Source organism: Haemophilus influenzae (assembly GCF_003494325.1).
GTDB classification, from domain to species: Bacteria; Pseudomonadota; Gammaproteobacteria; order Enterobacterales; family Pasteurellaceae; genus Haemophilus; species Haemophilus influenzae_I.
This window is the reverse complement of record NZ_QQIK01000002.1, coordinates 286962-402304: the sequence shown is the minus strand read 5'-3', so window position 1 is coordinate 402304 and position 115343 is coordinate 286962. Positions and strand designations below refer to the sequence as shown.

Genomic DNA, 115343 nt, shown 5'->3' with positions numbered 1-115343 from the left:
AGGCTGGGCACAATGTTCGCCCACTCGGAGCGCAATATTTTGTTCGCTCAAAAGTGTAGAAAGATCGGAACAGTCAATGCCGTCAAATATAAAGCAAACGACAGTGCTTGCTTGAGGAGAATTGAATAATCGGCAATTCTCGTAAGATTTTAACCGCACTTTGACGGATTCAGCCAAGGATATAGCGTGCTGTTCTGCTGCGGTAAAATCCCATTTTTGTAGCCAATCCAGCACCGCATTAAAGCCAATAACCCCAGCAATATTGGGTGTGCCAGCTTCTAAACGATAAGGTAATTCGGCAAAAGTAATACGATCATTTGATACACGATCAACCATTTTTCCGCCGAAAAAGAGCGGTTGAAGTTGAGAAAGTGCGGTCAATTTTCCTGTTAAAACGCCAAGTCCATTTGGGCCATAAATTTTATGGGCAGAAAATGCGAGGAAATCGGCATCTAAATCTTGTAAATCAATTTTAATATGACTAATCGCTTGCGCAGCATCTACTAAAACCAACGCATTACTCTGTTTTCTAACCAGTTGAATCAGGCGTTTAATCGGCTGTTCTGTGCCAGTGACATTTGAAACAAAATTCAGCGCAACGAGTTTTGTTTTTTCAGAAAGGGCTGAAATCAGTGCATTTTCATCAATTAGCCAATTATCTAAAATCGGTAAAACTCGAATTTTTGCACCGCACTTTTTCGCCGTTTCATGCCAAGTGACAAAATTGGCATGATGATCTGCTTGGCTAATCAGAATTTCATCTTCGGCGTTTAATTGCGGCATCAATCCATTTGCCACTAAGTTTATTGCGTGAGTTGTACCCGAAGTCCAAATAACAGCGTGTTTATCTTCTGCATGAACCCATTCTTTAACTTGTGTGCGAGCCTGTTCATATTGCACAGTTTGGGCAGCATCATATTGGCTACGGTGCACCGAACCTGCAGACGCATAAAATTCAGCGGTGCGATCAATTAACACTTGAGGTTTCAACGCGGTGGCGGCGTTATCTAAATAAATAACCGCATCTTCACGTTGGAAATAGGGAAATGCTTGACGGAATGTTTGATAATCAAAAGCCATATTGATTTTTCTCTTGTCTGCGCCATTGACTTGGTTCAATCGGATTATTGTCTGCCCAAAGACCAATTCCTTTGGCTTGTGCATTTTCTTGCGCTTGAAGATAAATCGGATCATGGGAATATTGCTTATAAGCCCATGCCATACCCTGTTTAACCATTTCTAAATTAATATTTTGTTTTTGATAATAAACCACCGCTAAGGTGCGTTGATAGCGATCTTTTCCTTTTCGCGCAAGGCGTACATTTTTTTGATAAACCAGATCGGACAAGGTTTTTTTCGATTTTTGCCCAAAGGCTTGAGATTTTTCTGGCGCATCAATTTCGGCTAAACGAACTTTAATGGATTTATTGCCTTTAGTGAGGCAAGTGAGCGTATCGCCATCACTAATTTTAACCACACGACACGTATTTTTTTCGCGAGAACAAGCAGAAAGTACGGTAAAAATAAGTAATAAACTCGTCAATAGTATTTTTCGATTTATCATTTTGCAAAGTTTTTGATCTAAGTCTGGTTATTTTACCGAAAAAATGGCTCAAGTTAGCAAAAAAAAGCGTAAAATAATTTTGAAATATTATGAAAATAGTTGAAAAGGTTGTATATGATTCAAAAATTATTTTTATTAGTTCGTTCGTTGGTCATTTTATCTATTATGTTATATCTCGGAAATCTTATTGCTTATTACATTCCATCAGGTGTTCCAGGAAGTATTTGGGGATTGTTATTGCTCTTTTTAGGTTTAACAACACGAGTGATTCATTTAAATTGGATTTATTTAGGTGCAAGTTTGCTAATTCGTTTTATGGCAGTGCTTTTTGTACCAGTGAGCGTGGGAATTATCAAATATTCTGATTTATTGATAGAGCAAATTAATATTTTGCTTGTTCCTAATATTGTGAGTACTTGTGTCACTTTACTTGTTATAGGATTTTTAGGTCATTATTTGTATCAGATGCAATCTTTTACACATAAACGCAAAAAAGTAATAAAACGTAGAGAAAATCAGGTAAAACAAGCGAATTAGTATGTTAGGAAAGTTTATATGCAGCAGTACATTATTTATCTTTATACATTTTTAACAATTTTTGGGTTTTGGCTCGCACTACAAATTAGCAAACGTTGGAAGTCAATGATTTTTAATACTTTTGTTTTAACAGTATTAATTTTGGCGGCGATTTTAGTGATAGGAAAGATTCCTTATGATGATTATATGGCAGGAAATGCGCCTATTAATAATTTACTTGGCTTGAGTATCGTTGCTCTCGCATTGCCTCTTTATGAACAACTTCGCCAAATTGCCAGACAATGGAAAATTATTCTTTCAACGGTGGTTATAGCCTCTTTTTTGGCGATGTTAAGTGGCGGGCTTTTAGCATTTCTTTTAGGCGCAACGCCCGAAATGGTCGCTACGGTTTTACCTAAATCCATCACAATGCCTATTGCGATGGAAGTTTCCCGTCATTTAGGCGGCATTCCTGCCGTAACTGCAGTTGGTGTTGTGGTTGCAGGTTTGCAAGGATCGATATTTGGTTATCTTGTATTAAAAAAATTGGGTGTTAAACATCAAGAAGCTATTGGGCTTTCTGTTGGTTCGGTTTCTCACGCGCTCGGTACAGTAAGTTGTATGGAAACGAATCCAACAGCGGGAAGTTACAGTTCTATTTCTCTTGTGCTTTGTGGGATTATTAGTTCTATTCTCGCGCCATTTGTATTTAAGCTGATTTATTTCTTTGTTTAAATATCAATAAAAATTCAACCGCACTTTATTCATTCTAGATTTTATTTGTTCTAGATAAAGTGCGGTTGTTTTTTGCGCTAAATGATTAGATAATGCAGAAAAACGAAATAAAACAAAGCGATATGAAACCACTTATCATTGATTCTTCTTGGACAGAACGTTTTCTTCCTGATCCTCCACGTGAAAAAGATAATCGCCCACCATTTCGTCGTGATCGCGGGCGAATTTTACATTCTGCCGCTTTTCGTTGCTTACAGGCGAAAACTCAAATTCACTCAATTGGCGAAAATGATTTTTATCGTACTCGCTTAACCCATTCTTTGGAAGTTGCACAGATTGGTAGTAGTCTCGTTGCACAACTTAAATTTTTAGAAACCTTTGAAAGCCTTTCGCAAACATTAAATATTGATAAAAATGAGTTACAAAAGCAGTTGAAACCTTTATTGCCAAGTAATGATCTTATTGAGAGTTTGTGTTTTGCACATGATATAGGGCATCCACCTTTTGGGCATGGTGGCGAAACGGCATTAAATTATATGATAGCAGAGCAGGGCGGTTTTGAAGGCAATGCGCAAACCTTTAGAATTTTAACAAAACTTGAGCCTTACACTGAAAATGCAGGGATGAATCTAACGCGTAGAACACTATTGGGTGTCGTGAAATATCCCGCGTTGTTAGATGTGGTTTCGCCTCAATATGCAGAACTTAATTTTTCTCGCAATATTGATCCTCGTTTTGTGCGTATTCACGATTGGATTCCAGGAAAGGGCATTTTCCGCGATGATTTAAAAATGTTTAATTGGTTGCTGGAAAATCTTTCTGAAAATGACCGCACTTTATTTGGGAAATTTAAAAAAGTGCGGGAAAATCCTGCGGAATTTTTACAGACGAGCTTTAAATCTTTGGATTGTAGCATTATGGAATTGGCAGATGATATTGCCTATGGTGTACACGATTTAGAAGATGCCATTGTAACTGGCGTGGTAAATCCACATCAATGGCAAGCAGCACATGCTGAATTAAAACAAATTCCCTCTACTTGGTTGCATAAAAATATTGATTCAATTAGCCAACGACTTTTCTCTGATAAACATTTTGAACGCAAACAAGCGATTGGTGCATTGGTAAACTTTTTTATTACTAATGTGCGGTGGAAATTAACGGCAAATTTTGATGAACCTTTGTTACGTTATAACGCAGAGCTGCCACCTGAAGTGATTGCTGCACTTGGTATATTTAAAAAATTCGTTTGGGATTATGTTATCCGTAATGTGGATACTCAGAGAATTGAGTATAAAGGGCAGAGAATGCTGACAGAAATGTTCCAAATTTTTGAATCTGATCCAGAGCGTTTATTACCAAGAAATACGGCAAATCGTTGGCGTAATGCCCCTGAAGAAAGGAAGAAGCGGATTATTTGCGATTATATTGCAGGCATGTCAGATGCACACGCATTGCGGGTATATCAACAACTTTGATTTAAGAGAGAATCCCATTGAATTGATGGGATTTTTTATGTAAACCGTATAGAATAGTGCGGTTAATTTTCACTGAATTTTTATGGGGCAGTTGTGGCATTAATTAGTTTAACCAATGGATACCTTTCTTTTAGCGATGCACCTTTATTAGATCACGCAGAACTACATATTGAACCGAATGAACGCGTTTGTTTAGTTGGGCGTAACGGCGCAGGTAAATCAACTTTATTGAAAATCATCGCAGGCGATGTGTTGATGGATGATGGCAAAATCCAATACGAAAAAGATCTTGTGGTTTCTCGTTTAGAACAAGACCCACCGCGTAATGCACAAGGCAATATTTTTGATTATGTTGCGGAAGGTGTAGAGCATTTAACGGATTTATTGAAAGAATATCATCATATTTCTGTTCAATTGGAAGAAAATTACAGTGATCAAATTTTAACTCAATTAGAACAGGTTCAAACTAAATTAGAACACGCTGATGGCTGGCGATTTGAAAATAAAATCAATGAAGTGTTGTTAAAACTGGGCTTAAATCCAAACACAAAATTATCCGCACTTTCGGGCGGTTGGTTGCGTAAAGCAGCATTAGCACGCGCATTGGTGTGCGATCCTGATGTGTTACTACTTGATGAACCAACAAACCACTTGGATGTGGAAGCTATTGAATGGTTGGAAAATTTCTTACTTGATTTCCAAGGTAGCATTATATTTATTTCTCATGACCGTTCTTTTATTCGCAAAATGGCAACACGGATTGTGGATTTAGATCGCGGTCAATTGCGGTCTTATCCAGGAAATTACGATTTATATTTAACCACGAAAGAAGAAAATCTACGCGTTGAAGCCTTGCAAAATGAATTATTTGATAAACGTCTTGCACAGGAAGAAGTGTGGATTCGCCAAGGTATCAAGGCTCGCCGTACAAGAAATGAAGGGCGAGTGCGAGCATTAAAAGCGATGCGTGAGGAACGCCGCCAACGCCGTGAAGTAATGGGAACAGCCAAATTACAGTTAGATACCTCAAGTCGTTCAGGCAAAATTGTCTTTGAAATGGAAAATGTGAGCTATGAAATCGCAGGAAAAACCTTGTTAAAAGATTTTTCAACAACGATTTTACGTGGAGACAAAATTGCGCTTGTTGGGGCAAATGGCTGTGGGAAAACCACTTTCATTAAATTATTGCTGGGGGAAATTCAGCCAACATCAGGAAAAATTCGTTGTGGTACCAAATTAGATATTGCTTATTTTGACCAATATCGTGCTGATTTAGATCCCGAAAAAACCGTGATGGATAATGTAGCGGATGGCAAACAAGATATTGAAATCAATGGTGTAAAACGCCATGTGCTAGGATATTTGCAAGATTTTTTGTTCCCGCCAAAACGTGCAATGACGCCAGTTAAAGCCTTATCGGGGGGAGAACGAAATCGTTTATTGCTCGCAAAATTATTACTCAAACCAAATAATTTATTGATTCTTGACGAACCAACCAATGACCTTGATGTAGAAACATTGGAGCTTTTAGAAGAAATTTTGACTGATTATCAAGGCACATTGTTAATTGTGAGCCACGACCGTCAATTTATCGATAATACTGCGACAGAATGTTATTTATTCGAAGGTGAAGGGCGTTTGAATAAGTATGTGGGTGGATTCTTTGATGCGAAACAGCAACAAGCCAATTTCTGGGCAAGCAAAGCAGTGGAAGAACAGGCTAAACCGAAGAAAACTGAACCACTAAAAGAAGAAAGTGCGGTGAAAAATGACCGCACTTCTAAGCCGAAATCCGTGAAACTTTCTTATAAAGAACAACGAGAGCTAGAACAGCTTCCACAACTATTGGAAGAGTTGGAAACTAAAATCACCGTACTTCAAGCTGAAATAGCCGATCCAGTATTTTTCCAACAAGCTCATGATATTACCGATGCTAAATTAAAAGCATTGGCGGATACTGAAGCCGAATTAGAAACAGCATTTTTACGCTGGGAAGAATTAGAAGAAAAGAAAAATTTGGTTGAAGGTAAAGCTTAAAAAAATAACGCCCGAAAGGGCGTTTTTTTTTATGTATTTTCAAGATGATCTTTTTTCAAAATATTTTCTTCATCAAGTATTGATAAACGAGCAATAGCGTTTCGATAAGAAATTTCAAGGGTTTCTCTGCTGGTTGCCATTACGCCTTGATCCACTAAAAATCCATCATTTACGTCATATACCCAGCCATGTAATGAGAGTTTTTGTCCGCGTTCCCAAGCACTTTTTACAATAGAAGTTCGACCAAGATTGTAAACCTGTTCCGCTACGTTAATTTTAGTTAGCATATCGGCACGTTTTTCTGGAGAAAGTTTACCGAGAAGATGACCGTGTTTAAACCAAATATCACGAATATGAAGAAGCCAGTTGTTGATAAGCCCTAAATCTTTATCTGCCATAGCAGCATGAATCCCCCCGCAGTTGGTGTGACCACAGATAATAATATGTTCAATTTTAAGCACATCGACGGCATATTGCACAACAGAAAGGCAATTAAAATCTGTGTGAATTACTTGGTTAGCAACATTACGGTGTACAAAAAGCTCGCCCGGTTCAAGATTTGTCAATTTTTCAGCAGGCACACGGCTATCAGAGCAACCAATCCAAAGGTAATGTGGCGTTTGATGATCCGCAAGTTCTTTGAAGTAAGTAGAATTTTCTTCTTTCATTCTTTGCGCCCAGCTGTAATTGTTGGCAAAGAGTTGTTTAATTTTATCCATTTTACTTTCCTTAAAATTCTGAAAAAATTGACCGCACTTTGGCGTAAGTGCGGTCAATATTAAAGTTAAATTGAATTAGAAATTCGCATTTCTTGGCGCGCGTGGGAATGGAATTACATCACGAATATTTTGAACGCCAGTTACATAGACGATTAAACGTTCAAAACCAAGACCAAAACCAGAATGTGGAACACTGCCGTATTTACGAAGATCGCGATACCACCAATAATCATCTGGATTTAATCCCATTTCTTCCATGCGTTTATCAAGCACCTCTAAACGTTCTTCACGTTGTGAACCACCGATGATTTCACCAATTCCTGGAGCTAACACGTCCATTGCTGCCACAGTTTTTCCATCATCATTTAAACGCATATAGAATGCTTTAATGTCTTTTGGATAGTTTTTTACCACAACTGGTGATTTGAAATATTCTTCCGCTAAGAAACGTTCGTGTTCAGAAGAAAGATCAATGCCCCAAGAAACAGGGAATTCAAATTTCTTACCAGATTTTAATAACACATCAATGGCATCGGTATAGTCAATTTGCGCAAAATCTGAGTTTACAAAGTTTTCTAAACGAGTAATAACATCTTTATCTACATGTTTTTCAAAGAATTGTAAGTCGTCTTTACGCTCTGCTAATACTGCGCGGAATACGTATTTCAACATATCTTCTGCAAGTTTTGCGTTATCCGCTAAGGTTGCAAATGCAACTTCGGGTTCAACCATCCAGAATTCCGCTAAGTGACGGGTGGTATTCGAGTTTTCTGCACGGAATGTTGGGCCAAAAGTATAAATTTTGCTTAATGCACAAGCGTAGGTTTCGCCGTTTAACTGACCTGAAACCGTTAAAAATGATTCTTTACCGAAGAAATCTTGGCTGAAATCAACTTTTCCATTTTCACTACGTGGAAGATTTTCTAAATCAAGCGTTGAAACACGGAACATTTCACCCGCACCTTCAGTGTCTGATGCAGTAATTAATGGGGTTGCCACCCAGTAGAAACCTTGCTCATGGAAGAAACGGTGAATTGCTTGAGACAAGCAATGACGAACACGCGCGACCGCGCCAATAATATTGGTACGAGGGCGTAAGTGAGCCACTTCGCGTAAATATTCGATAGAGTGGCGTTTTGCTGCCATTGGGTAAGTATCTGGATCTTCAACAAACCCTGTCACTTCCACTTTTTCTGCTTGTAATTCAACCGCTTGTCCTTCTGCAGGTGATTCAACGACCTTACCGGTTACAATCACAGAACAGCCTGTTGTTAAACGTAAAATTTCGCTTTCGTAATTTTCAATATCGTTATTAATAATCGCTTGAATTGGATCAAAGCAAGAACCGTCATAAACCGCTAAGAAAGATAAGCCTGCTTTAGAATCGCGACGGGTACGAACCCAACCACGCACAGTGACACTTTCACCAATCACCACTTTCCCTTGTAATACATCAACAATTGATGCCACTTTAGACATATTAAACCTCTGTAACTGAATGTAATTCACATAAAATTGCCGATAGTTTACCTTAATAAAGGAAATTTTCCATAAAAATATAGTGTTGGTGCGGGCTATGAACAATAAAATCGCCTTAAAAATGAGTCCTAAATAAAATAGGGTAAAGCCTCATTAATATTGAATATACGCGATTTTATGCTAAAATCTCGGGCCAAAATCATTATGGCTAATAATAGGAAAAAATATGAAAGTTTTAGAAGGCTCAGTCGCAGCACCTAATGCAAAAGTTGCAGTAGCAATTGCTCGTTTTAACAGTTTTATTAATGAAAGTTTATTAGAAGGTGCAATTGACGCATTAAAACGTATTGGCCAAGTGAAAGATGAAAATATCACTATCGTGCGTATCCCAGGCGCGTATGAGTTGCCATTAGTTGCTCGTCGTTTAGCTGAAAGTAAAAAATTTGATGCAATTGTGGCATTAGGTACAGTTATCCGTGGTGGTACAGCACATTTTGAATATGTAGCAGGAGAAGCAAGCAGCGGTTTAGGAAAAGTTGCAATGGATGCTGAAATCCCTGTCGCTTTTGGTGTATTAACCACAGAAAATATTGAACAGGCGATTGAACGTGCTGGTACTAAAGCAGGAAACAAAGGTGCAGAAGCAGCCTTAACCGCACTTGAAATGGTTAATCTTATTCAACAAATTGATGCGGCATAAATCATGACAGAACAAAAACAAGTGAAAAAGCCTTCTGCTCGTCGTCGTGCGCGTGAATGTACTGTTCAAGCCTTGTATTCTTGGGCAGTATCCGGCAATACTGCAGAACAAGTGGAATTAGCCTTTGTGTTAGATCAAGATATGGAAGGGGTAGATAAACCTTACTTCCGTAAATTATTTCGTCAAACAATAGAAAATATTGAAACCGTTGATTTTTCAATTTCGCCTTATATTGACCGTGCTTTTGATGAGCTTGATCCTATTGAAACGGCAATTTTACGTTTGGCCGTTTATGAATTGCGCTTCGAGTTAGATGTGCCATATAAAGTGGTTATCAATGAAGCGATTGAAGTGGCAAAAGTATTCGGTGCAGATGAAAGCCATAAATATATCAATGGCGTACTTGATAAAATCGCACCAGCATTAGGGCGTAAATAATCCTTTTAAACTGAAAATGGCGCGCGTTTTTAACGCGTGCCTTTTCTTTTATAAGATAGGTGAAAAATGGCAATGGGTGAATTTGATTTAATTAAACGATATTTTCAGCAACAAATATTAGTTGATGATTCCATTCAATTATCTATTGGCGACGATTGTGCGCTGGTTTCCGTGCCAGAGAATTATCAGCTTGCCATTACGACCGATACAATGGTAGAAAATACGCATTTTTTACCAACCATTTTACCTACGGACTTGGCTTATAAGGCGGTTGCAACAAATTTAAGTGATCTTGCTGCAATGGGGGCACAGCCAAAATGGGTTTCACTGGCATTAACTTTGCCAAATGTAGATGAAAATTGGATTTCAACATTTAGCCAAAGTTTATTACACACGTTAAAACAATACAACGTCACATTAATTGGTGGCGATACTACAAAAGGTAATTTGTCTATTACGATTACGGCACAAGGTTTTGTCGAAAAAAACAAAGGAATTTGTCGGCATAAAGCGCAAGTTGGCGATTTAATTTATGTTTCAGGCACCTTAGGCGATAGCGCGGCAGGTTTAACACAAATTTTATTGGGCAAAAGTGCGGTTGATTCTGATGATGTTTTTTTGCAACAACGACATCTTAGACCCACACCTAGAATTGAACTTGGGCGGGCGTTAATTAATATTGCTCATGCTGCCATTGATCTTTCCGATGGGCTAATATCTGATTTAGGGCATATTCTTGAACGAAGTCAATGTAGTGCTGAAGTTGAACTGACTGCATTACCTCTTTCATCATCGATTTTAAATAAATATGATCGCACTCAAGCGGAACAATTTGCCTTAAGTGGTGGCGAAGATTATGAACTCTGTTTTACTATACCGCCCAAATCTAAAGATGAATTAGAATTACGCTTGAAAAAACTGAACGTGCCTTGTACTTGCATTGGTAAAATCACTGAAAAGTGCGGTGACTTTTCTCCCCGTTTTTTACGGGATGGAAAACCTGTGAATATAACTTTTTCAAGTGGTTTCGATCATTTTAAGGAATCAAAATGACAGAAAATAATCCTCTTAAAAAAATCTTTCTTTTAAATCCTATTCATTTGCTTGCCGTTGGTTTTGGCTCGGGTTTAATTTATCCAGCACCCGGCACTTGGGGGAGCTTAGCTGGAACAATTTTAGGTGTGATTTTACTTTCCTTATTAGGCGTAAAAATCTTTTTAATTTTCACCGCACTTTGTTTTCTACTCGGTTGCTACCTTTGCCAAAAAACTACTGCAGATATGGGCGTACACGATCATGGTTCTATCGTCTGGGATGAATTTGTCGGTGTATTTATTGTATTAGCAGCGATACCGTCATTATCTTGGCAATGGATTTTGGCTGCTTTTGCGTTATTCCGCTTTTTTGATATTTTAAAACCGTTCCCAATTCGTTATTTTGACGAAAAACTCGAAAATGGTTTTGGCATTATGATCGATGACGTTTTAGCGGCAATTTATGCCGTGATTGTCGTATTTGCAATTCAGTATTGGATGTTGTGATGCTAAATTTAATCATTGTGCATTTATTTGGATTAATGACGCCAGGGCCTGATTTCTTCTATGTAAGTCGGATGGCGGCAAGTAACTCTCGTCGTAATACAGTTTGTGGCATTTTAGGCATAACGCTTGGTATCGCTTTTTGGGGAATGCTTTCTATGTTGGGATTGGCGGTGTTGTTCGTTACCATTCCAGCATTACATGGCGTTATTATGTTGCTAGGCGGTAGTTACTTAGCATATCTCGGTTTTTTAATGGCTCGCAGCAAAAAATACGCTCAATTTGAACCGCACTCTGATACTGAATTTAATCAGCAAACCACAATCAAAAAAGAAATTTTGAAAGGGCTTTTCGTGAATTTATCCAATGCAAAAGTCGTGGTGTATTTTAGTAGCGTGATGTCGCTTGTCTTAGTAAATATCACTGAAATGTGGCAAATTATCTTGGCTTTTGCAGTGATTGTGGTAGAAACATTTTGTTATTTTTATGTGATTTCATTGATTTTTTCACGTAATATTGCCAAGCGTTTATACAGTCAATACAGCCGTTATATTGATAATATGGCGGGTATTGTATTTTTATTTTTTGGTTGTGTGCTTGTTTATAACGGCATCAACGAAATAATTCATTAATAGAAAAGGAAGTAACATGACATTAAAAATTGCAATCGCTGGTGCTGGCGGAAGAATGGGGCGCCAATTAATTCAAGCGGTTCATTCTGTGGAAGGCGTAGAACTAGGTGCGGCTTTTGAACGCAAAGGATCATCTTTAGTTGGGACGGATGCGGGAGAATTGGCGGGAATTGGTCATCTTGGCGTTGCAGTTTCAGATGATCTTGAAAGCCAAAAAGATAAATTCGATTTATTAATCGATTTTACTCGACCAGAAGGCACCCTTGAACATATTGCATTTTGCGTAGCGAATAATAAAAAAATGGTGATCGGTACAACAGGTTTTGATGAAAATGGTAAAGTGGCGATTAAAGCAGCTTCAGATAAAATTGCTATTGTGTTTGCATCAAATTTCAGTGTTGGCGTGAATTTAGTCTTCAAGCTTTTAGAAAAAGCGGCAAAAGTGATGGGGGATTATTGCGATATTGAAGTGATCGAAGCTCATCACCGTCATAAAGTTGATGCGCCATCTGGCACTGCACTTTCTATGGGCGAACATATCGCAAAAACCTTAGGTCGCGATTTAAAAACTCACGGAGTCTTCTGCCGTGAAGGAATTACAGGCGAACGTAAACGCGATGAAATTGGTTTTTCAACTATTCGTGCTTCGGATGTGGTGGGGGAACACACGGTTTGGTTTGCAGATATTGGCGAACGTGTAGAAATTTCCCATAAAGCATCAAGCCGAATGACTTTCGCTAATGGTGCAGTGCGTGCTGGTAAATGGTTAGAAAATAAGGCGAATGGCTTATTTGATATGACCGATGTATTAGATTTAAATAATTTATAAATCAATTTCAATGTCACTTTCTACGTGACAGCAACATAATAAAATCTCATCAGGTTGAATAAAGGCAAGAGGCATTTCTTTATAAGACACCTTGCCTTTTTTGATCTTAACGCGACAAGAACCACAATAGCCACTACGGCATTGATATTCGTGATGAATATTATTTTTCTCGAGATGATCAAGTAAACTTGTTTCATTATTGAATTCTAATGTGGTGTTATGGCGGATAAGGTGGATTTTCATAATAACGATATGTTGTAATTTGTCGTGCCATTATATAAGGAAAAGATGAAATTATTGATAAAAACTTCACTTAGTCAGTGGATTTGCTTGAATTTTGCCAAAATTCCTATTTTTAAAATGCTAGGTTTTATAACCGCACTTTTTATTACGGCTTGTAGTTCTATTAGCAAAGAACCAGTGAAGACGGTGGATATTTATATTAAACCTTATTATTCTGCTGAAAATGGAAAAGCAGAAAATGTATTTGTACATAAAGAAATTGATCCTATGTTACGTGAAAATACGCTAAAAGGTTATAAAAGTGCGGTAAAATTTGTAGAAGAAAATCCAGCTCGCATTTCACCAATGACAATGTTTACCTTAGCCGCTCGGGCTTACGATTTTGGCTTAAGAGATGAAGCGGTTACTTGGTTTTATCGTGGACAAAATCGTTTGATTACCGCACTTTATGTGTTGGATTTACCAAAACAAACGGTGCAGGATAATACAGGGTTCAGCCATGTTGTAGGGCAGTTTGTTAATGCTTATGCGTTTTGCAATTTTGATAAACAAAGTCTTGCTGCCGAAAATGCGGTGAAATGGACAATTGCGCATCCTTATGAAGTGATTTTCTTACCAGCATTACCCGCAAAATTTGCAGATCGTCAAAAAGCGTTAAAAGAAGCAGAAGAAAAATTAGTTCAGCGTTTACAGGAACAAGCCCGTTTTTTTGCTAATCCAAAAAATAAAGAAAAATGGCAAAAAGAGCGGTCAGAAAATTTTGTGAATGAACGATTTTGTTGGTAACAAGAAAAAATGGAATAGCGAATACGTTATTCCATTTTTATTTTTGATAAGCCAATGATTTTTCGCATTATTCTTTTACTTTTTAAGGACTTGGTATTATCATTACCCGGTTTTTTATTTTATAGAGAAAAGAGAAGCAGGGGAAACTATGCAACATCTGAACGAGCTTGTTGAAAAGGCAAAATCAGCGATTGAATCCATTCAGGATAAAAGTTTAACGGCTTTGGATGAAATCCGTGTCGAATATTTTGGTAAGAAAGGGTATTTTACGCAATTAATGCAAGAATTGCGTAACGTGTCAGCTGAAGAACGTCCTGCGATGGGTGCAAAAATTAACGAAGCAAAACAAGCTGCGTTAGAATTTTTAAATGCAAAAAAAACGGAGTGGGAACAGGCTGAACTTAACGCAAAATTAGAAAAAGAACGTGTAGATGTCAGTTTACCTGGTCGCAAAGTTGAAACCGGTGGCTTACATCCAGTTACCATGACGATTAATCGTGTAACAAAATTTTTCTCAGAACTTGGCTTTTCAGTTGAAAATGGCCCAGAAATTGAAAGTGATTATTACAACTTCGATGCGTTAAATATTCCTAAACATCACCCAGCACGTGCCGATCACGATACTTTCTGGTTTAATCCAGAATTATTACTTCGTACTCAAACTTCTGGCGTGCAAATTCGTACTATGGAAAAAATGCAACCACCAATTCGCATTATGGCACCAGGACGTGTATATCGTAATGACTACGATCAAACGCACACGCCAATGTTCCATCAAATTGAATTGCTTTATGTGGATAAAAAAGCAAATTTCACCGAATTGAAAGGCTTATTGCACGATTTTTTACGTGCTTTCTTTGAAGAAGATTTACAAGTGCGTTTCCGTCCATCTTATTTCCCATTCACAGAGCCTTCAGCGGAAGTGGATGTGATGGGTAAAAACGGTAAATGGTTAGAAGTGTTGGGCTGTGGTATGGTGCATCCAAATGTGTTGCGTAATGTTGGTATTGATCCGAATGAATATTCTGGTTTTGCAGTGGGAATGGGCGTTGAGCGTTTAACAATGTTACGTTATAACGTAACAGATTTACGTTCGTTCTTTGAAAACGACTTACGTTTCTTAAAACAATTTAAGTAATTTCTCGGATTTGAATTAAAAAGGATAACAACAAATGAAATTTAGTGAACAGTGGGTAAGAGAATGGGTGAACCCTGCGGTGTCCACCGAGCAATTATGCGAGCAAATTACCATGCTTGGCTTAGAAGTAGATGGAGTGGAAAGCGTTGCGGGTACATTTAATGGTGTCGTTGTTGGTGAAGTGGTGGAATGTGCACAACATCCAGATGCAGATAAATTACGTGTAACTAAAGTGAACGTAGGCGGTGATCGTTTATTGGATATTGTGTGTGGCGCAGCAAATTGTCGTCAAGGCTTAAAAGTGGCTTGTGCAACAGAAGGTGCGGTATTACCTGGCGATTTCAAAATTAAGAAAACGAAATTACGTGGTCAGCCATCAGAAGGGATGCTTTGTTCATTTTCTGAATTAGGTATTGATGTTGAAGCTGACGGCATTATTGAACTGCCACTTGATGCACCAATTGGTACTGATTTACGTGAATATTTAGCTTTAGATGATAATGCCATCGAAATTAGCTTAACGCCAAACCGTGCGGATTGTTTGAGCATCGCAGGTATTGCGCGTGAAATTGGTGTGGTAAATAAACAACTCGTAAATCAACCGCACTTTGAAGCAGCGCCAGCAACAATTTCTGATAAAGTTCAAATTGATTTACAAGCACCAGAAGCTTGCCCGCGTTATTTATTACGTGTGATAAAGAACGTCAATGTAAAAGCACCATCGCCAATGTGGATGCAAGAAAAATTGCGTCGTTGTGGTATTCGTTCTATCGATCCTATTGTCGATATTACTAACTACATTTTGCTTGAGCTTGGTCAGCCAATGCATGCGTTTGATGCGGCTAAAGTTGCACAACCCGTTCAAGTTCGTTTAGCAAAAGAAGGTGAAGAATTAGTATTATTAGATGGTTCAACTGCAAAACTTCAATCAAATACTTTATTAATTGCTGACCAAAATGGGCCTTTAGCAATGGCAGGGATCTTTGGTGGTGCTGCAAGTGGCGTGAATAGTGAAACGAAAGATGTCATTTTAGAATCCGCATTTTTCGCTCCATTAGCGATTGCAGGCCGTGCAAGACAATATGGTTTACATACGGATGCATCGCACCGTTTTGAACGTGGTGTGGATTTTGAATTAGCCCGTAAAGCAATGGAACGAGCAACCGCATTATTACTTGAAATCTGTGGTGGTGAAGCGGGTGAGATTTGTGAAGCAAGCAGTGAAACTCATCTTCCTAAAGTCAATACAGTTCAACTTCGCCGTAGTAAATTAGATGCTCTTTTAGGTCATCATATTGAAACAGAAAGCGTAACAGAAATTTTCCACCGTCTTGGTTTCGATGTTACTTATGCAAATGATATTTGGATGGTAACTTCTGCAAGCTGGCGTTTTGATATTGAAATCGAAGAAGATTTAATTGAGGAAGTGGCACGTATTTATGGTTATAACAGCATTCCAAACAATGCGCCATTAGCGCATCTACGCATGCGTGAGCACAAAGAATCTGATTTAGATTTAGCTCGAATTAAGACCGCACTTGTGGATGCAGATTATCAAGAAGCTATTACTTATAGTTTTGTGGATCCAAAAATTCAAAGTTTATTACATCCACATCAAGAAGCACTTGTATTGCCAACCCCAATTTCTGTGGAAATGTCCGCAATGCGTGTGTCTTTAATGAGTGGTTTATTAGGTGCAGTGCTTTATAACCAAAATCGCCAACAATCCCGTGTTCGTTTATTTGAAACAGGATTACGTTTTGTGCCAGATGCCAATGCTGAATTTGGCGTGCGTCAAGAATTTGTTTTAAGTGCGGTGATTACTGGAACGGCAAAATCTGAACATTGGGCAGGTAAAGCAGAATCTGTAGATTTCTTTGATCTTAAAGGCGATTTAGAATCAGTACTTTCTTTAACAGAAGGTGGTAATAGAGTTCGTTTTGTTGCAAAACAATTTGATGCATTACACCCTGGTCAATCTGCTGCTATTGAATTAGATGGTCAAGAAATTGGTTTTATTGGTGCAATTCATCCATCTATTAGCCAAAAACTTGGCTTAAATGGCAAAACTTTTGTATTTGAAATTCTTTGGAATGCAATTGCGGCACGTAATGTGGTGCAAGCAAAAGAAATTTCTAAATTCCCAGCAAACCGTCGTGATTTAGCTTTAGTCGTCGCGGATAGCGTACCAGCAGGGGAATTAATCGCAGCATGTAAACAAGCAGGTGGCGAAAAATTGGTGCAAGTGAACTTGTTCGATGTATATCAAGGTGTGGGCGTCGCTGAAGGCTATAAGAGTTTAGCGATTAGCTTAACTGTCCAAGATAATGAAAAAACACTTGAAGATGAAGAAATTAATGCAGTGATTTCAGCAGTATTAGCGGAGGTAAAACAACGCTTTAATGCTGAATTAAGGGATTAATATGGCTACGATAACTAAACTTGATATTATTGAATATTTAAGCGATAAATATCACTTATCTAAACAAGATACGAAAAATGTAGTGGAGAACTTTTTGGAAGAGATCCGCTTATCGCTAGAATCTGGTCAAGATGTGAAATTATCAGGATTTGGTAATTTTGAACTACGTGATAAGTCATCTCGCCCAGGGCGTAACCCAAAAACAGGTGATGTTGTGCCAGTTTCTGCTCGCCGAGTAGTGACATTTAAACCTGGGCAAAAGTTACGTGCCCGTGTAGAAAAAACTAAATAGTAAGCAACAAAAAGTGCGGTGAATTTCTACCGCACTTTTCATATGAAAAGGTATGAAAGTATATAAATCATTTTTAATCGCTACTGCCTCGCTGTTTTTATTCGCTTGTTCCAGTTTTCAAAACGATGATTATGCGATGAACTATAAAGGCCAAATCGGCGATCCTATTATGGCCATAGCCATGTTGAGCGAACAACAACATGAATGGGCAGGTACACCTTATGTGCTCGGCGGCGTTTCTCGTCGTGGGGTAGATTGTTCTGGTTTTGTGCAGAAAACTTTCTTCGATCGTTTTAATCTTCGTTTGCCTAGAAGCACTGTTGAACAAGCTAATTATGGTAAACATGTACGCAAAGAAGATATTCAAACTGGCGATTTAATTTTCTTTAAAACTGGCAGAGGCCCTAATGGTTATCATGTAGGAATTTATGTAAAAGAAGATAAATTCCTTCATGCTTCCACCAGAGGGGGAGTTGTCTATTCTTCAATGAATAACCCTTATTGGTCGAAAGCCTTCTGGCAAGTCAGACGGATTTAAAAAGTATAATGCTGGAATTTTCCAGCATTTTTTTATTGTTTTTTCAACTGCTAGAAAATAAAAACCATTAAATTTATCTTCAATTATTATTTCTGTGATCCATCTCACAATCTTAATATGACAATTATCATAACCCTTTAGAGAGCGTTATATTATCTTTATGCTGTGTTAGTCGATATAGGAGAACAATATATGCTTACGACGATACTCAGCTTCCTCATTGTAACCACTGTGGTTGCGTATGTTTCTTGGTTAAAAACAAAAGGGGATGATTTAAAATCTTCAAAAGGGTATTTTTTGGCAGGGCGTGGGTTAAGCGGTTTAGTAATTGGCTGCTCAATGGTGCTGACATCGCTTTCAACTGAACAACTTATCGGCGTCAATGCGGTGTCCTATAAAGGTAATTTTTCCGTGATTGCTTGGACAGTTCCAACGGTTATTCCGCTTTGTTTCTTGGCTCTTTATATGCTGCCGAAATATTTGCGTAACGGTTACACAACAGTGCCAGAGTTTTTTGAAAGCCGTTTTGACCGTCAAACTCGTTTGATTATGTCCACGCTTTTCTTAGTGTTTTATCTTTTCATCGTAATTCCAACCGCACTTTACACAGGTGCAATTGCCTTCAATAAAATCTTCAACTTAGAAACTGCATTTGGTTTAAGTTATGGGGCTGCAATAACTTACACAGTTGTTGCCATTGGCGTTGTTGGGGCGATTTATGCAATTTTGGGTGGTTTAAAAGCGGTGGCGGTATCTGACACCATTAATGCGGTGATTTTAGTTATTGGCGCATTGCTTGTCCCATTCTTTGCCTTGATGTATTTAGGCGATGGCAGTTTCTCTGAAGGTTTACACACAATCACAACAACGCACATTGAAAAATGGAATGCGATTGGTAGTGAAACCGACGCTACACCTTGGCCGACTATTTTCACGGGCATTATGGTGGTTCACTTTTTCTATTGGACAACTAACCAAGCTATCGTACAACGTTGCTTAGGTGCGAAAGACTTAAGATCTGGTCAAAAAGGGATTTTGATTGCGGCATTATTCTTATTAACTTTACCGATTATTTTAAATCTTCCAGGTTTATTGAGTTTCCATATTTTAGGTGAAGGTATCAATCCAATTGATGCGTCTTATCCATTATTAGTAAACAAAGTATTGCCAACTTGGTTACAAGGTTTCTTTATTGCCGCATTATTTGGCGCAATTTTAAGTACCTTTAACTCATTCTTAAATTCAGCAGCAACCATTTACTGTAAAGACTTATTGCCTTCTATCAGCAAAAAAGTGCGGTCAGAAGCAGAATTAATTTCTTATGCGAAAAAAGTTTCTACCATTATGGCCATTGTTACTATGATTTTCGCGCCATTACTTATGTTTGGTACAGATGGAATCTTCTTAATCACTAAACGTTTTGCAGGATTTGTGAATATTCCAATCGTTGCTTTATTTGCCGTAGGTATGTTTAACAAAACGGTATCAGGCAAAGCGGCACGTATCGCTTTACTTGCTCACGTTATCTTGTACTTCTGCATCGTTTGGGTGTTTAATGTCAAAATCAACTTTGTGTATGTTATGGGCGGATTATTCGTGTTTGATGTAGTATTAATGCTCATCTTAGGACAATTCTTACGCCGTGAACCTTACATTGAAAACAAAGAAAACTTAGGCGACGTAGATTTAACCAACTGGAAATATTTAAAAGTAACCAGTGTGTCTTTAATGTTAGGTTTACTTGCACTTTACACATTCCTTTCTCCACTTGGTATGGCATCAGAAAATGGTAATCCATTAATGGTGCTTGGCGTATGGGCGGTGTTACAAATTATCGTGTTATTTGTTGTACGAGATAAAGAGGCGAAATAATGAACATTATTTACATTTTATTAGACCAAATTCGTAAAGATATGTTGGGGCCTTATGGTCATCAAATTGTGAAAACCCCGAATTTAGATCGATTGGCAAAAGAGGGCGTTCGTTTTAATAATGCTTTCACGCCAGCTTCTGTTTGTGGTCCTGCTCGCACTTCACTTTTTACTGGATTAATGCCGTCGTCTCACGGCATTATTAAAAATGGGGAAAAGGGCGGTATAGGCGAAATTAGCCAAGAAAAACCGAATATCGGTAAATTGGCTGGCTATAACACTTATGTTGTAGGAAAGTGGCACGTAGGTACTAAATCCGTACCCGAAGATTATGGGATTAAAGGGCATAACTTTGATGGTTATGGCTATCCTGGTAGTGGCGTATATAAAAATTTAGTCTTCAACCAACCGCCAACACACTCTAATCGTTATAAAGAATGGTTAGAAGAAAAGGGATATGAAATCCCAGAAGTAAGCCGCGCCTACTTTGGAGATAACCCACATTTACGAGTACAAGAACTTTGCGGTTTACTTTCAGGTACGAAAGAGCAAACCATCCCTTATTTCATCATTGATGAAGCGAAAAAATATATTCAAGAATCATTAGATGAAGGCAAGCCGTTCTTTGCATGGATAAACTTCTGGGGACCTCACACGCCTTGTATCGTGCCAGAACCTTATTATTCCATGTATCGAAAAGAAGATGTGGTGCTTGATAAAAGTTTCTTTACACCGTTAGAGGGCAAACCAGACCATTTCCGCACAATTTCAAAAATGTGGGGAATGTGGGAGGCGAGCGAAGATCATTGGAAAGAAGTCATCACAAAATTTTGGGGTTATATTACCTTAATTGATGATGCGATCGGTGAATTATTCGATTATCTTCAAAAACGCGGAATTTATGACCGCACTTTCTTGGTAGCAACCGCAGATCATGGTGATGCAATGGGGGCGCATCGAATGATTGAAAAAGGTGAATTTATGTTTGATGCCACCTACAACATTCCGATGATTATCAAAGATCCAAACTCTGATCGTGTAAATCAAGAAGATGATAACCTTGTTTATCTTCACGATTTAACTTCAACAGTCTTTGATTTAGCCAATCAAAAAGTGCCAGAAAGTTTTGAAGGGCAGAGCATTCTTCCGATTATGCGCCAACACCAAGATAACCAAAGAAAAGGTGTACTTGGTCAGCTTGCGGGGCATTTTGTGTATTTTGAACAGCGTATGTGGCGTCGTAAAGATTACAAACTCGTATTTAATGCGACCGATGTGTGTGAACTTTATGACATACGTAATGATCCAGAAGAAATGCACAATTTATTCTACGATCCACAATACAACAGCATCAAAAAAGAGATGTTGGAAGAAATGCGCGCAGAGATGAAACGTCTGAATGACCCACTGGAAAATTGGGTTTATCGAATTATTGACGAAATTTAATCAAAGTCGTAGATTAAGGGCGTATCTGATACGCCCTTTGTTATCTCTGCACCTTATTTATCTTTTAAAACCATAGGAATAAACATGAAAACAACATTACTAAAAACACTGACACCAGAACTTCATCTTGTTCAACATAACGATATCCCAGTTCTTCACTTAAAACACGCTGTTGGCACAGCAAAAATTTCCCTGCAAGGCGCACAACTTCTTAGCTGGCAACCACAAGGCGTAGCTCAAGATGTATTATGGTTAAGTGAAGTAGAACCATTCGAAAATGGCAATGCTATTCGTGGTGGCGTACCGATTTGTTATCCTTGGTTTGGTGGCGTAAAACAACCTGCGCACGGCACAGCTCGTATTCGTTTATGGCAGTTAAGCCATTATGATATTTCAGCGCATAAAGTGCGGTTAGAATTTGAGTTGTTTTCTGATTTAAATATTATTGAAGCTAAAGTCTCAATGGTATTTACAGATAAATGTCATTTAACTTTTACCCATTATGGCGAAGAACCAGCCCAAGCAGCATTACATACCTATTTTAATATTGGGGATATTAATCAAGTGGAAGTACAAGGTTTACCTGAAACTTGTTTTAATAGCTTAAACCAACAACAAGAAAACGTTCCGTCACCGCGTCACATTTCTGAAAATGTCGATTGCATTTATTCTGCAGAAACAATGCATAATCAAATCCTAGATAAAAGTTTCAATCGTACAATTGCACTGCATTATCATAATGCAAGTCAATTTGTCCTTTGGAATCCTTGGCACAAAAAGACGAGAGGAATGAGTGAAACTGGCTATCAAACAATGTTGTGCTTAGAAACTGCACGCATTCATCACTTACTTGAATTTGGCGAAAGTTTAAGCGTAGAAATTTCGCTTAAAGGCTAAATTTTGTTGCATAAGTGGTGTGAATACTATAGAATTCGCGGGATTTTGCTCGTTTCTCGTGGGCAACAAATTTGAAATCTTTTATTTTTAGCGAAAAGATTTTTACTATTAACCAATAGAAGGAATACGATTATTAAAACCGTAAAAAAAGCGCCGGCAGTAAATCGCCCAAACCGTATCAATGAAGAGATTCGTGTAAAAGAAGTTCGTTTAATTGACCAAAATGGTGAACAGGCAGGGATTGTTTCTATTCAACAAGCCCTAGAAATGGCAGAACAAGCAGAGCTTGATCTTGTTGAAATTAGCCCAAATGCAGAGCCGCCGGTTTGTCGCATTATGAACTACGGTAAATTCCTTTACGAAAAAAGTAAAACCGCTAAAGAACAAAAGAAAAAACAAAAAGTTGTGCAAGTTAAGGAAATTAAATTCCGTCCAGGCACAGACGAAGGTGACTATCAAGTTAAATTACGTAGCTTAATCCGTTTCTTAGAAGACGGTGACAAAGCGAAAATTACCGTGCGTTTCCGCGGTCGTGAAATGGCTCATCAAGACATCGGTTTAGATGTATTAGAGCGCGTAAAAAATGATTTAGCTGAAATTTCAGTGGTTGAATCTGCACCAGGTAAATTAGAAGGTCGTCAGGCTGTAATGGTGTTAGCGCCGAAGAAAAAATAAGAATTTTGCTGAGATTTCTCAGCAAATCTTTTTGTTTAAGTTTGACTTAAATGAAAAGACAACTGCATGTTGGGCACACTACGCAGCCTAACTGCTTTTGAAAAGGCAATTTAATTTGCCTTATGATGGAAATGATCAGTGCTTCCAAGTAACTTTTTAAGTTCGCCTGATTATGTTGTTTTAAACGAAAAATGCGGAGTTATTTTAACAATGCCTAAAATCAAAACAGTACGCGGCGCAGCGAAGCGCTTCAAAAAAACTGCTTCTGGTGGTTTCAAGCGTAAACAATCTCACTTACGTCATATTTTGACTAAAAAAACAACTAAACGTAAACGTCATTTACGTCATAAATCAATGGTTGCGAAAGCAGACCAAGTTTTAGTAGTAGCTTGCTTACCATACGCATAAGCCGTTATTTAAGCAAAACGTACGATTAGTTCATTTTAGAAAAATATTACATAGGAGATTAAATAATGGCTCGTGTAAAACGTGGTGTTATTGCAAGAGCACGCCATAAGAAAGTTCTTAAGGCTGCTAAAGGTTATTATGGTGCACGTTCACGCGTGTATCGCGTTGCTTTCCAAGCGGTGATCAAAGCTGGTCAATACGCATATCGTGACCGTCGTCAACGTAAACGTCAATTCCGTCAATTATGGATTGCACGTATCAACGCTGCAGCGCGTCAAAATGGTTTATCTTATAGCAAATTCATCAACGGCTTGAAAAAAGCATCTGTTGAAATCGACCGTAAGATTCTTGCTGATATCGCTGTATTCGACAAAGTAGCGTTTGCTGCATTAGTTGAAAAAGCAAAATCTGCACTTTAATTTTTTAAAGTTTAGATAAAGAAGAATTAGGACGCTGAAAAGCGTCCTTTTTTTGCACTTATGACTTTAAATTTTGTAAAATAATGCCATTAGTTCTCATCTGTTAAAATCTATGGCCGAAACAATCCCACTGAATCCCATCACACTGCCTTTAAATCAAATTAGCTTAATCGAAGCATCTGCTGGTACGGGAAAAACATATACTATTGGTTCTTTATATCTCCGACTTTTATTAAAGGCTGGAGAAAATAACTTTTCTCGTCCGTTAAATGTGGAAGAAATTCTGGTGGTAACTTTTACGGAAATGGCGACAGAAGAACTTAAGAAAAAAATTCGTGAGCGTATAACAGATGCGATTAATAAACTCACTGCCTTTGCTAAAACCCAAGATAAATCCGAATTTAAAAATGATGAATTTCTTACCGCACTTTGTCATGATTTAGATATTTTTGAGGCAATTCATCGCTTAAAGTTAGCTGAACAAAATATGGATTTGGCGGCGATTTATACCATTCACGGTTTTTGTCGCCGTATGTTGATGCAATATGCTTTCCATTCTGGCATTCATTTCAATTTAGAATTAATTAAAGATCAATCTGATTTATTAGTTCGTTTTGCTAATGAATTTTGGCGAGAGCATTTTTATCCGTTGGATTTTGAATCTGCGAATTTTATCGCGACAGAATTAGTATCGCCAGCAAATGTGTTGTCTTTGTTGAAAGCGGATTTAGGTAAAGATTTGCAGGTGGAGATTGAAAATAAACAGGCGTTATCTGTACCAATACAAATCTTTTTACCGCAATATCTTGGTGGTTATCAAAAGGCGTTGAATGAATTAAAGGCATTTTGGTTAGAAAGTGCGGATGAAATTTCAGCGATTATTACAAATGAGCTGGTTAAAGATTATCCAAAAGATCAGTTGAAATCGTTAAATCGTAAAAAGTACCAAGTAAAGCGTTTAGGGGATTGGATTAATAAAATCAATCAATGGTCAAATAATCCTAGAGATTATCAAATTAATACCACATTGAAAGACTATTTCCTACAATCATCTATTGAGAAAAATTGCGAAGAATCAACGGATAAAAATAAAGATAAAAAACCCGCAACGCCTTTTTATTCCCCGATTTTTGCAGAGCTTGAAAAGCGCGTTAATGCCTTAATGACACCAGATTTACTAAGCAAACTCACTCTTTATCATTATCGCCAAGGTCTACAACAAAAACTTTTAGACTATAAACTAAATCATCAAGAAAAATCCTTTGATGATTTATTGCGTTTGCTTTGTGAAGCCTTGCAAGATGCGCAAGGAGATGAATTAGCGGAAATGATTCGCTTCCAATATCCTTTTGCGATGATTGATGAATTTCAGGATACAGATTCACAACAATACGCTATTTTTTCAAAAATTTATCGTGATAATCCCGAAAAAAATACTGGTTTTATTATGATTGGTGATCCGAAGCAGGCGATTTATCGTTTCCGTGGCGCAGATATTTTTACTTATCTAAAAGCATCGGACGAAGCCCAATCTCGCTTTGAACTCACTAAAAATTATCGTTCAGAGAAGCATTTGGTTGATGGCGTAAATGCGTTATTCGATTTTCCTCAATCGCCATTTATTTATCAAAATATTAACTTTACTGCTGTTGATTCTCGTAATGATCATCTGCGATTTTATTTAAACGGTAAAGCCGAACCAGCTTATCGTTTTTATCTAACCGAAAGTGACAAAGTGAATAAAATTGAAATGGCAAAAATATGTGCTATTTCTATTCAACATTGGCTAAAAAGTGCGGCAGAAAATCAGGCAGTTTTTCAAAATGAAGATACTTGTAAAACATTGCAAGCGGCGAATATTGCCGTATTAGTGCGTGATAAAAATGAAGCGGCTTTAGTAAAAAATGAATTGCAAAAATTGGGGATCGCGTCAGTTTATCTTTCTGATCAAAATAGCGTATTTGATAGCAATGTTGCGAAAGAATTAGCTTGGGTGCTTAAAGCCTGTTTGAATGTGGCTGAACGCCCAATTTTGAACGCGATTGCGACCGCACTTTTTGGCTTAAATGCAGCGGATATTCATCAAATTCAGCAAAATGAGGCAGACTGGCAACGTTGGGCTGATAGCTTTGCTCAATACCAACAAACTTGGCAACGCCAAGGAATATTGGCAATGTTACATCAAATTTTATTGGAGCAAGGCATTTCAGAACGCTTATTAAGCCAAGCCACGGGCGAGCGAGATTTAACGGATTTCCTACATTTGGCAGAAATTTTACAACAAGCTGCCACGCTACACGAAAGTGAAGCGGCATTGCTCAGTTGGTTTGAAAAACAAATTCAAGGCGAAGGTCGTCAAGAGGCTCAAATTCGTTTAGAAAGCGAACGCCAGTTGGTAAAAATCGTGAGTATCCATAAATCCAAAGGCTTAGAATACGATTTAGTTTGGCTACCATTTTTAGCTGTACCAAGCAAAATTCCAACGGCTGGTGACATGAATGTTTATTATTCTAAAGAACGAGATGAAACCTTATGGGATATAGAAAATCGCAATTTAAACGCACTTTATGAAGAAACGTTTGCTGAAGAGTTACGTTTACTCTATGTAGCTTTAACACGTGCCAAATATCAAATGGCATTCGCTTTGCCTGCACAATTTGATAAAAAATGGAATGCCTTACATTATGTATTAAGCCAAGGTGAAATAGGCAAGGAAATAGCCTTATCAGCACCTAAAGATACCGAAACATTGTTGCAAACCTTTAAAGAAAAAATGCGAGATAATGTGGAAATCTGTACTAAGCCAAATCTAGAGGCTTTGCCGACCTTATCAATTAATACAAAAAATGATGATTTTAAAGCCGCAGAATTTACGGGCAATATTGAGCAAGATTGGCGAATAACCAGTTTTACTTCAATTGAACAAGCACATCGCCGACAAAATTATTTCACTGAAAGTGCGGGTAAAAAACACGCTGTTTTTGATGATGCAAAAGATTACGATAGCCAAAATTCGATTGAAATTTCCACCGCACTTTTAAACGAAAGCGAATCAAGCATTTTAGATTTACCACGAGGTAAACAAGTCGGGACGGCATTGCATCGCCATTTTGAAAATTGCTATTTTTCTGATTTAGCAAATACAGAAGAAATTGACAAATTACGACAATCCTTACAGTTAGATGAAACTTTTACAGAACCGCTACAAAATTGGCTACAACAGATTTCACATACGCCACTTTCTCATGAAATAGGAATAGCATTAGCTGATTTGGCAAATAAAGATTGCATTAAAGAAATGCCATTTTATTTGGCTATTCGGGAACATTTTGATGTTGAAGCGTTTAATCGCGCGTTGAAAGCCCATCATCATTTGCCAAGCGAGTCACTTCAATTTGAGCAAATTCAAGGCATGGTGCGAGGTTCGATTGACTTAGTTTTCCGCCATAATGGGAAATATTATCTTGTTGATTATAAATCTAATTTCTTAGGTTCAACTCTCGCTGATTACAATCAAGAGGCATTGAAAAAAGAAATGTTACACAGTCACTATGATTGGCAATATTTAATTTATACGCTGGCATTACATCGTTATTTACAAAGCGTTGTGCCTGATTATGATTATGTGCGAGATTTCGGTGGGGTATTTTATCTTTTCTTACGTGGAATGAATGGTGAGCCACAATCTGGCGTATTTTATGATCGTCCAAGCGTTGAATTAATCACAGAATTAGACGGGATGTTTTAATGTTATCTGTATTACACAAACTTAAAGAGCAGCGCATTCTTTCTCAAGGTGATTATTATTTTGCTAAGTTGATAGCTGATAAACAATGTCATACGGATTATGCGGAACCAATCAAAAATTTAGCTATATTATTAGCCGCACTTTGTAGTTGGCGTTATACGCAGGGAAATACTTGCAGCCAATTAGATCGCTATTTAGAACATAATTTATTTGGCTTGGCTTATCGTACAACGGAAGAAGATTATTTAGCTGAAATTCGTGAAAAGATTGGTTATTTAGCTGTGGAAGATTGGCAAAATGCGTTGTGCGAGCATATGGCATTTACGCAAGATCCCGTCAATCAAATTGCACCAATGGCATTTCAATTTGGCGCGTTGTATTTCTATCGCACTTGGCAAGATGAATATCGCATCGTGCAATATATAAAAAATACCTTAAAAAAATACCGCACTTTAGCCTTTTCTTATGATGAAATTCATCAAAAATTAGAGAAATATTTCCCTGAAAAACAGGAAAAAACAGATTGGCAAAAAGTGGCAGTGGCGACAGCGATTAAAAGTCCATTTTCGATTATTACAGGCGGCCCAGGAACAGGAAAAACCACCACAGTTACGCGTTTATTGCTCGTTCTACAAGAATTATTTGATTGTAAATTACACATCAAATTGGTTGCGCCGACTGGCAAAGCCGCCTCCCGTTTGGAAGAGTCGATTAAAAATGCGTTAGGTTTTATGCAAGAAAAAATGAATTTATCCCATTCACTTTTCAATGCGATTCCACAAAAAGCCAGCACCTTGCATAGTTTACTGGGCGTGAATGCCTTTAATGATTACACACGATATAACAGCCATAACCCTTTGCAGTTGGATGTATTAGTTGTTGATGAAACATCAATGATTGATTTGCCGATGATGGCAAAACTTATCAATGCGTTAAAGCCCGAAACCCGATTAATTTTATTAGGCGATCAGGCGCAATTAGCCTCTGTTGAGGCGGGGGCAGTATTGGGAGAATTAGCTCAATTTGTTAATCAACCTTATAGTCATGAACAAGCCACGTATTTACAAGCGACAACAGGCTACAAAGTAGAAGGTTCCGATTGTTCAAATCCAATACGTGATTGCTTATGCCATCTAACAGAAAGTCGCCGTTTTGATAAAGATTCAGGCATTGGAAAATTGGCTGAATTCATTCAAAAAGGCAAAGCAGACGATAGCCTTAAGTTATTTGAACATTATCCGCAAGAATTGCACTTTAATGCCCTAAATGATGAAAGCGATGTGGTCAATCAAGTGGTGAAAAGTGCGGTGGAAAATTACCGCACTTTCTTAAAAATGTTGGATGATTTACGTAAACAAAAAATTGATCCTAACGCTAAAAATGAACAAGGCATTTCCTATGCCGAAGCCATTCAAGCGCAATTTAATTCTGTGAGATTTTTAACCGCACTTCGTAATAACAATTTAGGTGTCGAAAATCTCAATAAAGAAATTGCGTTAGCGTTGCGAGAGCAAAAATTGCTTTGGTTCCGTAATGAACAAGATTGGTATATCGGCAAGCCAATTATGATTACTGAAAATGATCATAACGTTCGCCTTTATAACGGCGATATTGGACTTTGCTTGGCAAATGGCAAAGTATGGTTTGGCAATCGAGAAGTGCTGACAAACCGAATTCCAGCGCACGAACCCGCTTTTATGATGACGATTCATAAATCTCAAGGTTCAGAATTTAAACATACCGTCATGGTGCTTCCAACAGAAGTAAATCCAGTACTGTCGCGAGAATTAGTTTTCACGGGTGTCACTCGTGCGAAAAAAGAACTCACTATATTTGCCGATGAAAAAATATGGAAAACAGCGATTCGTCAGACCGTCAAACGCCAGAGCGGATTGGGAAAATTATTGGAAGATTTAAATTAGTAAAAGGCGGTAAATTTGGAAGATAAATCAATCAGATAATCTCCATTTAAAATAACTTTTGGGGAAGATTATTTTAATAAATTCTTCAAACTGGTTTTCATTGCTGCCATTTGATTTTCAAGTTGTGCCTTGCTTTCTCTTTCGTCAATCATATAGGTAATTGTTTCCGAAAGCGTCATCTTCATTTTTCGAGAATATTTAGAAAGACGTAGCCAAACCGCATATTCCAAATCAATGGATTTTTTCTTGGTATGTTGTTTTTCACCATTAAAAAAGCGTTTACGGCGTGCACGAATAGCTTGATCAAGCTTAATTGGTAAGGCTGGAGAAAGATGATTTTTAATCCATTCTTCAATTTTTTCAGGATAATTTTGGGATTCTAATAATTCTTGGGCTTTAGCTTCTTGCAAACTACGTTCTTCGTAGCGAGTAATATTTTCCCCTTCGCGATGTTTACGAATTAGGTAAATCCATTTCCAATTTGCTTCTTGATTTTCGAGTTTTTGGTATTTCATTTTTTATCATTGAGTGACGTGGTAACTGTATTAATATACGTGTTTTTATGCCGATTTTCTAGTGGATTTTCACAAGGCTATTAAATATGCGATAATGTGGTCAATTTTTCTAGAAAGAGACCAGCCGTGAGTTCATTATTTTCTCAACAACAAGCTATTGAGCAATCTTTAAATTGGCAGGCATTACAACCTGATTTGGTAATTCAAGATTTTCCTTTAGAACCAGTGGATTTCTGGGCGTTACAACCGAATGCTACACAGGCTATCGATTTATTTTTACGTCATCCGACACGTTCCTTACTAATGATGAAAGTGGGCGAACCTGTTGAATATGCGGAGTTATTACAAAATTTTATATCGCAAAATCATCATAAAGTGCGGTCAATTTTTGGTGTAAATTATGTGATAGAGCAGGGCGACTCTTTTTCTTTTCCTCATGTTTATACTGAGCCAGCAAAATCTTTAGATGATAATTTTGCTAGTCAAGGGGAGGCGTTAAGCGCATTGTATTGCGATCAATTCCAGCTTTTCGGTAGTTTTCGGATTCATCCAAGTTCACAAGATATTCAATTAGTGCCGGGATTGGTGCATAAGGCTAATGGTGGCGTTTTGATTTTAAGTGCGGCAACATTGTTATCTCAATTTGATTTATGGGGGCGATTAAAACAAATTCTGCAAACCCAGACTTTTGACTGGTATTCAGCCCATCCATTTAAAAATTTACCTTGTGATATACCAAGCTATGCGCTGAACTTAAAAGTGATTGTACTTGGTAATCGTACTGAATTAGCCACTTTGGCTGAGTTAGAAGAAAATCTTTATTCTTTCGCCGATTATGCTGAAATTGAAAGTTATATTTCTGTAGCTGAAGTGGAGGAACAAAAAACTTGGGCGGGTTATGTACAACAAATGGCTCAAGAGCAAAATATTGAGCTAGATTTTCTTGCTTTAAATAAACTCTATCAATTATTAGTTCGTGAAAGTGAAAATCGCTTTTTAATTAATGCATCTCCTCTCAAATTAAAAGAAATATTACAGGATGCTTCAACTTTTGCTGAAAAAACTGCATTAAGTGCGGTGGATTTTGAGGGTATTTTTCAACAAAAATTAGCGCAATATGGTTTCTTAAAAGAACAAACTTATGCCGATATTTTAAACGAGCAAGTTTATGTCGAAACGCAAGGCGAAATTGTTGGACAAATTAATGGGCTTTCGGTAATTGAATATCCTGGCACGCCAGTATGTTTCGGCGAACCTTCGCGTATTAGTTGTATTGTGCAATTTGGCGATGGGGAAGTGATTGATGTTGAAAGAAAAAATGAACTAGCGGGAAATATTCACGGTAAAGGAATGATGATTGCTCAGGCTTGTCTTTCCAATATCTTAGATTTGCCCTCGCAATTGCCATTTTCTGCATCATTGGTGTTTGAACAGTCTTATGGAGAAATTGATGGCGATAGTGCATCTTTGGCTATTTTTTGTGTGTTAGCAAGTGCTTTAGCCGATTTGCCTTTGCCTCAACATATCGCAATTACAGGATCAATTGATCAATTTGGACTTGTTCATTCTGTTGGTGGTGTAAATGATAAAATTGAAGGCTTTTTTACTATTTGCCAACGTCGTGGTTTGACTGGAAAACAAGGTGTAATCATTCCAATGACAACAATCCAGCAACTGAGTTTATCTGATGAAGTAAAAAGTGCGGTAAAAAATGGCGAGTTTTTTATTTATCCTGTGGAAGATATTTATCAGGCTTGTGAATTGTTATTTGGGCGTGATTTGTTAGATGAAAACAAAGATTATACAGAAAAAACTGAGCCTTTATCTCGTCTTATTCAACGTCGTATTGAGGGACGTGCCGATTCTGAACGAAAAAGTTTTTGGCATTTTTTCCGCTCCTAAATAGAGAAAAGCGAGCATTTTTTCGCTTTTCTTTTTTTCTATAATTTCTAAGAGTGACTGCTCCGACAAGTTTTGCGAACAGGTGTTAGCTATTTACAGTTTACTGCGTTCCTTTTAAAATACATATATCAGTTATAAACTGGATTTATCATATATAAAGGAATCTGAAATGCAAAACGCTTGTACACTTAATAAAAAAAGTAGTTATTCTTATGATGATTTGCTCGCGTCAGGTCGCGGCGAATTATTTGGTAAAGAAGGGCCACAATTACCCGCGCCAACCATGCTGATGATGGATCGCATTATTGAAATGAATGAAGAAACAGGTGCTTTCGGTAAAGGATACATTGAAGCCGAACTTGATATTAAACCTGAATTGCCGTTCTTTGGTTGTCATTTCATTGGCGATCCAGTAATGCCAGGTTGTTTAGGATTGGATGCGATGTGGCAGCTTGTTGGGTTTTATTTAGGCTGGATTGGTGGCAAAGGAAAAGGGCGAGCATTAGGGGTTGGAGAAGTTAAATTCACAGGACAAATTTTGCCAACAGCTAAAAAAGTGGTGTATCGAATCCATATGAAACGAGTTATTAATCGTAAACTAGTTATGGGAATGGCTGATGGAGAAGTTGAAGTAGATGGTCGTGTTATTTATACCGCGACAGATTTAAAAGTGGGACTATTCCAAGATACCTCAACATTTTAATTTTCCTTTATTAATTCATACAAAAGTGCGGTGAAAGTTTTTCTTAGATTTTCACCGCACTTTTACTTATTAAATTGTAATAAATTTTTAAAATATCTATAATATTCTTGTTATTTTTTAATTTTATTAGTGGTAAATAAAGTTTATTTTAAAGTTTTTAATAAACGTTATTATAGAAAATATTAAATTAATTTCTATTTAAATTATAAATAATATACTAAAGTAGTGGGAATATGATGGTAAATGATGATTTTCAAGAATATGTGAAGCAACTGGTAACAAAACATCGAGATGAACGAATTTATCCTTTTCAATATGAAGGAAAAAAATATTGGTTGAAGCAACCTGAAAAATTGAAAGGTATTTGGCTATTATTAAAACCCCATCCTAAAAAATCTTTTAAAAATGAATTATATACTTTATTGAAGCTTGCTGAACAAAATGCGCCAGTGCCAAAAGTCTCTTATTATAGTGATCATTTTTTTGTTTTAGAGAATGTGGGACTTACCGTATCACAATGGCTATGTAATAAAAATATAGATGAACAACAGAAATTTTTAATTATTTATGATGCTTGTCTCGCTCTGATTGATTTGCATGCTAAAAATTTGGTGCATGGTCGTCCTGCTATTCGAGATATTACTTGGGATAAAGGGAAAGTTACTTTTCTTGATTTTGAATCTCGTTCAAATAGCCGAAATCAAAATTGGGTAGTTATTCGGGATATGTTATTTTTCTTTGATAGTTTATGTCGAGAAGAAGATATTTCGGACACTTTTATTCAAAAAGTAGCGTTGTATTATCAAACACATTGTGAAGCGAAAAATTGGCAAAATATGATCGTATTTTTGCAACGTTTTAGCTGGGTTTATTATCTTTTATTGCCTTTTAAACCTATTGCAAAGACAGATTTAATTTCGATTTATCGCTTATTTGAAATTTTCTTGATAAAGAAAAAATGATGAAGAAAATATTTTTTATTTTTGCATTATCAGGCATATTAGCTGCTTGTACTGGTGGTGGTGTTAGTGCTGGTGGTGTTAGTGCTGGTGGTGTTAGTGCTGGTGGTGGAAGTAATGGTGTAGGATTAGGTGTGGGGATTGGATCTGGTATTCGCTTCTAATAATGAAAAGTGCGGTAACTTTAATCTTTATCTTGCATTTGAACTTATTCATCGTTAGAATGCGATTTCCTTGTCATCGCTGAGTTAGAGATCGGCGAATGATGTATTAACAACACTACCTTTTAGGAGTAAAAAATGTCTCTAAGTACTGAAAAAAAAGCAGCAATCGTTGCTGAATTTGGTCGTGATGCGAAAGATACCGGTTCTTCTGAAGTTCAAATCGCATTATTAACTGCACAAATCAACCACTTACAAACTCACTTTGCAGAGCACAAAAAAGACCACCATGGTCGTCGTGGTTTATTACGTATGGTTTCTCGTCGTCGTAAACTTTTAGACTACTTAAAACGTACTGATCTTGCTTTATACCAAAGCACTATCGCTCGTTTAGGTTTACGTCGCTAATTTTTATTACGATAGTAAAAAATCAAGCCCTCGAATATCGAGGGCTTTTTTTATGGGGATGTACTAGATAGCTTCAATTTCGCCTTCAAACATTTCCAAATGTGGGCTTGTTTGATAAATGAGTAAGCGTAATCGATGAAAGTAATAGTGGCTGTATTTTTGTTTACATTAACCAATTTACTGGCTGTTCTTGCTGTGACACCTACGGCAAACAGTTCAATGAGTTTATTTTATTTATGCTGGCTTAAGTGACTTTTTCTCATTGGTTTATTCTAACCTAAATGGGATTTTTAGTTGTTATCTACTACAGCACCTTAATATTTATAGAGTTCGTTATATAAATTACGCTCGAATTGTACTAATGGGGCACGTTTTGTTTTGCTTTCCAAATCGCCAGTTGAGTAGCCATTAATAAATTGTACAAATGCCACTTTTTCCCCTCGTGCATTTGTCATAAAGCCAGCTAGGTTATAAACGCCTTTCAAAGAACCAGTTTTAGCAATCACGTTTTTCACTAATGGCGGGCTAATTAATCCACCTCGCCCACTGATCGTGCCATCTACACCTGCGATGGGGAAAGTTTCCATTAAATGTAGTTTATCTTCGTTTTTGGCGATGTATTCTAAAACGGATAGCATCGTTTTAGGTGCCACAAGATTATGGCGAGATAGACCCGAACCATCGGCTAAAATGCTATTACCAAAACGAATTCCTTGTTTTTGCAATATGGATTTAACCGCTAATGTGCCTAATTGAAAGGAGGCGGGGCGTTTATAGTAATTGAATGCCACAGCTCGGAATAATGAATCGGCAATTTGGTTATCCGATTTTTTCATCATTTTTTTCAATAAATCTGGTAATGGTTTTGATAAATGTTTCGCTAATAGCTGACCTTGTTGTGGTTTTTGGGGTAACAAGACTTTGCCATTAAACTCAATACCTAATTGTCTTAATTGACGTTGAATAATCGCGGCAGCATAAGCATCCGTATTTTGCACGGCAAAACTTAAGCCAAAAGGTTTATATTGACGGGCTAAACATCCTTTTACTTGATAGCGATTATTGTCGTGTACAACAACATCGAGCTGACAATAAGGAGCTTCATTGCTATCCGCTACATAAACTTGTCCGAACACTTGAATTGGAAATTGTGCAGGCACATTAATTTTTACTATTTCACCTGGATTTTTATTCGCATCTAGTTCCGCATAAAAACAGTTGTTATCGATATTTGCCGCTGCAGGGGGAGAGTTGAAACACATTGTGAGATCGTTCCAAATCCAACCTAATCCTCGGTCGTGACTGGAAAAAACAGAGGTATCTAATACTAAATCGCCATTAATTTTTTTGATACCTTGTTTTTTTAATTCTGCAAGTAAGGTATAAAGCTGGCCACTTGTGAGATCAGGATCGCCTGTAAAACGCACGATTAAGTGACCCTCTAAATTGACATTTTGGATTTTTCCATTAGTTAAAAGTGCGGTCTCAAATTTGAATTGATCGCCTAATGCAAGTTTAGCGGCAACGGCAGTAAAAACTTTTTGTGTGCTTGCAGGAAGCATAAAGGTTGAGCCATTATAATCCGCAATAATTTGATTTTGATTGATATTTTTAGCAATAACACCTGTGTTAGAGCCTTCAGGCAGTTTTTGTGTTAAATCTGAAACATTAATGTTTGCGAAAGTTGGCAGGCTAAAGCTTACGGAAAGTAAAAAGGAACCAAGTGCGGTGGAAATTGAAGATAATTTTTTCATATTAGGTTTGTTATGGTTGCTATTTTTTTTTAGACGAACAATAATAAGCCCCGAATGAAATTGAGTAAATCATTTTCTCATTTCAAGTTTATTTTTAATAATACTGCGGCGAGATTTTAGGATTTTGCCGTGGTTTTTGTTTTATTTAGTAAAAGGAAAAACAATGCAACAAATTCCAATGACTGTGCGTGGCGCAGAACAATTACGTGAAGAATTGGACTTCTTAAAAAATGTACGTCGTCCTGAAATTATTAAAGCCATAGCAGAAGCACGTGAGCACGGAGATTTAAAAGAAAATGCAGAATATCACGCGGCGCGTGAGCAACAAGGTTTTTGTGAAGGTCGTATTCAAGAGATTGAAGGTAAACTTGGTAATGCTCAAATTATTGATGTAACAAAAATGCCAAATAACGGTAAAGTTATTTTTGGTGCAACCGTTGTGCTTGTAAATACGGATACAGATGAAGAAGTCACTTATCGCATTGTAGGCGATGATGAAGCTGACATTAAATCTGGTTTGATTTCGGTTAATTCTCCTATTGCACGAGGTTTAATTGGTAAAGAATTAGATGATACCGTTAATATTACAACGCCTGGCGGTGTCGTTGAGTTTGATATTATTGAAGTGAATTATATTTAAATAAAAAAAGTGCGGTTAAAAATGACCGCACTTTTGATGTTATTTTCGTGGAAGCTGAATTTTTGCTTCTTCGCTTGGGCGATAAAGCACCAAAATATGCCCGATAGTTTGTACTTGTGCTGCTTTAGTCTCACGCACAATCGCATCGATAATAAGTTGTTTTGTTTCGCGATCTGCACCAGCAACTTTTACTTTGATGAGTTCGTGATAATTAAGTGCATTTTCAATTTCAGCAAGTACGCCTTCGGTTAAGCCATTTCCACCAAGCATAACGACTGGGTTAAGATGGTGCGCAAGACCTTTTAAAAATTGTTTTTGTTTGGTTGATAAGGTTGTCATAAGGATTCCTAATAAAAAAGAGCGGTTGATTTTCTCAATGTTTTTCATTGATTTCAATCAGCCTCGACTTGAATTTGACAGATTGTACCCAAATATAGGCGAAACGACTACAAAAAATAGAAGATTATGGGAAAGAAAAAACGTTCAGCGAGTTCTTCTCGTTGGCTGAATGAACATTTTAGTGATCAATTTGTGCAAAAAGCACATAAGCAAAAGTTGCGATCACGCGCTTATTTTAAGATTGATGAAATTCAGCAAACGGATAAATTATTTAAACAGGGAATGACAGTGGTCGATCTCGGCGCAGCACCAGGCGGTTGGTCACAATACGTAGTAAGCCAAATTGGTGGCAAAGGTCGAGTGATTGCTTGTGATATTTTAGAAATGGATCCCATTGTAGGCGTTGATTTTCTACAAGGTGATTTCCGTGATGAAAATGTTTTGAATGCTTTATTAGCACGCGTAGGCGAAGATAAAGTTGATGTTGTGATGTCTGATATGGCTCCCAATTTTAGTGGAATGCCATCAGTGGATATTCCACGTGCAATGTATTTGGTCGAGCTTGCTTTAGATATGTGTAAACAAGTCTTGGCAAGCAAAGGAAGTTTTGTTGTTAAAGTCTTTCAAGGGGAAGGCTTTGATGAATATTTAAGAGAAATTCGTTCTTTATTTAATGTGGTAAAAGTGCGTAAGCCTGAAGCATCACGTGGACGATCTCGTGAAGTATATATTGTGGCAACAGGCTATAAAGGATAATTGCTTTGATAGCTTTTCATTGCTAATGATGTGTAGTATCTTGTGACGAAATTTTTTAACTTAGGAAAGGTAGGTTAGACTTTGAACGATATGGTCAAAAATCTAGTGCTTTGGGTGGTAGTGGCAGTCATTATGATGACAGCATACCAAAGTTTCAATTCATCTTCGGTAGAAAATTCTACTGATTATACAACCTTTGTTTACGATGTAAGCAACGGACAAGTAACAGCGGCACGTTTTGATGCCAATGAAATTACGGTAACGAAAACCGATGGTTCTAAATATTCAACCGTAATGCCACCACTTGAAGATAAAAAATTGCTTGATGATTTATTAAGCAAAAAAGTGAAAGTGGAAGGCACGCCATTTGAAAGACGTGGTTTCTTATCCCAAATTTTAATTTCTTGGTTCCCAATGTTATTCCTTGTTGGTGTATGGGTATTCTTTATGCGTCAAATGCAAGGAGGTGGCGGCAAAGCGATGAGCTTTGGTAAAAGCCGAGCCAAAATGTTGAATCAAGATCAGATTAAGGTGACTTTTGCGGATGTGGCTGGTTGCGATGAAGCAAAAGAAGAAGTAGGCGAAATCGTTGATTTCTTGCGTGATCCGAATAAATTCCAAAATTTGGGCGGTAAAATTCCAAAAGGTATTTTGATGGTAGGGCCTCCAGGCACTGGTAAAACTTTACTTGCTCGTGCAATTGCGGGAGAGGCAAAAGTTCCATTCTTCACTATTTCTGGCTCTGATTTCGTAGAAATGTTTGTAGGTGTTGGCGCATCACGTGTACGTGATATGTTTGAACAGGCTAAGAAAAATGCACCTTGCTTAATCTTCATTGATGAAATCGATGCAGTGGGTCGCCAACGTGGTGCGGGCTTAGGCGGTGGACACGATGAGCGTGAACAAACCTTAAACCAAATGCTAGTTGAAATGGATGGCTTTAGCGGTAATGATGGCGTAATTGTTATTGCGGCAACTAACCGTCCAGATGTACTTGATCCAGCTTTAACCCGTCCAGGCCGTTTTGACCGGCAAGTAGTTGTTGGCTTACCTGATGTGAAAGGTCGTGAGCAAATCTTAAAAGTGCATATGCGTAAAGTGTCTGTTGCGCAAGATGTTGATGCAATGACGTTAGCGCGTGGTACGCCGGGCTATTCTGGTGCAGATTTAGCAAATTTAGTCAATGAGGCGGCTTTGTTTGCTGCTCGAGTGAATAAACGTACGGTAACCATGCTTGAGTTTGAAAAAGCGAAAGATAAAATCAATATGGGGCCAGAGCGTCGCACTATGATTATGACGGATAAGCAAAAAGAATCCACTGCTTATCATGAAGCAGGTCACGCCATTGTGGGGTATTTAGTGCCTGAACACGATCCTGTTCACAAAGTGACGATTATTCCTCGTGGTCGTGCCTTGGGTGTGACATTCTTCTTACCTGAAGGTGATCAAATTAGTATTAGCCAAAAACAATTAGAAAGTAAGCTTTCTACCTTGTATGCCGGTCGTTTGGCGGAAGATTTGATTTATGGTGAAGAAAATATCTCAACAGGTGCATCAAATGATATTAAAGTCGCAACTAATATCGCACGTAATATGGTGACGCAATGGGGATTCTCTGAAAAGTTAGGTCCGATTCTTTATACGGAAGATGAGGGCGAGGTTTTCTTAGGTCGTTCAATGGCGAAAGCGAAACATATGTCAGATGAAACTGCGCATTCGATTGATGAAGAAGTGCGTGCAATTGTAAATCGTAACTATGCGAGAGCAAGAGAGATTTTGATCGACAATATGGATATTCTTCATGCGATGAAAGATGCGTTAGTCAAATATGAAACCATTGAAGAAGAGCAAATTAAACAATTGATGAATCGCGAACCTATCACACCGCCATCAGGTTGGGGAGAGCCGAAAACTCAGCAGGCTGCTTATGCAAATTCAACAACGAATGATACAAAGCCCGAAAGTGCGGTAGAAAATACCGATGATTTTAATGTTTAACTCATCAAAGCCTTTCTTCGGAAAGGCTTTATTTTTTCCTAATGATTTTTTTCTTGGATGTATTTCGCTATAATCGCCCACCAAAATCACTCTAAAAATTAACCGCACTTTATGAAACTTTACGCAAATAATAAATGTCTTGATTTAAGCGTGCCTCAAATTATGGGGATTCTTAATTTTACGCCTGATTCTTTTTCTGATAGCGGACATTTTTTTAGTCTAGATAAAGCACTTTTTCAAGTTGAAAAAATGTTGGAAGAAGGTGCGACAATTATTGATATTGGTGGTGAATCTACACGTCCGAATGCAGATGAAGTTTCTGAACAAGAGGAATTGCATCGTGTTGTGCCAGTAGTGGAGGCGGTGCGAAACCGTTTTGATTGCTGGATTTCTGTTGATTCCTCAAAAGCTGTTGTGATGCGTGAAGCGGCAAATGTTGGAATGGATTTGATTAATGATATTCGTGCTTTGCAAGAGCCGAATGCGTTAGAAACGGCGGTAAAACTGGCTTTACCTGTTTGTATTATGCATATGCAAGGGCAACCTCGCACGATGCAAGCAAATCCTTATTATGAAAATGTCATGCAAGATGTATTGGCTTTTTTACAAAAACGTACTAATGAATGCCTTTCTGCTGGCATTAAAAAAGAAAATTTAATTTGGGATATGGGCTTTGGCTTTGGCAAATCTGTACAGCATAATTATCAATTATTACAAAATCTGAATGAATTTTGTCTGAATGGTTATCCCGTATTAGCAGGATTATCTCGCAAATCAATGATTGGCGCAGTGCTTGAGAAACCCATCGATCAGCGAGTGATTGGCAGTGCGGCAGGCGCGCTTATTGCAGCGCAAAAAGGTGCAAAAATTTTACGCGTACATGATGTTGCAGCAGCATCAGATATGCTCAAAGTTTGGCAGGCGACAGAAAATGCCTGATGGTTTTATAACGATAAAAAATTAAAGGAATTTTATTATGGCAAATCGTAAATATTTTGGAACAGATGGTGTACGTGGAAAAGTAGGTGCTTACCCAATTACACCAGATTTCGCATTAAAATTAGGCTGGGCTGCAGGAAAAGTATTGGCTTCTCAAGGTTCTAAAATGGTTTTAATCGGTAAAGATACCCGAATTTCTGGATATATGTTGGAATCAGCCCTCGAAGCAGGTTTAGCCGCTGCGGGGTTATCTGCTGCATTTACTGGCCCTATGCCGACACCTGCAATTGCTTATTTAACCAGAACTTTCCGAGCTGAAGCAGGTATCGTGATCTCAGCCTCTCATAATCCTTATTATGATAATGGGATTAAATTCTTTTCAGCAAAAGGCACTAAATTACCTGATGAAATTGAAGAAGCCATTGAAGCAATGTTAGAGCAACCGATGGATTGCGTAGAATCTGCTGAATTAGGTAAAGCAAGCCGTATTAATGATGCAGCAGGACGCTATATTGAGTTTTGTAAAGGCACATTCCCCGCTCATTTAGGCTTGGAGGGTTATAAAATCGTGGTAGATTGTGCAAATGGTGCAACCTACCATATTGCCCCTAATGTACTAAGAGAACTTGGTGCGGAAGTCATTGAAATTGGTACGGATCCAAATGGTTTGAATATTAATGAAAAATGTGGTGCAACGGATGTAACAGCATTGCAAGCTAAAGTTGTTGAAACGAAAGCTGATGTTGGTTTGGCTTATGATGGAGATGGTGACCGCATTATGATGGTCGATCATTTAGGAAATAAAGTCGATGGCGACCAAATTCTCTTTATTATTGCTCGTGAAGCATTGCGCTCAGGTCAATTAAAAGGCGGTGTCGTTGGCACATTAATGAGTAATATGAGCTTAGAGATTGCGTTGAAAATGCTTGGCGTTCCTTTCTTACGTGCAAACGTGGGCGACCGTTATGTATTGGAAAAAATGGTTGAAAATGATTGGACGCTTGGTGGCGAAAATTCAGGTCATATTATCATTGCAGATAAAAATACAACGGGAGATGGCATTGTTGCATCATTAGCTGTATTGGCGGCGATGGCACAGCATAAATTATCCTTAAATGAATTAGCAAGTGCGGTTAAATTATTCCCTCAAGTGTTAATCAATGTACGTTTTGCGGGTGGGGAAAATCCACTTGAAAGTGACGCTGTAAAATCTGTTGCCGCAGAGGTTGAAAAACGTTTAGAAGGTAAAGGTCGTATTTTATTGCGTAAATCGGGTACGGAACCACTTATTCGCGTTATGGTGGAATGCCAAGATGCTGAACTTGCACAACAATGTGCAGAAGAAATTGCAGAAGCTGTGAAAAAAATTAATTAATTTTTGACCGCACTTAGTAAAGTGCGGTTTATTTTTATAAAGTTTTTAGGAAAGCAAAATGAACATTTTTATTATGCGTCACGGCGAAGCGGAAGTAATGGCTAATAGTGATAAAGCTCGCCATTTAACTGTTTATGGTTCTAAACAGGCTTTTTTACAAGGGCAGTGGTTAAAACAGCATTTAAGCACGCTAGTAATTAATTCACTAGACCGTATTTTAGTGAGCCCTTATGTCAGAGCTCAAGAAACCTTTCATCAAGTTAATCAAGCGTTTGATTTGGAATTAGAAAATAAATTTGAAATTTGGGAGGGGATTACGCCTTATGGCCATGCGCATTGCGTCATTGATTATTTAGAAGTGCTAAAAGACGAGGGCGTTAAATCTGTATTGATTGTTTCCCATTTGCCCTTAGTGGGAGAAATTGTTGCTGAACTGTATGGAAAACGAAATCCAATATCATTTTATCCTGCAACTATTGCTCAATTATTATGGGATGGTAATAAATCAGAAATATTGATGCATCAAGCATCTCCTGTAATTTATTTAAAATAAACTATTCTTTTTTTACAAAAAATAAAATTTTTATTGGTTTTTTATATAATCTATTAAAAATCAACATCTTAGATGTTGTTTTATAAAGTAATCTTTTTAAAGAAAGGTAAAGTTTTACTATTATTGTTTTTCTTTTTATGAAAATTCCCGTAAACTAAACTGCATCAAAGTAATAGGGCTTTGTAATAATCAAATTATTCTATGGAGAAAATAATGAAAAAATTAACATTAGCATTGGTTTTAGGTTCAGCTTTAGCCGTGACAGGTTGTTTTGATAAGCAAGAAGCAAAACAAAAAGTTGAGGATACGAAACAAACTGTAGCATCAGTCGCATCAGAAACAAAAGATGCTGCAGCTAATACAATGACTGAAGTAAAGGAAAAAGCACAGCAGCTTTCTACAGACGTGAAAAATAAAGCAGCAGAGACAGTGGAAGATGCGAAAGAAGTAATTAAATCAGCAACAGAAGCAGCATCAGAAAAAGCAACTGAAATAAAAGAGGCGGTTTCAGAAAAAGCAACTGAAATAAAAGAGGCGGTTTCAGAAAAAGCAAGTGAGATGAAAGAAGCAGCGTCAGAAAAAGCAAGTGAGATGAAAGAAGCAGCATCAGAAAAAGTAGGCGAAATGAAAGAAGCAGCGTCAGAAAAAGCAAGTGAAATGAAAGAAGCAGCGTCAGAAAAAACAAGTGAAATGAAAGAGGCGGTTTCAGAAAAAGCAACTCAAGCAGTAGATGCAGTGAAAGAAGCGACAAAATAATAGGTTTAATTTAAATAACAAAATCCCTGTTAAAGAAATTTAACAGGGATTTTTTATAGATTAATCCAATTTGATTTTTACAAATAATATCCCGCCATTGAGCTATATACCGCATTTTCACTTTGCAGCACTTGATATTTTGCATTCAAAATCGCAAGTTGTGATGATTTTTCCGTATTGGCTGCAACTAACCATTCGCGCAATTCGGATACGCCTGCATTATAGCGATTTCGATAATATTGCGTGATACGCTGATTGTAACTATGGGTTTGCTGTAAATTACTTAATGTACTTTGCGCTTGGGTAAAGGCAAAGTAGTTGGTATCCACATTATTGAGAGCTGTGGTAATACGTTGTTCGTAATTTAAACGAGCTGTTTCATAGTCAGCTTCAGAAATTTTAACGTTCCATTTTACGGTGTTCCAATTTAAGAACGGTAGGCTAATTCCTACTGTGCCAGCAGCCACAGGGTTATGTAACGCCGTGCCAACCGTGCTTGCTGTTGAAGATAGACTTCCACCTAAATTAACTTCAGGGAACCAACTTTTTTGAGTTGCTTTGGCATTTTTGAATGCACTACTTAAACGGAATTGTGCAGCTTTTACATCAGGACGATTTGCAATTACAGACACAGGCACGTTTAAGTTTACGCCTGCCGTTTTCACATTCATAATATGTGGGAACGTGATATTTAATGCTTCATTTGGTTTTAGGTTGAGAAGATTACGCAGTGTTTGTTCTGCTGTTTTGCGTTGGGTTTCAAAATTTAATTTGTTATTACGCGCCGTTAATATGGCTTGTTGTGCTTGATCAACGCTGGCTGCATCAGCCACGCCTTGCGCTAAACGCGTTTGCATAATATTGCCAATATCCGTGTAATATTTGATCGTTTCGTTGGTTGTGCTAATTGCATCATTTAAATAAGCAATTTGATAATAAGTTGTTACTACAGAATTGATTAATGATAAACGAGCCGATTCCATATCTTCTGCAGTTGCTTTGTGCGACCATTCCGCCGCATCAACAGTATTGGCCAAACGTTGCCACAGATCTAATGTATAGCTCACATTTAAAGAACCTTTGTGTGAAATGGCAGAGTTTGTACTGATATCAACTCGGCGTTGTGCTGCTGATGAAGTTGAACCATTAAATGCAGGCACTAAATTTGCGCCCACTAAATTTGCACTGTAAAGCGCACGGTTTACCGCCACGGCTGCTTTAGCTAAATCTTTGTTGTTTATTAATGCTTGTTCTACTACGCGATTTAATTGCGCATCATCATATAACGACCACCAATTTTCTTTTACATTATATTGCTTGGTAATTTCTTCATATTGCTTGTAATCTTCAAGGCTTGCTTGATAAGAATCGCCAATATTGGCACATCCCACTAATGCACTAGACATCAACAAAGCAAGCGTGATATTTTTCATTTTAAACATTGAATTTTCCTTTCTACGAACTAAAAAGTGCGGATGATTTTAACCGCACTTTTTTATTTATAAAATAAATATTGTGACTTTTATTTATAATGAATGTTTGTTCAGAGGCAAGTATTTTAAAGTTAAATATTGGAATTTGCACGAAAAAATTTGTATTTCCTTTACATCAATTTATTTAACGTAAAGTCACGCTTCTTTTTTGTTTTATCCTAGGAGGATATAATATGTTTTATTACAATTCTGCAAGCAAGCAAGCAAGCAAGCAAGCAAGCAAGCAAGCAAGCAAGCAAGCAAGCAAGCAAGCAAGCAAGCAAGCAAGCAAGCAAGCAACGTTAATCTTTTCTTTTCATCTGTCAAGCTAACCACGACATCTTAGCTTATCAGCAGTTTGCTGATCTCTTCTCAAGCCTTTGCGGCGAGTAACAATTCAATTAGTACGAATTACGGCATTAAAGAGCTTGGGGCGTATAGCCTGATCATTGGTAATTTAAAGGATAATACAATTAATAGTAAAATTTCCAATCAGGCTTTAACGAGTTAAATGGCAAATTAGGGAAATTAGACAGCAAATTAGAACGTGGTTTAGCGGCGGCTAACGCCCTTTCTGGTTTAGTGTTACCTCAAGTCGTTGGAAAAGCGAGTTTTTCTGCAGCGGTGGGCGGTTATGGCATCCGCTGCGGTGGCAATTGGTGTCGGCTACACACCAAGCAAATATCACGTTAAAAAGCGGTATCAATTATTCTTTTCTTAAACACCTGATTTTTTCCTAACTTCGCAAAATAGATTCAATATAAAATTTTTCATTTTAAATTTCCTTTTTTGAGTGTAAAAATAGCTACCTTAGTTTATTAAAGGAAGTGGGTTTCATTTCTTACATAAGTTTTAAAGGAGTTAAAATGAATGTTATTTCTGATCTTGAGCTTCAGCAAATTCGCACTCAAATGCTGACATTTGCACAATTGCAAGTAAATCAAGCTGATCTTGCCGAAGATTTAGTACAAGAAGCCTTTTTAAGTGCATTCAAAAATCTTGATAATTTTAAGCATCAATCTGCATTTAAAACTTGGATTTTTGCGATTCTTAAAAATAAGATTATTGATTATTTACGTCAGAAAGGGCGGTTTGTTTTAGAAAGTGAACTTGAAGATGAAAATACCAATAATTCATTTTTTGATGAAAAGGGGCATTGGAAACCAGAATATTACCCGAGTGAATTACAAGGCGAAGAAGAAACTGTGTATTCCGATGAATTTTGGCTGATTTTTGAAACTTGTTTGACTTGTTTACCCGCCAAACAGGCAAAAGTTTTTATGATGCGAGAATTTTTAGATCTTTCATCTGAAGAAATTTGTCAAGAAACGCATTTAACTTCGTCTAATTTACATACCACCCTTTATCGGGCTCGTTTACAGTTGCAAAACTGTCTTTCAAAAAAACTTTAGGAGAAAATTATGCGTTGTCGCCAAGCCACTCGAATGATTTCCGAATCGCACGAACGTTCATTAGATATACAAGAAAAAGTAGGGCTAAAAGTGCATTTAGCTATGTGCTCGCGTTGTCGTCGTTTTCAAAGAAATTGCAAAACCTTAAGTATGATGATGAAGAAATTTAAAGATTCACATTAAGAGTGATGAAAGTATTAAAAAATCCGCTATTTTGACCGCACTTTATAGCGGTATTTCTAACTTATCCATACGGCATTTTGTAATCTCAAAGGTTTTATTTCTTCAGCTTCGCCAATAAACTCACTGCGCCCACAATTATAACTGCACCGAGCCAAAAATAGAGGTTAGGCGTATGATGCCAAAAGAGCCAGTCGAAAACGCTAGAGAAAACCACGCCAGTGAAAGCAAAAGGAGTAATGATATTGGCGGGTGCGTATTTAAAAGCGCGCGTGAGTAATAATTGGAAAATCAATCCGAAACCGCCCACCAATAGTAATAAGCCAAGCTCGTATAAATTAGGGATTTTCCATTGGTTAATAAAGAAGACTGGTAACATGAACGTACCAATCAGATGAAAATAAAATACGATATTTTTTGGTGTGTTGTATTTGTTTAATTCTTGTAAGCCAATAAATGCCATTCCCGCTAATACAGCACCAGATAATCCAATCAGCACATAAATAGGATCAACATTGCCATTGTGATTGGTGAGTAAAATAATGGAAACGCCAAGAAAACCGATTAAGCTACATAAAAGCACATTAAGCGGTGTTTTTTGATGGAAAAAAAGCAATAAAATCGGGATAAATAGGGCAGAGGTATTCATCAATAAGACAGCGATGGAAAGCGGTAAGAACTTCACGACATAAAAGTTAATCAACATATTCGATACACCCGCGGCATTACGCAGGATTAAAAATTTCCATTGACGAGTATCCACTTTAAAATCGCGATCTTTAATCACAAAAGGAAGTAAGAAAAGCAAGCCGATTAAAAAGCGTGAAAATAAGGTTTCACTTGCAGGGATTGTTTGAGAAGCCGTTTTGACAAATACATTCATCAAGGTAATGGAAAAGTACGCTGATACCATAAAACTAATCGCTTTGTGATAAAGTGAAGGAATGGAATGTGATTGCATATAGATTTTTACCTTAGAAAAGAGGGGGAGATTGGGCATCTTAACGCTTTATTATTGGTTATAACAATGGATTTTAATCAATTTCTTTAAAAATTTTGCAAAAATCTGTAAGAAATCGAATTATCCGCCGTCTAACCTTATGTAACGTTAATTTTTACATCATAAGGAAAAGCAATGAAACTATCAAAAACATTTCTATTTATTACCGCACTTTGCTGTGCAGCACCAACTTTAGCAATACAAAATTCAACATCATCATCTGGAGAACAAAAAATGGCAATGGAAAATACACAAAACATTCGAGAAATTTATCTTGCTGGTGGCTGTTTTTGGGGTATGGAAGCATATATGGAGCGTATTCACGGTGTGAAAGATGCGATTTCTGGCTATGCCAATGGTAATACGGGGAAAACCAGTTATCATATGATTGGGCTAACCGATCACGCAGAAACGGTAAAAGTCACTTACGATGCAAACCAAATTTCGTTAGATAAATTGCTTAAATATTATTTTAAAGTGATTGATCCAACGAGTGTAAACAAACAAGGTAACGACCGTGGCAGACAATATCGCACAGGGATTTATTATCAAGATGGGGCAGATAAAGCAGTGATCGAACAAGCTCTCGCCCAGCTTCAAACCAAATATAAAAAACCAGTGCAAGTTGAGGTACAACCGATTAAAAATTACATCGTAGCGGAAGAATATCATCAAGATTATTTGAAGAAAAATCCAAATGGTTATTGCCATATTGATATTACCAAAGCAGATGAACCTGTGATTGATGAAAAAGATTATCCGAAACCGAGTGATGCAGAACTTAAAGCGAAATTGACACCGTTGCAATATTCCGTTACTCAAAATAAACATACTGAACGCTCTTTTAGTAACGAATATTGGGATAACTTCCAACCCGGTATTTATGTTGATGTCACTACAGGCGAGCCTGTTTTCTCTTCAAATGATAAATTTGAATCAGGTTGTGGCTGGCCAAGTTTTACGAAACCGATCATTAAAGATGTGGTGCATTATGAAACCGACAATAGCTTCAATATGCAACGTACCGAAGTGTTAAGTCGTGCGGGCAATGCCCATTTAGGACACGTTTTTGACGACGGCCCGAAAGATAAAGGCGGTTTGCGTTATTGCATTAACAGTGCATCAATTAAATTTATTCCGTTAGCTGAAATGGAAAAGGCAGGATACGGATATTTGATTCAATCCATTAAAAAATAAGGAGATGTAGGATGTTAGATCAGCAACTCCTTATTGGAACTGTATTTTTAGCTGGGCTTGCTTCTTTTCTTTCGCCTTGTATTTTCCCGATTATTCCAATTTATTTTGGTATTTTGAGTAAAGGCGGTAAAAAAGTCCTAAATACTTTTTTATTTATTTTAGGGCTTTCCCTTACATTTGTCAGTTTAGGCTTTAGTTTTGGCTTTTTAGGGAATATTTTATTTAGCAATACCACACGTATTATTGCAGGGATTATTGTTATTATTTTAGGTATTCATCAACTTGGCATTTTCAAAATTGGTTTGTTGGAACGCACGAAATTGGTGGAAATAAAAACATCAGGAAAATCAACCGCACTTGAGGCATTTGTCCTTGGTTTAACCTTTAGTCTTGGTTGGACGCCTTGTATTGGCCCGATTCTGGCTTCCGTGTTAGCTTTATCAGGCGATGAAGGCTCTGCACTTTACGGTGCATCAATGATGTTTGTTTATGTCTTAGGGCTTGCGACCCCGTTTGTACTGTTTTCGTTCTTATCTGACAGCTTGCTCAAACGTGCCAAAGGGTTAAATAAACACTTAGACAAATTTAAAATCGGTGGCGGAATTTTAATTATCGTGATGGGTATTTTATTAATTACGAATAATTTTTCGTAAAACATAACCTCAACAAAAGAAATTTATAAAAGGAAAAAAGCAATGAAAAAACTACTATCAATATTTCTAATGGCATTCAGCCTAAACGCTTTCGCACAAACTAATTTGGCGGATGTGCAACTCAAAGATTTAAATAATCAGCCAGTTACTTTAAGCCAATATAAAGGCAAACCTGTGTATGTAAAAATGTGGGCATCTTGGTGTCCGATTTGCTTGGCTGGATTAGCTGAAATTGATGATTTAAGTGCGGAAAAAGATCGTAATTTTGAAGTGATTACCATCGTTTCGCCCGATCACAAAGGCGAAAAAGACACCGCTGATTTTATTGAGTGGTACAAGGGATTGGAATATAAAAATATCACGGTGCTTTTAGATGAAAAAGGCGAAATCATTGATAAAGCAAGAGTGCGAGGCTATCCGTTCAATCTCTTTTTAGATAGTGATTTAAACCTGAAAAAAACCGTACCAGGACATTTAGGTGCAGAGCAAATTCGAGTGTTTGCTGAAAAATAACGATGACAAGCGGCTTATTTTTAAGCCGCTTTTTATATTCCATTTTTACAGAGTAAAGAGACAAAGTATCTAAGATTGGCATTTGAACATTGAGCATTGGTAGATTGATAAAAAACTATATTATAAGCGGTATGATTTTATTGCTTGTATAATAGTTTTTTATTTTTACGTTATCGTTACTTTTTCCAAATAACGTGAAATTCGCGATCTTCTTCTCGGTGAGAAATTAAGAATTTAGCAAAGACATCATCCATTTCATCTTGTTCATTGACTAAGCCCACCCACACTTCAGCGTATTCTTCTGGGTCAATTAGTACACCAATTTCTTCTTCCCAATCATCGGCGGTTTCAACAAATTCCACACCACCGCGTTCTTCAAATTGTAGGTTGAATAAAAGAATATCAGCAGGATCTAAATTTTCTCCAGCCATTTCTAAGAAAATATCGTAAGCAATATCAATGGCTGTATCGGGATCAAGTTTTTTAATTTCTGTTGTCATAATGTTTTGTCGTAAAGGTTATGGTTAATAAAAGTGCGGTTAAATTTTTTCTCTTTTGAAGCGTTTTATTCCATATTGGTTGGAAGTTTAATTTCTCGAATATTCATCGAAAAACCGTCAATCATCAATAAGCGTCCACACAAATTCTTACCGATTTTTAACCGCACTTTAATTGCTTCTAAGGCTTGAATGCAGCCCACAATGCCGACGATTGGTGCAAGCACGCCAGCCTCCACACAGCTTAATACATTTTGTCCGAATAATTTACTGAGATCACGATAAGTGGGCGTATTTGGTTCATAAGTGAAAACGGAAACCTGACCTTCCATCCGAATTGCGGCACCAGAAATAAGAGGAATTTTTGCATGATTACATTGGCGATCCAATTGATTACGGATTTCCACATTGTCTGTACAATCTAAAACAATATCAAAGTGCGGAATGATTTCAGCCAGTTTTTCTTCGTCTAACTTCGCATTAATCGTCTCTATGTTTATATGTGGATTGATTTGCTTGAGTGCAATTTTAGCTGACTCCACTTTGGGCATATTCAAGCGAGCATCGCAATGCAAGACTTGTCGTTGAAGATTAGAAAGCGAAACTGTATCGAAATCTAACAGAGTTAAATTTCCAACACCTGCTGCTGCGAGATATTGGCTGGCTGCACATCCTAAGCCACCAAGCCCAACGATCAGCATTTTGCTTGCTTTAAGTTTTTCTTGCCCGTCAAAATCTATACTTTTAAGAATAATTTGACGGTTATAACGCAATTCTTCTTCGTGACTAAGTTCGATCATTTTTTATCCTAATAAATGATTGAAAGGCTCAATCGTCACCGTTTCACCGGCAGAGACATTGCCACGTTCTTGTTCTAAAACGATAAAACAGTTGCTTTTTACAAAAGCGCTAAAGAGATGAGAGCCTTGGAATCCCACAGGTTGCACTTCAATTTGGCCTTGTTCATTGATGTAATAAAAACCTCGTTGGAAATCTAAACGTCCAGGTGCTTTTTTCAAATTCATTGTGGCAATGGCTGAAAAGTGCGGTGGTTTTTTCCATTGTTTTTGGCCTTGCAGTTTAGCAATGAGTGGCTGTACAAGTTGATAAAATGTCACTAATGCGGAAACAGGATTGCCGGGTAAACCACAGAACCAAGCATTTTCTAATTTACCAAAAGCGAATGGTTTGCCTGGTTTGATTGCAATTTTCCAGAAATTTACTTTGCCTACTTTTTCCAATACTGCTTTAGTGAAATCCGCTTCACCAACGGAAACACCGCCACTAGTAATCACTAAATCGGCTTGGCTTTGTGCGACAATAAATGCTTTTTCAAATTCAGCTTCGTTATCAGGTAATAGTCCTAAATCAATGACTTCACAGTGTAGTTTTTCGAGTAATAATTTTACGGTGAAACGGTTAGTGTCATAGATTTGCCCGCTTTGTAATGGTTTGCCGACTTCGACAAGTTCATCGCCAGTTGAGAGTACACCGACTTTTAATTGACGATAGCATTTTACTTCTGCAATGCCTAGAGAGGCTAATAATGGCAAGGAAACAGGGGTGAGCGGTGCACCTTGTTCTAATACGACATCGCCTTTCTTTACATCTTCACCAATACGACGGATGTTTTGATTTGGTTTAGGCAATTCACTAAAAGTAATGGTGCCGTCTTCATTGAGTGTTACTTGCTCTTGCATTATCACTGCATCTGTGCCTTCAGGAATCATCGCACCAGTCATAATTCTGACCGCACTTTTTGATGGCCATTCTTCTTGGAATGGATTACCTGCAAAAGATTTCCCTGCCACTGAAAGGGTTAAAGATTGTTGTAAATCCGATAAACGTACAGCATAACCATCCATTGCTGAGTTATCGAAAGAGGGAACATTGATAGGCGAAACAATATCTTCTGCACAAATTCGATTGGCGGTTTCTTGTAAATTTAGGTATTCAGTTTGAGTCGGGAAGGGAATCTGTTCAAGCATTTTCGAGCGAGCTTGATCCAATGTAAGCATAGAAAATCCTTATTTGATAAAATTTGTCAGCTATTCTATATCTAAAGCCTAATTCATTCAAATTTGCAATTTTTCTCATTTTACCATCCTATTATCCTTTGCTAGAATAGCCGATTATTTTTTTAGGAAAGACTATTATGAGCAAAATTTCACTGGATGCACTGAATGTAAGAAATGCCTTGATTGAAAAAGGTATTGAGACACCCATGATTGATCCAACACAGGTTAAAAATGAACGTCGAGAAAGCATTGCAAAACACATGCATGAAGTAATGAAGCTGATTGGATTAGATTTGCGAGATGATAGTTTAGAAGAAACGCCAAATCGTTTAGCTAAAATGTTTATTGATGAGATTTTTAGTGGAATGGATTATGCGAATTTTCCAAAGATGACAAAAATCAAAAATCAAATGAAAGTCAGCGAAATGGTACAAGTGAATGACATTACGCTAACAAGCACTTGTGAACATCATTTTGTGACGATTGATGGTAAAGTTTGTGTGGCATACTATCCAAAAGATTGGGTGATTGGTCTTTCTAAAATTAATCGAATTGTCTCGTTTTTTGCGCAACGTCCACAGGTTCAAGAACGCTTAACTGAGCAACTTTTGACAGCATTTCAAACCATTCTTGAGACAGATGATGTTGCGGTATATGTGAAAGCGACCCATTTTTGCGTGAAAGCACGTGGTATTAGAGATACAAATAGTTATACTGTCACATCTGCTTATGGTGGCGTATTCTTAGAAGATAGAGATACTCGTAAAGAATTTTTAGCCACAGTTCAAAAATAGGAAATGATAAATTGTAATCCGCACGTAAAATGTGCGGATTTTTATTTCGGGAAATCAAATATGCTATGTGCCATTTATAAAAGTAAAAAGAAGTTAGGAAGTTACCTTTATGTTGCTAATAGAGAGGATTTTTCTTTAGTTCCCAGTGTTTTACTCGAACATTTTGGTAAACCAGAATTAGTGATGATGTTTAATCTGCTTGGGCGTAAAGCACTACACAATGTAGATTGTAATGAAGTATTGGAAACAATTAAACACCAAGGATTTTACTTACAAATAGCAAAACAAGATGATGGTTTATTTAATAGCTTGAGTGAGATCAAATAATTTGTCTATTTATAAGATAAAAAAAGTGAAAATTTGCGTTATCTCAAATTATTAAATAAAAAATTCCTTTAAAATCCACCGCACTTTTTAAAGGAGAAAAAAATGAGTAGCTTTTTTGTCGCAGGGACAGATACGAATGTGGGGAAAACAACAGCAGCGCGCGCAATGATTCAAGCCTTGCAAGGGCAGGGCGTGCAAGTTGTCGGCTATAAACCTATTGCTTGTTGTGGAGAAGAGAGTATTTATCCTATCGCACAATCAGAAAATACATCTGATTATGATCATTTCGTAAATGCTGATGTATTAACGCTGATGCATTCAACAAAAGAAAATGTGTCTTATCAGGATATTAATAGTTATACTTTTAGCCACTGTGCACCCATGCTCACGCAAGATAAAATGCGAATTAAATTAGATAAAATTAATTATGATTTAACGCGTTTGAATCAAACTTATCAATCTGTTGTGGTGGAAGGATCTTTTGGTTTAATGACACCAATGGCAGAAGGAAAAAGTTTTGCAGATTGGATTACTCAACGAAAAATGCCAGTAGTACTTGTAGTTGGAATTAAAGATGGTTGTGTAAATCACGCTTTATTGACGGTAAAGGTTATCCAACAATTGGGTGTGCCGTTATTAGGTTGGATAGCAAATCGAATTAATCCATTATTAAGCCATTATGCAGAAATTGTTGATTTACTTGTTGAACATATTGATGCGCCGCTTTTAGGTAAAATTCCTTATTTACATAAACCCGAAGAACAAGAATTAGGGCATTATTTAACGAATATAGATCGATTAATGTATATGCAAACAGAGTTCATAAAATAATAAAGTGCGGTTGAATTTTTTTAGTTTTGTATAAGGGCGAAATATCGCCCTTATTTTGTGTTTGAAAAGAAATATATTATTGTGATAATTAAGGTCTTACACCTAACATATGACAGATAGCATAAGTTAATTCACTACGATTTAATGTATAAAAGTGGAAGTCATTCACGCCTTCGCGAGATAAAATTTTTACCATATCCATTGCAACACTTGCTGCTACAAGATTACGTGTAGTTGGATCATCATCCAAACCATCATAGGCTTTAACTAACCACGCTGGAATTTTCACATTAGTGAATGATGCCATTTTTTGGAGTTGTTTAAAATTAGTAACAGGTAAAATACCGGGTACGATTTCAGTATCAATACCAATTGATGCACAACGATCACGAAAACGTAGGTAGTTTTCAATATCAAAGAAAAATTGTGTAATGACGTGGTTTGCACCTGCATCAATTTTACGTTTTAAATTAATTAAGTCTGCTTGTGCGGATTTTGCTTCTGGATGAACTTCAGGATAAGCGGCTACAGAAATATCAAAATCAGCGACAGAACGGAGTAATTCCACAAGATCTGACGCATAAAATGGTTTTTTCGCGTAACCGTTAGGTTCATCACCGCGTAACGCAACAATACGGCGAATACCACTATCCCAATAATCTCTCGCAATTTGTTTTAATTCTTCAGGTGTGGCATCAATTCCAGTTAAATGTGGTGCGGCTTCTAAGCCAGTTTCTTGTTTAATGGCTTTCACAATGCCGTGAGTGCGGTCACGTTCTCCCGAATTTGCGCCGTAAGTGACTGACACAAATTTAGGCTTTAATACTTTTAAACGATGAATTGAATCCCATAGAAGGGTTTCCATTTTTTCGTTTTTAGGTGGAAAAAATTCAAAGGAGACATTAATTTTTTTATTAAAATCTGCAATATGTTGATTTAATGTATCAATTTCTTTCGCGTAGCTCATAAGGCTTCCTTTAGGATTCTAAAATAGTATTTGTACAATAAAATAGGTTTTAATATGAGTCAATTTCAATTTATTCATTAAAAGTATGATTATTATTAATAATTCAATGAATGGATAATTATTGTTCAATAATAACTAATTTTTAGATCAACACATACTCAAAACTACCGCACTTTTGTTAGCAATGATTTATCCCATTTTACAACGAAAAAGAAAGTGCGGTAATTTTTTGTATATTTTTATAGAAAGATAAATGCGTGTTAAATAAATACAATAGATTTATTTTTTAGCGCAAAAAATTAGCATTTTATGAAAAAACGAGTATAATACGCCGACCCTGTAAATGTGCGAATTCCCATCGTACATTATTTTATCGAGATCGCACTCGAAGGGGTGATGATTAAGATTAATGGTTGTGTTCATAAGAACACTGGGTATCAAACTAATTTTTGGTAATTAATTAATGAAAACTTTTGTAGCAAAACCAGAAACGGTTAAACGCGACTGGTACGTAGTAGATGCGACAGGTAAAACTTTAGGTCGTTTAGCGACTGAATTAGCACGTCGTCTTCGTGGTAAACACAAGGCTGAGTACACTCCACACGTAGATACTGGTGATTACATCATCGTTATCAACGCAGACAAAGTGGCAGTAACTGGTCGTAAAGAAACAGATAAACTTTACTACTGGCACACTGGCTATGTAGGTGGTATTAAACAAGCGACTTTCAAAGAAATGATCGCTCGCCGTCCTGAAGCAGTGATTGAAATTGCGGTTAAAGGTATGTTGCCAAAAGGTCCATTAGGCCGTGCAATGTTCCGTAAATTAAAAGTGTATGCAGGTGCTGAACACCAACACGCTGCACAACAACCACAAGTATTAGATATTTAATCACGAGGTTTAGAAAATGGCAGAGAATCAAAACTACGGCACAGGCCGCCGCAAAAGCTCTTCAGCTCGTGTATTTATCAAACCGGGCAGTGGTAAAATCACCATCAACCAACGTGAATTAGATGTTTACTTTGGTCGCGAAACAGCGCGTATGGTAGTACGTCAGCCATTAGAGTTGGTTGAATTAACTGATAAATTAGACCTATACATCACTGTTAAAGGTGGTGGTATTTCTGGTCAAGCGGGTGCGATCCGTCACGGTATCACTCGTGCATTGATGGAATACGATGAAACATTACGCCCAGCACTTCGTGCAGCTGGTTTCGTTACTCGTGACGCACGTCGCGTTGAACGTAAAAAAGTGGGTTTACACAAAGCACGTCGTCGTCCACAATACTCAAAACGTTAATTTTTATTTTCGTTTCCAAAAGAAAAGCAGAGAGAAATCTCTGCTTTTTTATTATTTGAGTTACTCTAACTTATTGATTATAAAACAATAAAAAAGATTATATTGGCAAATGGGTAATGCTTTATGGTAAAATGTTGCCCCTTAAAAACCTAGAATATTTTTGGATCTTCGGAGGAATAAATGTCCAGCGCATCAAGTAAACGTTCAGTAATGACCCTTTTTTCAAATAAAGATGATATTTATTGCCATCAGGCCAAAATTGTTTTGGCAGAAAAAGGTGTGCTTTATGAAAACGCAGAAGTTGATTTGCAAGCTCTACCAGAAGATTTAATGGAATTAAATCCATACGGCACTGTGCCTACGTTGGTTGATCGTGATCTCGTATTATTTAATTCACGCATCATAATGGAATATCTTGATGAGCGTTTTCCACATCCTCCATTAATGCAAGTCTATCCTGTTTCTCGTGCTAAAGATCGACTTTTAATGTTACGTATTGAACAAGATTGGTATCCAACCCTTGCAAAAGCAGAAAATGGCACAGAAAAAGAAAAAACTTCAGCATTAAAACAGTTAAAAGAAGAACTATTAGGGATTGCACCAATTTTTCAACAGATGCCTTATTTTATGAATGAAGAATTTGGTTTGGTTGATTGCTATGTTGCACCATTATTATGGAAATTAAAACATTTAGGCGTGGAATTTACAGGCACAGGAAGTAAAGCGATTAAAGCTTATATGGAACGTGTGTTTACACGTGATTCTTTTTTGCAATCTGTAGGTGAAGCTGCACCAAAAAATTTAATGGATGATAAATAATGGAATATAAATCTTCTCCTAAACGCCCTTATTTATTACGTGCCTATTATGATTGGCTAGTAGATAATAGTTTTACGCCTTATTTAGTTGTTGATGCGACTTACTTAGGTGTGAATGTTCCTGTCGAATATGTAAAAGATGGACAGATTGTATTAAACTTGTCTGCCAGTGCTACGGGCAATTTACAACTTACAAATGATTTCATCCAGTTTAATGCACGTTTTAAAGGCGTCTCTCGTGAACTGTATATTCCAATGGGCGCAGCCCTTGCGATTTATGCTCGTGAGAATGGCGATGGCGTGATGTTTGAACCTGAGGAAATTTATGATGAACTTAACATTGAGCCAGATACTGAACAACCAACAGGTTTTTATGAAGCAGTAGATAAGCCTAAAAAACGAGAAGAAAAAAAGAAAACAAAATCAGTTTCCCATTTAAGAATTGTGGATTAAGAAAAAACGCGATGAAATTATCATCGCGTTTATTTTTATAAATTACCTTGTTTTGCAATAAAGTTGAGAATTTTTTCTTCAATGCCTTTTGTATCCAATCCTAAATCTGCCAATGCTTCTTGCTGTGTCGCTTGTGGAATAAAATAATCTGGCAAACCAAGTTGTAAAAGTGCGGTTGATTTTCCTAATGAATTTAGTACTTCCGCAACAGCAGATCCCGCTCCACCTTGAATTGCATTTTCTTCCAATGTGACCAAATAATCGTGAGTTTGTGCAAGCACATTAATCATTTCAATATCAATCGGTTTCACAAAACGCATATCGACAACCGTTGCATTGAGTTTTTCTGATAACTCTAAAGCGGATGGTAATAGAGTACCAAAATTTAAAATCGCAATTTTTTGACCTTTTCGAATTAAACGTGATTTACCAATAGGAAGCATTTCTAAAGGAGTAAGTTTTACACCAACGGCATTTCCGCGAGGGTAGCGCACTGCCACAGGTTTTCCACATTGATAACCTGTATAGAGCATTTGACGGCATTCATTTTCATCACTCGGCGTCATAATGATCATATTTGGAATGCAACGCATAAAGCTAATATCGAATGCACCTTGATGTGTAGCCCCATCTGCGCCAACTATCCCTGCTCGATCAATCGCAAATAGCACAGGGAGATTTTGAATGGCAACATCGTGAATTAATTGATCGTAAGCACGTTGTAAAAATGTCGAGTAAATTGCGACGACAGGTTTATATCCGCCAATTGCGAGTCCAGTGGCAAACGTGACGGCGTGCTGTTCTGCAATCGCTACGTCAAAATATTGTTTTGGGAAGCGTTGGGAAAATTCTACCATACCTGAACCCTCACGCATTGCAGGTGTGATGCCTATAATTTTGGCATCTTTTTCTGCCATTTCACATAGCCAATCGCCAAAAATTTTCGAATAAGTTGGTTTACTATTGTTTTTGGGCAATTCGCCACTGATTGGATCAAATTTAGGTACACCGTGGAAACCAATCGGATCTTTTTCTGCGGGGGCGTATCCTTTACCTTTTTTCGTTTTTATATGCAAAAATTGTGGGCCTTTCAGATTACGCATATTCGTAAGCATTGCCACTAATTCATCAATGTTATGCCCATCCACTGGGCCAATATAGTTAAAACCGAGTTCTTCAAATAATGTACTTTCTGGCGAAAACATTACACCTTTCATATGTTCTTCGGTTTTTTTCATAAAGTTTTTGATTGGAGGAACTTTATCAAGGATTTTTTTACTGCCATCACGAAGCGTAGAGTAAAGAGAGCCAGAGAAAATACGCGCAAGATGATTATTTAATGCGCCAACGTTTTCTGAAATAGACATTTCGTTATCATTTAAAATAACTAACATATCTGTATGCAATGCCCCTGCGTGATTTAATGCCTCAAATGCCATTCCCGCAGTAATTGCGCCATCACCGATGACACATACTGTTTTTCTACCTGCATTTTCTCGTTCTGCGGCAACGGCAATGCCTAATCCCGCACTAATAGACGTAGAGGAGTGACCAACACTTAATACATCAAATTCACTTTCTTCACGCCAAGGAAAAGGATGAATACCGTCTTTTTGGCGAATTGTGGACATTTGCTCTCGGCGACCCGTTAGGATTTTATGTGGATAAGCTTGATGTCCCACATCCCAAATTAACTGATCAAATGGCGTCTTATATACATAATGCAGCGCAACGGTTAGCTCTACAGTGCCTAAACCTGACGCTAAATGTCCGCTAGTTTGACTAACAGATTCTAAAAGATAAGCACGTAATTCTTGACAGAGTTGTGGTAGCTGATCTTTATTTAAAAGACGCAAATCTTCTGGAGAATTAATTAAAGATAAAAGAGGATAATTGTTCATATTATTAGTCATTTTAAAAACGTGATAAATTTTGACCGCACTTTTGTGAGTATTTAACTTTTTCTGGTAATAACGAATTCAGCTAATGCACGAAGTGCGGTTGTATCAAAAGGAATTTTTTCTAATTCAGACAAAGCACTTTGATATAGATCTTGCGCTTTTTGTTTTGCGCCACTTAATCCAAGTAATTTTGGATATGTACTTTTATCTAAATCAAGATCGGCGCCCACCTGTTTGCCAATTTCTGCACTATCGCCTTCAATATCTAAAATATCGTCTTGAACTTGAAAGGCTAAACCAATGGCTTTTGCATATTGTGTTAAGGATTGTTCTAACCTTTTGTCGGTAAAATGCGGAGAACAAATGAAACCTAATTTCAATGCGGCAATTAGCAATGCACCCGTTTTATTACGATGAATTAATTCTAATTCACTTAAACTAATTTGTTTATGCTCAGAAATAAGATCTAAACTTTGTCCTAAGCACATTCCTTGCACACCAGCGCCTTGCGCTAAAATTTGAATTAAAGCCAGTTTTTGTTCAGCAGAAATATTCGGTGTTTTGGTTAATATTTCAAATGCGAAACTTTGCAGCGCATCGCCCGCAAGAATAGCTGTAGCTTCATCAAATTGGATATGACAAGTAGGATGTCCACGACGTAGATTGTCATCATCCATTGCAGGTAAATCATCGTGAATTAAGGAATAGGCGTGAATGGCTTCAATGGCAGCGGCAGCGTAATCTAAGGTTTGTTTCTCTGCACCAAGCATTTGACCTGTTGCGTAAACTAAGAAAGGGCGAACTCGCTTACCGCCAAGTAATAATGCGTATTTCATCGCCTCAAGCAAAGGCGCATTATGACTTTCAATGCCCTCAAATTGAGCTTCTAAAAAGCGATTGATACGAGTTTGAACCTGTTGTAATTCTTCAGAAAAGTGACCCATTAAGCATTCCCTTTATAATCATTCCCTTTATAATCATTCAGTGGCGCGTCTTCTGTTTTTTGCAATAAGATCTGAATACGTTGTTCTGCTTGTTGTAAACGTTCTTGCCCTAACTTAGCGAGTTGCACACCTTGTTCAAATTCTTTTAACGCTTCTTCTAACGGCAGATCACCATTTTCTAAATGAGCAACAATATTTTCTAACTTCGCTAATGTTGTTTCAAAATCTTGTGAAGATGCGGGTTTACGCGCCATGGAATTATCCTTTTTCACGGTAAAAATTGTTTGCCATTGTACTGTATTTTACTTGAGTTGTTAAAAAATTATTTCAAGCTAGGACCAGTGGACTTTTCACTATCTTTGCGTAAAATACTCGCCACTTTAAATACCCAAGAAATACCTAAGCTATTTATATGAAATTTATCGTTAAACTTTTTCCTGAAATTATGATTAAAAGCGAAACTGTGCGTAAACGTTTCGCAAAAATTTTAACCTCTAATATCCGCAATATTTTACAGAAATATGATGAAGAAACCGCAGTTGTACGCCACTGGGATTACATTGAAGTGCGGTCAAAAAATGAAGAAAATCGTGAAGAATTAATCGCCTTGTTACAACGTATTCCTGGTATTCATCATTTTTTAGAAGTTGAAGAAAAACCATTTACCGATTTGCATCATATTTTTGAATTGACGCTTGCTGATGTCGCACAACAACTTCAAGACAAAACCTTTTGCGTTCGAGTAAAACGTAAAGGAAAACATAAATTTAGTTCGATTGAAGCAGAACGTTATATCGGCGGTGGATTAAATCAACATATTGAAAGCGCAAAAGTGCGGTTGAAAAATCCAGATGTGACAGTTCGTATTGATATTGAAGATGACAAAATGATGTTAGTTAAAGCACGTCACGCTGGGATTGGCGGTTATCCGATTGGTACGCAAGAGGATGTACTTTCTTTAATTTCAGGGGGATTTGATTCAGGCGTATCGAGTTATATGTTGATTCGTCGTGGTTCCCGAGTTCATTATTGTTTCTTTAATCTTGGCGGCACAGCCCATGAAATTGGCGTTAAACAAATGGCTTATCATATTTGGCAACGCTATAGTGCTTCACATAAAGTGCGCTTTATTGCGATCAACTTTGAAGGGGTTGTCGGTGAGATTTTAGAGAAAGTCGATAACGGACAAATGGGTGTGGTATTAAAACGGATGATGGTGCGAGCCGCAAGTAAAGTCGCTCAACGTTTTAATATTGAAGCAATTGTGACAGGGGAGGCATTAGGGCAAGTTTCTAGCCAAACTTTAACCAATTTACGCTTGATTGATGAAGCCGCTGATGCCTTAGTATTACGTCCGTTAATTACCCATGATAAAGAACAAATTATCGCAATGGCGAAAGAAATTGGTACCGACGATATTGCAAAATCTATGCCGGAATTTTGTGGCGTGATTTCAAAAAATCCTACGATCAAAGCGGTTCGTGAAAAGATTCTTAAAGAAGAAGGGCATTTTAATTTTGAGATTCTTGAAAGTGCGGTACAAAATGCAAAATATTTAGATATTCGCCAGATTGCAGAAGAAACAGAAAAAGCAGTCGTGGAAGTCGAGGCAATTTCTGTATTAGGTGAAAATGAAGTGATTTTGGATATTCGTAGCCCAGAAGAAACGGATGAAAAGCCATTTGAATCAGGTACACATGACGTCATTCAAATGCCGTTCTACAAACTTTCTTCTCAATTTGGTAGCCTTGATCAAAGTAAAAGTTACGTGTTGTATTGTGAACGTGGTGTAATGAGTAAATTACAAGCCTTATATTTGAAAGAAAATGGTTTTTCAAATGTGCGTGTATTTGCAAAAAACATTCATTAATTAGGATATAAAATATGCGTAATCAAACTAAACAGCATCTTAAACAACTTCAAATTACCATGCAGCAGCTTAATTTATGGCAAACGATGCCCCCTGCTGCAGAGGCTTTTTTAAGTAAAGAACCTTTTTCAATTGATACGATGTCTGCCAAAGAGTGGCTACAATGGGTATTTATTCCACGCATGCAGGCATTGTTAGAAAGTGGTTCTACTTTACCAAATAAAATTGCTATTTCTCCTTATATTGAAGAAGCAATGAAGGAATTTAATGAGTTACAACAACTATTAACTCCTTTAGTTGCTTTAGAAGAACTTCTGAACAAGAACCAATGTTAGAAATTTTATATCAAGATGAGTTTCTCGTTGCGGTGAATAAGCCTGCTGGTATGCTGGTTCATCGCAGTTGGTTAGATCCTCACGAAACTCAATTTGTGATGCAAACTTTGCGAGATCAGATTGGTCAGCACGTATTTCCTATTCATCGTTTAGATCGACCGACATCTGGCGTGTTGTTATTTGCATTGAGCAGTGAAATTGCGAATTTAATGTGTGAACAGTTTGAACAAAAGTACGTTCAGAAATCTTATTTGGCTGTAGTGCGTGGGTATCTACAGGGAAAAGAGCGGATAGATTATCCACTAAAAATTCAATTGGATAAAATCGCAGATAAATTTTCTCAAGAAGATAAAGAGCCTCAAGAAGCCGTTACTGATTATGAAGGATTAAAAATAGTCGAAATGCCTTATCCTGCTGGGCGTTATCAAACGGCGCGTTATTCTTTAGTTAAATTAATCCCTCATACAGGCAGAAAACACCAATTACGTCGCCATATGAAACATATTTTTCACCCAATTTTAGGGGATACGCAATATGGTGACTTACATCAAAATCGTGCATTAATGTCACATTTAGGTTGTTCTCGATTATTTTTACATTCTGATAGTTTGTCTTTTATTCATCCAATAACGAAAGAGCAAATAACAATTACAGCAGGTTTAGATGAACAATGGCAGCAATTAATGAATCAATTTGGATGGGAAAATGTTTGATATTAACTTAACACACGAACAGCAACAAAAAGCAGTTGAACAAATTCAAGAACTTATGGCAAAAGGAATTAGTAGTGGAGAAGCGATTCAAATAGTGGCGAAAGCACTACGAGAAATTCATAAAAATGATAAAAAAACTCCAGAAAATTAAATTTTTTGTGATCTACTTATCATTTTTGAATATTGCTCGTTGCATAACCGTTCAAAATATTTAAACATAGCGAACCTAATTAGTAGGTAATAAGGCGAGAGTCTTGTTGATTTATTGTTTTAATAGGCGAAGCCTAGAGAGGTCTTTTATGGAAATTGGTATTGTAAAATGGTTCAATAATGCAAAAGGATTTGGTTTCATTTCCGCAGAAGGTGTAGATGCCGATATTTTTGCACATTATTCAGTGATTGAAATGGACGGCTATCGTTCATTAAAAGCGGGTCAAAAAGTACAATTTGAAGTTCTCCACAGCGATAAAGGATCTCACGCCACAAAAATAATCCCAATTGCGGATACTCAAGAATAATAAATACCCTAAATTTTTTTCTATTAATCCTAACTTAAAAGACAAGAATTAAAGTTAGAAAGTCAGTAAAGGACTAAGCTTTGTGATTAAAAAAAGCTTAGTCCTTTTAGTTCGTATTAAATAAGAAATCCGCCTTTAAATTTATAAATCCATCAGTTATTCATCAACAATATCAGTAAATTCTGCGCCTAATACTTTTGCTAAATCTTGTGGTGCAATTTCTACACTTAACCCCCGTTTTCCGCCTGAAACATAAATCGTTTCAAACTCAAGTGCGGTTAAATTTATCACAGTTTTCACGCGTTTCTTTTGACCCAGCGGACTAATTCCCCCCACAAGATAACCTGTACTTTTTTGCGCCGCATCTTTATCTGCCATTTCGACTTTTTTCACACCGATAGATTTTGCCGCTTTCTTTAAATTCAGCATATTGGCCGTTGCAAGCACAAAACAAGCGAGTTTTTTCTGATCGCCATTTTCCGCCACAAGTAAGGTTTTAAAGGAGCGGTTAGGATCAATGCCTAATTTTTCGGCCGCCTCATCACCAAAATGTTGATTGTTTGGATCATGATCATAAGTATGCAAGATAAAAGGAATTTTTTGTTTTTTAAGTAAATCAATTGCAGGTGTCATTATTTCGTTCTTGGTTTTGGTGTAAAATAATGCCGATTATTTTACAGCGGAGAGAAAAATGGACGCAACCTTAAATATTGCGATAGCAGCAGAATTTGAATTAAGTGAAAAAATTGTAGAGCGTTTAGAACAAAGTGCGCTTGAAATTAGCAGCGTTTCTATTGTTGAAATAACACCTTTTGAAGAAGAACAAAATATTCGTTTTCGCAATAAAGGCGTTGAACAGCTTTCTCCAAATGAAGTTGAATGGGTTGATTTTAATTATGTCTTTTTTGCTGGAAAACTTGAGCAAGTTTCCCATATTGCGCAAGCAGCAGAGCAGGGCTGTATTGTCATTGATATGTTAGGCGTTTGTAGTGCACTTTCAGATGTGCCAGTTGTTGTTCCAACCGTAAATGAATCACAATTATTTGAACTGAGACAACGTAACATTGTTAGCTTGCCTGATCCACAAGTAAGCCAACTTGCCTTAACGCTTGCCCCGATTTTACAAGAGACTAATCTCAATCAAGTGTTTGTCACCTCTTTATTGCCGGCTTCTTATACGGATGCAGAAACCGTGACTAAACTTGCGGGACAAACAGCCCGTTTATTAAATGGTATTCCATTAGATGAAGGAAAAACTAGATTAGCATTTGATGTTTATCCGCATCAAACATCTAATTTATCCACTCAATTACAACGAATTTTTCCTCAATTAGATCGTGCTACATTCCACGCAATCCAAGTGCCTGTATTTTATGGATTGGCGCAAAAAGTTACCGCACTTTCAGATTATGATTTCGACTATCAGCCTCAAAATAGTGATCTTATCGCTTTAGAAGAAACATTAACTACGCCTGTACTTAATGGAGAGCAAGAAAATGGCGAAGAATCAGTAAAACTTCATTTAAGTCAAATAAGTGCGGTAGAAAATGGCGTAGAATTTTGGTCTGTGGCAGATGAACAACGCTTTAATCTCGCCTTACTTTCAGTGAAATTGTTGGAAGGAATTTATCAGCAAGGTTATTAATGAAATTAAGGAGAAGAGTATGCAAAATATTCTATTTATTATCCATTCACCTCCTTATGGTGACGAGCATTTTTTTTAGTGCATTACGTTTGGCTTTACAGTTGCAAGAGCAGCATAAAAGTGCGGTTAATTTAAAAGTATTTTTAATGTCTGATGCGGTAACTGGCGGTTTAGCAAAACATTTACAACAAATGTTGGAAATTTTAACAGCGCAAAGGGCGACAATTAAACTTTGTAAAACCTGTACAAATGCACGTGGTATCACTGAACTGCCGTTGGCAGAGGGCGTGGAAATAGGCAGGTTAGCAGAGCTGGCTGACTGGACAATGGAAGCCGACAAAGTATTAAATTTTTAATTTTCTCGATAAAAGAAACCCGCCACAAGTGCGGGTTCTTTTTTGCTTATTTTGTTGCTGCTTTCATTGCTTGAACAAATTCAGCTAATTCAACTAAACATTGCTCGTGATTATCTAAATTTCGCTCAATAATTTTTACTGTTGCCGAACCTGAAATTGCACCAGCTGCCCCCAAAGCTAAGGCTTCTTTAACTTGCTCTGGTTGAGCAATGCCAAAGCCTTGTAAAATTGGTGGAGTATTGTGGGCTTTAAGCTGTTCTACAAGGGTGTCCAAATTTGCTGCGTGGGCTTGATTTTCAGCACTGGTTACGCCAGCACGAGAAACTAAATAAGTATAGCCTTCGCTATTTTCCGCTACACCTTGGATCGTTTTCTCGTCCGCATTTGGTGGGCAAATAAAGACGGGTTGAATACCGTATTTTTTAGCCGCTTGTACATAATCTTCTTTTGCGAGTAACGGAATATCTGCTACAAGTACAGCATCAACACCCACTTCTGCACAACGTTGATAAAAAGACTCTAAACCTTTGGCAAAAATTAAATTGGCACAAAGTAATAAGCTAATCGGAATCTCTGGATATTTTGACCGCACTTTTTCCAATAGTTTAAAGCTATCTTCACTGCTATGACCTGCAGTTAAAGCTCGATTATTCGCTGCTTGAATAACTGGGCCATCGAGTAGCGGATCGGAAAAAGGGAAACCGAGTTCTAAAGCATCCGCACCGTTATCGACAAGTGTGCAAATGATCTCAAAAGAGCGGTCGAAAGTAGGGTCGCAAAGGGTAACGAACGGCACGAAAGCACCTTCATTTTTTACGTTAAGTGTCGCAAATTGCGTTTCAAAACGGCTCATTAGTTCGTTCCTCCATTTAAAATTTTATCAACGGTAAAAATATCTTTATCGCCTCGTCCTGAAAGATTAACCACTAAAAGTTGTTCTTTTTCAGGATTTTGTTTAATCAATTTCAAGGCATAAGCCAAGGCGTGTGAGCTTTCTAATGCAGGAATAATACCTTCGTGTTTTGCTAATTCTTGGAATGCGTTGAGGGCTTCTTCATCGGTAATCGATACATAATCAGCACGACCAATCGCATTTAAATAAGCATGTTGCGGCCCGACGGAAGGGAAGTCTAATCCTGCAGAAATAGAATAAGATTCTTCAATTTGTCCATCTTTATCTTGCATAATTGGCGATTTCATTCCGAAATAGATACCTGTTGTGCCGTGTTTGAGCGGTGCACCGTGTTCGCCCGTTTCAATACCTTTACCCGCAGGTTCTACGCCGATGAGTTTCACAGCGGTTTCTTCAATGAAATCCGCAAACATACCAATTGCATTCGAGCCGCCACCGACGGCAGCAATCACTGCATTAGGTAAACGACCTTCTCGTTCGAGAATTTGACGTTTAGTCTCAATCCCAATCATTTTTTGAAATTCTCTCACAATCGTCGGGAATGGATGGGGGCCTGCCGCGGTTCCAAGTAAATAATGGGTGGTTTCGTAGTTTGCTGACCAGTCTCGCATCGCTTCACAACAGGCGTCTTTTAAAGAACAAGAGCCTTTTTGTACAGGAATCACTTCCGCACCCATCAAACGCATACGGAACACATTTGGCGATTGGCGTTCAACATCTTTTGCACCCATATAAACACGGCACGGCATATCTAACATGGCACAAGCTAGGGCGGTCGCAACACCGTGCTGACCTGCACCAGTTTCAGCAATAATACGTGTTTTGCCCATACGTTTAGCCAATAAAATTTGCCCTAATACTTGGTTAGTTTTATGAGCTCCACCGTGTAATAAATCTTCACGTTTAAGATAAAGTTTAGTTTTTGTGCCTTTGGTTAAGTTACGACAAAGGGTAAGTGCGGTCGGTCTGCCTGCATAATTTTTGAGTAAATCAGCAAATTCTGCTTGGAATGTAGGATCATTTTGAGCCTCCACAAAGGCTTGTTCTAATTGTTTTAAAACAGGCACTAAAATTTCGGGTACATACATTCCGCCAAATTCGCCAAAATAAGGATTTAGAAGTGTGTCTGACATATTTTTTCCTATTATTTTTTAGTTATCTTTTGCAACGCTCATTCCCGCAAAAGATTGAGCGGTTGGCATTACTTCAATGCGATTAATGTTCACGTGTTCAGGTTGTTGATGAAGCCATAATACAATATTCGCAATATCTTCAGGCTGAACTGATTGCACGTTTTCATACACTTTTGCCGCTCTTTCATCATCGCCGTGAAAACGCACATTAGAGAACTCCGTACCGCCACATAAACCGGGTTCAACATTGCTTACTCGAATTTTTGTGCCTGCCAAATCGGCTCGTAAATTTAAGCTAAATTGTGTGACAAAAGCTTTAGTTCCACCATATACATTACTGCCAGCATAAGGATAAGTACCTGCAATTGAACTCAAATTGATAATCTGCCCGTGATTACGGGCCACCATATTTGGCAACACAAGGCGAGTGATAGTAACCAATCCTTTGATGTTGGTATCGATCATCTGATACCAATCTTGTAAATCCGCTTTATGTGCTGGCTCTAATCCCAAGGCTAAACCTGCATTATTCACTAATAAATCGACCGCTTGCCAACCTTTAGGAAGGGTGCTTAGAGCGTTAATTGTGGCTTGTTCATCACGAATGTCAAAGGCAAGTGGTAGAAAATTATTGCCCAATTGTGAATGAATTTCTGCTAATCGATCTGCACGTCTGCCCGTGCCAATCACTTTATAGCCTGCTTCGATCAATTTTTTACAGATTGCCAAGCCAAAGCCTGCGGTTGCACCTGTGACTAATGCGGTTGTGGTTTTCATTTTTTCTCCTAGATCTTGAGCTTATTTGTACTATTAAAGTAGTACAAATAGGTTTTGATTGCAAGCAATTTCCTTTTAATTTTAAAAATGTCATTAAATGAATTAATTTAACAATACCGCAAACGTTTGCTTGATGATATAATCTGCCCAATTTTATTCCAATTGATCGAGGTTAATCGTGAGCAATACACAACTTAGCTACAAAGATGCTGGCGTCGATATTCACGCTGGGAATGAATTAGTCGAACGTATCAAAGGCGATGTAAAACGCACTCGCCGCTCTGAAGTCATGGGCGGATTGGGTGGTTTCGGTGCATTATGTGCTTTACCAACCAAATATAAAGAGCCAATTTTAGTTTCTGGCACCGATGGCGTTGGCACAAAATTACGCCTTGCGATTGACTTAAACAAACACGATACCATTGGTCAAGATTTAGTAGCAATGTGTGTAAACGATTTAATCGTGCAAGGGGCAGAACCGCTTTTCTTTTTAGATTACTATGCAACAGGAAAATTAGACGTTGATGTGGCAGCAAGCGTGATCAAAGGTATTGCAGACGGTTGCGAAATGTCTGGCTGTGCGTTAGTCGGTGGCGAAACCGCTGAAATGCCTGGAATGTACCATGAAGGCGACTACGACTTAGCGGGTTTCTGCGTCGGTGTAGTAGAAAAATCAGAGATTATTGACGGCACGGCAGTAAAAACGGGCGACACGCTTATCGCACTCGGCTCAAGTGGTGCTCACTCAAACGGCTATTCACTTATTCGCAAAGTGCTTGAAGTGAGCGGTGCAAATCCAGCGGATTTATTAGAAAGCAAACCGCTTAGCGAACACCTTTTAGCACCAACCAAAATCTATGTAAAATCGATTTTACAGCTGATCAAGCAGACCGAAGTTCACGCCATTGCTCACTTAACAGGCGGTGGTTTCTGGGAAAATATCCCGCGTGTATTGCCTGATAACACTAAAGCAGTGATTGATGAATCAAGCTGGCAATGGCCTGCGATCTTCAACTGGTTACAAGAAAAAGGCAATATTAGTCGTTATGAAATGTACCGCACTTTTAACTGTGGCGTAGGTATGGTAATTGCATTACCAGAAAAAGAGGTTGAAACCGCTATCGCATTGCTTGAACAAGCGGGCGAAAAAGCGTGGGTTATCGGCAAAATTGCACCTCTTGGCGAAGGCAAAGCACAGGTTGAGATTCAATAATAAAATCTTAAATTTCAATTCAGCCCTTTGGGGCTGATTTCTATAAGGAAGAAAATGAAAAAAATTGCCGTCCTTATTTCTGGTCAAGGAACGAATTTACAAACTATTATTGATGCCTGCCATTCTGGCGATATTCCCGCCAAAATTGCTTGTGTGGTAAGTAACAAAGCTGATGCTTACGGCTTAATTCGAGCCAAACAAGCACAGATTCCGCAAGCGGTCTTTCTTCGCAAAAATTTTGCCAATAACTTCGAAATGGACGATGCCATTGGCGATTATTTGCAAAGCCTAGCAGTAGATTTGATCGTTCTTGCTGGTTATATGAAAATTCTTACCCCAAAATTTACTCAAAGTTTTGCAGGGAAAATTTTAAATATCCATCCTTCTCTTCTTCCTAAATACGCAGGCTTAAACACCTACCAACGTGCGATTGAAGCAGGCGACAATGAACACGGCACAACCGTTCATTTTGTCAATGAAGAAGTAGATGGTGGTGCGATTGTCTTACAAGCAAAAGTGCCAATCTTCCCCGAAGATAGCATAGAAGAAGTGGAAGCTAGAACCCGTGAGCAAGAATATCAAATTTATCCGCTTGTGATTAAATGGTTTACCGAAGGGCGGTTAAGACTTAAAGATAATTTGGCATATTTAGATGGGAAACCCTTGCCAAAATCTGGATATGCAGATGAATAACTTAGGATTTAGGCAGACTATTTCTGTATTTTTTATTTAATTAGGATGCAAAAGTGCGGTGAAATTCCACCGCACTTTCAAGGTTAATGATGATGGTGTTCTGGTTTTGGTGGGAGTTTAGCCAATCCTTTACCAACCGGTAAAATTAATGTGCTATAGCTTGCAGATTGCTGACAAGTTTGTTGATCTGCAAATGGTGTTTTATGAATAACTTTAATTTTCCAAATACCATCAATTAATGGAATGATATTCACACGTCCTTGACTATCTGTTTTACCTGAAAAACCTTGTGGTTCACGATGACCTGTACTTGCTTCAAGATCTTTCACGATAATAGTATCAGCGGTTGCGATGACAGTTTCGCCTGCTAATGGTTGATCTTGGTAGAAAATTTGAACAGGGAACGGTTCGCCTGATTTCGCTTTGCTTGGATCACGCAAAGGAACAATTTCTAGCGGTAAACCAACTCTTGTCATTGCCATTTCTGCATTTAATGGTTTTTTACCAACGGTAACGAGACTTTTGCCAAACATTTGAGTTTGTTCGCAATAAGTTGGGTTTTCTAATCCTTTCAAATTATCCATTTTCCAACCTTCAGCATTTTGTGACCAAAAAGTTGGTTTATAAGTGGCTGTTATCCAATAAGAACCATCAGACAATGCTTTCTCTGATTGATATTGATAGTTTTCGCCTTTTTGGGTTAAGGTTTGTTTTTCTCCATTTTGATGAATAATTTCCATTGGTGCAAAAATTTTTAAGCGTGCTTCAGGAATTTTTTCTACATAAGGGTAATCCCCATAAGCTAATTCTGCTTTTAATACAGAACCAGATGCCAATTTTGCAGGTGCTTGAACCCAAACTTCATGAGCTTGCGCTGCACCAGCTAAAACCAATAAACTTGCAATTAATGTTTTTTTCATATATTTCCTTAATAAGAATGGGGGAGTTAAAAAATGAGTGCAAAATACTAAATGAAAATAGCTATCATTTAAATAGCTATTTAAATAAAATTTTAAGATTTGTGATCGAGATCACAAAATGAAAAATACCATAAGAAATAGTATAAAAATGCCCTAAATACAAAATATTTAGGGCGTCTTATAAATTGAGGAAAATGTTTTAATCGTCTTTTTTCGATGGTTTAATGCCTAATAAATTACAACTTAATTTACTAATTACATGTTCTGCAGTATTGCCTAATAATGCGGCAGATAAACCTGTGCGTCCCACTGTGCCTAAAATCACTAATTCAGCTTCAATTTCTTTCGCCACTTCAGGAATAACTTCCTCTGGGAAACCTTCGCGTACGTGAGTATGATCTTCATCAATCCCAAACTTCTGACGTAACGCTTTCATATTAATGAGATGCTGACCTCGAATACCGTTTTCATAACCTGAAGTATTAAATTCAGGCAAATCAATCGCCATATTAATTGGCGCGGAAGGGTAGGCTGCCACCAAATGGACATTACCACGATTTAGATTTTCCGCGAGTGAAATACCAGTTTCTACCAGCTCTTGATTAAATTCATCTTGATATTCTTGTTCTCCAGATACATTAACAGCCACAAGAATACGGCGTTGATGTTTCCAATCGCCATCACGAACCATTAAGACAGGAATAGGGCATTTACGAAGAAGTTGCCAATCAATGGGAGTAAAGATTAGAGACGTAAGTTTTTCTTCGTCTTTGGTATATTTTACGACTAGATCGTAATTATTATTTTCTACTTCTTCGTTAATTGCATCAGCTTCATTGCTATTCCACACAATATGAGATTGTAATTCAATTTCTGGATTTGCATATTTATCTAAGTAATATTGAACAGCGTGACGGTGTTTTTCTATTACTTGTTGATGCATTTCTGAACGTTCTTCAGAAGAAAGTAAAGCTGACATTTCATAAGATAAATCATAGACTGATAAAAGTGCGGTGATTTTTACCTTAGTTTCATTTTTTTGTTCTTCAACTAAACGCACTGCACGAGCTAGGGCGTACTGTTTTTCATTACTGGGATTAAGTACAACGAGAATATTTTTAAATTTCATAATAGCCTCCAAAATTGGAGCATAGGATAAAAAAGAATAGCAAGAATGGCAAGGTACAAGATTAATTTGGATAAATTTATTTTTATCAAGCACAAAAAGGCGTGATATTCACGCCTTAAATTTATTTAACTAATGTAATTTTTGTTTTATTCGTACCAGTTAATTCAATTAAACCATTTAAATCATTGATTGTAATATATTTGCCTTGTACGCTAATCACGCCGAGTTTTTGAAAGCGACCTAATAAGCGGCTGATGGTTTCTACTGTTAAACCTAGATAATTACCAATATCGCCACGTGTCATTGTTAAACGAAATTCTTTTGCTGAAAAACCTCGAGCAGAATAGCGTTTAGAAAGATTATGAATAAAAGCAGCCAAACGTTCTTCTGCATTCATTTTAGATAGCAATAAAATCATCTCTTGATCACTTTTAATTTCACTGCTCATTAAACGTAAAATTTGCTGGCGTAGTTTTGGCATTTTTCCTGCCAAATCATCTAAAATATCAAAAGGAATTTCACATACCATAGCCGTTTCTAGAGCTTGCGCAAAACTAGGGTGTTGCATTTGAGTAATGGCATCAAAACCAACTAGGTCACCGGGCAAATGAAATGAAGTAATTTGTTCTTCGCCAGATTCACTAATCGTATAGCTTTTTATTGTGCCAGAACGAATAGCATAAATTGAATTGAGAGAATCTCCTGCTTTAAACAATACTTGAGACTTTTGAATCGGTTTTTTTCTCTCTATGATATTATCAAGCTGATCTAATTCTTGTTCATTTAAGGTAAAAGGAATACAAAGCTGACTAATACTGCAATCCTGACAATGAATCGCACAACCGCCTGATTGAATTTTGCGCCCTGATTGAGCTCCTGCAACGAAATTTTTCATGTACGCCTCAAATATTGAAAAAAATAGTGTAAAATTGATCTAACGCAAATATTCTACCACTAATTAGTCAGATTAAGAAGAGTAAAGCATTATGGCAGCTGAAAAATTAACAAAAAAACGTTTAGCTCAAATTTTAATTATGTTATGCATTTTAATTATTGCATTTGTTTGGCGATATTTTTAGAAAACAGAAAATTCTTGCTTATTTTTAAAACAAATGGATTATTTCCAATAAATTTTGCTTGTCACATTCTTATATATACGTATAATTCAACCCCATTAAGCCTGGGTGGCGAAATTGGTAGACGCAGCGGATTCAAAATCCGCCGTTGAATAAACGTGTCGGTTCGAGTCCGACCCTAGGCACCACATACAAACCCTTGACCATTGGTCAGGGGTTTTTCTTTTATGTATTTCAATCAGTAAAATCAATACTTTACGTTCACATCCGCTATAAATTCCTTATCAATCCCAAACTCAAATATTGCCATTTTTTAAGTATTTTTATATATTTTTATGCATTGATTACGCCAAAATTACGCCAACTAACCTTTAAATTTTGACGTACCCTAGCAAAAAAATAGGAGCAAAAAATGGCAACAATTCGAAAGCGTGGTAATAAATGGCGAGTAGAAATCTATAAAAACGGTGTGCGTAAATCCAAAACTTGCTCAACAAAAGCCGAGGCTACGTTGTGGGGGGCGGAAGAGGAAAAGAAAATAGAATTGCAGTCGCAAGGATTGCAACCCGACACATTATTTTCTGATGTCATCAAACGCTATCTTAGCGAAATTACGCCAACAAAACGTGGCGAAAAGCACGAATTTAATCGGTTAAATCGCTTTTTACGCCATCCCGTTACGGATAAATATATATCTGATGTTAGTCGCAAAGATATTGAGGATTGGATTGCGGAGAGATTAGAATCGGTAAAAAGCGAAAGTGTACGCCGTGAATTATCTACGATAGGTCACATATTCAAAATTGCTCTTGAGCGATGGGGGTATATACAAAAAAGCCCAATGGTGGGCATTCAATTACCCGAAAAAGGAAAGCCACGTACTCAGCGAGTAACGGAAGAAGATATTAATGCCATTGTAGCTATCAGTGGATATGTTGATACGCTCAAAACTGCAAAAGCGAGAACGGCTGCGGCTATGTTGTTTGCCGTTGAAACTGCAATGAGAGCAGGGGAAATTTGTAGTCTTAGTTGGGATAATGTGAATTTTGAGAAACGTACTGCATTTTTGCCTATGACAAAAAACGGTACATCAAGAACCGTGCCATTGACTAAAAATGCAATCGCTATTTTAGAGCGGTTAAAAGGTGAGATAGGGGATGGTGGATTGTGTTTTGATGTTAAGTCAAATGTGCTTGACGCAACATTCCGAAAACTCAAAAAACTTGCCGAGCGAGACTATTTGCATTTTCACGACACACGGCGTGAGGCATTGACTAGACTATCTAAAAAAGTAGATGTGATGACATTAGCCAAAATATCTGGGCATAAAGATATTTCGATTTTACAAAATGTCTATCATGCCCTGATATGGCGGAGGTGGCGGAATTACTTGATTAGCTAATACGTTTAGCATTGATCCGCCCCCAACGAAGAACTTCGCCTGCCATATAGCGTGGGCGAGAATTTTGTTGATCGACCGTAACGGGTTTTGGGAAATTAGGCAGTTTTGAAATAATCTTGGCAACGGTTTGATAGTGTCGCCCAAAATATATTGCGATATCCTCAAGCGTAATTAAATTTTGGCTTATTAGATAACGCCGCCATTTTTGCCGCATTCACAATTTCTTCTTCGGCTTTCTGCGAAAGTTTAATTGGTTCCATATTTCCTCCAATAAAAAACCGCCCATAAGAGCGGTGGTTTGTTAATATTGTTGTGTCTGTTCGGCATGACAGATTTTGCCGTCAAAGTCTTGATTAAGGTTTAGGGCGTGCACCATATACACTACAAATGCACACACGAGCGTAATGATTAATTTGTTCATTTTCTGTTCCTTTTGTCGGATTTTAGGTGTGAGAATCCGCCGCAGGCTAAAAAAAGTGCAGTCGGATTTTGTGGTGTTTTATTGGGCGATAAGGTTTTTCGCTCTTTCCCAGTTCATTTGATTAGACGCTTTAAATGGCACAATCAATTTCTGAATGGTGGGGAGCGTGTTTTTGTATTGTCTTCGATATTCTTGATGATGGCTGATTACCATACCAATGAAATAAGATCCGATAGTTTCTAATGGCTTAATCATATCGCCAATCAGGGTGTTCATTTGTTTGTGTCCACACCAAAGCCAAATGAGCTGTTCGAGTTCGTACTCGGTAAATTCAAAACTGAATTTCTTTTCGGGTTCAGGCAAGGCGAGATGTTGCGGTTGTTGCAAGGCTTTTAATGTTCTTTCGCAACGGATGAAATATTGGCGGATTTGTCTGCCTCGTTCGTTTCTTTCGACCATACCGAGTTCTTTGCCCATATCGAGGGTGATGTGATATTCCTTGTGTGGGCGTCCATTGGTGCATTCGGTAATGACGAGGTAGTCTTCATCTTGGATGAAGCCATATTCGTTGATGCGGTTTTTGATCCAAGTTGCGTATTCTTGTTTGCTTTTTACGAATGCGTGAAGTTCACGAGCGTTGCAAAGTTGAACGGGTTGATTTTGGATTAAGCCATTAAAAACAGGAATTAAGTTTAAGTGTGTCATTGTGATGTACTCTAAGTTAAGTTTTAAAACTCATTACGAACCACTGCGAATAGTTGGTGATGAACTGAATAGGATTCGCAGTACCGTACTTAGAGCAAAACGGCGGATCTTTCGATCCTCCTAAACAGTTCATCATTGGGCTTTTTCATAAATTTATGAAAAAGGTAGAATTGCTGTTTTGTGGCGATAAAAAAAGACGCATTGAGCGTCTGTCTTTCCACCGCTCCAAGTTATTCAGAAACTGCACCGTTTTTCACTGGCTTTGCATGGGCAGACTTTAAAACTCACTCTTAACTAAGTAGGTTAGGGCTTTCAATCTAACGACCGCTTAGCACCGTTGGGCTTCCGTCTGCGCTTCCGCCGAGTGAGTTTCTTTAACCAAATTGTTTAAAATTTGTGATGAAAGTCACTGACTTAAGTAAACTTTTTGATTATCCTTGCAACTAACCTTGCTAGTTTTGAAAGCGGATTTTCTGGGATGTGAATCTCAAATTTTAATTCGCCGTCATAAATAGCTTGGGACATTGCCTTTATTTTTTCTTTGGCTTCTTCCGGGTTATTTGCGTAAACATCGCATGCCCATTTGGTGCCTTGGAAGTAATAATGGAATAAATACTTTTTCATTGAGGAACCCCTTATGAAATTTGAAACTTATGTGGACGCTCGCATTGAATGGCGATGGCGTCTAAAAGCGGATAACGGTAAAATCATTGCAGATAGCGGGGAAGGCTATAAAAACTACACTGATTGTTTACACGCTATTGACTTAGTTAAATCAACTAACCAATCAACTAAGGTTGAAACGGCTTAATTAACAAAGCTCCGAAAGGGGCTTTTTTTCATCACAAATTTTTAAAGAGCATTGAGATTGTGTATCTCGTTTCGATGGGTTTGTTATCACGCTTTGAAATAATACAATCAATATAAATTGTGATTTTTTATCTAAAAAAATTTCATAATGTGATTATATTGTTGATTTCTAAAGAAATAAATTTTTGAGAATAGTGTTTGATTGATTGTTTTTTAATCAGTAGATGAGCAAGAATAGAAAAGTGCGGTTGATTTTTGAGGTGCTTTTGTGAGTGTAAGCAAGTTTTAGTTGTAATTAAGCAAGTATGATGAGGGGGAATTTTTAGAGAGTTGCAGTAAATTGAGATGGAGATAAGCAAGATTTGGCGAATTTAAGCAAGGGTAGATTTGAGTAATAAAAAACCGCCAGTGAGGCGGTTTGTTTGTCAAATAGAGGATTATTTTTTCTTGCTGTCGTGCTTTGTTAGTGCTTTATGTGTTTTCTTTATACTTGACTGTATTTTGTTAATTTTTTCTTGGGAAAGGGCGAGATCCTCAGGTGCTGTTCCAGTATTTGAGATCATGACATTACGAACAGATCGGCCAACAGTTTCAGCCGCATTTTCTAAATTTTTTTGCCCTTTAATATTTTGATTTCTTATTTTTGCTTCTGTTTGTGTTACGCGGAATATATTCGCTGCGAGCTCCTCATTATCCATGAAATCAAGCAGTGATGCTTTGTCATCAAATAGTCCTTTTTTGTTTTTTAAGCTTTTAATATTCATATTATACATCCCTCTATACCCAGCATTTTGGAAGAAAGCATAGTTCTCCACGCCGTGTTTGTGGGCAATATGGCTCAGGCTTTTTTCTCTATCTGAAATGTCGCCACGTAAGTAAACGCGATCCACCTCTTCGGCGCTTTGGCAAAGTGTGTGAATTTCATCTGCCAGTTTAGCGAAATATGCTTGGGCTGCAGCAACCTTTGGATTACTTATATTTCCATTCATAACCGTTAGATAACAAGCAAAGCGAGTCATTTTAAAGTCAGATGGTGTGTTCGGCGATTGTGTCTGAATGAAGTTGTCTGCAATTGGAATATTTAAGTTATTACATACAGCATAAGCCTTATTCATTGCTTTTAAAATCGCCTGCATATCGTTATACCCTAACATCATAGCAAGATCAGAAGCATACCAGTATGTAATTCCGTTTTGTTTCGCAAAATCGTCAAATGAAAGAGAAGTCCCCTCCTCAAATACGAGTGCTAATTGAGTCATATTATTTCCAAGTTTTTGTGTCATATTGATTCCTTATTGTATGATTTTTTGAGCATGTAAAGTCAAGTGGTTTTTTAGTTATCGCTAAATTAATTATGGTAGATTAGCCAATTTTTCAGGTTTCCTTGATTGGCATTTTAATTACAAAACTTCAACTCTTTCCCTTGCCACACCAATAATACGGATTTCTTGGTTGAGTGAGCTTAATGTTGGGAACATTGGATTAAGCGGAACAAGCTCAAAGTGCGGTATGCCTTCTGGTGTTTTCGTGCCAAGCTCTTTGTATTGTTTAAATGTTGCCTCGTTGTCGCCATTAATTGCTGCCACGAATTTTCCTGGCGTTGGCACAATATCAGGATCGATTAAAACCAGATCGCCCTCGTTGAATCGGGGGAGCATAGATTTCCCTTCAATTCGTAGATAAAAGGAATTTTCAGAGGCGATGGCAGTGCTTGGGATCATCTCGTAACCGTCAAATCCTTCGAGCGATCTAATATCAGTCCATAGTCCTGCTTGGATTGGGCTTAATAATGGATAACGACAAATTGACTCTTTGATCTCGCTTATGTTTGAATCGAAGGCTAAAACCTCAGGCAGGATATTAAGTGCTTTACTTATGATAGATATATCTTCGAGGTCAGGCGTTCTATTGCCTTTTTCATAATTAGCAATTCTCGGTTGTCCCCAACGCGCATTCTCACTTTTGGTATCAATATTATTGCATCTCTCAGCTAATTCTTTTTGACTGATTTTTAACTGTTCTCGATACGCTTTTATTCTTTCGCCAAGTGTAGCCATTTAATTTCTCCTTCTTTTAGTTCAAATAATAACACGTTACGTTATATTTAGATAATTTCAATTTGTGATTGATAAAAATGGCATTATGTGATTAAATAGATTATAGAAAATCACAAAAGGAAATTTATCAATGAATAACCTTTCACAGATTCGAGGACAGCTTGGGATTACTCAGCGACAACTAGCCAACCATATCGGATGGAGCCAACCACGAATTGCTAATTATGAGATTGGATTGCGTTCGCCATCGTTAAGTGTTGCCCAGAAGATTGTTCAAACTCTGAACTCACTTGGAGCAAAAGTTTGTATCGAGGATGTATTTCCTTCTCAAAGCTAATTTACCAACAGGAATACGCAATGGCACGCAATAAATTAACGCGATCTGCAAGAGTGCTTTCGGATCAGGTTATCGACAAATATTACAAGCAAAAGCAATACGAGGTGGCAGAAGGTATGGAAACCGCGTCTAGCACACTGAGTCGCTTTATTAGTAATGAAGAGTTTACTCAGACATTTAACTTTATCGCCGCCTGTCAATTCGGTGTTTTTGATACGGATACGCACATTGCGATTGAGAAAAGTGAATTTGAAATGTTACTCCTTGCGTCACAAGGCTTTGATCAGCGGTTACGTGAGAAGTATTTGGGTAAATAAAAAAGCCACGAGGAAATTTCGTGGCTAATTCATTAAGGAATATACAGATGAACCAATTATTAACGATGACGAAAGAAAACGCAAGTATTTTGGCGATGAGCAGTCGGGAAATTGCGGAGATTACACATAAAGAACACAAAAATGTATTACGTGTTATTCGTGATTTGATTGAACAAAATTTAGTCGCTCAAATTGAGCCACTAAAATTTGAGTATAGAAATCAATGGTTTGATTACTATGAGTTAAACAAGCGGGATACGTTTGTTGTTGTCGCTCGCTTATCGCCTGAATTTACTGCCGCTGTGGTCGATCGCTGGCAAGCGTTGGAAAATCGACAAAAACCAACCGCACTTATTCCGCAATCTTTTTCTGAGGCGTTGATGTTAGCCGCTCAGTTACAAGCAGAAAAAGAGCGTAATGCGCCTAAAGTCGCTTTTGTTGATCACTATGTGGAAGTAGGGACGAGTAAATCATTTCGTGAGACGGCGAAGATTTTGAAAATACCTGAGCGTGCATTGGTCAATCGCTTGGTGGAAGATAAATATTTGTATCGTCAATCGGGCGTGCTTTTGCCTTATCAATCGGCACACACCAAAGAGTTAAAACAGGCACCGCTGAACACGGTCACAATTACACTCAGACGCGCGTAACAAGCAAAGGCATTGAATTTATCGCGTCACGTTATGCTTCGGAGTTGATGCTATGAGTCGATTTATTCCAAATTCTTTTCAAATACCAAATTCTTTTGTTGATGAATACTTAGATTCACTCTCTGGCAAGGCAATCAAATGTTATTTGCTCATTGCACGGAAAACTACAGGTTGGAGAAAAGATTCAGATCGTATTTCTACCTCTCAATTTATGGCTCAATGCGGCATAAAAGATCGAAAAACGGCTTATGCAGCAATAGAAGAATTAGAGTCGGTAAATCTAGTTAATATTGAACGTAAACAAAGTGAAATTAACGAGTTTTCACTCAACTTTTTCATTGATGAAAATAACGATTTTAAACCAGCACCAAAAAATGGGACTAGTACCAGTACCAAAAATTGGGACTCTACAAAAGACAATATTAAAAACAATATACAAGATAACCCCCCTATATCCCCCAAGGGGAATCGGCTACGTCTGCAAATGGGAAAATCAACGCAGAGAATATTCCTTTGCCGGATTATGTCGATCGTGAGACATGGATCGCTTATTGCCGAATGCGTAAAGCCAAGCGGGCGGAAATTAAAACTCAAGATACGATTAAGCGATGTTTGCGAGACTTGGAAAAACTCTGTGGGGGAAGTCCTGATTTGGCTAGGGCGATTTTGGATCAATCTATCGCCAACACCTACACCGGATTATTTGCTCTGAAGTCCTTACCTAATCGAACGGTAAACTCAAGTGCAAGCAATGACCCTTTCGCCGATAACGGCACATGGGGCGTAGGAAGAAAATTAAACGTCGATTTATCACTTGATACGATAAAACAAGTAGCACAAACAATAATTAGCCAAATGTTGGCGTGATATTGCAAAAAAAAACAAACAACCCGATCAGAAATGGTCGGTTTTTTTATTGGGGTAAATAAATGAAATTTACAGACAAAACCACTCAAGCAGCCACACAAAGAACCATCACTAAAGATGGTTTTTTAGTTGTGCCTGCAACCATTTCTAAAGTTGGGGTATTTGATTACCTCGCTACAGAACTAGGCTTAAAAGAAGACGGTATTAAAAAAGTCGCTCGCACAGAGAAATCGTTGTAATGATCGTGTAGAGCTTAATTTTACAATATTTTCCATTAATTATTTCTTTATTATTTGCACATCATTTTTGTTCCTCGTAGAATACGAGCAACCTTACCTTTAAAGTGCGGTGAAAATTAACCGCACTTTTCTTACAGTAAACTATCCTGAGAGATAAACGAGTATGTATCAATTATTCCGTCACGGCATTTTCCAAATGGATGCTGAAAAGGCTCATGATTTCACGATTCAATGCTTGAAATTAGCCAGTAATCCTTTATTTCAACCGATCTTAAAATCTCTTATTCATGCTCCCAAAGGCTTTCCGAAAACGGTAATGGGTGTAAATTTTCCTAATCCCATTGGATTGGCGGCAGGAGCGGATAAAAATGGCGATGCGATTGAGGGCTTTGGTGCATTGGGTTTTGGTTTTTTAGAACTGGGAACTGTCACGCCCGTTGCACAAGATGGGAATGCAAAGCCACGTCAGTTTCGTTTGATTGAAGCTGAAGGCATTATTAACCGTAATGGTTTTAATAATAATGGTATTGACTATCTTATAGAAAATGTGAAAAACGCCCGTTATAAAGGTGTGATAGGCATTAATATTGGTAAGAATAAATTCACACCTTTGGAACAAGGCAAAGATGATTATATTTTCTGTTTGAACAAAGCCTATAACTACGCTGGTTACATTACGGTGAATATTTCATCACCCAATACACCAGATTTACGTCAGTTACAATATGGTGATTATTTCGATGATTTATTGCGAAGCATCAAGGATCGTCAGGCTATTTTGGCAAACCAATACAATAAATATGTGCCGATTGCGGTAAAAATTGCACCAGATTTAACGGAAAGTGAATTAGTGCAAATTGCGGATACATTGGTTCGTCATAAAATGGATGGCGTTATTGCAACGAATACTACAATTTCTCGTGATACGGTTATGGGGATGAAAAATGCCGAACAGCAAGGCGGATTAAGTGGAAAGCCGTTGCAGCATAAAAGCACGGAGATTATTAAGCGATTACATCAAGAACTGAAAGGTCAGATTCCCATTATTGGTAGCGGTGGCATTGATGGTTTGCAAAATGCGCAAGAGAAAATTGAGGCTGGCGCCGAGTTGTTGCAAGTTTATTCAGGATTGATTTATCACGGTCCAAAATTAGTAAAAGAATTAGTAAAAAATATTAAATAATGACAAAAAAATACGACTTACATTGTCACAGCACCGCATCAGATGGAGTGTTGAGTCCAACTGAATTAGTGCATCGTGCTTATGCGCAAGGCGTGAACGTGTTGGCATTATGCGATCACGATACGATTGCGGGCATTGATGAAGCTGAGATTGCAGCGAAAGAAGTAGGCATTGAATTGATTACTGGAGTAGAAATCTCGACAAATTGGGAAGGGCGAGGGATCCATATTGTAGGATTAAACTTCGATAAAACTCATCCAAAAATGACCGCACTTTTGCAAAATCAAAAAGCATTACGGGAAAAAAGAGCGGTGGAAATTGGCGATAAATTAGAAAAAGCAGGGATTCCTAATGCTTATGAAGGTGCGAAAGCTTTAGCCGATGGCGAAGTGACGCGTGCTCATTACGCACGTTATTTGGTGCAGATTGGTAAGGTATCTAATGATGGTCAGGCCTTTAAACGCTATTTAGGGCAAGGAAAATCGGCATTTGTTAAAGCTGAATGGACTGATGTTCCCACGGCGATTGAGACAATCCATGCAGCAGGCGGTATAGCTATTATTGCGCATCCATTACGTTATAACATGACGGGGAAATGGGTGCGTAAGCTGATAGTCGATTTTAAGGCTTGGGGCGGTGATGGCATGGAAATGGCGGATTGTGGTCAGGCAAAAGATCAGCGTCAAATGCTTGCTCGTTGGGCAAAAGAATTTGATCTGTTGGGATCCGTTGGTTCAGATTTTCATTTCCCTTGTGGTTGGGTTGAGTTAGGAAAAAATTTAGATTTAGTTGATAGCGTTATCCCAGTTTGGGAAAAATTTTAGTCAGATAGAGAATGTTCAAATAATAAATACCTGTTTCCTTGATAATAAAATTTATTTGGAAACAGGTATTTTTTATAGTGCAAAATATAAAAAACTGAATTTATCCTTGAGATTTTTTCTGACTATCTAATAAATAATTTGGCGGTAATTCAGGTGTAGAATCTTGTTCATCAAAGGATTCAATTTCAGGTTTGAGATAAAATTCAGCCGCTTCATGATTGCTTTTCGTTTTGCCTAATAATTGTGGCTGAAGTTTTACAAAAGTACTATTTGGTGCAAGCCAGATACCGATAAATGCCTGATTAAATTTAGCATCAAAATCGTGTTCCAAAACTGTATCATTTAAGACAAAGTAACCTTTATCGGGTAAGGCAATATAGTTCAAAATATCGTTTGGGGAAAAATCAGGAAAGGTCGCTTGCATTTCTTTTAGCCAGCTTTGAGTATCGCCATCATTAAGTTTTAAGGTTTCGATTTCTTTAATGAGAGTAATCGCAAAATTTTTTCCTTCAATGGGTTTTTCATATTTGAAAGAGAGCATTAATGGACGTTCATTTTCTTGATAAGTGCCAGTTTCAGAAAACAAACCAATGGTATAAACATGGAACGGCCCCCAAGTGTATTCTGCATTTCCGATGGGTTGCCAATGAGCAAAAGGTGCGGCAGAAAAAAACGTTATCATTGCCACAAAAAGGGATTTCATTTTCATAATAAATTGCCGTGAATAAAATTGTGTTGATTATAACAAACCGCATCAAAAAACAAATGAGAAACGAGTAAAAAGGCGAGTAATTTTACTCGCCTTTAATATTACTGATGTTAATTTGTGCAGTGAATTATTTTAGGCTACCCACCATATCTTCTGGGCGAACCCATTTATCAAAATCTTCGGCAGACACTAAACCTAAATTAATCGCTTCTTCACGTAATGTGGTGCCATTTTTGTGTGCGGTTTTTGCAATTTTAGCTGCATTTTCATAACCGATATGCGTATTAAGTGCGGTCACCAGCATCAATGAATTTTCAAGTTGTTGTTTAATGCGTGGATAGTTTGGCTCAATACCCACTGCACAGTGTTCATCGAAAGATACGCAAGCATCGCCCAATAATTGAGCAGATTGTAAGAAGTTTGCAATCATCACAGGGTTGAACACATTTAATTGGAAGTGACCTTGTGAACCCACAAATGCGATTGTAGTGTCATTACCAAATACTTGTGCGCAGACCATTGTCATCGCTTCACATTGAGTTGGGTTTACTTTACCTGGCATAATTGAAGAACCTGGTTCATTTTCAGGAATTAAAATTTCGCCAATTCCCGAACGAGGGCCTGATGCTAATAGACGAATATCGTTCGCAATTTTAAATAAACTCATTGCTAATTGACGTAATGCACCGTGAGTTTCAACAATTGCATCATGAGCCGCTAATGCTTCAAATTTATTATCTGCAGTGACAAACGGAAGTGCAGTGAATTTTGCAATGTAATCTGCCACTTTCACATCATAGCCTTTCGGCGTGTTCAAACCTGTACCAACCGCGGTACCACCCAATGCTAATTGACTTAAATGTGGAAGGGTATTTTTTAATGCTTTTAAGCCGAAATCTAATTGAGCAGCATAAGCTGAAAATTCTTGGCCTAATGTGAGAGGTGTTGCATCCATTAAGTGAGTGCGGCCAATTTTTACCACGTTTTTAAAAGCTTCAGATTTTGCCGCAAAAGTTTTTTGTAAACGTTCAACACAAGGAATGGTGTGCTCAACTACTTTTTTATATGCCGCAATGTGCATTGCCGTTGGGAAAGTATCATTTGAAGATTGTGATTTGTTCACATCGTCATTTGGATGAATGATTGATTTTTCGCCTAATTTTCCACCGTTTATCACATGTGCACGATTGGCAACCACTTCATTCACATTCATATTGGATTGTGTGCCAGAACCAGTTTGCCAAATAACAAGTGGGAATTGATCATCTAATTTATTTGCTAAAATTTCGTCACAAGCCAGAGCAATTAAATCACGTTTTTCAAGAGGTAATACACCTAAATCATGATTAGCAAATGCGGCTGCTTTTTTCAAATAGCCAAAAGCTTCGATAATTTCATGTGGCATTGATGCGGCTGAACCAATTTTAAAGTTATTGCGTGAACGTTCAGTTTGTGCAGCCCAGTATTTATCTGCTGGAACTTGAACTTCACCCATTGTGTCTTTTTCAATACGAAATGCCATTCTGTACTCCTATGAATTGAATGAAAATTAAAACGCAAGCGATTTTAACACTTCCGAGTTATGAGTGGAACGTAACAAAAACGTTAAAAATCAGTTTTGTGACATAGATCATAAAAGTGCGGTGGATTTTCACGCATTTGTAATAATATATATTTAATTATTTATTTTTTAGGGTTTTTTCGTTAAAATTTCACCCTTTTTATAGGGCAAGATTGAGAAAATAACGGGGCTAAAATGGCAAAAACTGCGCAATTTTACATTCTTACGGAAGATTGTACGTTAACTGTCGAAGAAATAGCCTGTAATCTTGCAGCCTCAATATGGCGCTCAGGGAAAAAAGTACTAATTAGTTGCGAAAGTGAGGCTCAAGCGCTAGAGATTGACGAGCGTTTGTGGCAACGAGATCCCAATGAATTTGTTCCGCATAATTTATCGGGTGAGGCAACACAATATCCCACACCGATTGAGATTTCATGGCTTGGGAAACGAAATTTACAACGCCGTGATGTGTTAATTAATTTGCAACAAGAAATTCCAGATTTTAGCCATAGTTTTACCCAGATTATTGATTTTGTACCGAAAGATGATGCCTTAAAAACACAAGCTCGAGAACGTTATAAACAATTACGTCTGCAAGGTTGGAATCTTTCTACTGAAAACGTGGGGTAATAAATGAACGATATTGCCTTTTATCAACGCTTTGAAGCCGATATTCTCGCAGGGCGTAAAACCATCACCATTCGAGATAAATCCGAAAGCCATTTTAAAGCAGGTGATATCTTATGTGTTGGTCGATTTGAAGATAATCAATACTTCTGCACCATTGAAGTGTTAAGTGTGTCACCGATTACCCTTGATGAACTGACGGAACTGCATGCGAAGCAGGAGAATATGTGTTTGGCAGAATTGCTAGAAGTGATTAAAGCAATTTATCCAAATGAAAGTGAGTTCTGGGTGATTGAAATTAAGTTAGTAAACTAAAATAAGTAACAATCGGATGATGATAATGTATAAATTTGCTATTTTTTTAAGAAAGGATGCACAACCGAATTTTTTTAGAAACATTATTTTATCTACATTGAACAATAATTATTTTGATAAATATGTCTTATGTAGTGCATTTTTTCAGCAAAATAAATTTAGTACTAGTTCAGAGGTAATAAGTGCAGTTAATTCTACTCGAACAGTTAACATAGATATATATGGTTTATATAGAGGAACATGGAATAAACAATTTAATCAGTTCTGTAGTAATATGAAAAACTACTATCAGAACTCCAGTTGTTCAACTAATTTTTATAAATTTAAACCGAATTCCCATGCGAAAATTTTTATAGCAAGAAAAAAAGGTCTTCCTTTAATTTCAATAATCGGTAGTAGTAATTTAAGTGCAGGAGCATTTGCAGATAGAACGAGTAAAGATAAATGGAATCAAGAGTGCGATATTGTAATTTGGGACGATAGTGATCCTTCAAGTAAAGGAATCATACAAGATATACTGGAAAATGTCCCAGAACAATTAAAAAGTTTTATTTATATAGCTAATTATGAGCAAACTTATATCTCATCAGATATATCTTGTTTAGATAAGATTAATAGATTAGAAGAGTTAATGAAAAATAATTCTGTTACATATTCTGTATAATTAGTGCGAATATATAGCAATATGAATTTTATATAAAGAGAGCAACAATGACACAAAAATTCGAAATGGCAGACCGTTTTAATCCGTCTGCGGTAGAACAAGCCCTTTATCAACATTGGGAAGAGAGCGGTTATTTTAAACCGACTGAAAATGAACATGCGCCGAGCTATTGCATTGCGATTCCGCCGCCGAACGTAACAGGTTCTTTACATATGGGACACGCATTCCAACAAACCTTAATGGATACCTTAATCCGTTTTAACCGTATGGAAGGGCATAACACCTTATGGCAAGCGGGGACAGACCACGCAGGTATTGCAACCCAAATGGTGGTGGAACGTAAAATTGCGGCTGAAGAAGGCAAAACTCGCCACGATTATGGTCGTGAAGCGTTCATCAACAAAATTTGGGACTGGAAAGCTTATTCAGGCGGCACAATCAGCCAACAAATGCGTCGTTTAGGTAACTCAATCGACTGGGAACGTGAACGTTTCACGATGGACGATGGTTTATCGAATGCAGTAAAAGAAGTGTTTGTGCGCTTGCACGAAGAAGGGTTGATTTACCGTGGCAAACGCTTAGTAAACTGGGATCCAAAACTTCACACCGCAATTTCTGATTTAGAAGTTGAAAATAAAGAGAGCAAAGGTTCCCTTTGGCATTTCCGCTATCCGTTAGCTAACGATGCAAAAACGGCAGATGGTAAAGATTATTTAGTGGTGGCAACTACGCGTCCAGAAACCATGTTGGGCGATACGGCTGTGGCGGTGCATCCTGAAGATGAGCGTTACCAATCTTTAATCGGTAAAACAGTGATTCTGCCATTGGCAAACCGTGAAATTCCAATTATTGCCGATGAATACGTCGATCGTGAATTCGGTACAGGTGTCGTGAAAATCACCCCAGCACACGATTTCAACGACTATGAAGTGGGTAAACGTCATAATTTACCAATGGTAAATGTATTGACGCTGAACGCAAATATTCGTGATGAAGCGGAAATTATCGGTACTGACGGCAAACCACTTGCTGGCTATGAAGCGACTATTCCTGCGGATTACCGTGGCTTAGAACGTTTTGCTGCGCGTAAGAAAATTGTCGCAGATTTTGAAGCACTGGGTTTATTAGACGAAATTAAACCACACGATTTGAAAGTGCCTTATGGCGACCGTGGCGGTGTGCCAATTGAGCCGATGCTAACTGACCAATGGTATGTAAGCGTAAAACCACTTGCTGATGTGGCAATTAAAGCGGTGGAAGATGGCGAAATCCAATTCGTGCCGAAACAATACGAAAACCTTTACTTCTCTTGGATGCGTGATATTCAAGATTGGTGCATTTCTCGCCAACTTTGGTGGGGACACCGCATTCCAGCGTGGTATGACGCAGAAGGCAATGTATATGTCGCGCGTAACGAAGAAGAAGTGCGGTCAAAATATAACTTAGATTCTGCGGTTGAACTCAAACAAGATGAAGATGTATTAGACACGTGGTTCTCATCAGGCTTATGGACGTTCTCTACTTTAGGTTGGCCAGAGCAAACTAAAGAGCTCAAAATGTTCCACCCAACGGATGTGTTAATCACAGGTTTTGATATCATCTTCTTCTGGGTTGCACGTATGATTATGTTTACGATGCACTTCGTAAAAGATGAAAACAGCAAACCACAAGTACCATTCAAAACGGTGTATGTAACAGGCTTGATCCGTGATGAACAAGGTCAAAAAATGTCGAAATCGAAAGGTAACGTGCTTGATCCAATCGATATGATTGACGGTATTAGCCTTGAAGATTTACTTGAAAAACGCACTGGCAACATGATGCAGCCGCAATTAGCAGAGAAAATTGCTAAAGCGACTCGCAAAGAATTTGCTGAAGGTATTGCAGCTCACGGCACAGACGCATTGCGTTTCACATTAGCTGCGTTAGCTTCAAACGGTCGTGACATCAACTGGGATATGAAACGTTTAGAGGGCTACCGTAATTTCTGTAACAAATTATGGAATGCAAGCCGTTTCGTCTTAACGAATGAAAAATTAGATTTAAGCCAAGGCGAGATCGAATTCTCATTAGCGGATCGTTGGATTCAATCGGAATTCAATCGCACAGTGGAAACTTTCCGTAATTCATTAAACCAATATCGTTTCGACCTTTGTGCCAATGCGATTTATGAGTTTACTTGGAACCAATTCTGTGACTGGTATTTAGAATTGACTAAACCAGTATTTGCAAATGGCAATGCAGCACAAATCCGTGCGGCAAGCCAAACTTTGGTTCATGTTCTAGAAAAATTATTACGTTTAGCACATCCGCTTATTCCATTTATTACCGAAGAAATTTGGCAAAAAGTGAAAGGATTTGTCGGCATTACTACTGACAGTATTATGTTACAACCTTTCCCACAAGTGGAAGAAAACGGCTTTGATCCAGAAGCAGAAGCTGAAATTGAGTGGTTAAAAGAAGTGATCGTTGCGGTACGTAATATTCGTGCAGAAAGCAACATCGCACCAAGCAAAGGTTTAGATCTGTTATTCCGTAATTTAAGTGCAGAAAATGCAAAAATTCTCGAAAAACAGACCGCTCTTTTAAAAGCCATGGCGAAATTAGACAACGTTCAAGTATTAGCCGCAAACGAAACCGCACCGCTTGCGGTAGCGAAACTCGTGGGCAATGCTGAATTGCTTGTGCCAATGGCTGGCTTTATCAATAAAGAAGCCGAGCTTGCCCGTTTAACTAAAGAGATTGAAAAATATCAAAACGAAGTGAAACGTATCGAAAACAAACTTAGCAATGAAGCTTTCGTGGCTAAAGCACCTGAAGCGGTTATTGCGAAAGAACGTGAAAAACAAGCAAAATACCAATCTGGATTAGAAAAAATCCAAGAGCAGTATAAAGCGATTGAGGCGTTGTAACAAAACATAAAAAGTAGGCATTATGCCTACTTTTTATTTTTGATTTAGTCCTAAAAAATCTCCAACTTCATGTTCGAGTTGGCTCATTGTGATCAGAGCCTCTTGGGTTTTCTTAGCTTTAGCTTCATCTTCATCAATAACACTCATTACAAAGCCCACATGAACAAGCACCCATTTGCCAAGTAAATCGGCTTGATTTCCCGTGCAGACTAGTGAAATATTTACTTTACGTTGTACGCCACATACATCTACTGTGGCAAGTTGAAGAGAATTTTCATCAATTTTGACAATTTGATCGGAACGTCTAAACACATAATATTTTTACTCCTATTAGTATTTAAGCTGAAATATAGGTTTTTTATTATTAGGTAGAATAAATTATTACGATCTGGATCAACAGTTGCGCATTTCGGGTTATTTAGTGATTTCTATGTTATTAAAATTAATAAATATTATTAAAAACTAACCGCACTTTTTCTTGATCTTTTACGCCCGCAGAACTTTCTACTCCTGAATTAAGATCCAAGCCTAAGCAATTTTGTTGAATGGCTTGTTCCACATTATTTGGTGAAATGCCGCCAGCTAAAATAATCTTGTGTTTAAGATTTTCAGGAATTAATGACCAATCAAAGGTTTTACCCGTGCCACCTTGTTGGTTCGCTGTTTGGCTATCGAAAATATAACGTTCTACATTTAAATTATCGGTAAAATCGACCGCACTTTGGGATTCGATATTGACTGAAATCGCTTTCCAGATTTGCGTGTTTTTTGGTAATTGCTGGCGAAGTGCGGTAATAAATGCTTCAGTTTCTGCACCATGTAATTGCACCGCATAAAGCTGCAACTGGTTGGCTATTTTGACGATAAAGTCAATTTCTTGATTCTGAAAAACACCAACAAATCGAAGTGGAGCAGCGGTTACTAATTCTTGCGCTTGGCGTAAACTCACACAGCGTTTTGAATGTTCTGCGAAGATTAATCCGCCGTAGAGTGCGCCGTTTTCGTAAACGATTTTGACATCTTGCGCGCGCGTTAAACCGCATACTTTATTTTCTCCAAAAATTACCGAGCGAACCGCATTATTCAAATCTTGGTTGCCCATTAAACTACTCCCAATTAAGAAACCATATGCCACTTTTTGTAATTGATGAATTTGCTTGTGATTGTAAATGCCTGATTCGCTAATAATACGTACATTAGCAGGAATACAGTCGGCGTATTTTTTAGTGAGTTCAACAACACGATTTAAATCCACTGTTAAATCGTGCAAGTTACGATTATTAACACCAATAATTTTCGCACCAAGCGCAAGGGCACGTTCAAATTCATCTTCATTGCTGGTTTCTGTCAATACACCCATACCAAGAGAATGTGCAAGCTCTGCCAGCACACGATAAGTCTCATCGTTTACCACAGAAAGCATTAATAAAATTGCATCCGCTTGATAGTAGCGAGCAAGGTAAACTTGATATTCGCTAATCATAAAATCTTTGCAAAGCACAGGTTGGCTTACGATATCGCGAACTAAAGGCAAAAATTCAAAATTCCCTTGAAAGTATTTTTCGTCAGTTAGCACAGATACAGCAGAGGCATAATGTTTATAGACATTGGCGATTTCTTCCAAATTAAATTCAGCACGAATTAATCCCTTAGAAGGGGAGGCTTTTTTACATTCCAAAATGTAAGCGGGCTTTTGATGCGTGCCTTTTGCTAACGCATCATAAAAAGAGCGGTCAGAGTTTTGAATGTTTTGTTTAAACTGAGAAAGGGGAAATTCCTTTTCTTTTGTTTTAACCCATTGCGCTTTGTCAAGCACGATTTTTTGTAGCACCGTAGCGGAATCAATGGGTTTAGTAAAATCTTGAGTAATCATCATTTTTCTTCTTATTGTGGTGTATCAAATTAGCTTTTATTAATATGTGGTTAATTTCTGTAATGTTTCAAAGGCTTTACCTGATACAAGATGCGCCAGTACATTTTGCACATTTTGTTTTAAATCATCGTAACCGAATAATTTCAATAATAATGCCGTATTTGCAGCCACCGCATTAGCATGTTCAGCCTTTCCTTTGCCTTGTAAAAGTGCGGTCAGATATTGGGCATTTTTTTGTGGTTCACCACCGCGAAGACTTTCGAGGGATTGCGTTTTTAAGCCAAAATCTTCAGGCGTTAAAGTGAAATATTCAATTTTGCCATTTTTAATTTCTGCCACTTGTGTTTCGCCGTGCAATGCGACTTCATCTAAGCCAGAACCATGTACAACAAAGGAATGTTGATGTTCTAAGGCAACTGCGGTTTCAGCATAGGTTTTTACTAATTCAGGCGCATATACGCCAAGTAAATGATAAGTTGGGCGAGCAGGATTGATAAGCGGCCCTAAAATATTAAAAATAGTGCGCGTTTTTAAAGCGGCACGGACTGGCGCAACATGACGGAAACCAGAATGATATTGTTGAGCAAATAAAAAACAGACACCAATTTCATCTAACGCTTGTCGAGCTTGCTCTGGTGTGACGTTCACATTAACGCCAAGTGCGGTAAGCACATCGCTAGCACCTGATTTACTCGACACGCTACGATTGCCATGTTTTGCTATTTTTGCTCCCATTGATGCCGCAACAATCGCACTGGTAGTGGAAATATTAATAGTGTTTTGACCATTGCCTCCTGTTCCTACAATATCCGCAAAAGGATAATTTGGATATGGAAATGCTTTGGCATTTTGTAATGAGGCGGCAACGGCACCCGAAATTTCCTCAGTATTTGCTCCCCGCACTTTTAAAGCAATAAGCATTGCAGCAATTTGTTCATTGGAAAGCTCACCTTGGATGACTGCATTAAAAAGAGCGGTGCTTTCTGAGGTTGAAAGTGAATGTCCGCTATAAAGTTGTTCTAATAATTGGTTGTGTTGCATAGTCTATTCCTGTTTTTCTTTGTATATGGATTTGTTAATTTTCTATATTTTATTAAACATAAATATCGTAATCTAAATCGCGCGCCTCATCGCCTGTCATTCCTCGGAAACCCCAGCAATGTGCCGGTTGTTCTTTAATCGTAATTTCCACATCGTGAGCTCGAATACCGAGTTTGTACTCTAATTCGCTAAATAGCATTTTTATCAAGCGTTTTTTTGTGCCTTCCATACGACCAGCCATCAGGTTAATTTCGATGACCGTGTAATCATCGCTACGATCAAAAGGGTAGTAAAAATCTTCTTTTCCTAAACACAAAAAGCGAATCGCGTGCTTGCCTTTTGGAATGTCTAATCCGAGATGAAGACTGTTATAAATTACTTCCGCGAGTTGTTCACGACGTGGTGCGAGTTTGGATTTAAGTCCGAATACAGTGATCATTTTTTCTCCTTTAAAGTGCGGTTAAAAATCACCGCACTTTTTTCTGTCTTATCTATTTAACAACCATTCAATTGATTGTTGTAATAATTGCGAACCTTGCACAGTTAAAATACTTTCAGGGTGAAATTGGAATGCGCAAATGGGTAAATCACGATGACGAATTGCCATAATAATGCCATTATATTCCGCATTGACGATAAATTCTTTTGGTAAATCTTGTCCCATTAAAGAATGATAACGCGCCACTGGCATTGGATTAGCAAGATCTTTAAACATCGCTTCGTTATCATGGGATATACGAGAAACTTTACCATGTAACACTTCGCCAGCGTGAACAACCTTACCACCAAAGGCTTGAATCAACGCTTGATGACCTAAACAAATTCCAATAATCGGCACTTTATTTTTTAAGCGTTCGATCAATGGCAGTAAAATCCCAGCTTCTGATGGCGTTCCTGGCCCTGGAGAAAGTGCAAGAATGGTATCAGGTGTATTGAGTGCGGTTTCTACCAGTTTTTCTAAGTCGCAGTCATTGCGATAAATTGTGACGTTGTGACCTAATACACGAAATTGATCCACAAGATTGTAAGTGAAGGAATCGAAGTTATCTAAAAATAAAATATTAGCCATAATAATTCTTCCTTATTTTGCTTGTGTATTAACTTGACGAATTGCTTTTAAGACAGCCGCGGCTTTGTGGCGTGTTTCATCAGCTTCCATTTGTGGATCAGAATCCAATACTTCACCGCAACCTGCTTGTACATGGGCTATCCCATTTTGTACGAAAGCAGAACGAATCACGATACAGGTATCAAAATGTCCATCAGACGTGAGATAACCCACCGCACCGCCGTAACTATGGCGTTTTTGTTGCTCAAATTGATAAATAAGCTGCATTGCTTTAATTTTGGGGGCTCCAGTTAATGTGCCCATATTCATACAGGCTTGATAGGCGTGAAGCGCATCTAACTCAGGGCGTAATTTACCCACCACACGAGACACTAAATGCATAATGTGAGAATAGCGATCCACTTGCATTAATTCTGCGACTTTACGGGTACCACTTTGGCAAACTCGAGCAATGTCGTTACGCGCTAAATCAACTAACATTAAATGTTCCGCTTGTTCTTTATGATCAAGGCGAAGTTCTAGTTCTAAACGCGCATCCAATTCAGGATCGATATTGCCGTGAGCATCAAAACCACGAGGGCGTGAACCTGCGATAGGGTAAATTTCTAGCTGACGATTTTCTAGCGCGTATTTCAACGCACTTTCTGGCGATGCACCAAACAAAATAAAGTCTTCATCATTCATATAGAACATATAAGGGCTTGGATTATTTTGTTTGAGTTGAGCGTAACTGGCTAATGTATTCGGGCAAGCAAGGGAAAAACGGCGAGAAGGTACAATTTGGAAGACATCACCAATGTTAATATGGTGTTTTAAGGCTTTTACGATACCAGTAAATTCAGGATCGTCAAAGTTTGTTTTAACTTCATCACTTGCCGCTTTAATAGAAAGAACGTTATCAATATTTTTTAGTTTTTGTGCGATAGAAAGTGAGGTTTTGGCAATATTGACTTGTTCTTCTTGAGCAAAACAGAAACTTTTAAGTGTCGCTTGTTGATTTTGATGATCGATAGTAATGAGGTGTTCGGCAAGATAGAAACTGTAATCAGGGCAGTTGATACCATCATGTTGCAATGTAATGCCATCCATTGGAATAAAATTTGCAACGAGATCGTAAGCAAACAATCCGCCTAAAAAAATAGGCGTTTGGCTATGTTGATAAAGGGTAGAAACAACACGCAGTCCATCAAAAATAGTGGCAGATTGTAATTTGCTATCTTCATCGAGTTGATTATCAAGTGGTGAAAATTGTACAGAAAATTCGTCTTCAAAATTGACCGCACTTATTTTTCCAAGTGCGGTTAATTTTGGATGAATTTCTTTTAAAACTTGTTTTCCATTCTTATTTAAAGCTTTAAATGTGACGTTGTGACCTAAGCACGTTATTTTAACCGCAGCATTGACTAAGATAAGGCTTTGTAAACTATTTTTACTTCCGATTTCAGCAGAGTCGAGTAGAAGAGAATTTGAATTAGGTTGGCAAAGTGTATTAAAAATAGCGGTGGTGTCAGCATAATAGGGAATGGGTTGAGCTGTCACCGCAATAAAGGCTTGAGTTTGAATGTTCATATTTATTTATCCTTTTGGAAAATCTTGTACTATTAAACTAGTGCAAAAGGAATAAGTCAAGCCTGATTTTTATTTTTTATACTTTTTGATTAAAAATTGTATTTTTTATTCTTTTGCCCGAGGTATACTTAATATAAGGCAAGCAATATGTTTTGATAAGATTAGAAATAAGATTACGAGATGTAATTATGCAATAGAAAATATTTTTGGAAAATTTGGAATAAAATAATCTGGCAGACACATTATTTTAAATAAAAGATCTGCCAGATTTGATAATCTATAATTAGGCTTTAGTAGAGAGATTACCTAAATCCTTATCAATTAGGAACAAGCCTTTGCCATCTTCTCCAAGAAAATTTAATTTATCTAAAATACTACTAAATAATTTTTCTTCTTCATGTTGTTCTTCCACATACCATTGTAAGAAATTAAATGCAGAGTAGTCTTTTTCTTCAAAGGTTTTACCTACTAATTCATTGATTTTACTGGTAATTAATTTTTCATGCTCATAGGTAGTTTCAATTATTTCTTTTAATGATTTATATTCATGTGCAGGTGCTTCAATTGCAGAAATTACAGCAAGTGAGCCAGTTTCATTTAAATAAGTAAATAATTTACGCATATGTTGCATTTCTTCAGCAGCATGAACTGATAAAAATTTCGCAGTGCCTTCAAAGCCTTGCTGATCGCACCAAGCACTCATTTGTAAATATAAATTAGAAGAATAAAACTCTAAATTCATTTGATCGTTTAATAGTTTTACTACATTTTCTGATAACATACTATTTTCTCCTATCTATTCCAAAGTTGCGAGTTCACGATCAATAAAGAATAATCCTTTACCATCTTCGCCAATAAGATTAAATCTATCAATAATTCCACTAAATAATTTTTCTTCTTCATGCTGTTCTGCTACATACCACTGCAGGAAGTTAAAAGTAGAGTAGTCTTTGCTTTCAAAAGTAACTTCAACTAATTCATTGATTTTTGACGTGACTAATTTTTCATGTTCTAAAGTTATTTCAAAAACTTCTCTTAATGAAGAATAATCATGTTTAGGAGCATCAATTTTTCCTAAAATAGGCATACCACTAGTTTCACTTACATAATTAAACAGTTTTTGCATATGTTCTAATTCTTCATCAGCATGACGAAGTAAGAAGGTAGCAGCCCCCTCATAACCGTGTTTTGAACACCATGCACTCATTTGTAAATAAACATTAGAAGAGTAGAACTCTAAGTTAATTTGGTCGTTCAGCTTGTTTATGATTATTTGATTAAGCATAACTAATTCCTTTCCATTTTGATTGATAAAATGCAATAAAGCATAATTTGCGGCAATCATTTTAAATTCACAAATGATAATTGCAAGTTTTTTTATCAAAAATTTTGATATAACTAATTAATTTTAAAAAGAAAAATAAAAAAACAATTATTATCATTTACATAATTCTATAAATTAAATATGACGTTGTCACAATAAAACTAACAAATTTTAAATTAGTATTAGATATGTCTTTACTTTCCTCCTTAGATTTGGATGAAAATTTAGATTATCGAGTAAACATGAAAACTTACCAACTTTTATTAAACCTAAAGATCGTTATCAATTAATTGATAAATGTAATATCATTCTGCTAGAAAAACACGGTCAAATTTACCTGTACTTTTCTTATAACTACTTTCTTTTGATTATCTATTTAAAATTTTTCATATTGTCATCAAACTGTCACAATTATTTTCTACACTTCGCTACGCAATCTAAATAACACTCAAGGAGAATTTGTTATGTTTATGCATAAAATGAAAAAAAATCTTATTATCGTTTTAACCTTAGGTACGTTACCTTTTGCTCAAGCTAATAGCATCACTGGTGCTGGAGCGTCTTTCCCTTATCCAATTTATGCGAAGTGGGCATCTTTATATGAGAAAGAAACTGGGAATAAAGTTAATTATCAATCCATCGGTTCGGGCGGCGGACAACAGCAAATTATTGCAAAAACGGTTGATTTTGGTGCCTCTGACGATCCAATGAAATCCGAATTATTACAACAACACCAACTAGTCCAATTCCCTGCGGTTATCGGTGGTATAGTGCCTGTTGTTAATTTGCCTGAAATTAAACCTGGTAAATTAAAGTTATCAGGTAAGCTGTTAGCAGAAATCTTCCTTGGTAAGATTAAAAAATGGAACGATCCTGACTTAGTTGCATTAAATCCAACGCTTCCTTTACCAAATAAAAACATTATTGTGATTCATCGTTCAGACGGCTCTGGAACAACATTTGGCTTCACTAATTATCTATCTAAAGTTTCGAACGATTGGAAAAATCAAGTTGGTGAAGGTAAATCAGTGAAGTGGTTAACAGGTCAAGGTGGAAAGGGGAATGAGGGAATTGCTTCTTATGTTCGCCAAATGAAATACAGCATTGGTTATGTAGAGTATGCCTATGCCAAACAAAATCAGCTTGCTTGGATTTCATTACAAAATCAAGCAGGGCAATTTGTACAGCCTTCTAATGAAAGTTTCATGGCAGCTGCTAGTCACGCAAAATGGCACGAAAAGGCGGGAATGGGTGTTATATTAACTAATGAAACGGGGGAAAAATCTTGGCCAATTACGGCAGCGAGTTTTATTTTATTAAATAAATATTCTGACAATCCTGAAACAACTAAAAATGTATTAGCCTTTTTTGATTGGGCATTCTCAAGAGGGCAAGATGCGGCAACTGAATTAGATTATGTGCCAATTCCAGCTGATGTGGTATCTACCATTAAAAGTCAATGGAAAACAGAGCTAAAACAATAAAATCTCTTTATTTTATACCGCACTTTATACAAAACCTAGCACTTAACATTAATAAAGTGCGGTTATCTTAAATAATTTTGGAAAATACTTATGCTCACAAAAAGTCGGAAATATTTTAATCAAACATGGATTGAATCATTATTCAAACAGACTACGGCATTGTTTGCTTTGCTTGTGTTTATTTTACTTGCTGCTATTTTAATTTCTTTAGTCATAGGAAGCTGGGAAAGTATTAAACGTTTTGGTGGGAGTTTTCTATTAGAAACATATTGGGATCCTGTACAAGAACAATATGGGGCAATTATTCCTATTTTAGGTACGCTTATTACGGCGGGTATCGCATTATTTATCGCAGTACCCATTTCATTTGGTATTGCTATTTTTTTAACGGAGCTAGCTCCCAATTGGCTAAAACGTCCTATAAGCATTGCGATTGAAATGCTAGCTGCAATTCCTTCTATTATTTACGGAATGTGGGGGTTGTTTGTTTTCGTTCCATTATTTCAAGAACATATTCAGCCAGTACTAATTGACAATTTGGGTAGTTTACCTGGATTAGAATTATTTTTTTCTGGCGCACCTTTTGGTGTTGGTTTATTTACGGCAGGATTAGTGCTTGCCATAATGATCATTCCTTTTATTGCATCCGTAATGCGGGATGTCTTTAGTATAGTACCACCAATGTTAAAAGAAGGTGCTTATGGATTAGGTGCAACCACTTGGGAAGTGGTTCGACAAGTGATTGTACCACACACTAGAATAGGGCTTGTTGGGAGTGTGATGCTAGGATTGGGAAGAGCATTGGGCGAAACAATGGCTATCACTTTTATTATAGGTAATTCGTTTCAATTGCCTAATTCCTTATTTTCACCTTCTACCTCAATCGCATCTGCTATTGCTAACGAATTTAATGAAGCAGGTGGATTACAAAAATCTGCATTGATGGAATTAGGATTACTTCTCTTTGTTATCACAACTATGGTATTGATTTTATCAAGATTAATGATTACAAAAATGCAACAAACAAAAGGGAAATAAGATGAAAACTAATCAAAACTTGCGTTTTTATTGGCGTAAAACACACAATAAATTAATGTTAGGGCTTTCCTATATTTCAGTAATTATCGGCTTATTTTGGTTGTGTTGGATATTATTCACTCTAATTACCAAAGGCATTCCAGCTTTATCAATTGATTTATTCACACAATCTACCCCTGCCCCTAATGAAAAAGGGGGATTGTTAAATGCACTGATTGGTTCGTTTTTTATTGTCGGTGCGGGTACATTGATAGGCACGCCTATAGGGGTATTGGCAGGAACGTATTTGGCAGAATATGGTCGTTATAGCCGTTTCGCACAAATTACCCGTTTTCTTAATGATATTCTTCTTTCTGCCCCTTCTATTATTATTGGTTTGTTTGTTTACAGCTTATATGTATCAAAAATCGAGCATTTTTCAGGGTGGGCTGGAGCATTCGCATTAGCTTTATTGCTTATTCCTATCGTGGTACGCACTACGGACAATATGTTATTACTTGTACCAAATAATTTACGTGAAGCAGCGGCAGCTCTTGGTTGCTCTCAATGGCAAGTTATTATGATGATTTGTTATCGAGCAGCTAAATCAGGGATTTTAACTGGCGTGCTATTAGCAGTTGCCCGAATTTCAGGAGAAACTGCACCGCTATTATTTACCGCTCTGTCTAATCAATTTCTATCTTGGAATATGAATGAACCTATCGCAAATTTACCTGTAGTTATTTATCAATATGCAGCAAGTCCTTTTACAGATTGGAATAATCTAGCTTGGGCAGGTGCAGCTCTAATAACATTATTTGTGCTTTGCTTAAACATTTTCACTCGACTCTTCTTTCAACATAAAAAATAATGAGGCAATATGATTAGTCTACAAGAAACCAAAATAGCTGTGCAAAATCTAAATTTCTACTATGAGGATTTTCATGCATTAAAAAACATTAATTTACGTATCGCTAAGAATAAAGTGACCGCCTTTATTGGTCCTTCAGGTTGCGGTAAATCTACTTTATTGCGGAGTTTTAATCGGATGTTTGAACTATATCCAAATCAAAAAGCTACTGGTGAAATTAATTTAGACGGTGAAAATTTACTCACAACAAAGATGGATATTTCTCTGATTCGTGCTAAGGTTGGTATGGTTTTCCAAAAACCAACGCCATTTCCAATGTCGATTTATGATAATATTGCATTCGGTGTTCGTTTGTTTGAAAAATTATCAAAAGAAAAGATGAATGAACGAGTAGAATGGGCATTGACTAAGGCCGCTCTTTGGAATGAAGTGAAAGATAAATTACATAAAAGCGGAGATAGTTTATCTGGCGGACAACAGCAACGCTTGTGCATTGCTCGAGGGATTGCTATTAAACCTAGTGTGTTGTTGTTAGATGAACCTTGTTCGGCATTAGATCCTATTTCGACTATGAAAATTGAAGAACTCATTACGGAGTTAAAACAAGATTATACTGTGGTTATAGTAACTCATAATATGCAACAAGCTACACGTTGCTCCGACTATACGGCATTTATGTATTTGGGTGAATTAGTTGAATTTGGTCAAACACAACAAATTTTTGATAGACCCAAGATACAACGTACAGAAGATTATATTCGTGGTAAAATGGGGTAGTTATTCTGAGCTCTCTCTTATTAAAAAGTAAAAGTTTGGTGAGAATGTATTATTTCTCACTTCACTTTTATGCCATAAATCAAATGAAGGAGTATTATGACGAGAAAAATTCTGATAGTTGAAGATGAATGTGCAATCCGTGAAATGATCGCACTGTTTTTATCTCAAAAATACTATGATGTGATTGAAGCGAGCGATTTCAAAACAGCGATAAACAAGATAAAAGAAAATCCTAAACTAATATTATTGGATTGGATGCTACCTGGTCGTTCAGGTATACAATTTATACAGTATATTAAAAAGCAAGAAAGCTATGCTGCGATTCCCATTATTATGCTCACAGCTAAAAGTACAGAAGAAGATTGTATTGCCTGTTTAAATGCAGGGGCTGATGACTACATCACTAAACCCTTTTCACCTCAAATTTTATTAGCTCGCATTGAGGCAGTATGGAGGAGAATTTATGAACAACAAAGTCAATTTATACAAATAGATGAACTTTCCATTGATGAAAATGCTCAGAGAGTGTTTTTCCAACAGCAGGAAATTAATTTAAGTAGTACAGAATTTAAATTGTTACATTTTTTTATGAGGCACCCTGAAAAAGTTTATTCTAGAGAACAATTGTTAAATCGTATTTGGCATAATGATCTAGAAGTTGAATATCGCACTGTTGATAGCTATATTCGCCGTTTACGCCGTAATTTAGCCCCTTTTCAATGTGAACATTACATCCAAACAGTTCGAGGATCTGGTTATCGATTTTCTAGTTATTTACGAGATAAACAATGAAAAAAATATTGAATTTTATTGTTGAAATAAATTTGGCAATCATTATCTCCTTATTTACTTCTGATTTTATTCTTTGGTTTGCAATAATACTTTTATTAATTTTAGCTTGGCATCATATTAATGAATATCGTTTACTCAAATATCTCAATTTAAAGCAAGATAATAAATTCTCTTTATTACAATTAGGAACATTCTCTCAAACTGAAGCCTACCATCGTCATCAAATTTACAAAGAAAAATGTGCAAGTTTACGTTTGTTATCTCAAATAAATAAAAATATTAAGTATTTACCAGATGCAATTATTATCTGTCAGCATAATGGTAATATTTCTTGGTGTAATTCAATTGCACAACAGATGTTTGATTTTTGCTGGAATAAAAAAGTCCAGAAAAATATTTTTGATGTTATTTTTTATGAACAATTTAAACATTATTTTTTCAGTCAAAAAAAAAGACGACCGTTAGTACTATTAACTTATAATCAACGTTATATTGAGGTGCAGTCGCACGCTTATAATTCTCATATGATTTTAGTTATCGCTCGAGATATTACAGATATGATTCATTTACTTAATTCACGCCAAAAATTCTTGAGTAATATTAATCACGAGCTACGTACTCCATTAACCGTATTACAAGGTTACTTAGAAATTCTTGCAGATAATAATATTCAGAACCCTCTACAAAAAAAGGCTATTTTTGCAATGCAAGAGCAAAGCCAACGAATGGAACATCTATTACAACAATTTAATTTTTTAGCAAAAATAGAAACAACTTCAGATAAGGATTTTCGTACATTTGATATGTCAGCCATGATAAATTCTTTAAGAAAAGATACAGATATATTAAATACTTATAATCATCACATTGAATTTATTATTCAGCCTAATATCATTATTTTTGGAAATGAATCTCAACTAAGAAGTGCCGTTTCAAATTTAATTTATAATGCTATTAAGCATTCTGGTAAACAGTGTCATATTCAAATTCAATGGGAAACTTGTGAACAGGGTATTAAATTTAACGTGATAGATAATGGCGTTGGCATATCACCACAGCATATTCCACATTTAACAGAACGTTTTTATAGAGTTGATGAATCTCGTAGCCATTTAACTGGTGGAAGTGGTTTAGGACTAGCTATTGTGAAGCATACTTTATTACAATATCATTCTCATTTAAATATTGAAAGTACTGAAACGAAGGGTAGTAGTTTTTCGTTTATCATACCTAAACGCTTTGTCATATCAAAAAATAATAAAGAAATTCAATGATAATACATGTTGCAAGTATTAGCTGACACGGTAGTAAATAACACATCAGAAAATCGAAAATGGTGGGCTAGTGGAGAGCTTAGATACATAAAAAACACAGTTTGGTAGTTTTTCACCCATCTAAACTTATATTATTTAGATTATGTAGCAGTTGCTAAATCACCTAAATCTTTATCAATCAAGCATAAATCTTTAAATGCTGCAGTACTTTCACACCCATGAATCGAACACTGTAAATAAACGTCATAGTATGGCTCTAAATTAATTTACTCGTTCATCTTATTTGATTAAGTATAACTAATTAAGAGAGGAGAAATAATCTCTTTATAACCTATAATTAAAGTTACTTTGCATTTTTGCAATTTAACATAATATACATTATGCGAAATTAGTTATCGGGTTAGCGGAAACTACGGATTAAATAAATCACAGAGTTATACACAAGTTACAAGTACTAGCAAAACAAGACAAAATAAGGCTAGATAACACGTTGTAACGCGTCATTTTATAGAGTTATTGAACGGATGAGTTTAAATGTAAAGGAAATGTAAAGTGAAATAAGCTTAAATCTATGTGATTACGCTACGTAAAATCTGGAGAATTTCTTGGATATTTTCTTCCCTGAAAAACAACAAAAAAAAGCACGTTTTTATTAAAACGTGCTTTTTGACAAAATGTGACAACGTATCGACTAACCTAGTAATTTTATACCATATTCATATACTTGTTGTAGCAAAGATAGTTTTTCAGAATTATCTGAATGTTCCTCAGCTAAACGTTGTAAACTTGATTCAAACTCTACCGCACTTTTTTCAAGTTTATTCTGTCGGTATTTTTTCCATTTAATTTGTTCAGCGCGTGTGAGGGTTTTATAAAAATGACGAGCGCGATAATGGAACAATAATTCAAGGATACGTTTATCTTCAAAAGCTAAACCATGTTCAGATAATTTTTCTGCAGGTAAACTACGTAAAATAGCCATATTATTTTTATCAGCATTGCTAAAAAAGCCATTGTATAACTCAGTTTCTACATTACCATTCGATGCAAATTGACGTTCTTCATTAAAAATATCCGCCACTTTTTCACGAATATCAAAAGATGCTCGTAATTTTGCAAGATTATCCAAGCATAATTGTCGATCAATACCCAATCGATTTGCTGTTTCTGGTAACAAAGTTTTAGCTGGTGCTAAAATAGGACATTTATTGATATGCACAAGTTTTAACGGAACGGATGAAACTCCCCTTTCTTCTAATTCCAATTTTTTTGTATATAAATCTGCTCGTAATTCATCCGCACTCTTGGCTAATAAATTATCGATATCGCCAGTTAAATCACAAACAATGAGTGCATTTTGATTTGTCGGATGCCAAGCTAAAGGTGCAACCCAAGTGCAATTTCCACGATAATTCCCTAGCATTCCAGAAACATGCACTAAAGGTGTCATTGCGCCTGTATCAATCAATTTTTCGATTTCTTTTTTACCGCGATTTTCAAAGAAATATTGGAATAATTTAGGTTGTTTTTCTTTAATTAATTTCGCCATAGCAATAGTTGCATATACATCCGCCATGGCATCGTGAGCATTTTCATGCTCAATACCATTTGCTTTAGTGAGTTTTTCTAAGCGGAAACTTGGCATTCCATCATCGTCATAAGCCCAATTAATCCCTTCTGGACGCAAGGCATAACAGGCTCGCACTAAATCTAACAAATCCCAGCGTGAATTCCCATTTTTCCAGCTGTATTCATAAGGATCAATAAAATTACGATAAAACGTATAACGCGTCATTTCATCATCATAGCGAATATTGTTATAACCCATGACACAAGTATTGGGTTGGGAAAATTCTGCTAAGATATTTGCGGCGAATTCAGGCTCTGAAAGCCCCTTTTCATTACATTCTTGAGGCGTAATTCCTGTGACCATTACGGCTTCAGGAGCCGGTAAATAATCGTTGGTTTGTTTACAATAAAACATTATTGGTTCGCCAATGATATTAAAATCAGCATCTGTACGAATACCCGCAAATTGCGCAGGGCGATCTGTTGCTGGATTTACACCAAAACTTTCATAATCGTAAATAAAAAAGCTGAAATCTTTTGCCATGACTACTCTCTTTTACGCAATAATTTTATCTAAATAATATAGGCAGAAAATAGCTGATAAACTAAAAATAATACCAATCCAATTTAGCTTGCTAATTTTTTCTTTAAAAACTAATGCGCCAGTTATCGTGCCTAAACAAATCACGCCAATGTTCATTCCAGCGAAAACAAGCGTTGGATTTCCAGCAAAACTTTGATGGGCTTTTATATAGAATAAAATATTAAAGAAATTCAATACACCTAAAACGATGCCGCCAATTACACTTGATGATGTCCATTGCGCACGTTTTAAGAATAAATAGATAAACATAACGCAGGCTGCCAGCGAGAAGGAAATAAATAATGTTGCAGGAAATGCGCCGCCGCTTTTCGCCACTTGTTTGAATAAAATATCAATGATGCCGTAACCAAACCAGACGCCGATTAATCCTAAAACACCTTTAAAATTCACCGCACTTTGCCCTTGAGTTGGCTTAGTTAATAAACAAAATAAACCAATAAAGGCTAATACAACGCCAATGATTTTAGATTGGCTTAGTGTTTCATGAAAAATTAAAAACGCTGCTAAAATGGGAAGAAATAACGAAAGACGTTGCGCTGCATCTGAACGTACAATTCCAGCAAACTCCACCGCTTTTGACATAATAATAAATACGCTAGGTAGCAATAAACCTAGTGCTAAAAAAATGGGTGAATTTTCGCTTTGTGCAATGTAATCAGTAAATTCTAAACCTTTAAAATCAGGTTTAAGTAAGAAATAACTGAAAGTGATGGCTGTAATGTAGTTGAATGCGATAGCTTGTTCAATAATGATATTTTTTTTACGGGCAATTTTAAGCAAAACTGAAACTGCTACGCTGCAAAGAATGGCAAAAATAAGATTGTGCATTTATTAATCCTTAATAGCTTGTTTAATTAAACTCATAATGTATTCAAGATATTGGGTGCTTTCAATGGTGATTTCATAATCTCCATTTCCCCAGTGACCAGTATTAGATACATTTTTTGCTAAATTTTTAGGATCGTCTAACTCTCCATAAGGAAGATTAATCCAAATTTTTAAATTCTTTTGTTGGATACGAATATCTGCAATATTTCGATCTTTTTTGAATGCAATGTAAAGTTTTCTGGTATTAATTTCGATATCAGGATCTAAATTTAAAATGCCTTGTTTAAAATCTTCGTATAGTTCTTGAATAAAATCTGATTTATCACTTAAGTGATCAGATTCTTGATAAACTTTTATTTCTTTTAATATTGAGAATTCTTCTCTCTTTTCATTAGAAACAGCTTTAATATTCGGTGCTGATTTTGATTTATTAATAATATTGAGCGTAATAATATCATTATCAAAACGATTAACTTCCCATAATTCAATAGGTAAATCTTTAAAATTCGTGGCTTGAATTTGGAAATCATTAAAAGCAGGTGAAACAAAAATCACCTTAGATTGTGACCAATCCACATCATTTCTTTTAAGTGGGACTTTTTGCTTTTCATTATATTCCACAATAAAATCAGCTTTATATTCAAGCATCAAATTAAGATAAGAAATCCCTTGATCAACCACACTAGAATTTTGTTGTCTTTTATATTCAATAATGACAAAGGCTTGAGCTTCAGGATCAAAAGCTAAGGTATCAATACGTGAATTTTTAATAGAAAATTCCGAACGAATAAAAATATAGCCACTTAATAAGGTAAGATTTTCTTCAAATAAACGCTGAATATCCTTTTCCAGCTTAAATTTTTGCTGCTTCAGCTGTGATAATTGTCCTTTTTTTGATGTAAAGATTTTCATTATTCCTTCCTTAAAGGCTTAAGTGCGGTCAAAAACACCGAAGTTTTCAACCGCACTTCCCTTCTATTTTTTATTCTGTCGCACCGAATCCGCGTAAACCAACAACGTGTACGTGCTCTTGGTTGCCTGCGATTTTACGCACGAGTTTATAGGTTGTACCTTTTTCCGGGCTAATGTTTTCTGGCGCAGCAATAAGTAACTGCATATCTAAACGTTCGCAAAGTTCGAATAAGGTAGAAATAGATTTACCATCTAAACGTGCTGCTTCATCTAAGAACAACAAGCGACAAGGCACAATATCTTTACCACGAATTCGACGGCTTTCTTCTTCCCAACTTTGAACAACCATTAAGAGAATTGACATACCTGTACCGATAGCCTCACCCGTAGAAAGTGCGCCACTTTCTGCACGTAACCAACCATCAGCACCACGGAATACTTCCACTTCAAGCTCAAGATAATTACGGTAATCTAACAATTCTTCACCAATTGTTTGCGCTGTGCGTTGTCCCATATCAATATGTGGATTGATGCGTTGATAGAGCTTCGCCATAGCTTCAGAGAAGGTGATGCGGTTGTCGTTGAATAAATCTTGATATTCATTTTGCTGACCAGAAAGTGCATCCAGCAACATGGCATGGGTATCACGAATATTCACTACCAAACGAACAGATTTTACCTGACCAAACGCAATGTTTTGTAAGCCTTGGTTGAGCATACGAATACGATTTTGTTCACGCTGAATCGTTTTACGCATAATATTTGCAACACTTTCAGAACTGATCGCCAATTTTTTCTCACGGCCAGTTAATTCAGCCGTTAAACGAGAAAGCTCAATTTCCATTTGTTCAATGGCATCAATTGGATCATCCGTTTTAATAATGTCTTGGCGAATACGTTCACGTAGATGCTGATATACCGCAATAAAGAACCACACTTTATTTTCAGGTTTGCGACTATCTTCCGACACTCTTAGGCTATCACGTAAATATTCATTATCCGCCACTGCTGTACGTAACGCACCTAACGCTTTATCTGACATTGAACGTAATTCATCTGCAGATAAATAAGCGAGCTCTCGACGATTGAGGCGTTTTTCCATATCAGAGTTGCGGGATAAGCGTAAAACCACACACCAACTCACTTTCGCTGCTACAACTAATTCACGTTGAGTTTTGTAATCACGTTCAGTTTTGCGGATTAGACGATTTAAGTTGTCCGCTTCACTTTCAATTAATGTCAGTTGTTTTTCTACATAAGAACGACGCTGACGGCTTGTTGAAAGTTGTTGATGTAATTCATCACGACGGATACGTGCACGTTCTTCAGCACCATCATCAGCTCTCACGCCAAGATCGCTAATTTCACCAATCAATTCATTTAAGAGTTGATATTTACTATCGTAAGAACTTTGTAACTGAATCAATACGCGATTATATTCAGCAAATTGACTTTGTTTTTGACGAACTTGCTCACGTTGTGTATCTCGCTGTGACTGCATTTGTTCTAAACGTTGGCGAAGTTTTTCATTGAGTTCAGAAGTTTCAGCCTGCCCTGCATCTTCATAACCAAAATGCGGTTTACGTTGTACAACATCAGCTAACGCAAATACACGTTGTTGAACTTGTTTTTGACGCTCAATCGCTTGAGTTAATTCATTTTTTAAACCTTCGTAATTTTCTGGATCACTTTGTAAACTATTGGCTATAGGTTCTAATTGTGACAACGTTACGCCATACTGACGAATAAAATATTCATCTTGCTCTGCAATATCTAATTGCTCACGACATTCTTCAATACGATCAATTAAATCTTCATCAGCTAATACATTGAGTTGTGGAATTAACTTGTTGAGTAATTGCAGTTTTTCTTTTGCATTATCTAATTGAATGCGTAATTGTTGTTCGCCGCTATTAAATTGGTTTAATTCACGATCAATTTCATTGCGTTCGCGATTAATTTCAGACATTAACTCTTCTGGATTTGGCTGGAACGCCAGTGCTAAATGTAACCCAACAAATTGGCTGAAATGTTCGTGTAAACGTTGGCATTTTTGTACATCAAACGCAATTTGGGCATGTTGTTCTGCCACTTCATCACGTTCAATTTGTAATTCTTCTAAACGTTTTTCACGTGCTGCACGCCCAAATAATGGAATTTCAGGAAATCTTGAATAGCGTAATTCACGATCTGAAACTTGCACGACAACACCTAGCTCAAGTTCTTGTGCGGATAATACGCTGTCGTCAAATGCGGTAGGATCGCCTTCAATTAAATATAAATCATCGGGGCAATCTTCTAATTGCGCAAGTTGTTCACGCACAGCATTGAGATCACGCACAACAATAGCATGACGCGCAGGCCCATAAAGTGCGGAGAAATAAGGCGCATCTTCAATGGTTACATCATCGTAAAGCTCTGAAAGCAATACCCCACCAAAACGTTCTGCCAACATATTTAAACGAGGATCTTCTGAACCATCTGGCTGACTTAAACGAGAAATTTGTTCATCTAAATGCAAACGTTTTTGTTCAAGTTGATCACGCTGCATCGTGAGTTCACGTTCTTTCACAAGTTGTGATTGCATAAAATTCATCACATCTTGGCTATGTTCAAACCTCTCACCACTTTGTTGTTCTAGACGTTCCAATGCAGCTTGAGCTGTCAGCCATGCTGGCGCTTTACGTGCATTTTCATCATAAAGTGCGGTTAAATTTTCACGTTTTTGACGAAGCGTAGAACGGTTCTCCACTTGTTCTGAAAGTCTTGCTGAAATATCTTCAATTAACGCTTCTTGTTCGGCGTGATAATCCTCTAATTCTTCTGCTGTTTGTAAACTTAAATTAGCACGTTGATTAAAATCATTAAGTAATTTGACCGCACTTTGTTGTTGTGCATAACGTTGCTCAAGTTCATGTAATTTTGTGCGAAGTTGTGGCGTTTGTTGTGCCTGCAATTTTTGGCTTGGATATTCACGTAATAATTCTTTGGCACTTTCCCAGGCTGCAGAACGAGGCATTTCCCCTGCAATTTTGCATACCAATTGATACGCTTTATCGAACTGAGATTTTGCTGCTTCAGAAATAGACATTTTGTGCTCAAGCTCAAGCACGGTTTCCGTTAAACTTTCAGCGTGAGCTTCAAATTCTGCGTGATAATCTTCTACATTTTTAACACTTAAATCCGCTAAACCACATAATGTTTTCGCTTTTTCAAGAGCAGCAATGGCTTGTTGATATTGAAGTGCACGAGTTTGTTGGGCATCTAATGCTTGTTGATAATCTGCTAATTGCGCTCGTACAGCATCAATTTCAATTTCAGTTTGCTCAAATTGGGCTTGGCTTTCTTCTAACGCATCATTCGCATCTTCAACCACTATTTTTTGTTCTTCTAAACGCTCGGTGAGTTCTGCAATATCTTCTTGATAGCGCGTGATTTTTTCTTGGTGACGCAAAGCGTTTAACACTAAGTTAAGATGATCAACCGCACTTTGGTGATCAACTTCTAAAGTACGTTCATTTTCTGCCAATTCAGCCGCTTCTCGACTTAAATCAACTAAACGATGTTGAGATAAATTCTGCTCTGCTTTTGCTTTATACCACTCGCGACGAGATTCTAATGCAGCCTCAATATTGCCACGGCGTTCATTCGCATTACGCATATAATCCGAAGCAACATAATTAGTGGTTTCAGTAATTAAATGTTTAAATAAATTGCGATCTGATTGCGTGACCTTAATCGCTTCTAAAGTCATACGGTTCTCACGCAATGCACTTTCCATATCTTGGAAAGCTTTGCGCACACCTAAATTTTCTGGCAATAAATAATCACGTAAAGAGCGTGTGATTGCACTGGAAATACCACCGTATAAAGACGCTTCGATAAGTTTATAGAATTTGCTTCGGTCTGACGCTGAACGTAAACGTTTCGGAATAATACCTAAATCGAACATCATGCCGTGATAATCGGTGATGGAATGATATTGTTTAAATTGTGCACCGATATTTTCAATTTTATCTTTGAGTTCGTTTAAATTAAGGACGCGCACTTGACGTTCGCCCACGGTTTCTGTGAAAAGTGCGGTTGGATTTTGAGATAATTCGACGCCTTGAATTGAAAACGTTTTTAAATCAACTTTTTTATCACGACCTGCAATTTGCTGCAGACGCACACCGACAAGAATACGTTGATGACGTGAGTTAATGGTATCTAATACCGCGTAACAAACACCTGGACGCAATTTACCATGTAAACCTTTATCGCGAGAACCGCCTGTGGAGCCAGCTTCTGTTGTATTACGGAAATGTAAAAGGGTCAAATCAGGAATTAATGCGGTCACAAATCCAGCCATTGTGGTTGATTTACCTGCACCGTTACCACCAGAAAGCGTGGTAACTAATTCATCTAAATCAAAAGTACGCGCAAAAAAACCATTCCAGTTAATTAAGGTTAAAGAACGGAATTTACCACGCTCTACACCATTGTTTGCCGTCATGCTAAAAGGCATAGGTGCTTCAACGATTTCTTCGACGTTTTCATTTTCCATAATGACTTCATCGCTCTCTAATTCGATTTCATTTTCTAATTCAAAAACATCAGACATTATTCTTGTTCTCCGTCAAATTCTTCGTCAATTTCATCCGCACTTTCTGCATCGTTTTCCATTAATTGTGCTTGTTTTTCCAACGCTAAGGATTCAGGTGTTGCCGCTTCCCCATCACGAATGAGTCGAGCTTGCGCCTCTAATGGATCATCTCCGCTACGCACTTCCGCACCAAAACGAAATACAGATTCAGAAATCGTAAATTTCCCACTATTTTGTTCGCCAACAGTTTGAATCATACCTAAACGACGTAAACGACCAATTGCAGCTCGCACTTTTTCTGCCAATTTTTGTTTATCTAAGTCAGAACCACTTGAACGCTGATTAACTGTTTTTAATAATTTTCCTTCATCAGCAAGATTTAATAATTCATCATATACTTCTTGCGTACTGAAAATGCCCTGTTGAGCTAAACGTTCTGGGCTTAAATAAAGATAACAAAGCACTTTACCAACAAGCATTTCCAGCTCAGAAAGTACTGAACGCGCAATTAATGTCGTTGCTTTCGGACGAAGATAGAAAAATCCTTCTGGAGCACGAATAAGTTCCACGTTATAGCGGCGATAAAATCCATCTAATTCATTTTGGAAATCCATTAAAAAGGCGTGATTATCTAAATGCTCCGTGCTGATATGGCGACCGGAACGTAACAGGCTATCCACCGCTGGAAATATTGGATTTGCAATAGCCACAGCGAGTTTTGGGGAAATTACATCTTGAAGGTTGTCTGTCATAGGTTATTTCTCTATTAAAACTTTATTCAGTTACTTTCTTCGTTAATCATTATTGCCAAATCTTCCCTAGCCCTCTTTGCTAAAGAGGGTTTGGGCATATTTAACAGAAGTAATTCCGTCGAAATTAGCTTTTAAATTATCTTAAAATCAATACTTATCAATCACATGCGCTTGCACTTCTGCGCCACGTTTATTAATTGCTTGCCAAGCTGGATAAATACCCGATAAATCATCATTTGCCATACCAAGACGCACTGCTTGATCAACAATGATTCGAGCCACATCAAAATGACGAGAAAGTGGGTAATTTTCCAGTTGTTCTTTTAACACTAAACTCAAATCAATCGGACGGTTATTTTCACGATAAGCAATCAGTAATCCTTGCATATGCTCTACAATTTGATCGTGTAAATCAGAAAGGGATTCGTATTGCAATTCTTCTGGCAATTCACCTAAAGCATCATCTTCATGCAACACCATTTCTTCATCGCGCAGATCAACTAAACGCTCAGCTTGCGCTGTCCATAAGAACCAAGGATGATCAAAATAATGATGAATAGAATTACGTAAACGTTGTGAGAACACGCGATTTTTATCCATATCAATGGCGGTGCGAATAAATTTATGCACATGGCGATCATAACCAATCCATAAGTCTATGGCTTGTTGTCCCCAACTAATAATTCGGTCAAGTTTAGATTGTAAATCGGTAATTAATTGATCAATAAAATACAAATCATCACGCCCAATCACACAATCTTGAATACGCAATAATTGCGCCTGAAGTTTATCCCCTGCTGCATTTAGCGTATCTTGCAATTCACGTAAATTCCCTGATGTTTCATCTAATAAACGTTCACAGCTAGAAATTGCCGCTTGCCAATCTTTAGTAAGAAGCTCTGCAATTTCATTTTTAATACTTTGCTGATTTTCATCCATGATACGTTGTGAAAGATCGATGCTATCAAAAATCTCTGCAACGGAATATTTTAATGGCGCAAACACATTACGACGCCAATAATGTTCACTTTCATTATTCTCCACGCCTTCTTCCGCAGAATCAGAAGCGCGTTGAATTTCATCTGCCACAATGGAAAGTTGCACTGAAAGACGCAATGCGGAAAATTCACACTGACGAATGTAATAATCAGACACGCCAACACCTAATGGCGTTAAACGATAAATCGCCAAACCTTCAGTAAATTCGCTACTAAAACGATTTAACAAACGTTGTTTCACTAATTCATTAATTGCATTATTCGCTCGTGTTGCAATGGCATCGGTGGATTGCTCAAAAGCATTCATCGTGTGGCGGAAAATATCCACAAGATCAGCTTCTAACATTTCGCCGTCTAAACGTTCGTTGTTATAAATTGCAATCGCCAGCAGGAAAACCAAGCGCTCGGTAGGTAAATTCAAAGAAAACTCGCAATCTTTTGCCCAAGAGACGAGTTCAGGAATAGTTTGGGATGTTTCAATCATTGAATTGCAAAGCGTTAAAATTGAACAAAAAATTGGAAAGATTATACAGGATTTTTTGCGGATCTTAAAAATCTTCTTTTGAATTGACCGCACTTTTCCTATTTTTCACGTATAATGTGCGCCTTTCATTAATAACTAAAGATAACAGAATGAGCGAATTAACCCAGTTAGCCCAACAAGAAAAAAAACAAACCTATAATTTCAATAAATTACAAAAACGTCTTCGCCGTAATGTAGGCAACGCCATTGCGGATTTTGGAATGATCGAAGATGGCGATAAAGTCATGGTGTGTTTATCTGGAGGCAAAGACAGTTATACGCTTCTCGATATTTTATTGAATTTACAGCAAAGTGCACCAATTAAATTTGATATTGTTGCGGTGAACCTAGATCAAAAACAACCAGGTTTTCCAGAACACGTATTGCCTGAATATTTGGAAAGTATTGGCGTAAATTACAAAATTGTACAAGAAAATACTTACGGCATTGTGAAAGAAAAAATTCCAGAAGGAAAAACCACTTGTTCACTCTGCTCTCGCCTACGCCGTGGGATTTTATATCGTACTGCCACAGAACTTGGTGCAACCAAAATCGCTTTAGGGCACCACCGAGACGACATGTTAGCGACACTATTTTTAAATATGTTTTATGGCGGCAAAATGAAATCCATGCCACCTAAATTAATTTCTGACGATGGCAAACAAATTGTGATTCGTCCGCTTACTTACTGCAAAGAAAAAGACATTGAAAAATATGCTATCGCGAAAGAATTTCCGATTATTCCTTGTAATCTATGTGGCTCACAACCAAATCTTCAACGCCAAGTTGTAAAAGAAATGCTTAATACTTGGGATCACCAATACCCAGGACGCTTAGAAACTATGTTCAGCGCAATGCAAAACATTACATTGTCACATATGTGTGATCCAAAATTATTTGATTTCAAAGGAATCAAACACGGACAAATGATTAATGGCATTGAAGGCGATACCGCATTTGATGAAGAACAAATCACGCCAATGCAATTTGAGGACGAAGATCAAACTGATTTTTCAAACAACGAAATGATTAACTTTAAAGAAGTAAATTAATATGTTGAATATCAATGGAATTGAAGTTGAAA

At 37.2% G+C, this 115343-nt stretch carries 120 protein-coding genes, 1 tRNA gene and 4 pseudogenes (2 of these 125 cut by a window edge); 79 read left to right on the top strand and 46 right to left on the bottom strand.

Annotated features, from left to right (window positions below):
* Window positions 1-1080, bottom strand: the 5' portion of a protein-coding gene (locus DV356_RS05185; RefSeq protein ID WP_118806627.1) for a cysteine desulfurase. It extends 120 nt beyond the left edge of the window; 1080 of the gene's 1200 nt are visible here — the first part of the coding sequence; its start codon is at window positions 1078-1080; its stop codon lies beyond the left edge, outside the window.
* On the bottom strand, window positions 1070-1564 hold the full coding sequence (locus tag DV356_RS05180; protein WP_192882161.1) for a thermonuclease family protein: 495 nt from the start codon (window positions 1562-1564) through the stop codon (window positions 1070-1072). Before DV356_RS05180 ends, DV356_RS05185 begins: the two co-directional genes overlap by 11 nt.
* A 114-nt stretch (window positions 1565-1678) precedes the next feature.
* Here DV356_RS05180 and DV356_RS05175 point away from each other — a divergent pair, with 114 nt between their 5' ends.
* The 4 genes from DV356_RS05175 to DV356_RS05160 all read left to right on the top strand — a co-directional run bounded on the left by DV356_RS05175 (window position 1679) and on the right by DV356_RS05160 (window position 6330).
* Complete coding sequence (locus DV356_RS05175) at window positions 1679-2101, top strand: CidA/LrgA family protein (protein WP_005650310.1); 423 nt, start codon at window positions 1679-1681, stop codon at window positions 2099-2101.
* 18 nt (window positions 2102-2119) lie between these two features.
* Window positions 2120-2815: a CidB/LrgB family autolysis modulator gene (locus DV356_RS05170; RefSeq protein WP_005659557.1), complete on the top strand. Its 696-nt coding sequence runs from the start codon at window positions 2120-2122 to the stop codon at window positions 2813-2815.
* A gap of 92 nt (window positions 2816-2907) precedes the next feature.
* Window positions 2908-4293, top strand: coding sequence for an anti-phage deoxyguanosine triphosphatase (locus DV356_RS05165; RefSeq protein ID WP_118806625.1), 1386 nt, complete (start codon window positions 2908-2910; stop codon window positions 4291-4293).
* Between the two features lie 93 nt (window positions 4294-4386).
* Window positions 4387-6330: an ABC transporter ATP-binding protein gene (locus DV356_RS05160; protein WP_118806624.1), complete on the top strand. Its 1944-nt coding sequence runs from the start codon at window positions 4387-4389 to the stop codon at window positions 6328-6330.
* Window positions 6331-6359: 29 nt separating this feature from the next.
* Here the strand turns inward: DV356_RS05160 and can are convergent, their stop codons facing one another.
* Both can and asnS read right to left on the bottom strand, forming a co-directional pair.
* Window positions 6360-7049, bottom strand: coding sequence for a carbonate dehydratase (gene can / locus DV356_RS05155; RefSeq protein ID WP_005631770.1), 690 nt, complete (start codon window positions 7047-7049; stop codon window positions 6360-6362).
* Between the two features lie 75 nt (window positions 7050-7124).
* On the bottom strand, window positions 7125-8528 hold the full coding sequence (asnS, locus tag DV356_RS05150; protein ID WP_105877691.1) for an asparagine--tRNA ligase: 1404 nt from the start codon (window positions 8526-8528) through the stop codon (window positions 7125-7127).
* Window positions 8529-8754: 226 nt separating this feature from the next.
* On the opposite strand from asnS, the gene ribH reads away from it, so the two are divergent.
* The 6 genes from ribH (at window position 8755) to dapB (ending at window position 12665) form a co-directional block, all read left to right on the top strand.
* Window positions 8755-9228 (top strand): 6,7-dimethyl-8-ribityllumazine synthase, encoded by a 474-nt coding sequence (gene ribH, locus DV356_RS05145; protein ID WP_112119203.1) that lies wholly within the window; start codon window positions 8755-8757, stop codon window positions 9226-9228.
* 3 nt (window positions 9229-9231) lie between these two features.
* The gene (nusB, locus tag DV356_RS05140) at window positions 9232-9666 is read left to right on the top strand and encodes a transcription antitermination factor NusB (RefSeq protein ID WP_015702186.1); all 435 of its coding nucleotides are present in this window, start codon (window positions 9232-9234) and stop codon (window positions 9664-9666) included.
* A 66-nt stretch (window positions 9667-9732) separates the two neighbouring features.
* On the top strand, window positions 9733-10719 hold the full coding sequence (thiL, locus tag DV356_RS05135; RefSeq protein ID WP_118806623.1) for a thiamine-phosphate kinase: 987 nt from the start codon (window positions 9733-9735) through the stop codon (window positions 10717-10719).
* Window positions 10716-11207 carry a phosphatidylglycerophosphatase A family protein gene (locus DV356_RS05130; RefSeq protein WP_112119204.1) on the top strand — a complete coding sequence of 164 codons (492 nt, stop codon included), beginning with the start codon at window positions 10716-10718 and terminating at the stop codon, window positions 11205-11207. Before thiL ends, DV356_RS05130 begins: the two co-directional genes overlap by 4 nt.
* Complete coding sequence (locus DV356_RS05125; RefSeq protein ID WP_162628591.1) at window positions 11207-11836, top strand: LysE family transporter; 630 nt, start codon at window positions 11207-11209, stop codon at window positions 11834-11836. Before DV356_RS05130 ends, DV356_RS05125 begins: the two co-directional genes overlap by 1 nt.
* Before the next feature lie 16 nt (window positions 11837-11852).
* On the top strand, window positions 11853-12665 hold the full coding sequence (dapB, locus tag DV356_RS05120) for a 4-hydroxy-tetrahydrodipicolinate reductase (protein ID WP_112119206.1): 813 nt from the start codon (window positions 11853-11855) through the stop codon (window positions 12663-12665).
* On the opposite strand, the gene yfaE is transcribed toward dapB, so the two are convergent.
* Window positions 12660-12908 (bottom strand): class I ribonucleotide reductase maintenance protein YfaE, encoded by a 249-nt coding sequence (yfaE, locus tag DV356_RS05115; protein ID WP_005650353.1) that lies wholly within the window; start codon window positions 12906-12908, stop codon window positions 12660-12662. The genes dapB and yfaE overlap by 6 nt on opposite strands.
* Before the next feature lie 45 nt (window positions 12909-12953).
* Here yfaE and DV356_RS05110 point away from each other — a divergent pair, with 45 nt between their 5' ends.
* From DV356_RS05110 to recD, 13 genes are all read left to right on the top strand, one after another.
* Window positions 12954-13694 (top strand): hypothetical protein, encoded by a 741-nt coding sequence (locus tag DV356_RS05110; protein ID WP_162632297.1) that lies wholly within the window; start codon window positions 12954-12956, stop codon window positions 13692-13694.
* Window positions 13695-13842: 148 nt separating this feature from the next.
* The gene (gene pheS, locus DV356_RS05105) at window positions 13843-14832 is read left to right on the top strand and encodes a phenylalanine--tRNA ligase subunit alpha (protein WP_105894198.1); all 990 of its coding nucleotides are present in this window, start codon (window positions 13843-13845) and stop codon (window positions 14830-14832) included.
* A 34-nt stretch (window positions 14833-14866) separates the two neighbouring features.
* Window positions 14867-17254 (top strand): phenylalanine--tRNA ligase subunit beta, encoded by a 2388-nt coding sequence (gene pheT, locus DV356_RS05100; RefSeq protein ID WP_118806622.1) that lies wholly within the window; start codon window positions 14867-14869, stop codon window positions 17252-17254.
* 1 nt (window position 17255) lies between these two features.
* Window positions 17256-17546: an integration host factor subunit alpha gene (locus tag DV356_RS05095; protein ID WP_005652847.1), complete on the top strand. Its 291-nt coding sequence runs from the start codon at window positions 17256-17258 to the stop codon at window positions 17544-17546.
* 52 nt (window positions 17547-17598) lie between these two features.
* A complete protein-coding gene (locus tag DV356_RS05090; protein ID WP_005650361.1) occupies window positions 17599-18084 on the top strand; it encodes an NlpC/P60 family protein in 486 nt (161 codons plus the stop codon).
* A 192-nt stretch (window positions 18085-18276) separates the two neighbouring features.
* Window positions 18277-19956 (top strand): solute:sodium symporter family transporter, encoded by a 1680-nt coding sequence (locus tag DV356_RS05085; RefSeq protein WP_112074704.1) that lies wholly within the window; start codon window positions 18277-18279, stop codon window positions 19954-19956.
* Window positions 19956-21401 (top strand): sulfatase family protein, encoded by a 1446-nt coding sequence (locus tag DV356_RS05080; protein ID WP_118806621.1) that lies wholly within the window; start codon window positions 19956-19958, stop codon window positions 21399-21401. Before DV356_RS05085 ends, DV356_RS05080 begins: the two co-directional genes overlap by 1 nt.
* 84 nt (window positions 21402-21485) lie before the next feature.
* Complete coding sequence (locus DV356_RS05075; protein ID WP_110432156.1) at window positions 21486-22298, top strand: D-hexose-6-phosphate mutarotase; 813 nt, start codon at window positions 21486-21488, stop codon at window positions 22296-22298.
* 129 nt (window positions 22299-22427) lie between these two features.
* A complete protein-coding gene (gene infC / locus DV356_RS05070) occupies window positions 22428-22973 on the top strand; it encodes a translation initiation factor IF-3 (protein ID WP_425287131.1) in 546 nt (181 codons plus the stop codon).
* Between the two features lie 210 nt (window positions 22974-23183).
* Entirely contained in the window at window positions 23184-23381 is a 198-nt protein-coding gene (gene rpmI, locus DV356_RS05065) for a 50S ribosomal protein L35 (protein WP_005596065.1), read from the top strand.
* A 65-nt stretch (window positions 23382-23446) separates the two neighbouring features.
* Window positions 23447-23800, top strand: coding sequence for a 50S ribosomal protein L20 (gene rplT, locus DV356_RS05060; RefSeq protein WP_005596075.1), 354 nt, complete (start codon window positions 23447-23449; stop codon window positions 23798-23800).
* Window positions 23801-23912: 112 nt separating this feature from the next.
* Window positions 23913-27548, top strand: coding sequence for an exodeoxyribonuclease V subunit beta (recB, locus tag DV356_RS05055; protein WP_118806620.1), 3636 nt, complete (start codon window positions 23913-23915; stop codon window positions 27546-27548).
* The gene (gene recD / locus DV356_RS05050; protein ID WP_118806619.1) at window positions 27548-29470 is read left to right on the top strand and encodes an exodeoxyribonuclease V subunit alpha; all 1923 of its coding nucleotides are present in this window, start codon (window positions 27548-27550) and stop codon (window positions 29468-29470) included. Before recB ends, recD begins: the two co-directional genes overlap by 1 nt.
* A gap of 68 nt (window positions 29471-29538) precedes the next feature.
* Here the strand turns inward: recD and matP are convergent, their stop codons facing one another.
* Entirely contained in the window at window positions 29539-29985 is a 447-nt protein-coding gene (matP, locus tag DV356_RS05045; protein WP_118806618.1) for a macrodomain Ter protein MatP, read from the bottom strand.
* Between the two features lie 126 nt (window positions 29986-30111).
* On the opposite strand from matP, the gene DV356_RS05040 reads away from it, so the two are divergent.
* The 5 genes from DV356_RS05040 to rpsO all read left to right on the top strand — a co-directional run bounded on the left by DV356_RS05040 (window position 30112) and on the right by rpsO (window position 34118).
* Window positions 30112-31887 carry an AAA family ATPase gene (locus DV356_RS05040; RefSeq protein WP_192882160.1) on the top strand — a complete coding sequence of 592 codons (1776 nt, stop codon included), beginning with the start codon at window positions 30112-30114 and terminating at the stop codon, window positions 31885-31887.
* Between the two features lie 169 nt (window positions 31888-32056).
* Window positions 32057-32590, top strand: a complete 534-nt coding sequence (gene fabA / locus DV356_RS05035; protein ID WP_005650386.1) for a bifunctional 3-hydroxydecanoyl-ACP dehydratase/trans-2-decenoyl-ACP isomerase — start codon at window positions 32057-32059, stop codon at window positions 32588-32590.
* 233 nt (window positions 32591-32823) lie between these two features.
* Window positions 32824-33552, top strand: coding sequence for a BUD32 family EKC/KEOPS complex subunit (locus DV356_RS05030; protein ID WP_005662421.1), 729 nt, complete (start codon window positions 32824-32826; stop codon window positions 33550-33552).
* The gene (locus DV356_RS05025) at window positions 33552-33713 is read left to right on the top strand and encodes a hypothetical protein (RefSeq protein ID WP_192882159.1); all 162 of its coding nucleotides are present in this window, start codon (window positions 33552-33554) and stop codon (window positions 33711-33713) included. Before DV356_RS05030 ends, DV356_RS05025 begins: the two co-directional genes overlap by 1 nt.
* 135 nt (window positions 33714-33848) lie before the next feature.
* Window positions 33849-34118 (top strand): 30S ribosomal protein S15, encoded by a 270-nt coding sequence (gene rpsO / locus DV356_RS05020; protein WP_005652821.1) that lies wholly within the window; start codon window positions 33849-33851, stop codon window positions 34116-34118.
* 69 nt (window positions 34119-34187) lie between these two features.
* Here rpsO and DV356_RS05015 read toward each other — a convergent pair.
* Window positions 34188-34339: pseudogene (locus DV356_RS05015) on the bottom strand (IS1595 family transposase); the annotation flags it as partial.
* Window positions 34340-34432: 93 nt separating this feature from the next.
* Window positions 34433-35872: a serine-type D-Ala-D-Ala carboxypeptidase gene (gene dacB / locus DV356_RS05010; protein ID WP_118806615.1), complete on the bottom strand. Its 1440-nt coding sequence runs from the start codon at window positions 35870-35872 to the stop codon at window positions 34433-34435.
* Window positions 35873-36035: 163 nt separating this feature from the next.
* Between dacB and greA the strand changes: the two genes are divergently transcribed.
* Window positions 36036-36512: a transcription elongation factor GreA gene (gene greA, locus DV356_RS05005; RefSeq protein ID WP_005637913.1), complete on the top strand. Its 477-nt coding sequence runs from the start codon at window positions 36036-36038 to the stop codon at window positions 36510-36512.
* A 39-nt stretch (window positions 36513-36551) separates the two neighbouring features.
* Here greA and yhbY read toward each other — a convergent pair whose 3' ends face one another.
* Complete coding sequence (gene yhbY / locus DV356_RS05000) at window positions 36552-36851, bottom strand: ribosome assembly RNA-binding protein YhbY (protein ID WP_005674664.1); 300 nt, start codon at window positions 36849-36851, stop codon at window positions 36552-36554.
* 126 nt (window positions 36852-36977) lie between these two features.
* Between yhbY and rlmE the strand changes: the two genes are divergently transcribed.
* The 6 genes from rlmE (at window position 36978) to DV356_RS04970 (ending at window position 43228) form a co-directional block, all read left to right on the top strand.
* A complete protein-coding gene (gene rlmE, locus DV356_RS04995) occupies window positions 36978-37607 on the top strand; it encodes a 23S rRNA (uridine(2552)-2'-O)-methyltransferase RlmE (protein WP_005691617.1) in 630 nt (209 codons plus the stop codon).
* A 90-nt stretch (window positions 37608-37697) separates the two neighbouring features.
* Window positions 37698-39605: an ATP-dependent zinc metalloprotease FtsH gene (gene ftsH, locus DV356_RS04990; RefSeq protein ID WP_118806614.1), complete on the top strand. Its 1908-nt coding sequence runs from the start codon at window positions 37698-37700 to the stop codon at window positions 39603-39605.
* 111 nt (window positions 39606-39716) lie between these two features.
* The gene (gene folP, locus DV356_RS04985; RefSeq protein ID WP_118806613.1) at window positions 39717-40544 is read left to right on the top strand and encodes a dihydropteroate synthase; all 828 of its coding nucleotides are present in this window, start codon (window positions 39717-39719) and stop codon (window positions 40542-40544) included.
* 37 nt (window positions 40545-40581) lie between these two features.
* Window positions 40582-41919, top strand: a complete 1338-nt coding sequence (glmM, locus tag DV356_RS04980; protein WP_005694655.1) for a phosphoglucosamine mutase — start codon at window positions 40582-40584, stop codon at window positions 41917-41919.
* A 58-nt stretch (window positions 41920-41977) separates the two neighbouring features.
* Complete coding sequence (gene sixA, locus DV356_RS04975) at window positions 41978-42472, top strand: phosphohistidine phosphatase SixA (RefSeq protein ID WP_005650414.1); 495 nt, start codon at window positions 41978-41980, stop codon at window positions 42470-42472.
* A gap of 213 nt (window positions 42473-42685) precedes the next feature.
* The gene (locus DV356_RS04970; protein WP_005650415.1) at window positions 42686-43228 is read left to right on the top strand and encodes a ribonuclease E domain-containing protein; all 543 of its coding nucleotides are present in this window, start codon (window positions 42686-42688) and stop codon (window positions 43226-43228) included.
* A gap of 77 nt (window positions 43229-43305) precedes the next feature.
* On the opposite strand, the gene tdeA is transcribed toward DV356_RS04970, so the two are convergent.
* A complete protein-coding gene (gene tdeA / locus DV356_RS04965) occupies window positions 43306-44670 on the bottom strand; it encodes a toxin/drug exporter TdeA (RefSeq protein WP_005650416.1) in 1365 nt (454 codons plus the stop codon).
* 224 nt (window positions 44671-44894) lie between these two features.
* Between tdeA and DV356_RS09850 the strand changes: the two genes are divergently transcribed.
* The 3 genes from DV356_RS09850 (at window position 44895) to DV356_RS04945 (ending at window position 46295) form a co-directional block, all read left to right on the top strand.
* Window positions 44895-45032 (top strand): hypothetical protein, encoded by a 138-nt coding sequence (locus tag DV356_RS09850; RefSeq protein ID WP_192882158.1) that lies wholly within the window; start codon window positions 44895-44897, stop codon window positions 45030-45032.
* Window positions 45033-45566: 534 nt separating this feature from the next.
* Complete coding sequence (locus tag DV356_RS04950) at window positions 45567-46112, top strand: sigma-70 family RNA polymerase sigma factor (RefSeq protein WP_032826894.1); 546 nt, start codon at window positions 45567-45569, stop codon at window positions 46110-46112.
* 9 nt (window positions 46113-46121) lie between these two features.
* Window positions 46122-46295, top strand: a complete 174-nt coding sequence (locus tag DV356_RS04945) for a zf-HC2 domain-containing protein (RefSeq protein ID WP_005650423.1) — start codon at window positions 46122-46124, stop codon at window positions 46293-46295.
* A gap of 94 nt (window positions 46296-46389) precedes the next feature.
* Here the strand turns inward: DV356_RS04945 and DV356_RS04940 are convergent, their stop codons facing one another.
* A complete protein-coding gene (locus DV356_RS04940; protein ID WP_005656592.1) occupies window positions 46390-47253 on the bottom strand; it encodes a DMT family transporter in 864 nt (287 codons plus the stop codon).
* A gap of 174 nt (window positions 47254-47427) precedes the next feature.
* Here DV356_RS04940 and msrAB point away from each other — a divergent pair, with 174 nt between their 5' ends.
* The 3 genes from msrAB to DV356_RS04925 are packed head-to-tail and all read left to right on the top strand — an operon-like array spanning window position 47428 to window position 49655.
* Window positions 47428-48489 carry a bifunctional peptide-methionine (S)-S-oxide reductase MsrA/peptide-methionine (R)-S-oxide reductase MsrB gene (gene msrAB, locus DV356_RS04935; protein WP_011962126.1) on the top strand — a complete coding sequence of 354 codons (1062 nt, stop codon included), beginning with the start codon at window positions 47428-47430 and terminating at the stop codon, window positions 48487-48489.
* A gap of 11 nt (window positions 48490-48500) precedes the next feature.
* Entirely contained in the window at window positions 48501-49142 is a 642-nt protein-coding gene (locus DV356_RS04930) for a cytochrome c biogenesis protein CcdA (protein WP_021035258.1), read from the top strand.
* Between the two features lie 42 nt (window positions 49143-49184).
* Window positions 49185-49655, top strand: coding sequence for a redoxin domain-containing protein (locus DV356_RS04925; protein WP_005652758.1), 471 nt, complete (start codon window positions 49185-49187; stop codon window positions 49653-49655).
* 176 nt (window positions 49656-49831) lie between these two features.
* Here the strand turns inward: DV356_RS04925 and DV356_RS04920 are convergent, their stop codons facing one another.
* The 3 genes from DV356_RS04920 to moeA all read right to left on the bottom strand — a co-directional run bounded on the left by DV356_RS04920 (window position 49832) and on the right by moeA (window position 52170).
* Window positions 49832-50155 carry an HI1450 family dsDNA-mimic protein gene (locus DV356_RS04920; protein WP_005628170.1) on the bottom strand — a complete coding sequence of 108 codons (324 nt, stop codon included), beginning with the start codon at window positions 50153-50155 and terminating at the stop codon, window positions 49832-49834.
* A 65-nt stretch (window positions 50156-50220) separates the two neighbouring features.
* Window positions 50221-50952: a molybdopterin-synthase adenylyltransferase MoeB gene (gene moeB / locus DV356_RS04915; protein WP_005652755.1), complete on the bottom strand. Its 732-nt coding sequence runs from the start codon at window positions 50950-50952 to the stop codon at window positions 50221-50223.
* A gap of 3 nt (window positions 50953-50955) precedes the next feature.
* On the bottom strand, window positions 50956-52170 hold the full coding sequence (gene moeA / locus DV356_RS04910) for a molybdopterin molybdotransferase MoeA (protein WP_005652753.1): 1215 nt from the start codon (window positions 52168-52170) through the stop codon (window positions 50956-50958).
* 137 nt (window positions 52171-52307) lie between these two features.
* On the opposite strand from moeA, the gene folE reads away from it, so the two are divergent.
* The 3 genes from folE to bioD all read left to right on the top strand — a co-directional run bounded on the left by folE (window position 52308) and on the right by bioD (window position 54122).
* Window positions 52308-52964, top strand: coding sequence for a GTP cyclohydrolase I FolE (gene folE / locus DV356_RS04905; protein ID WP_005652750.1), 657 nt, complete (start codon window positions 52308-52310; stop codon window positions 52962-52964).
* A 60-nt stretch (window positions 52965-53024) separates the two neighbouring features.
* Window positions 53025-53291, top strand: coding sequence for a YcgL domain-containing protein (locus DV356_RS04900; protein ID WP_163470725.1), 267 nt, complete (start codon window positions 53025-53027; stop codon window positions 53289-53291).
* Between the two features lie 102 nt (window positions 53292-53393).
* Window positions 53394-54122, top strand: coding sequence for a dethiobiotin synthase (gene bioD / locus DV356_RS04895; protein ID WP_116962325.1), 729 nt, complete (start codon window positions 53394-53396; stop codon window positions 54120-54122).
* A gap of 88 nt (window positions 54123-54210) precedes the next feature.
* Here bioD and metF read toward each other — a convergent pair whose 3' ends face one another.
* Complete coding sequence (gene metF / locus DV356_RS04890) at window positions 54211-55089, bottom strand: methylenetetrahydrofolate reductase (RefSeq protein ID WP_032823490.1); 879 nt, start codon at window positions 55087-55089, stop codon at window positions 54211-54213.
* Window positions 55090-55552: 463 nt separating this feature from the next.
* On the opposite strand from metF, the gene rplM reads away from it, so the two are divergent.
* From rplM to DV356_RS04870, 4 genes are all read left to right on the top strand, one after another.
* The gene (rplM, locus tag DV356_RS04885; RefSeq protein WP_005628896.1) at window positions 55553-55981 is read left to right on the top strand and encodes a 50S ribosomal protein L13; all 429 of its coding nucleotides are present in this window, start codon (window positions 55553-55555) and stop codon (window positions 55979-55981) included.
* Between the two features lie 16 nt (window positions 55982-55997).
* Window positions 55998-56390 carry a 30S ribosomal protein S9 gene (gene rpsI / locus DV356_RS04880; RefSeq protein ID WP_005631594.1) on the top strand — a complete coding sequence of 131 codons (393 nt, stop codon included), beginning with the start codon at window positions 55998-56000 and terminating at the stop codon, window positions 56388-56390.
* Window positions 56391-56570: 180 nt separating this feature from the next.
* A complete protein-coding gene (gene sspA / locus DV356_RS04875) occupies window positions 56571-57209 on the top strand; it encodes a stringent starvation protein SspA (RefSeq protein WP_011961962.1) in 639 nt (212 codons plus the stop codon).
* Complete coding sequence (locus DV356_RS04870) at window positions 57209-57661, top strand: ClpXP protease specificity-enhancing factor (RefSeq protein WP_005650453.1); 453 nt, start codon at window positions 57209-57211, stop codon at window positions 57659-57661. Before sspA ends, DV356_RS04870 begins: the two co-directional genes overlap by 1 nt.
* Before the next feature lie 35 nt (window positions 57662-57696).
* On the opposite strand, the gene dxs is transcribed toward DV356_RS04870, so the two are convergent.
* From dxs to xseB, 3 genes are read right to left on the bottom strand one after another with little or no spacing between them, the layout of a single operon-like run.
* Window positions 57697-59574 carry a 1-deoxy-D-xylulose-5-phosphate synthase gene (dxs, locus tag DV356_RS04865; RefSeq protein ID WP_118806612.1) on the bottom strand — a complete coding sequence of 626 codons (1878 nt, stop codon included), beginning with the start codon at window positions 59572-59574 and terminating at the stop codon, window positions 57697-57699.
* Between the two features lie 41 nt (window positions 59575-59615).
* The gene (gene ispA / locus DV356_RS04860; RefSeq protein ID WP_042593401.1) at window positions 59616-60506 is read right to left on the bottom strand and encodes a (2E,6E)-farnesyl diphosphate synthase; all 891 of its coding nucleotides are present in this window, start codon (window positions 60504-60506) and stop codon (window positions 59616-59618) included.
* On the bottom strand, window positions 60506-60760 hold the full coding sequence (gene xseB, locus DV356_RS04855) for an exodeoxyribonuclease VII small subunit (protein ID WP_105898004.1): 255 nt from the start codon (window positions 60758-60760) through the stop codon (window positions 60506-60508). The genes ispA and xseB overlap by 1 nt, the downstream gene beginning before the upstream one ends.
* A gap of 158 nt (window positions 60761-60918) precedes the next feature.
* Here xseB and thiI point away from each other — a divergent pair, with 158 nt between their 5' ends.
* From thiI to cspD, 5 genes are all read left to right on the top strand, one after another.
* The gene (gene thiI / locus DV356_RS04850; protein WP_118806611.1) at window positions 60919-62376 is read left to right on the top strand and encodes a tRNA uracil 4-sulfurtransferase ThiI; all 1458 of its coding nucleotides are present in this window, start codon (window positions 60919-60921) and stop codon (window positions 62374-62376) included.
* 14 nt (window positions 62377-62390) lie between these two features.
* Window positions 62391-62711 carry a YqcC family protein gene (locus DV356_RS04845; protein ID WP_118806610.1) on the top strand — a complete coding sequence of 107 codons (321 nt, stop codon included), beginning with the start codon at window positions 62391-62393 and terminating at the stop codon, window positions 62709-62711.
* Complete coding sequence (gene truC / locus DV356_RS04840) at window positions 62705-63424, top strand: tRNA pseudouridine(65) synthase TruC (RefSeq protein WP_110426227.1); 720 nt, start codon at window positions 62705-62707, stop codon at window positions 63422-63424. The genes DV356_RS04845 and truC overlap by 7 nt, the downstream gene beginning before the upstream one ends.
* The gene (locus DV356_RS04835) at window positions 63417-63575 is read left to right on the top strand and encodes a YoaH family protein (protein ID WP_005628875.1); all 159 of its coding nucleotides are present in this window, start codon (window positions 63417-63419) and stop codon (window positions 63573-63575) included. The genes truC and DV356_RS04835 overlap by 8 nt, the downstream gene beginning before the upstream one ends.
* 148 nt (window positions 63576-63723) lie before the next feature.
* The gene (cspD, locus tag DV356_RS04830; protein WP_005652728.1) at window positions 63724-63942 is read left to right on the top strand and encodes a cold shock domain-containing protein CspD; all 219 of its coding nucleotides are present in this window, start codon (window positions 63724-63726) and stop codon (window positions 63940-63942) included.
* A gap of 156 nt (window positions 63943-64098) precedes the next feature.
* On the opposite strand, the gene ybaK is transcribed toward cspD, so the two are convergent.
* Window positions 64099-64575: a Cys-tRNA(Pro) deacylase gene (gene ybaK, locus DV356_RS04825; RefSeq protein ID WP_118806609.1), complete on the bottom strand. Its 477-nt coding sequence runs from the start codon at window positions 64573-64575 to the stop codon at window positions 64099-64101.
* A 58-nt stretch (window positions 64576-64633) separates the two neighbouring features.
* Between ybaK and DV356_RS04820 the strand changes: the two genes are divergently transcribed.
* Together DV356_RS04820 and DV356_RS04815 are read left to right on the top strand one after the other, a co-directional pair.
* On the top strand, window positions 64634-65587 hold the full coding sequence (locus DV356_RS04820) for an oxidoreductase (RefSeq protein WP_114893537.1): 954 nt from the start codon (window positions 64634-64636) through the stop codon (window positions 65585-65587).
* A 19-nt stretch (window positions 65588-65606) separates the two neighbouring features.
* Window positions 65607-65943, top strand: a pseudogene (locus DV356_RS04815) (DsrE/DsrF/TusD sulfur relay family protein).
* A 46-nt stretch (window positions 65944-65989) separates the two neighbouring features.
* On the opposite strand, the gene trpA reads toward DV356_RS04815, so the two are convergent.
* From trpA to DV356_RS04800, 3 genes are read right to left on the bottom strand one after another with little or no spacing between them, the layout of a single operon-like run.
* On the bottom strand, window positions 65990-66796 hold the full coding sequence (gene trpA, locus DV356_RS04810; RefSeq protein ID WP_050847139.1) for a tryptophan synthase subunit alpha: 807 nt from the start codon (window positions 66794-66796) through the stop codon (window positions 65990-65992).
* A complete protein-coding gene (gene trpB / locus DV356_RS04805) occupies window positions 66796-67989 on the bottom strand; it encodes a tryptophan synthase subunit beta (protein ID WP_050847138.1) in 1194 nt (397 codons plus the stop codon). Before trpB ends, trpA begins: the two co-directional genes overlap by 1 nt.
* An 18-nt stretch (window positions 67990-68007) precedes the next feature.
* Window positions 68008-68766 (bottom strand): SDR family oxidoreductase, encoded by a 759-nt coding sequence (locus tag DV356_RS04800; RefSeq protein ID WP_050847137.1) that lies wholly within the window; start codon window positions 68764-68766, stop codon window positions 68008-68010.
* 178 nt (window positions 68767-68944) lie between these two features.
* On the opposite strand from DV356_RS04800, the gene purM reads away from it, so the two are divergent.
* A complete protein-coding gene (gene purM, locus DV356_RS04795) occupies window positions 68945-69979 on the top strand; it encodes a phosphoribosylformylglycinamidine cyclo-ligase (RefSeq protein WP_118806608.1) in 1035 nt (344 codons plus the stop codon).
* A gap of 54 nt (window positions 69980-70033) precedes the next feature.
* On the top strand, window positions 70034-70672 hold the full coding sequence (gene purN, locus DV356_RS04790; RefSeq protein WP_118806607.1) for a phosphoribosylglycinamide formyltransferase: 639 nt from the start codon (window positions 70034-70036) through the stop codon (window positions 70670-70672).
* 83 nt (window positions 70673-70755) lie between these two features.
* On the opposite strand, the gene DV356_RS04785 is transcribed toward purN, so the two are convergent.
* The 3 genes from DV356_RS04785 to fnr form a co-directional block, all read right to left on the bottom strand.
* On the bottom strand, window positions 70756-71592 hold the full coding sequence (locus tag DV356_RS04785; protein ID WP_118806606.1) for a DUF4198 domain-containing protein: 837 nt from the start codon (window positions 71590-71592) through the stop codon (window positions 70756-70758).
* A gap of 199 nt (window positions 71593-71791) precedes the next feature.
* Complete coding sequence (gene uspE, locus DV356_RS04780) at window positions 71792-72721, bottom strand: universal stress protein UspE (protein WP_005656626.1); 930 nt, start codon at window positions 72719-72721, stop codon at window positions 71792-71794.
* A gap of 121 nt (window positions 72722-72842) precedes the next feature.
* On the bottom strand, window positions 72843-73616 hold the full coding sequence (fnr, locus tag DV356_RS04775) for a fumarate/nitrate reduction transcriptional regulator Fnr (RefSeq protein WP_005650484.1): 774 nt from the start codon (window positions 73614-73616) through the stop codon (window positions 72843-72845).
* Window positions 73617-73899: 283 nt separating this feature from the next.
* Between fnr and DV356_RS04770 the strand changes: the two genes are divergently transcribed.
* Together DV356_RS04770 and DV356_RS04765 are read left to right on the top strand one after the other, a co-directional pair.
* Window positions 73900-73985 (top strand) — tRNA-Leu (locus DV356_RS04770).
* A gap of 224 nt (window positions 73986-74209) precedes the next feature.
* Window positions 74210-75199 (top strand): site-specific integrase, encoded by a 990-nt coding sequence (locus DV356_RS04765; RefSeq protein ID WP_239994847.1) that lies wholly within the window; start codon window positions 74210-74212, stop codon window positions 75197-75199.
* Here the strand turns inward: DV356_RS04765 and DV356_RS04760 are convergent.
* The 3 genes from DV356_RS04760 to DV356_RS04750 all read right to left on the bottom strand — a co-directional run bounded on the left by DV356_RS04760 (window position 75192) and on the right by DV356_RS04750 (window position 76949).
* The gene (locus DV356_RS04760; protein WP_239994846.1) at window positions 75192-75413 is read right to left on the bottom strand and encodes a hypothetical protein; all 222 of its coding nucleotides are present in this window, start codon (window positions 75411-75413) and stop codon (window positions 75192-75194) included. The genes DV356_RS04765 and DV356_RS04760 overlap by 8 nt on opposite strands.
* Window positions 75414-75698: 285 nt before the next feature.
* A complete protein-coding gene (locus DV356_RS04755; RefSeq protein WP_118806605.1) occupies window positions 75699-76325 on the bottom strand; it encodes an antA/AntB antirepressor family protein in 627 nt (208 codons plus the stop codon).
* Window positions 76326-76739: 414 nt separating this feature from the next.
* Window positions 76740-76949, bottom strand: a complete 210-nt coding sequence (locus tag DV356_RS04750; RefSeq protein WP_005692473.1) for a hypothetical protein — start codon at window positions 76947-76949, stop codon at window positions 76740-76742.
* A 13-nt stretch (window positions 76950-76962) separates the two neighbouring features.
* Here DV356_RS04750 and DV356_RS04745 point away from each other — a divergent pair, with 13 nt between their 5' ends.
* Entirely contained in the window at window positions 76963-77136 is a 174-nt protein-coding gene (locus DV356_RS04745; RefSeq protein ID WP_118806604.1) for a YegP family protein, read from the top strand.
* 436 nt (window positions 77137-77572) lie between these two features.
* Here the strand turns inward: DV356_RS04745 and DV356_RS04740 are convergent, their stop codons facing one another.
* Window positions 77573-78418, bottom strand: a complete 846-nt coding sequence (locus tag DV356_RS04740; protein ID WP_005692469.1) for a BRO family protein — start codon at window positions 78416-78418, stop codon at window positions 77573-77575.
* A gap of 117 nt (window positions 78419-78535) precedes the next feature.
* The gene (locus tag DV356_RS04735; protein WP_005692467.1) at window positions 78536-79192 is read right to left on the bottom strand and encodes a LexA family protein; all 657 of its coding nucleotides are present in this window, start codon (window positions 79190-79192) and stop codon (window positions 78536-78538) included.
* A gap of 130 nt (window positions 79193-79322) precedes the next feature.
* Here DV356_RS04735 and DV356_RS04730 point away from each other — a divergent pair, with 130 nt between their 5' ends.
* From DV356_RS04730 to rnm, 7 genes and pseudogenes are all read left to right on the top strand, one after another.
* Window positions 79323-79529: a helix-turn-helix transcriptional regulator gene (locus DV356_RS04730; RefSeq protein WP_014550762.1), complete on the top strand. Its 207-nt coding sequence runs from the start codon at window positions 79323-79325 to the stop codon at window positions 79527-79529.
* A gap of 20 nt (window positions 79530-79549) precedes the next feature.
* Window positions 79550-79846, top strand: a complete 297-nt coding sequence (locus DV356_RS04725) for a hypothetical protein (RefSeq protein ID WP_112083285.1) — start codon at window positions 79550-79552, stop codon at window positions 79844-79846.
* 47 nt (window positions 79847-79893) lie between these two features.
* Window positions 79894-80552, top strand: a pseudogene (locus DV356_RS04720) (phage antirepressor KilAC domain-containing protein).
* Complete coding sequence (locus DV356_RS09930; RefSeq protein ID WP_239994845.1) at window positions 80549-81208, top strand: replication protein; 660 nt, start codon at window positions 80549-80551, stop codon at window positions 81206-81208. The pseudogene DV356_RS04720 and the gene DV356_RS09930 overlap by 4 nt, the downstream one beginning before the upstream one ends.
* 217 nt (window positions 81209-81425) lie before the next feature.
* A pseudogene (locus tag DV356_RS04705) lies at window positions 81426-81599 on the top strand (DUF2213 domain-containing protein); the annotation flags it as partial.
* 166 nt (window positions 81600-81765) lie between these two features.
* Window positions 81766-82785, top strand: a complete 1020-nt coding sequence (pyrD, locus tag DV356_RS04700; protein ID WP_112072591.1) for a quinone-dependent dihydroorotate dehydrogenase — start codon at window positions 81766-81768, stop codon at window positions 82783-82785.
* Entirely contained in the window at window positions 82785-83609 is an 825-nt protein-coding gene (gene rnm / locus DV356_RS04695) for an RNase RNM (RefSeq protein ID WP_118806603.1), read from the top strand. The genes pyrD and rnm overlap by 1 nt, the downstream gene beginning before the upstream one ends.
* A gap of 100 nt (window positions 83610-83709) precedes the next feature.
* Here rnm and DV356_RS04690 read toward each other — a convergent pair whose 3' ends face one another.
* On the bottom strand, window positions 83710-84318 hold the full coding sequence (locus DV356_RS04690) for a chalcone isomerase family protein (RefSeq protein ID WP_114890362.1): 609 nt from the start codon (window positions 84316-84318) through the stop codon (window positions 83710-83712).
* 127 nt (window positions 84319-84445) lie between these two features.
* Window positions 84446-85840, bottom strand: coding sequence for a class II fumarate hydratase (fumC, locus tag DV356_RS04685; protein ID WP_013525811.1), 1395 nt, complete (start codon window positions 85838-85840; stop codon window positions 84446-84448).
* Between the two features lie 234 nt (window positions 85841-86074).
* Between fumC and DV356_RS04680 the strand changes: the two genes are divergently transcribed.
* The 4 genes from DV356_RS04680 to valS are packed head-to-tail and all read left to right on the top strand — an operon-like array spanning window position 86075 to window position 90397.
* Window positions 86075-86509: a DNA polymerase III subunit chi gene (locus tag DV356_RS04680; RefSeq protein WP_005645411.1), complete on the top strand. Its 435-nt coding sequence runs from the start codon at window positions 86075-86077 to the stop codon at window positions 86507-86509.
* Window positions 86510-86512: 3 nt separating this feature from the next.
* A complete protein-coding gene (yqfB, locus tag DV356_RS04675; protein WP_112119574.1) occupies window positions 86513-86821 on the top strand; it encodes a N(4)-acetylcytidine aminohydrolase in 309 nt (102 codons plus the stop codon).
* Between the two features lie 25 nt (window positions 86822-86846).
* Window positions 86847-87485 carry a phospholipase D-like domain-containing protein gene (locus DV356_RS04670; RefSeq protein WP_118806602.1) on the top strand — a complete coding sequence of 213 codons (639 nt, stop codon included), beginning with the start codon at window positions 86847-86849 and terminating at the stop codon, window positions 87483-87485.
* A gap of 47 nt (window positions 87486-87532) precedes the next feature.
* On the top strand, window positions 87533-90397 hold the full coding sequence (gene valS, locus DV356_RS04665; protein WP_118806601.1) for a valine--tRNA ligase: 2865 nt from the start codon (window positions 87533-87535) through the stop codon (window positions 90395-90397).
* Window positions 90398-90430: 33 nt separating this feature from the next.
* On the opposite strand, the gene hybG is transcribed toward valS, so the two are convergent.
* The 8 genes from hybG to ftnA (DV356_RS04625) form a co-directional block, all read right to left on the bottom strand.
* Complete coding sequence (hybG, locus tag DV356_RS04660) at window positions 90431-90709, bottom strand: hydrogenase maturation factor HybG (RefSeq protein ID WP_112119576.1); 279 nt, start codon at window positions 90707-90709, stop codon at window positions 90431-90433.
* Window positions 90710-90839: 130 nt separating this feature from the next.
* Window positions 90840-92270 (bottom strand): bifunctional indole-3-glycerol-phosphate synthase TrpC/phosphoribosylanthranilate isomerase TrpF, encoded by a 1431-nt coding sequence (trpCF, locus tag DV356_RS04655; protein ID WP_162628631.1) that lies wholly within the window; start codon window positions 92268-92270, stop codon window positions 90840-90842.
* 39 nt (window positions 92271-92309) lie between these two features.
* Window positions 92310-93311 carry an anthranilate phosphoribosyltransferase gene (gene trpD / locus DV356_RS04650; protein ID WP_005659480.1) on the bottom strand — a complete coding sequence of 334 codons (1002 nt, stop codon included), beginning with the start codon at window positions 93309-93311 and terminating at the stop codon, window positions 92310-92312.
* Between the two features lie 52 nt (window positions 93312-93363).
* Window positions 93364-93750 carry a tautomerase family protein gene (locus DV356_RS04645; RefSeq protein WP_118806600.1) on the bottom strand — a complete coding sequence of 129 codons (387 nt, stop codon included), beginning with the start codon at window positions 93748-93750 and terminating at the stop codon, window positions 93364-93366.
* Between the two features lie 48 nt (window positions 93751-93798).
* Complete coding sequence (locus tag DV356_RS04640) at window positions 93799-94380, bottom strand: aminodeoxychorismate/anthranilate synthase component II (protein WP_005650586.1); 582 nt, start codon at window positions 94378-94380, stop codon at window positions 93799-93801.
* Between the two features lie 12 nt (window positions 94381-94392).
* Window positions 94393-95949, bottom strand: a complete 1557-nt coding sequence (gene trpE / locus DV356_RS04635) for an anthranilate synthase component I (protein WP_118806599.1) — start codon at window positions 95947-95949, stop codon at window positions 94393-94395.
* Between the two features lie 283 nt (window positions 95950-96232).
* Window positions 96233-96730 carry a non-heme ferritin gene (gene ftnA / locus DV356_RS04630; protein ID WP_005650592.1) on the bottom strand — a complete coding sequence of 166 codons (498 nt, stop codon included), beginning with the start codon at window positions 96728-96730 and terminating at the stop codon, window positions 96233-96235.
* A gap of 15 nt (window positions 96731-96745) precedes the next feature.
* On the bottom strand, window positions 96746-97234 hold the full coding sequence (ftnA, locus tag DV356_RS04625) for a non-heme ferritin (RefSeq protein ID WP_153066462.1): 489 nt from the start codon (window positions 97232-97234) through the stop codon (window positions 96746-96748).
* A gap of 518 nt (window positions 97235-97752) precedes the next feature.
* Between ftnA (DV356_RS04625) and pstS the strand changes: the two genes are divergently transcribed.
* The 6 genes from pstS to phoR all read left to right on the top strand — a co-directional run bounded on the left by pstS (window position 97753) and on the right by phoR (window position 103488).
* Entirely contained in the window at window positions 97753-98757 is a 1005-nt protein-coding gene (pstS, locus tag DV356_RS04620; RefSeq protein ID WP_080481787.1) for a phosphate ABC transporter substrate-binding protein PstS, read from the top strand.
* A 90-nt stretch (window positions 98758-98847) separates the two neighbouring features.
* Complete coding sequence (gene pstC / locus DV356_RS04615; protein ID WP_118806597.1) at window positions 98848-99795, top strand: phosphate ABC transporter permease subunit PstC; 948 nt, start codon at window positions 98848-98850, stop codon at window positions 99793-99795.
* A gap of 1 nt (window position 99796) precedes the next feature.
* A complete protein-coding gene (gene pstA / locus DV356_RS04610) occupies window positions 99797-100645 on the top strand; it encodes a phosphate ABC transporter permease PstA (RefSeq protein ID WP_005650601.1) in 849 nt (282 codons plus the stop codon).
* 9 nt (window positions 100646-100654) lie between these two features.
* A complete protein-coding gene (gene pstB, locus DV356_RS04605; protein ID WP_005650603.1) occupies window positions 100655-101422 on the top strand; it encodes a phosphate ABC transporter ATP-binding protein PstB in 768 nt (255 codons plus the stop codon).
* Window positions 101423-101518: 96 nt separating this feature from the next.
* Window positions 101519-102214 carry a phosphate regulon transcriptional regulator PhoB gene (gene phoB, locus DV356_RS04600; protein ID WP_005650606.1) on the top strand — a complete coding sequence of 232 codons (696 nt, stop codon included), beginning with the start codon at window positions 101519-101521 and terminating at the stop codon, window positions 102212-102214.
* Window positions 102211-103488, top strand: a complete 1278-nt coding sequence (phoR, locus tag DV356_RS04595) for a phosphate regulon sensor histidine kinase PhoR (protein WP_011961930.1) — start codon at window positions 102211-102213, stop codon at window positions 103486-103488. The genes phoB and phoR overlap by 4 nt, the downstream gene beginning before the upstream one ends.
* A 691-nt stretch (window positions 103489-104179) precedes the next feature.
* Here the strand turns inward: phoR and sbcB are convergent.
* From sbcB to mukF, 6 genes are all read right to left on the bottom strand, one after another.
* Complete coding sequence (gene sbcB, locus DV356_RS04590) at window positions 104180-105601, bottom strand: exodeoxyribonuclease I (protein WP_118806596.1); 1422 nt, start codon at window positions 105599-105601, stop codon at window positions 104180-104182.
* A 12-nt stretch (window positions 105602-105613) separates the two neighbouring features.
* Window positions 105614-106489, bottom strand: coding sequence for an EamA/RhaT family transporter (locus tag DV356_RS04585; RefSeq protein WP_116961865.1), 876 nt, complete (start codon window positions 106487-106489; stop codon window positions 105614-105616).
* Window positions 106490-106492: 3 nt separating this feature from the next.
* Complete coding sequence (locus tag DV356_RS04580; RefSeq protein ID WP_110431874.1) at window positions 106493-107401, bottom strand: DUF5655 domain-containing protein; 909 nt, start codon at window positions 107399-107401, stop codon at window positions 106493-106495.
* A 70-nt stretch (window positions 107402-107471) separates the two neighbouring features.
* Entirely contained in the window at window positions 107472-112004 is a 4533-nt protein-coding gene (mukB, locus tag DV356_RS04575; protein WP_118806595.1) for a chromosome partition protein MukB, read from the bottom strand.
* Window positions 112004-112738 (bottom strand): chromosome partition protein MukE, encoded by a 735-nt coding sequence (gene mukE / locus DV356_RS04570; protein ID WP_118806594.1) that lies wholly within the window; start codon window positions 112736-112738, stop codon window positions 112004-112006. The genes mukB and mukE overlap by 1 nt, the downstream gene beginning before the upstream one ends.
* A gap of 147 nt (window positions 112739-112885) precedes the next feature.
* The gene (gene mukF, locus DV356_RS04565; RefSeq protein WP_118806593.1) at window positions 112886-114220 is read right to left on the bottom strand and encodes a chromosome partition protein MukF; all 1335 of its coding nucleotides are present in this window, start codon (window positions 114218-114220) and stop codon (window positions 112886-112888) included.
* Between the two features lie 149 nt (window positions 114221-114369).
* On the opposite strand from mukF, the gene ttcA reads away from it, so the two are divergent.
* Together ttcA and DV356_RS04555 are read left to right on the top strand one after the other, a co-directional pair.
* Window positions 114370-115311 carry a tRNA 2-thiocytidine(32) synthetase TtcA gene (gene ttcA, locus DV356_RS04560; protein WP_118806592.1) on the top strand — a complete coding sequence of 314 codons (942 nt, stop codon included), beginning with the start codon at window positions 114370-114372 and terminating at the stop codon, window positions 115309-115311.
* Between the two features lies 1 nt (window position 115312).
* Window positions 115313-115343, top strand: the beginning of a protein-coding gene (locus tag DV356_RS04555; protein ID WP_038441149.1) for a TusE/DsrC/DsvC family sulfur relay protein. Its footprint extends 299 nt past the window's final position; the window shows 31 of its 330 coding nt (coding positions 1-31); it begins with the start codon at window positions 115313-115315; the stop codon falls past the right edge of the window.

Bases quoted from the DNA above. Each gene is read 5' to 3' on its own strand.
- DV356_RS05125 (WP_162628591.1), top strand. From the start codon at position 11,207: ATGCTAAATTTAATCATTGTGCATTTATTTGGATTAATGACGCCAGGG.
- DV356_RS04740 (WP_005692469.1), bottom strand. From the start codon at position 78,418: ATGACACAAAAACTTGGAAATAATATGACTCAATTAGCACTCGTATTT.
- folP (WP_118806613.1), top strand. From the start codon at position 39,717: ATGAAACTTTACGCAAATAATAAATGTCTTGATTTAAGCGTGCCTCAA.
- pheS (WP_105894198.1), top strand. From the start codon at position 13,843: ATGCAACATCTGAACGAGCTTGTTGAAAAGGCAAAATCAGCGATTGAA.
- DV356_RS09930 (WP_239994845.1), top strand. From the start codon at position 80,549: ATGAGTCGATTTATTCCAAATTCTTTTCAAATACCAAATTCTTTTGTT.
- ftnA (WP_153066462.1), bottom strand. From the start codon at position 97,234: ATGCTTAATCAAATAATCATAAACAAGCTGAACGACCAAATTAACTTA.
- DV356_RS09850 (WP_192882158.1), top strand. From the start codon at position 44,895: ATGTTTTATTACAATTCTGCAAGCAAGCAAGCAAGCAAGCAAGCAAGC.
- sixA (WP_005650414.1), top strand. From the start codon at position 41,978: ATGAACATTTTTATTATGCGTCACGGCGAAGCGGAAGTAATGGCTAAT.
- DV356_RS05025 (WP_192882159.1), top strand. From the start codon at position 33,552: ATGAAGAAAATATTTTTTATTTTTGCATTATCAGGCATATTAGCTGCT.
- ftsH (WP_118806614.1), top strand. From the start codon at position 37,698: ATGGTCAAAAATCTAGTGCTTTGGGTGGTAGTGGCAGTCATTATGATG.
- DV356_RS04930 (WP_021035258.1), top strand. From the start codon at position 48,501: ATGTTAGATCAGCAACTCCTTATTGGAACTGTATTTTTAGCTGGGCTT.
- rplT (WP_005596075.1), top strand. From the start codon at position 23,447: ATGGCTCGTGTAAAACGTGGTGTTATTGCAAGAGCACGCCATAAGAAA.
- DV356_RS05030 (WP_005662421.1), top strand. From the start codon at position 32,824: ATGATGGTAAATGATGATTTTCAAGAATATGTGAAGCAACTGGTAACA.
- pheT (WP_118806622.1), top strand. From the start codon at position 14,867: ATGAAATTTAGTGAACAGTGGGTAAGAGAATGGGTGAACCCTGCGGTG.
- mukE (WP_118806594.1), bottom strand. From the start codon at position 112,738: ATGACAGACAACCTTCAAGATGTAATTTCCCCAAAACTCGCTGTGGCT.
- fabA (WP_005650386.1), top strand. From the start codon at position 32,057: ATGCAAAACGCTTGTACACTTAATAAAAAAAGTAGTTATTCTTATGAT.
- DV356_RS05080 (WP_118806621.1), top strand. From the start codon at position 19,956: ATGAACATTATTTACATTTTATTAGACCAAATTCGTAAAGATATGTTG.
- mukF (WP_118806593.1), bottom strand. From the start codon at position 114,220: ATGATTGAAACATCCCAAACTATTCCTGAACTCGTCTCTTGGGCAAAA.
- purN (WP_118806607.1), top strand. From the start codon at position 70,034: ATGAAAAAAATTGCCGTCCTTATTTCTGGTCAAGGAACGAATTTACAA.
- pstA (WP_005650601.1), top strand. From the start codon at position 99,797: ATGAAAACTAATCAAAACTTGCGTTTTTATTGGCGTAAAACACACAAT.
- rpmI (WP_005596065.1), top strand. From the start codon at position 23,184: ATGCCTAAAATCAAAACAGTACGCGGCGCAGCGAAGCGCTTCAAAAAA.
- tdeA (WP_005650416.1), bottom strand. From the start codon at position 44,670: ATGTTTAAAATGAAAAATATCACGCTTGCTTTGTTGATGTCTAGTGCA.
- phoR (WP_011961930.1), top strand. From the start codon at position 102,211: ATGAAAAAAATATTGAATTTTATTGTTGAAATAAATTTGGCAATCATT.
- trpA (WP_050847139.1), bottom strand. From the start codon at position 66,796: ATGAGCCGTTTTGAAACGCAATTTGCGACACTTAACGTAAAAAATGAA.
- DV356_RS04845 (WP_118806610.1), top strand. From the start codon at position 62,391: ATGCGTAATCAAACTAAACAGCATCTTAAACAACTTCAAATTACCATG.
- DV356_RS04800 (WP_050847137.1), bottom strand. From the start codon at position 68,766: ATGAAAACCACAACCGCATTAGTCACAGGTGCAACCGCAGGCTTTGGC.
- sbcB (WP_118806596.1), bottom strand. From the start codon at position 105,601: ATGGCAAAAGATTTCAGCTTTTTTATTTACGATTATGAAAGTTTTGGT.
- DV356_RS04585 (WP_116961865.1), bottom strand. From the start codon at position 106,489: ATGCACAATCTTATTTTTGCCATTCTTTGCAGCGTAGCAGTTTCAGTT.
- valS (WP_118806601.1), top strand. From the start codon at position 87,533: ATGACACAAAAATTCGAAATGGCAGACCGTTTTAATCCGTCTGCGGTA.
- DV356_RS04835 (WP_005628875.1), top strand. From the start codon at position 63,417: ATGTTTGATATTAACTTAACACACGAACAGCAACAAAAAGCAGTTGAA.
- dxs (WP_118806612.1), bottom strand. From the start codon at position 59,574: ATGACTAATAATATGAACAATTATCCTCTTTTATCTTTAATTAATTCT.
- bioD (WP_116962325.1), top strand. From the start codon at position 53,394: ATGAGTAGCTTTTTTGTCGCAGGGACAGATACGAATGTGGGGAAAACA.
- pyrD (WP_112072591.1), top strand. From the start codon at position 81,766: ATGTATCAATTATTCCGTCACGGCATTTTCCAAATGGATGCTGAAAAG.
- nusB (WP_015702186.1), top strand. From the start codon at position 9,232: ATGACAGAACAAAAACAAGTGAAAAAGCCTTCTGCTCGTCGTCGTGCG.
- DV356_RS04750 (WP_005692473.1), bottom strand. From the start codon at position 76,949: ATGAAAAAGTATTTATTCCATTATTACTTCCAAGGCACCAAATGGGCA.
- DV356_RS04670 (WP_118806602.1), top strand. From the start codon at position 86,847: ATGTATAAATTTGCTATTTTTTTAAGAAAGGATGCACAACCGAATTTT.
- glmM (WP_005694655.1), top strand. From the start codon at position 40,582: ATGGCAAATCGTAAATATTTTGGAACAGATGGTGTACGTGGAAAAGTA.
- ftnA (WP_005650592.1), bottom strand. From the start codon at position 96,730: ATGTTATCAGAAAATGTAGTAAAACTATTAAACGATCAAATGAATTTA.
- trpE (WP_118806599.1), bottom strand. From the start codon at position 95,949: ATGAACATTCAAACTCAAGCCTTTATTGCGGTGACAGCTCAACCCATT.
- DV356_RS04730 (WP_014550762.1), top strand. From the start codon at position 79,323: ATGAATAACCTTTCACAGATTCGAGGACAGCTTGGGATTACTCAGCGA.
- moeB (WP_005652755.1), bottom strand. From the start codon at position 50,952: ATGATCGAACTTAGTCACGAAGAAGAATTGCGTTATAACCGTCAAATT.
- DV356_RS05075 (WP_110432156.1), top strand. From the start codon at position 21,486: ATGAAAACAACATTACTAAAAACACTGACACCAGAACTTCATCTTGTT.
- yfaE (WP_005650353.1), bottom strand. From the start codon at position 12,908: ATGAAAATCCACCTTATCCGCCATAACACCACATTAGAATTCAATAAT.
- moeA (WP_005652753.1), bottom strand. From the start codon at position 52,170: ATGCTTACATTGGATCAAGCTCGCTCGAAAATGCTTGAACAGATTCCC.
- DV356_RS04745 (WP_118806604.1), top strand. From the start codon at position 76,963: ATGAAATTTGAAACTTATGTGGACGCTCGCATTGAATGGCGATGGCGT.
- pstC (WP_118806597.1), top strand. From the start codon at position 98,848: ATGCTCACAAAAAGTCGGAAATATTTTAATCAAACATGGATTGAATCA.
- can (WP_005631770.1), bottom strand. From the start codon at position 7,049: ATGGATAAAATTAAACAACTCTTTGCCAACAATTACAGCTGGGCGCAA.
- DV356_RS04820 (WP_114893537.1), top strand. From the start codon at position 64,634: ATGGACGCAACCTTAAATATTGCGATAGCAGCAGAATTTGAATTAAGT.
- DV356_RS04580 (WP_110431874.1), bottom strand. From the start codon at position 107,401: ATGAAAATCTTTACATCAAAAAAAGGACAATTATCACAGCTGAAGCAG.
- sspA (WP_011961962.1), top strand. From the start codon at position 56,571: ATGTCCAGCGCATCAAGTAAACGTTCAGTAATGACCCTTTTTTCAAAT.
- DV356_RS04925 (WP_005652758.1), top strand. From the start codon at position 49,185: ATGAAAAAACTACTATCAATATTTCTAATGGCATTCAGCCTAAACGCT.
- DV356_RS04735 (WP_005692467.1), bottom strand. From the start codon at position 79,192: ATGGCTACACTTGGCGAAAGAATAAAAGCGTATCGAGAACAGTTAAAA.
- dapB (WP_112119206.1), top strand. From the start codon at position 11,853: ATGACATTAAAAATTGCAATCGCTGGTGCTGGCGGAAGAATGGGGCGC.
- DV356_RS04945 (WP_005650423.1), top strand. From the start codon at position 46,122: ATGCGTTGTCGCCAAGCCACTCGAATGATTTCCGAATCGCACGAACGT.
- ttcA (WP_118806592.1), top strand. From the start codon at position 114,370: ATGAGCGAATTAACCCAGTTAGCCCAACAAGAAAAAAAACAAACCTAT.
- cspD (WP_005652728.1), top strand. From the start codon at position 63,724: ATGGAAATTGGTATTGTAAAATGGTTCAATAATGCAAAAGGATTTGGT.
- uspE (WP_005656626.1), bottom strand. From the start codon at position 72,721: ATGAAATTTAAAAATATTCTCGTTGTACTTAATCCCAGTAATGAAAAA.
- yqfB (WP_112119574.1), top strand. From the start codon at position 86,513: ATGAACGATATTGCCTTTTATCAACGCTTTGAAGCCGATATTCTCGCA.
- folE (WP_005652750.1), top strand. From the start codon at position 52,308: ATGAGCAAAATTTCACTGGATGCACTGAATGTAAGAAATGCCTTGATT.
- DV356_RS04725 (WP_112083285.1), top strand. From the start codon at position 79,550: ATGGCACGCAATAAATTAACGCGATCTGCAAGAGTGCTTTCGGATCAG.
- recB (WP_118806620.1), top strand. From the start codon at position 23,913: ATGGCCGAAACAATCCCACTGAATCCCATCACACTGCCTTTAAATCAA.
- DV356_RS04970 (WP_005650415.1), top strand. From the start codon at position 42,686: ATGAAAAAATTAACATTAGCATTGGTTTTAGGTTCAGCTTTAGCCGTG.
- DV356_RS05180 (WP_192882161.1), bottom strand. From the start codon at position 1,564: ATGATAAATCGAAAAATACTATTGACGAGTTTATTACTTATTTTTACC.
- DV356_RS04645 (WP_118806600.1), bottom strand. From the start codon at position 93,750: ATGATCACTGTATTCGGACTTAAATCCAAACTCGCACCACGTCGTGAA.
- DV356_RS04950 (WP_032826894.1), top strand. From the start codon at position 45,567: ATGAATGTTATTTCTGATCTTGAGCTTCAGCAAATTCGCACTCAAATG.
- DV356_RS04765 (WP_239994847.1), top strand. From the start codon at position 74,210: ATGGCAACAATTCGAAAGCGTGGTAATAAATGGCGAGTAGAAATCTAT.
- ybaK (WP_118806609.1), bottom strand. From the start codon at position 64,575: ATGACACCTGCAATTGATTTACTTAAAAAACAAAAAATTCCTTTTATC.
- DV356_RS05095 (WP_005652847.1), top strand. From the start codon at position 17,256: ATGGCTACGATAACTAAACTTGATATTATTGAATATTTAAGCGATAAA.
- trpD (WP_005659480.1), bottom strand. From the start codon at position 93,311: ATGCAACACAACCAATTATTAGAACAACTTTATAGCGGACATTCACTT.
- fumC (WP_013525811.1), bottom strand. From the start codon at position 85,840: ATGGCATTTCGTATTGAAAAAGACACAATGGGTGAAGTTCAAGTTCCA.
- thiI (WP_118806611.1), top strand. From the start codon at position 60,919: ATGAAATTTATCGTTAAACTTTTTCCTGAAATTATGATTAAAAGCGAA.
- rpsI (WP_005631594.1), top strand. From the start codon at position 55,998: ATGGCAGAGAATCAAAACTACGGCACAGGCCGCCGCAAAAGCTCTTCA.
- pstS (WP_080481787.1), top strand. From the start codon at position 97,753: ATGAAAAAAAATCTTATTATCGTTTTAACCTTAGGTACGTTACCTTTT.
- trpB (WP_050847138.1), bottom strand. From the start codon at position 67,989: ATGTCAGACACACTTCTAAATCCTTATTTTGGCGAATTTGGCGGAATG.
- DV356_RS04760 (WP_239994846.1), bottom strand. From the start codon at position 75,413: ATGCGGCAAAAATGGCGGCGTTATCTAATAAGCCAAAATTTAATTACG.
- DV356_RS04785 (WP_118806606.1), bottom strand. From the start codon at position 71,592: ATGAAAAAAACATTAATTGCAAGTTTATTGGTTTTAGCTGGTGCAGCG.
- yhbY (WP_005674664.1), bottom strand. From the start codon at position 36,851: ATGACAACCTTATCAACCAAACAAAAACAATTTTTAAAAGGTCTTGCG.
- recD (WP_118806619.1), top strand. From the start codon at position 27,548: ATGTTATCTGTATTACACAAACTTAAAGAGCAGCGCATTCTTTCTCAA.
- ispA (WP_042593401.1), bottom strand. From the start codon at position 60,506: ATGGGTCACTTTTCTGAAGAATTACAACAGGTTCAAACTCGTATCAAT.
- DV356_RS04920 (WP_005628170.1), bottom strand. From the start codon at position 50,155: ATGACAACAGAAATTAAAAAACTTGATCCCGATACAGCCATTGATATT.
- DV356_RS04900 (WP_163470725.1), top strand. From the start codon at position 53,025: ATGCTATGTGCCATTTATAAAAGTAAAAAGAAGTTAGGAAGTTACCTT.
- DV356_RS05170 (WP_005659557.1), top strand. From the start codon at position 2,120: ATGCAGCAGTACATTATTTATCTTTATACATTTTTAACAATTTTTGGG.
- rpsO (WP_005652821.1), top strand. From the start codon at position 33,849: ATGTCTCTAAGTACTGAAAAAAAAGCAGCAATCGTTGCTGAATTTGGT.
- greA (WP_005637913.1), top strand. From the start codon at position 36,036: ATGCAACAAATTCCAATGACTGTGCGTGGCGCAGAACAATTACGTGAA.
- xseB (WP_105898004.1), bottom strand. From the start codon at position 60,760: ATGGCGCGTAAACCCGCATCTTCACAAGATTTTGAAACAACATTAGCG.
- DV356_RS04940 (WP_005656592.1), bottom strand. From the start codon at position 47,253: ATGCAATCACATTCCATTCCTTCACTTTATCACAAAGCGATTAGTTTT.
- ribH (WP_112119203.1), top strand. From the start codon at position 8,755: ATGAAAGTTTTAGAAGGCTCAGTCGCAGCACCTAATGCAAAAGTTGCA.
- fnr (WP_005650484.1), bottom strand. From the start codon at position 73,616: ATGAAAAATTTCGTTGCAGGAGCTCAATCAGGGCGCAAAATTCAATCA.
- dacB (WP_118806615.1), bottom strand. From the start codon at position 35,872: ATGAAAAAATTATCTTCAATTTCCACCGCACTTGGTTCCTTTTTACTT.
- DV356_RS05175 (WP_005650310.1), top strand. From the start codon at position 1,679: ATGATTCAAAAATTATTTTTATTAGTTCGTTCGTTGGTCATTTTATCT.
- rlmE (WP_005691617.1), top strand. From the start codon at position 36,978: ATGGGAAAGAAAAAACGTTCAGCGAGTTCTTCTCGTTGGCTGAATGAA.
- truC (WP_110426227.1), top strand. From the start codon at position 62,705: ATGTTAGAAATTTTATATCAAGATGAGTTTCTCGTTGCGGTGAATAAG.
- DV356_RS04690 (WP_114890362.1), bottom strand. From the start codon at position 84,318: ATGAAAATGAAATCCCTTTTTGTGGCAATGATAACGTTTTTTTCTGCC.
- DV356_RS04755 (WP_118806605.1), bottom strand. From the start codon at position 76,325: ATGACACACTTAAACTTAATTCCTGTTTTTAATGGCTTAATCCAAAAT.
- rnm (WP_118806603.1), top strand. From the start codon at position 82,785: ATGACAAAAAAATACGACTTACATTGTCACAGCACCGCATCAGATGGA.
- rplM (WP_005628896.1), top strand. From the start codon at position 55,553: ATGAAAACTTTTGTAGCAAAACCAGAAACGGTTAAACGCGACTGGTAC.
- DV356_RS05110 (WP_162632297.1), top strand. From the start codon at position 12,954: ATGAAATTATTGATAAAAACTTCACTTAGTCAGTGGATTTGCTTGAAT.
- trpCF (WP_162628631.1), bottom strand. From the start codon at position 92,270: ATGATTACTCAAGATTTTACTAAACCCATTGATTCCGCTACGGTGCTA.
- pstB (WP_005650603.1), top strand. From the start codon at position 100,655: ATGATTAGTCTACAAGAAACCAAAATAGCTGTGCAAAATCTAAATTTC.
- DV356_RS05130 (WP_112119204.1), top strand. From the start codon at position 10,716: ATGACAGAAAATAATCCTCTTAAAAAAATCTTTCTTTTAAATCCTATT.
- DV356_RS05085 (WP_112074704.1), top strand. From the start codon at position 18,277: ATGCTTACGACGATACTCAGCTTCCTCATTGTAACCACTGTGGTTGCG.
- mukB (WP_118806595.1), bottom strand. From the start codon at position 112,004: ATGTCTGATGTTTTTGAATTAGAAAATGAAATCGAATTAGAGAGCGAT.
- thiL (WP_118806623.1), top strand. From the start codon at position 9,733: ATGGCAATGGGTGAATTTGATTTAATTAAACGATATTTTCAGCAACAA.
- asnS (WP_105877691.1), bottom strand. From the start codon at position 8,528: ATGTCTAAAGTGGCATCAATTGTTGATGTATTACAAGGGAAAGTGGTG.
- DV356_RS05165 (WP_118806625.1), top strand. From the start codon at position 2,908: ATGCAGAAAAACGAAATAAAACAAAGCGATATGAAACCACTTATCATT.
- phoB (WP_005650606.1), top strand. From the start codon at position 101,519: ATGACGAGAAAAATTCTGATAGTTGAAGATGAATGTGCAATCCGTGAA.
- matP (WP_118806618.1), bottom strand. From the start codon at position 29,985: ATGAAATACCAAAAACTCGAAAATCAAGAAGCAAATTGGAAATGGATT.
- DV356_RS04680 (WP_005645411.1), top strand. From the start codon at position 86,075: ATGGCAAAAACTGCGCAATTTTACATTCTTACGGAAGATTGTACGTTA.
- metF (WP_032823490.1), bottom strand. From the start codon at position 55,089: ATGAGCTACGCGAAAGAAATTGATACATTAAATCAACATATTGCAGAT.
- DV356_RS04870 (WP_005650453.1), top strand. From the start codon at position 57,209: ATGGAATATAAATCTTCTCCTAAACGCCCTTATTTATTACGTGCCTAT.
- DV356_RS04640 (WP_005650586.1), bottom strand. From the start codon at position 94,380: ATGGCTAATATTTTATTTTTAGATAACTTCGATTCCTTCACTTACAAT.
- msrAB (WP_011962126.1), top strand. From the start codon at position 47,428: ATGAAACTATCAAAAACATTTCTATTTATTACCGCACTTTGCTGTGCA.
- DV356_RS05090 (WP_005650361.1), top strand. From the start codon at position 17,599: ATGAAAGTATATAAATCATTTTTAATCGCTACTGCCTCGCTGTTTTTA.